The sequence below is a fragment of the Streptomyces sp. NPDC086835 genome, assembly GCF_044745705.1.
Classification (GTDB): domain Bacteria; phylum Actinomycetota; class Actinomycetes; order Streptomycetales; family Streptomycetaceae; genus Streptomyces.
Genome location: NZ_JBIVAU010000002.1, coordinates 1,093,051 through 1,208,393, shown reverse-complemented (window position 1 = coordinate 1,208,393; position 115,343 = coordinate 1,093,051). Strand labels below are relative to the sequence as shown.

The window sequence follows — 115,343 nt, the reverse complement described above, 5'->3', positions numbered from 1 at the left end:
CGCTCGGCCCCCGCGCCGGCCGTAACCGATCATGCGGCAGACACGGCAGGCAGGCACCGTGGCGGTGCACGCCGTAAGAAGGGCCTGCCCGTACGCACCGGACTTCTCGGGGCCTCCGCCGCCATGGCGGTCGGCGTCGTGGTCGTCACGACCGGCGTCCTGCCCGGCGGCGATGACAAGCACACCGTGGGCGCGGGCTCCGACGTCCGGACCGAGATGCGCACCGAGGTGCCGTCGCGGCTGCAGGCCCAGGGCGATGCGAGCGCGAACCCCTCCGTGAGCCCTTCCGTGAGCCCTTCCGTCTCTCCGAGCCGCAGCGCGGAGCCGTCGAAGAGCCCCTCGAAGACGGCGTCCCCGAAGCCTTCCGAGACGTCGAAGCCGGCGGAGCCGTCGAAGAAGCCCGTGTCGCCCAAGCCCTCGGCGACGCCGTCCAGGGAAACGACGAGCCCCGCGACGACCAGGAAGCCGGCCCCCGAGCCGACCCGCGAGCAGACGCGCACCCCGGAGCGCACGGTCGCACCGTCGAAGACGGCCGTCCCGGACACGTCGGCCGCCGCTTCCGCGGAGGCCGACGTGATCGACATGGTCAACAAGGAGCGCGCGAAGGTCGGCTGCAGCCCGATGAAGGCGAGCGGCACCCTGTCCGACCTGGCCCGCGCGCACAGCAAGGACATGGCGGCGCGCGGATTCTTCGACCACACCAACCCCGACGGCGAGACGCCGTGGGACCGTGCGGAGCAGGCCGGCGTGAGCAGTCTTGGCGGCGAGAACATAGCCCGCGGCCAGGCCGACGCCGAGGCGGTCATGAACTCCTGGATGAACAGCGAGGGACACCGCGCGAACATCCTGAACTGCGACTTCACGACACTGGGTGTCGGTGTGCACATGGCCGACGGCGGCCCGTGGTGGACGCAGAACTTCAGCTACTGAGATTTCCGCAGGTCAGCGACCTGTCAGCTTCCCTGGGCCGTCTCGGGGCCGTTATCGGCAACCGAGGCGGCCCGGACTGTGTCCACGGAGCAGCAGCGGGGGTGCCCAGAAGACCTGGACACCCCTTCCGATTTCGCGGCTCTGTCTGTCGTCAGTCGCAGGGGCCGCTACACGTGCCCCCTCGGGCCGCGTTCAGGATGGCCACCCCGGTCGGGGTGTCGCCGGCGTGGATGGTGCCGACCACCTCGTCGGTCTCGGTATTGATCACCGAGATCGTGTCGGACGCGGAGTTGGTCACGTAGACGCGGGCGCGGGACGGGTCCGCCGCCGCCCTGGCCGGTTCGTCGCCGACCGTGAGGGTGTCGACCACCGTGTTGGTCCCGGTGTTGATCACCGTCACCGTGTCATCGTCGAAGTTGACCACGTAGGCGCGGGCACGGGCCGGGTCCACCGCGATCCCTGTCGGGCCGGCGCCGACGGGGATGGTGGTGAGCACCGCGTTCGTGTCGGTATTGATCACCGACACCGAGTTGCCGAACTGGTTGATCACGTAGGCGCGGGCACGGCGAGGGTCCACGGCCACGTCGAACGGGCCGTCGCCGACGGGGACGGTGGTGAGCACCGTGTTCGTGTCGGTGTCGATCACCGACACCGTGTCGTCTTCTCTGTTGGCCACATAAGCGCGAGCGCGGCTCAGGTCCAATCCCACCCCGATGGGGCTTACGCCGACGGGGATGGTGGTGAGCGCCGCGTTCGTCTCGGTGTTGATCACCGACACCGAGTCGTCGCCCGCGTTCGCCACGTAGGCGCGGGCGCGGCCCGGGTCCACCTCCACGTCGAACGGGGCGTCGCCGACGGGGACGGTGGTGAGCACCGTGTTCGTGTCGGTGTCGATCACCGACACCGAGTCGCTCTCGCGATTGACCACGTAGGCGCGGGCGCGACCGGGGTCCACCTCCACGTCGATCGGGGTCTCTCCGACGGGGATGGTGGTGACCACCGTGTTCGTGAGGGTGTTGATCACCGTCACCGTGTCGGCGTCGAAGTTGGTCACATAGGCGTGGCTGACGGTCTTGGGGGGCTTGGGCTTGGCGACTGCCGTCTGCGGGGTGACGCATGCCAGCAGTGCGGCGGACACTGCTGCCAGGCCCACCAGCCACGCCCGGCGGCCGCGCCACGACTGCACCGGTCCACCCTTCGTACGCCGGGCCGGCGTGCACTCGTGACTGTCTTGGGTTACGGGCATCGGATCTCCTGAACGACTGTTGCGCGTAGGGGCCGGTACGGTCCCCCCGCTGGCAGCCGGCCGCAGTAGCATCCTCAGCGTGGTGCCGTGCCCTTCGCCAGACAGGCGTGGCGAACGGGTCTGCACCCGCGCCGATCGGTCCTGGCCTGCCCTTTCACCTGGCGGCAAAGAAGGCGACCGCCCAGGAACAGCCGCACAGAGGCCGCCGGGAGTTACCCATCACCGCCGCCGACGAGGGCACCGTCCGCCGGGTGATGGACAACGCGCAACAGCAGCCGGCCGCCAGCGGCTCCAGGGAAGCCTCCCCGGCGGACGGGGGCGCCCGTCGTCAGGAGACGGGGCGCGGTACGCGCTGGCAGCGAGGGCAGAAATAACTTGAGCGGTTCATCCACGGGCGGCGGCGCATCGCGGTGCCGCAGCGTCGGCAGGGCTCGTCCTCGCGGCCGTACGCGTCGAGGGAGCGGTCGAAGTAGCCGGACTCGCCGTTCACGTTCACATACAGGCTGTCGAAGGTGGTGCCGCCGACGGCGAGGGCCGCGGTCATCACCTCGCGCACATGGCGGAGCAGTTCGACGGAGCGGGGACGGGTGAGGGTCGCGGTGGGGCGCTCGTAGTGGAGTCTCGCGCGCCACAGGGCCTCGTCGGCGTAGATGTTGCCGACGCCGCTGATCAGGGACTGGTCGAGCAGGGCCCGTTTGACGGTGGTGCGGCGGGCCCGCAGCGCGGTGTGGAACTTCGCGTCGTCGAAGAGCGGGTCGAGCGGGTCGCGGGCGATGTGCGAGAGGACGTCGGGCAGGCCGTCCGGCGCGTTCTCGTGGAGGGACAGGCCGCCGAAGGTGCGCTGGTCGACGAAGCGCAGCTCGGTCCCCAGCGGATCCGCGAACCGGATGCGGATGCGCAGATGCTTCTCGTCGTCCGCGTCCTGGGCCTGCACGAGGAGCTGCCCGCTCATGCCCAGGTGGCCGAGGATCGAGGTGTCGGTGTCCGCGAGGGGCAGCCACAGGTACTTGCCGCGCCGGCACGCGTCGCCGACGGTCCTGCCTGTCAGCCGTGCGGCGAAGTCCTGCGCGCCGGGCAGGTGTCTGCGGATCGCGCGCGGGTGCAGCACCTGCACGTCGGCGATCGTGCGACCGCTGACCCAGCTCTGCAGACCACGGCGCACGACCTCGACCTCGGGCAGCTCGGGCACGGGCCGGGTCTCCTTCTGCGAGTCACATGGTGTTGCCCGCAGGGTACCGCCAGGCCGTGGGCCGGTGACGGGCGGGAACAGCGGTGAGGCCCCCCGCCTGTGGCGGGGGGCCTCACCGGAACTGCTGTCGTGCGACGGAGCTTGGCGGAATCAGGCCGAAGCCCGGTCCGCGGGTGCCGGCTGCTCGTCCGCCGGTGCCGGTGCGTCGGCCGGTGCCGGTTCGGAAGGGGTGTCGGCGTCCCCTTCGTCCGTGACGGCCCCGCTCTCGGCGGCGGCCTTCGCCGCTGCCAGGCGCCGGTCCGCTTCGGCACGGATCTCCCGCCACGCGGACTCCGCCGCCTGCTGCTCCGCTTCCTTCTTGCTGCGGCCGGTGCCGGTGCCGTACGAGACACCACCGACGCGGGCGGCAGCAGTGAAGGTCTTCTCGTGGTCAGGACCGGTCTCGGTGACCAGGTACTCCGGCACGCCGAGACCCTCTGCCGCGGTGAGCTCCTGGAGACTGGTCTTCCAGTCCAGGCCCGCACCGAGGTTCGAGGACTTCTCGATGAGCGGGTCGAAGAGCCGGTGAACCAGCTCGGACGCCGCATCGAGGCCCTGGTCGAGATAGACCGCGCCGATCACCGCTTCCAGGGTGTCGGCGAGGATGGATGCCTTGTCCCGGCCCCCCGTGCCCTCTTCGCCACGGCCGAGCCGGATGAAGGAGCCGAGTTCGAGGCCACGCCCGACCTCCGCCAGCGCACGCGAATTGACCACAGCGGCCCGCAGTTTGGCCAGCTGGCCTTCCGGCAGGTCGGGGTGGGTGCGGTACAGCGTGTCGGTGACCACCAGGCCGAGCACGGAGTCCCCGAGGAACTCCAGGCGCTCGTTGGTGGGCAGACCGCCGTTCTCGTACGCGTACGAACGGTGGGTCAGCGCGCGCACCAGAAGGGCGGACTCGAGCTGATACCCGAGCCGCCCTTCCAGAAGCGTGTGGGACGAGGCATTGTCCGTCTTGTTGGACTCAGACATCGCGCCTCTCACCAGCCGCTCAGACCTCGAGGACCTGGCGCTTGTTGTAGGTGCCGCAGCTCGGGCACGCGATGTGCTGCTGCTTCGGCTCCTGGCAACGCTCACACGAAACCAGGGTGGGGACCGCAGCCTTCCACTGCGACCGGCGGTGGCGCGTGTTGCTGCGCGACATCTTCCGCTTCGGAACAGCCACGGCTACTTCTCCTGCTTCTCGTCGACGCCCGCTTCGGCGCCGCCCATGTTGTCCTTCTCGCCGTCCTGAACGGTCTCGGCGAGTCCCTGCAGTGCCGCCCAACGGATGTCGACGGCGTCATGGTGGTGGTCCGGGTTCTCGTCCAGCCTGACCCCGCACTCGGGGCACAGGCCTTCACAGGTCTCCCGGCACACCGGCTGCATCGGCAGTGCGAGCACCACCGCATCACGCAGCACGGGCTCGAGGTCGAAAAGACCGTCCTCGAGGAAGAGCCTGTCCTCGTCCTCTTCGTCGTCGGCAGGCTCCGCAGTGCGACTGCGGCCCCTGTCGTCGGCGTCGGGGTACGTGAACATCTCCTGGAAGTCCGCCGCGACCTCTTGGCGCAGCGGCTCCAGACACCTTACGCACTCCCCCTCGGCGGTCGCACGGGCGGTGCCTGTGACAAGCACACCTTCCATGACGGACTCGAGGCGGAGGTCCAGCTCCACGGGCGCGTCTTCCGGCACACCGATGACATCGGCGATGCCGAGGTCCTTGGGAGCGTCCACCGTGCGGGAGAGCCGCTGGAGCGCACCCGGCCGCCGTCCCAGCTCGTGCGTGTCGAACACGAGGGGATTGCGATGGTCGAGGCGCGTGCTCAGGGGACTTCCTGCTTTCGGTTCGTGGGAGGGGCCGTCCCGGTTCGTGGGGCGAAGCGGACAGCCGGGATCGCGATCTACGCGCGACCGAAGAACCAGGGTACTTCAACAGCCGCGATAGGCCCAATCCGGGCCGCTAGCGCCCCTGCTCGTACCGGTTCAGCTGTTCCAGGTCGATCATGCTGGTGTCGAAGAGGCTGGTCTCGTCCAGTGCCGTGCCCTGCTGGGGCGGGGCCTGCGGCGGCGGGGGCGGCTGCTCCCCGTAGCCGCCGGCATGGGCGGGGGCGCCTGTGGCGTACGGGTCGGGCTGGGCGTACTGCTGGGCGTAGCCCTGGTCCTGGTAGGCGGCGTAGGGGTCGGGCTGCTGGTAGCCCGCGTACGCCTCCTGCGGCTGGTACGTGTACGGGTCGTGCTGGGCCGGGATCTGCGGCTCGGGCTGCGGCGGGTAGGCGTACGCGTCCTGCTGCTCGCGCTCGGGCACGGCTGCGGGGACGGGGTCGGCGATCTCCGCGAGGCCGGCGAGGTAGTCCGCGTCGCTGGTGTGCTGATGGCCGGCGGCGTCCTGCGCGGCCATGTGGGCGCCCAGATCGTCCGTGGCGATACGTCCGTGCAGCTTCTGCCGACCGCGGCCGACCGCGTCGAGCGTCTTGGACAGCACGGCCTCGAAGGCGCCGAGCTTGGCGTCGACGTACTGGTCGGCCCGCTGGATGAGGGTCTGCGGGTCGTTGCTGTGCTCCGGCGCGTCCTCGTCGGCGTAGCCGTGCTCGTCGAGTCCGGGTCCCCGGCCGAGGAGCTTCTCGCGGCCCCGGTCGACGGAGCCGATGGTCTTGGTGAGGACGACCTCGAAGTTGGCGAGCTTGGAGTCGACGTAGTCGTCGGCCTCGGCGCGGATCTCCTCCGCCTCGCGGCGGGCCTCGGCGAGGATGCGGTCGGCCTCGTCCTGGGACCGGCGGGCGACCTGGGTGTCGGAGATCAGCGAACCACGCTCGGCGTGGGCGGACTCGATGATCCGCTCGGCCTCCCGGCGGGCCTCCTCGACGAGCTGTTCACGGCCGCCGATGAGCTCCTGGGCCTGGGCCAGGGAGCCGGGCAGAGCCTCGCGCACCTCTTCGAGCATGGCGAGCAGCTCGGCGCGGTTGACCACGCAGGACGCCGACATGGGCATGGAGCGGGCGTTCCCGACCGCTGCGACGATCTCGTCGAGCTTCTTCTGCACGTCCACCGTGGTTCGCCACTCTCTACTGCGGGTTGGAGACGGACGGGACGACTGTACGGGCAGTCCGTCCCCGCCCGACACCGGGTGACGAGTTGTCAGCTCAGCCCTTTTCCGCGAGCCGGCGCACGAGCGCCCGGTGGACGGTGTCGGGCAGCAGGTGGGAGACGTCGCCGCCCCCGGCGGCGACTTCCTTGACCAGGCTGGAGGAGAGGAAGCTGTAGGTGGGGTTGGTGGGCACGAACAGCGTCTCCACCCCCGAGAGGCCGTTGTTCATCTGGGCCATCTGCAGCTCGTAGTCGAAGTCGCTGACCGCGCGCAGCCCTTTGACGATCGCGGGGATGTCGCGCTCCTTGCAGAAGTCGACGAGGAGACCGTGATGGGACTCCACCACGACGTTCCCGTACTCGCCGGTGACCTCGCGGATCATCGCGATCCGCTCGTCGACCGTGAAGAGTCCCTGCTTGGACTTGTTGATCATCACGGCGACGTGTACGACGTCGTACAGCTTGGAGGCGCGGGCGATGATGTCCAGATGCCCATTGGTGATGGGGTCGAATGACCCCGGACAGACTGCGCGGCGCAACTGAAGTCCCTCGCTCTCCGGTCCGGTCATGGTGCGTCTTCGCACGTAGCGGCGGCGCGACCGTACCAAAGCGTCCCCTCGCCGTAGCGACGGGCCCGCAGTGGCGTGAAGCCCTTGGGCCAGTTGAATTCTCCGCCTCTGGTGCTGCGCTCCACGGTGACGAGGGCATCGTCCGCGAGCCAGCCCTGGAGGCGGAGTGTGAGCAGAATCTCGCGAAGATCGTCGTCCGTGACGGCGTACGGCGGGTCGAGGAAGACCACGTCGTAGGGGCTCTCAGGCGCCGGACCCGTGACGATCTGTTCGGCTTTGCCGGTACGCACCTCAGCGCCGGGCAGGCCCAGCGCCCGCACGTTCTCCCGGACGACGCGGGCCGCGCGGGCGTCCGCCTCGACCAGCAGGGCGTGGGCCGCGCCGCGGGACAGCGCCTCGAGGCCCACCGCGCCCGACCCGGCGTAGAGGTCGGCGACGCGGATGCCGTCGAGGGTGCCGAGCTGCGACTCCCAGCTGGAGAACAGCCCTTCCCGGGCACGGTCGGAGGTGGGGCGGGTGCCGGTGCCTGGCGGGACGGCGAGGCGGCGTCCGCCGGCAGCACCGGCGATCACGCGGGTCATGAAGGGCCTCTCTTGAGCGGGCTCACATCCCAAGTGTCTCAGCCCCGAGTCTCTCAGCCCTTGTCGAGGTACTGCTCGCGCTCCTTGTCCAGCAGGGCGTCCAGAGCGGTGCGCAGCTCGGGCAGCCGTTCCAGGTCCGGGTCGGCGCCGACGATCGCGACGGCCTCCTCGCGGGCCGCGGCGATGACCTCCTCGTCCTCGATGACGCTGAGCATCCGCAGGGAGGAGCGCACACCGGACTGGGCCTGGCCCAGCACATCGCCCTCGCGGCGCTGCTCGAGGTCGATCCGGGAGAGCTCGAAACCGTCGAGCGTCGAGGCGACCGCGGCCAGGCGCTGACGGGCAGGGCTCGCCTCCGGCATCTCGGTGACCAGCAGGCACAGGCCCGGGGCGGAGCCGCGGCCGACCCGGCCGCGCAGCTGGTGGAGCTGGGAGACGCCGAACCGGTCCGCGTCCATGATCACCATGGCGGTGGCGTTGGGGACGTTGACGCCGACCTCGATGACGGTGGTGGCGACCAGGACGTCCACGTCGCCGGCGCCGAAGCGGCGCATCACGGCGTCCTTGTCGTCGGGCGGCATCCGCCCGTGCAGGACCTCGACGCGCAGCCCGCTCAGCGGCCCCTTGGCGAGCTGGTCGGCGACCTCGAGGACGGCGAGCGGCGGGCGCTTCTCCGCCTCGTCCTCCGCCGTCTTCTTCTTCGGCTGCTCCTCGTCGTCGCCGATGCGGGGGCACACCACGTACGCCTGGTGCCCGTTCTCGGCCTCTTCGCGGACCCGCTCCCAGGCCCGTGCCAGGAAGTGCGGCTTCTCGGCGGCGGGGACGACATGACTGGCGATCGGCGAGCGGCCGGCCGGCAGCTGGTCGAGCACGGACGTCTCGAGGTCGCCGAAGACGGTCATCGCGACCGTGCGCGGGATGGGGGTGGCGGTCATGACCAGCAGGTGCGGCGGCTGCTTCCCCTTGGAGCGCAGGGCGTCGCGCTGCTCCACGCCGAAGCGGTGCTGCTCGTCGACGACGACGAGGCCCAGGTCGTGGAACTGGACCTTGTCCTCGATGAGGGCGTGGGTGCCGATGACGATCCCGGCCTCGCCGGTCACCAGGTCGAGCAGCGCGTGCCGGCGGGCGGCTGCGCCCATGGAACCGGTCAGCAGCACGACCTTGGTGCCCTGCTCCGCGCCTCCGAGCATGCCGCCCTCGGCCAGCTCGCCCATCATCTCGGTGATCGAGCGGTGGTGCTGCTGGGCGAGGACCTCGGTGGGGGCCAGCATCGCGGCCTGGCCGCCCGCGTCGACGACGGCGAGCATGGCGCGCAGCGCGACCATCGTGTTGTGCGTGACGGTGAAATGGTCGGTGACATACGCGTGACTCGGGTGGGCGACGCTGATGCACTGGACGGGCTTCCTGCCGACGTACTCCACCGCGCGAATTCCGCGGCGGAAGGTGTGGTACTTCGGCCGGGTGCACAGACGGTCCACTTTGCGTGACAGCCGGAACGGCGTGTATTCCTCGGGGAGAGCCACGGAAACGTTGAATGCGTTCCTCGTCGGCAGGACCCGGGCTCTTCCTCCCAATGATCGCACCAGCCACGCCACGCCGTCGGCCAGCCGCCGCGACGCCGAGCAAAAGGAAACGCTCATACCATCGGCGTCGAGGGTGCCATCCGTGTCCATGAGTCCTTGCAGGATCGCCAGTCGGTTCTTGATCGAGGCATTCTTGTAAGGCTCCGGAACGAACTTCTCGTGCGAGGTAGCACCCCACAACCCCATCTCACGCAGCGACTCAATGACAGGGTTCCGGCGGTTTCCGCCCCTCGGCGCGGTCATGCGAAGTGTGAAGTCGCAGCGCGACCCTGGCACGGGCACCAATTGACACTCGGGGGCTATGGCAGCCCGCACTGCTTCGAGGATCTCCTCGTCGACACTGGAGACACGGAGATTGTGACGGAATGATCCGTCTCCCAGGAGAACACCGAGCAGGTAGGGGTCGACCAAAAGATCCACACCGCTGTCGAGGTCGACCGGGACAGCAGCGGGCAGATACCACTTCGACGAACCGTCGGCCTTGAACGTATCTCGCCTGATCTCCCTTGTGGTCATGGTCTTGGGCTGCTGGCCGCGGTACCAGCCGCAGCTCGTACCGACGATCCACAAATGCTCGTCATCGCACTCGACGGAACTTCCGTCCGAGAGCACAAGGCGCCAGACGTCACGTTCTCCTTGAGGAAAGACGCCATCCACGACAGCGACCTCCCCGGACGGAACGACCACATCGTCGCCGCGGGCGATATCGCCCATCCGGCGATAACCACTCGGCGTCAACACGAGGGAATCGAGCGGCTGTGCTTTGCCCGAGCCCACTTCTCCCTGGAGGAGGCGGTGCATGGGGTGCTCGGTCGCGAGGTCGTCGAAGATCTCCTTGCTGACCGACTGCTGGCCTTCGGTGAGGGTGAAGGGCAGCTTGGCGTCGAAGGCGTCGAGGAGCCCGCCGGGCACGGGGCGGCGGACCACCGCGGGGAGCTGGGTGTCGGCGTACCGCCTGCGGGCGAGGGCGACCTGGAGGACGAACGCCTCGTCCCACTTCAGCCGCTCCCTGGCCGCCTCGATGTCCGCCTTGGTACGGGGGCGGTGGATCATGCGCAGGGCGTCGGGAAGGGTCGCCATGCCCCGCCCTTCGCGCAGCGCGGGCGGCAGCGGGTCCACCGCCTCCGCGGCCCGGTCCAGCACCGCGTCGATCGCCTTGGAGATCTTCCAGGACTCCAGCTGCTTGCAGGCCGGGTAGATCGGGATGAGCTGATTGGCGAAGGCGTCCACGGCGTCGGCCGCGCTCGCGCCGCCGCTCAGCGGTTCGTACGCGGGGTGGGACAGCTGGAGCTTGCGGTTGAAGACGGACACCTTGCCGGCGAACATCGCCCGGGTGCCCGGCAGCAGGTCCTTGTGCGGTTTGTGGACGCCCTTGCCGAAGAAGACCAGCTGGAGCCGGCCGCTGCCGTCCGTGATGGTCACCTCGAGGCGCCTGCCGCGGCCCTGGTTGAACGTGTGGATCCGCGCGTCGGCGACCTGGGCGACCACGGTGACGTGCTCGTCCAGCGGCAGCTCGGCGAGGGACGTCAGCTCACCGCGCTCCGCGTACCGCCGCGGGTAGTGGTGCAGCAGGTCACCGAGGGTGTGCAGATCGAGATGCTCGGCCATCACCTTGGCGGTGGCGGCGCCGAGCGTCTTCTTGAGGGGTTCGTCGAGCGCGGACACGCGATCCATTGCACACCACTCCACCGACAGTCGTCGCACACCTGTTGATAACTCCTGGTCAACGCGGCGCCGCGAGCCCTACGATGGCCCCTCTTCCGCCCCCTTCGCGATCACCGCCGTACGGGATCGCCCGACCCGCGCCGTCGCCCGACCCCCCACCGGCGCAGCGACGATGACATCTGAGACGACACCGTCCGGCGGTACGACGACACCGCACACCTTCCAGGTCGATCTGCGCGGCCTGGTGGACCTTCTCTCCCACCACCTCTATTCCAGCCCGCGGGTCTATCTGCGCGAACTCCTCCAGAACGCCGTGGACGCGATCACCGCCAGGCGTGCCGAGGACCCCGGGGCGCCCGCGCGGGTGCGGCTGTACGCCACCGGCGGCGGCCTGCGCGTCGAGGACTCGGGCATCGGTCTGACCGAGACGGACCTGCACAGTCTGCTCGCGACGATCGGCCGCAGTTCCAAGCGCGAGGGGCTCGAGTCCGCACGGGCCGGGTTCCTCGGTCAGTTCGGCATCGGGCTGCTCGCCTGTTTCGTCGTGGCGGCCGAGATCCGGGTGGTGAGCCGCAGCGCCCGTACGCCGGGGGCGCCGCCCGTGGAGTGGTCGGCCCGCGACGACGGGTCGTACACGGTGCGGACCCTGCCCGACAGTGCCCGGCCGGAGCCCGGCACGACGGTGTACCTCGCCCCCCGGCCCGGTACCGCCGACTGGCTCACCGAGGAGCGGGTGACCGCTCTGGCCCGGGACTTCGGCTCGCTGCTGCCCTACGACGTCCGGGTGGGCGACACCCCGGTGAGCGAACTGCCGGCGCCTTGGGACCGCGCGTACCCGGGTCCGGCGGCGCGGCGGGTGGCTTTGGCGCGCCACTGCCACGACGTGTTCGGCTTCACCCCGCTCGACTCGGTGGACCTCTCGCTGCCGGTCGCCGGTGTCCGGGGGGTCGCGTACGTGCTGCCGTCCGCCGTCAGCCCCGCGCAGCGTTCCGGGCACCGGGTGCACCTGAAGGGCATGCTGCTCACCGACCGGGCCGACGAACTCCTGCCGGACTGGGCCTTCTTCGTGCGGTGCGTCGTCGACACCGACAGCCTGCGCCCGACGGCTTCCCGCGAGTCGCTGTACGCGGACGAGACGCTCGCCGCCGTACGCGAGGCGCTCGGCGACCGTATCCGGGAGTGGCTGACGGGGCTCGCCGCCGGGGACCCGGAGCGGCTGGCGCAGTTCCTCTCCGTCCACCACCTGGGCGTGAAGTCGCTGGCCCGGCACGACAGCGACATGCTGCGGACGATGCTGCCGTGGCTGCCGTTCGAGACGACGGACGGCCGGTTGTCGCTGGAGGAGTTCGCCCAGCGGCACCCCGTGGTGCACTTCGCCCGGACGGTCGAGGAGTACCGGCAGGTCGCGCCGATCGCCTCTGCGCAGGGCATCGGCCTGATCAACGGCGGCTACACCTACGACAGCGAACTGGTCGAGCGCCTGCCCGAGGTCCGGCCCGGCACGGTCGTCGCCGAACTCGACGCCGACACGGTCACCGCGCACCTCGACGCGGTCGATCCCGGGGAGGAGCTGGCCCTCGCCGGCTTCCTGGCCGCCGCGCGGACCAGGCTGGAGCCGCTGGGCTGCGACGTCGTGCTGCGCGCCTTCCACCCGCTGACCGTGCCGGCGCTCCATCTCGACGACCGGGCCGCACGGCACGAACAGGCACGCGCCGAGGAGGAGGCCCAGGCGGACGACCTGTGGGCCGGGATCCTCGGGTCGCTGCGCGGCAGCGCTCCCCGCGCACGGCTCGTGCTCAACCACCTCAACCCGCTGATCCGCAGGATCGGTTCCCTGGACGGGGAACTGGCGGGGACGGCGACCGAAGCGCTGTACGGGCAGGCTCTGCTGATGGCGCAGCGACCGCTGCGGCCGGCCGACTCCGCGCTCCTCAACCGCGCGTTCATGGGCCTGCTGGAGTGGGCCACCCACGACCAGGAGAACGGACGATGAGCCTCGACACCCCCATGGACGCCGAAGCGCTCCGCCAGGCGCTGTGCGACAACGACCGTGAGCCGGAGGGGCCCGCGCGCAACGCCCGCGCGGAGCGGCTGTTCGCCCAGATCGAGCAACTCGGCGACACGTCACTCGTCATCGACGGCCTCGACCATCTGATGCAGGTCTACAACTACAGCTCGGAGGCGGACAAGATGTTCGTCCCCTTCGCACGGCTGCTGCGGATGTGGGACGACCGGCCCGAGGACTTCGACCGCCGGCAGGTCCACTCCCTGTTCTGGATGTTCAAGTGGGTCTCCAGCGGCATGGTCGACCAGCCGCACATCCCGCTCGCCTCCATCGAGAAGTGGCAGGCGGAGATGGAGCACCGCTACCGGCTGGCGGGCCACTCGGAGCGCGCGGTGCGGCAGGGTGAGATGCGGATCGCCCGGCACGTCGGCGACCTGGAACGCGCCCAGCGGGCGTACGACGCCTGGCAGGCCGCCGACCGGGACGACAAGAGCGACTGCCACGCCTGCGAGTTGCGGACACAGGGCTCGTGGCAGGCGCAGCGCGACGACGACGAGGGTGCGCTCGTCACCTGGCGGCCGGTGCTGGACGGCGAGTTCACCTGTGCGCACGAGCCGCACGCCGTGCTCGCCGCCTCGCTGCTCCCTCTGCTGCGGCTGGGGCGCGCGGAGGAGGCCCGCGCCAATCATCTGCGCGGCTACCGGCTGGCGCGCTCCAAGGAGAGCATGCGCAGCGCCGTCGCCCGGCATGTCGAGTTCTGCGCGCTGACCGGCAACGAGGCGCGCGGCCTGGAGATCCTGGCCGAGCGTCCCTCGTACTTCACGGACACCGGGGAGCCGAGCAGTCTGCTCAGCTACCTGGAGGTCACCGCGCTGCTCACCGACCGGCTCACGGCGCTGGGACACGGCGACATGAGCCTGACCGGTCCCGGCGGCCGGGCCTGGACCGTCCGTGAACTCGCCGTTCACGCGCGTGCGGAGGCGCGTGCCATCGCCGCCCGTTTCGACGCGCGCAACGGCAACACGTACTTCAGCGAGCAGAGCGCTGAGCGCATGGACCGTACGCCGCTTCTGGACCGGCTGCCGCTCGGTGTCCGTTCGGTACGGCCGGTGCCCGCACCGCGCGAGGCGCCGGCCGCGGCGGCCGGTACGGCCCGTTCCGGTTCCGGTTCCGGTTCCGGTTCCGGTGAGGATCTGGCGGGCCTGCTGGCCGAGGCGCGCCGGCTCTCCGAGGCCCAGCATCCCCACGCGACGGACGCATGGGCCGCCGTCGCCGAGGCGGCCGGCCGTGAAGGCACCGAACTCCCCGTTCTCGAGCGGGCGGAGATCGACGAGCACCGCGCGATGGCACCCGCGACACCGCCGGCCGAGGCGATCGGGCTGTTCACCTCCGCGGCCGGGCTGTACGAGTCGGCCGGCGAGCCCGCTCGCGCGGCCACCGCACTGGCCCGTGCCGCGTACTGCGTCAGCCTCGACGGGCGGCCCGCGGAGGCGCTGGAAGCCGTGCAGGAGCCCTGCGACCGGGCGCTGGCCCTGCACGCGGAGGGCCGGTCCACCGCGCGGCTGACGGGCCGGGCGCTGCTCTGCCGGGCGCGGATACTCAACGACATGATCGGCGGCATGCAGGTCCAGGAAGCCGTGGAGGCGGCCGTCGCATCCCTGGAGGAGGCGGTGCACGCGCTCCTCGGCTTCGCGGAGCCGGAGCAGGCGGAGCCCGGGGTCGGCGTCGTCATCGGCGAGGCGCTCGGCTACCTCGGCGACATCACCGCGTTCCGCGGCGACGCGCCCGGGGCGGCCGAGCTGTACACGCGCGCCGCCGACGCCTACATCCGGGCGGGCCGGCCCTGGTTCGCCGTGGAGCCGGAGAGCCAACTGGCAGGGGTCAGCAGGCACCTCGGTGACCTGGAGACCGCGGAGCGGGCCTCCCGGTCGGCGCTGGAGCACGCGGCCCCCTTCGCCGGACCTGGCGGGCGGGCCCGCCTGCACCTCCAGCTCGTCGAGACGCTCGCCGACACCGGCAAGCTCGACGAGGCGGCCGATCACGCGCTCGAAGCGGCGCACTGGGCCGACGAGGCGGGCGAAGGCGCGGGCAACAGCGCGTACGCACGACACCGCCTCGGCGGGTTCCTGCTCCAGCTGGGCCGGGCCGCCGAGGCGGCGGCCGTGCTGGAGTCCGTACTGCCCGACCTGAGTGCGCAGGACCACGGCGACGGCATGATCGTGCAGACCCTGTGGTGGCTGGGCGACTGCTGCACGGCACTGGGCGAGCCCCGGGAAGCCGCCGAGCACTGGCTGAAGGCGGCGGACATCGCACGCGGCTGGCCGGAACAACGGGACCACGCGATGCTCGCGAACCTGGCCGGGCAGGCCCTGTTCCGTGCGCAGCTGAACCCGCAGGCGGAACTGGCCTACCAGCGTGCGGGCGACCTGTGGCGGGACCTCGGCGACGTGCACGCGCTCGTGCGCACGCTGCGGGTCCGGGCATGGATCGCCGTACGGGAGGGGCAGGCGGGCATCGACGCGGCGCGTGAGCTGATGACCGCGGCGGCGACGGAGTGCGAGTCGGCGCTCGCCGCGTCGGCGGACGCGGACGCGGGCGCCTGTGCCGCGCTGCGTGCCGAACTGGCGGACACCTACCGCCAGACCGGCGACCTGATCGCGAGCTCCTGCGACGGCGAACCCGGAGACGACGACACGGACGGCTCGGCCCGGGTCGCGTACGAGGAGGCGGTCGCTCTCGTCCTGCGGGCGGTGACGGTCTTCGAGGAGGCGGGCGAGCAGTTCACCGACCTGCGTACGGGCGCGCAGCTGATGGCGTCCTGGCTGCACGCCTCGCTCGGTGACGCCGCCGCGGCGGTGGCGCTTGCGCGGGAGGTCCTGGCGACGTACGAGGGCTCCGGGGACGGCCCGGCCGACGAGACCGCGGAGTCGCGCTGCGCGGAGGCGCGGGCGGTGCTGACGGAGGTTGCCGGGGGGTGAGGGGGTGTGGCGGGGGCGGGTCCGCTGCGCGGGGCGTTTCCCCTACCCTCCCCCTACGGCCTGGCGGCCGTGGGAGGACTCCCACGTCCCGAACCGGACTCTGCCCGGACCCGCCACCGCGCTCCGCGCTGTGTTTCGGGGGCTCCTCCCCCTACGCCTGGCGGCGTGGGGGGGACCCCCACCGGATCCCCGCGCCTCGAACTCCCTCTACGGCCTGGCGGCCGTGGGAGGTGCCCCCAGCGAGGCTGACGAAGTCGGCCCGCCCGGCGATCGAGGGCACCGCGCGAAGCGCGGTACGGGGTCCGGGGCGTGCCCCGCCACGCGGCACGCCCCGCGCAGCGGCGACGCCCCTACTCCACCCCGATCAACAACGGCGTCGCCCGGTCCCCGCCGCCCTCGTACGTGACCGTGTCCACCGCCAAGTAGCCCTCGCGGACATGGGACTCCAGCCTGTCGGACAGTCCCTCCGGCGCCGTGCCGCCCAGGACCAGCGTGACCAGTTCGCCGCCGGAGGAGAGCATGCGGTCCAGCAGGGTCAGCGCCGTCTCGGTGAGGTCCTCGCCGATCACGGCGACGTCGCCGTCGATCAGGCCCAGTACGTCGCCGGCCTGGCACACGCCCACCGATGTCCACGACCGGTGTTCCGCCACGGCAAGTTCGGCGTAGCGCGTCGCCCCGGCCGCGGCCGTCATCGCGACGACGTCCTCGTCGAAGCGGCGGTCCGGTGCGTGGACGGCGAGGGCCGCGATGCCCTGGACCGCGGAGCGGGTCGGGATCAGGGCGACACGGACGCCGGCCGTGCGGGCCTGTTCCGCTGCCGCGGCGGCCGTGTGGCGCAGGGACGTGTCGTTCGGGAGGAGGACGACCTCGCGGGCGTGTGCCCGGCGGATCGCCTCGACGAGTTCGCCGCTGGCCGGCGGCTCCCCCGGCCGGGCCAGGACGGTGGTCGCGCCGGCCTGGCGGTACAGGTCCGCCAGCCCTTCTCCCTGCACCACCGCGACGACCGCCCGCTGGGCCTGCTCCCGCGGGGCGGGATCGGCCGCGGTGTCGAAGTGCGTGATGCGGATCCGGTAGGGCCGGCCCGCCTCGACACCGGCTTCCACGGCCGCGCCGGCGTCGTCCACGTGGACGTGGACGTTCCACAGGCCGTCGCCGCCGACGACGACGAGGGAGTCGCCGAGCCCGTCGAGCCGTGCCCGCAGGCGGGCGACGGACTCGTCGTCCGCCTCGAGGAGGTAGATCACTTCGAAGGCGGGGCCGCTGTCCGAGCACGGCTCGGCGGTCCGGTTCTGCCGGGCGGGGCGGGCATGAGCGGGCGAGGTGGCCGGCGGGGCCTCGCCGGAGACCGCCTGCACCAGTGCTCCGAGGACCGTCAGCAGTCCCTGGCCGCCGGCGTCCACGACGCCCGCACGTTCCAGCACGGCGAGCTGGCCGGGTGTGGCGGCCAGCGCCGCCCGCGCGCCCGCGTAGGCGGCTCTCAGGGCGTCGGTGGGGGCGTTCTCCGCGGCGTCCGCCGCGGCCGCGGCGACGCTGAGGATCGTTCCTTCGACGGGGTGCGCCACCGCCTCACGCGCCAGTTCCGAGGCGCGCCGCAGCGCCCCGGCCAGGTGATCTCCGTCACCGAGCCGTTCGGCCATGCCGCGCAGCAGCTGGGCGAGGATCGTGCCCGAGTTGCCTCGGGCGCCGATGAGGGCGCCGTGGGCCATGGCCCGGATCACGTCGGCGAGGGCGGGTGAGGTGTGTCCTGTCTCGTGAGCGGCGAACACGGCCTCCACGGCCTGTGCGGCGGACTCCACCGTCAGGTAGAGGTTCGTGCCGGTGTCCCCGTCGGCGACGGGGTACACGTTGATCGCGTCGATGTCCTCACGCTCCCGGCCCAGGGACTCCAGCGCCAGGGAGCACCAGTCGCGTACGGCCGAGGCGTCGAGACTCTGCGGCACCTGGTGATCCTCCTTGAGCGGCCGGGCAGATCCTGGTGGCCGGCGGGGCCTCGGGCTGCGGGTCGTCCCGCAGCGTAGACCCCGGCCGCCGCCGGTGAGCAGGGCGGGGGGCGGCGGCAGCATGCTAGTTTCGTCTCTCGGAAGCAGTGGATGTATGCTGCTCCAGTTGCCCGATGAGAGTCGGGCCATTCCCCCGGCAAGCCACTTCAGATCTACTGATTCCGGCGCGCCGGATTCACCGTAAGTGCATCTGAAGTCTTTGGAGTGACCCGTGGCTGCCAACTGCGACGTCTGCGGCAAGGGGCCGGGCTTCGGCAACAACATTTCGCACTCGCACCGCCGTACGTCCCGTCGCTGGAACCCGAACATCCAGCGTGTGCGTGCAGTGGTCGGTCGGACGCCGAAGCGGCTCAACGTCTGCACCTCGTGCATCAAGGCCGGCAAGGTCTCGCGCTAAGTGATGCTCCCCGCGTCAGCGGGGATGATCCCGCCGACGTCTCGTCGTAGCGCAGCCCTCCGGTTGCCTTGAAAAGCCGGTCCACCTCGGTGGACCGGCTTTTTGCCGTGCTCCGCGACGGGCCGGGGCCCTCTCCGGGCGGGTTCCGGCGGGCGGCGGGCGCTCTAGCGGAAGCGCCAGCCGTGATCCACCGGACCGATTCCCCCGCCCAGCGCGAAGCCCGCCGCGATCGCCCCCGTCACGTACTCCTTGGCCGCGTGGACGGCCTCCGGGACGGTCATGCCCTGTGCCAGCCCCGAGGCCACCGCGGACGCGAGCGTGCAGCCCGTGCCGTGGGTGTGGCGGTTGTCGTGGCGGGGCGCGCGCAGCCAGTGCTCCTCGTCGCCGTCCGTGAGCAGGTCCACGGCGTCGCCGGCCAGATGACCGCCCTTGATCAGCGCCCAGCGGGGCCCGAATCCGAGTACGGCCTCCGCGGCCCTGCGCATGCCGGCCTCGTCGCGGACCTCGATGCCGGTCAGCTGGGCCACCTCGTCAAGGTTGGGCGTGGCCACGGTCGCGGCCGGCAGCAGCTTCGTCCGCACCGAGTCGAGCGCGGAGGCGGCCAGCAGCGGGTCACCGTGCTTGGAGACGCCCACCGGGTCGACGACCACGGGCGCGTCCGTGCCGGTGAGCAGCTCCGCCACGGTCTCGACCAGTTCGGCGGAGGACAGCATCCCGGTCTTCACGGCCTGTACGCCGATGTCGTCGACGACGCTCCGGTACTGGGCGCGCACCGCCTCGACGGGCAGCTCCCACGTGCCCTGGACGCCCAGCGAGTTCTGGGCGGTGATCGCGGTCAGCACGCTCATGCCGTGCACACCGAGGGCCAGCATCGTCTTGAGGTCGGCCTGGATGCCCGCACCGCCGCCGGAGTCGGATCCGGCGACGGTGAGCACGCGAGGGGGTATGTCCATACCCGGAAATCTACTTGCCGTCCTCGATGCCCCCGAAGTGGTCCCAGCCGCCCTTGCTCGTCCACGGCGCCCCGTCGACGGTCACCTGGGGCAGCGCCGACGGGTTGAGCACCTCGCCGATGACCTTCCAGCGGGCGGGGAGCTTCACGTCGGGCGGGAAGGTGGCGACGATCGCGTGGTCCTCTCCCCCGGTCAGCACCCACTGCAGCGGGTCGACTCCGACGGCCTGGCCGATGTCGCTCATCTGGGTGGGGATGTCGATGAGTCCCGACCGCAGATCGATCCGGACCTTGCTCGCCTCGGCGATGTGCCCCAGGTCGGCGACGAGCCCGTCGCTGATGTCGCACATCGCGGTGGCGCCGAGCCCGGCGGCCGCGGGACCCGCGTGGTACGGCGGCTCCGGTCTGCGGTGCGCCTCGACGAAGGCCCGCGGGGAACGGAAACCGCGCGACAGGACGGCGTGCCCGGCCGCGGACCAGCCCAACCAGCCGGTGTAGGCGACGACATCGCCGGACTGCGCGCCCGCGCGGGTCACCGGTTCGTGGTTGCGCAGATCGCCCAGAGCCGTGATCGCGATGGTGATGGTCTCGCCGCGGACGACATCGCCGCCGACGACGGCCGCGCCGGCGACCTGGCACTCGTCGCGGATGCCGTCCATGAGCTCGGTGGCCCAGGTGACGGGAAGTTCGGCCGGGACGACGAGCCCGAGGAGCAGTGCGGTCGGCACGGCGCCCATCGCGGCGATGTCGGCCAGGTTCTGCGCGGCCGCCTTGCGTCCCACGTCGTACGCGGTGGACCAGTCGCGGCGGAAGTGCCGCCCCTCCAGCAGGATGTCCGTGCTGGCCACGACCCGTCGGTCGGGTGCGGCCACGACCGCGGCGTCGTCGCCCGGTCCGAGCCGTACCGCGGGGGTGGTGGTGAGCTTGGCGGTGAGTTCCTTGATGAGACCGAACTCCCCCAACTCGCCCACAGTTCCCTTCACCGAGTCACCTCTCCTTGTCGTGGACGCCGCGCGTGATTGCTGCGGTCGCGAGCCGCCACTGCTGTCGGTACCGTCAAGAGATACGTCAACTTCTGTTCGCCGTACGCCACGCTGCGGGCGCCGTCCGCCGCGAGGGTCTCCCCGTGGCCCGCGACGACGCGATACCGTGGCGACCCCTCTCCCTGGGATCTCCCCACCGACGGTAGGGGACATGATCCTCGTGCCGCCCTGGAGGCTCCGTGGTACAGGCGTACATCCTCATTCAGACCGAGGTGGGCAAGGCGTCGACCGTCGCCGAGACCATCGGAAAGATTCCCGGTGTGATCCAGGCCGAGGATGTGACCGGCCCGTACGACGTGATCGTGCGCGCGCAGGCCGACACCGTCGACGACCTGGGTCGCATGGTGGTCGCCAAGGTCCAGCAAGTGGACGGCATCACCCGCACCCTGACCTGCCCGGTCGTGCACATCTAGCCCCCGTCTACCCTTGGCCGGTGACGTCTTTCGGCCGCCGGTCCCTGATCCTGTCCGCAGCCGCCGTGCTGGTGGCCGCCGCGGGCTGCTCCTCCACGGACGCGTCGGCGTCGATCACGGTTCCCAGCCCCCCGGCCGAGGAAGCGGCCCTGTGCCGTGCGCTGGACGGGGAGCTGCCGGACTCGGTCGACGGGCACGACCGCGACGACCCCGAGCCGTCGTCCGAACTCACCGCCGGCTGGGGCGATGCCGCGATCGTACTGCGCTGCGGTGTCGCCCGGCCGGTGGGGATGAGCGATCCGCAGGGACAGGGCGTCGAGGTGGACGGCGTCAACTGGCTGCTGGAGGAGCGGGACGACGGTCCCCGTTTCACCACCACGTACCGCGAGACGTATGTGGAGGTCACACTCGGCAGCCGGTACATGCACGACATCGGCCCGCTCACAGACCTGGCCGGGCCCGTCAAGAAGACGGTCCCGGCCACGCTTTGACCTGCGGTCCTACCGAAGCCCCGTCGAGCGGGTCAGGGCGGCCTGGATCAGCCGGTCCACCAGCTCGGTGTAGGCGACGCCGCTCTCCTGCCACATCCGCGGGTACATGGAGATCGGTGTGAAGCCCGGCATGGTGTTGATCTCGTTGATGACGAACTCGCCGTCCTCCGTGAGGAAGAAGTCCGCGCGGACCAGGCCCTCGCACGACGCCGCGTCGAACGCCGCGACCGCCAGCCGCTGCACCTCGGCGGTCTGCTCGTCGGTGAGCGGGGCGGGGACCAGACCGGCCGCCGAGTCGATGTACTTGGCCTCGAAGTCGTAGAAGTCGTGGGCCGTCACCGGCGGGATCTCGGCCGGGACGCTGGCGCGCGGGCCGTCCTCGAACTCGAGCACGCCGCACTCGATCTCACGGCCGCGCAGCAGCGACTCCACGAGGATCTTGGGGTCGTGGCGCTGCGCCTCTGCGATCGCGTCGTCCAGCCCCGCGAGCCCGTCGACCTTGGTGATGCCCATGGAGGAGCCGCCACGGGCGGGCTTGATGAACAGCGGCCAGCCGTGCTCGCCCGCGAAGTCCACGATCTTCTTACGGGCGGCCGCCGGGTCGTTCGCCCACTCGCGCGGCCGGATCACCTCGTACGGACCGACGGGCAGGCCGAAGGAGACGAAGACCCGCTTCATGTACTCCTTGTCCTGGCCGACGGCCGAGGCGAGCACGCCCGAGCCGACGTACGGGACGCCGGAGAGCTCGAGCAGGCCCTGGAGGGTCCCGTCCTCGCCGTACGGGCCGTGCAGCATCGGGAAGACGACGTCCACCTCGCCGAGCACCTTGGGCACGGAGCCGGGCTCGCTGTAGACGACCTCACGGCTGCCGGGGTCGACGGAGAGCACCACGCCGCCCTCGTCGGACTCGGCGAGCTCCTCGACGTTCGGCGTCCTGCGGTCGGTGATCGCCATCCGGTCGGGCTCGTCGGCGGTGAGCGCCCACCGGCCGTCGGCCGTGATGCCGATCGGCAGGACGTCGTACTTGGTGCGGTCGATGGCCCGCAGCACCGCGCCCGCGGTGACCACGGAGATCCCGTGTTCGGAGCTGCGGCCGCCGAAGACGACGGCTACGCGCGGCTTGCGGAGCTGCTGCTCGGGGCTCTGGGGGAGGTTCTCGGTGCTCATATCGCGATGAGACTACCCGCTGGTTCGAACGACGTCAGCGTCGCTCGGGCTTGGCGGCGCGGGACATCAACTCCTTGAGAGCAACGACCGGCGGCTTCCCCTCGTGGACGATGCCGACGACCGTTTCCGTGATCGGCATGTCCACTCCGTGCCGGCGGGCCAGGTCCAGCACCGACTCGCAGGACTTGACGCCCTCCGCGGTCTGCTTGGTGACCGCGATGGTCTCCTGGAGCGTCATCCCGCGGCCCAGGTTGGTGCCGAAGGTGTGGTTGCGGGACAGCGGCGACGAGCAGGTAGCCACCAGGTCGCCGAGACCCGCGAGCCCGGAGAACGTCAGCGGGTCGGCGCCCATGGCGAGGCCCAGCCGTGTGGTCTCCGCGAGACCGCGGGTGATCAGGGAACCCTTGGCGTTGTCGCCGAGCCCCATGCCGTCGGCGATGCCGACGGCGAGGCCGATGACGTTCTTGACCGCGCCTCCCAGTTCGCAGCCCACCACGTCGGTGTTGGTGTAAGGGCGGAAGTAGGGGGTGTGGCAGGCCGCCTGCAGACGTTGCGCGACGGCCTCGTCACGGCAGGCGACCACGGCGGCGGCGGGCCGGCGCTGGGCGATCTCCTTGGCGAGGTTGGGGCCGGTGACCACGGCGACGCGGTCGGCCGGTACGTGCGCGACCTCCTCGACGACCTCGCTCATCCGCTTGGCGGTGCCGAGTTCGACGCCCTTCATCAGGGAGACGAGCACGGTGTCGGCGGGCAGTTTCGGCACCCACGCGGCGAGATTGCCGCGCAGGGTCTGGGACGGGACGGCGAGGACGGTGAAGTCGGCCTCGTGCAGCGCCTCCGCCGGGTCCGTGGTGGCCCGCAGTTTCTCCGGGAGCTCGATCCCCGGCAGATAGTCGGGGTTGGTGCGGGTGGTGTTGACGGCGTCGACGAGGTTCGCGCGGCGTCCCCACAGGGTCACCTCGCAGCCGGCGTCCGCCAGCACCATGCCGAACGCCGTGCCCCACGAGCCCGTTCCGAAGACGGCGGCCTTGACCGGCTTTGTCACTTCGCTTCCTCCCCGGCGGCCTTGCGGCGCTGCTCCGCGCGGACTTCGCGCAGATCGAACGGCTTCTCCGGCGCCTTCTCGCCGCGCAGCTCCTCGAGCTGCTCCGTGACCGCGGCCATGATGGCCTCGGTCGCGGCCTTCAGGACTTCCGGTGTGGGATCCAGGTCGTAGAAGCGCGAGAGGTCGACCGGCGGGCCGGCCTGCACCTGGAGCGTCTTGCGCGGGAAGAGCCGGACCTTGTTCTCCTTGGCGTACGGCGGCATCGCCAAGTTGGCGCCCCACTGGGCGACCGGGATGACCGGCGCCTTCGTCTGCAGGGCGGCCCGCGCCACACCCGTCTTGGCGGTCATGGGCCACATGGCGGGGTCGCGGGTGAGCGTGCCCTCCGGGTAGAAGGCGACGCACTCGCCGCGCTCGACGGCGTCGACGGCGGCACGGAAGGCGCCGACGGCGTTGGAGGACTCGCGGTAGACGGGGATCTGCCGGGTGCCCCGCAGCAGAAGCCCGACGACGGGCGTCTTGAACAGCGCGGCCTTGGCCAAGAACCGCGGGACCCGTCCGGTGTTGTACTGGAAGTGCCCGTACGAGAACATGTCGAGGTACGAGTTGTGGTTGATGGCGGTGATGAATCCGCCCTCGACCGGAATGTGTTCCGTTCCCCGCCAGTCCCGCTTGAACAGAAGCAACAGCGGCGGCTTTGAGATGACCGCGGCCAGGCGGTACCAGAAGCCGATTCTACGGCGGGACACTCGGACACCTTCCTCTTACGACCGGGCCATTGCCTGGCTGCTGGGGGTCAAGTGTCGCCCCGGGCCTCTGGTCTGTCGAGAACACGGTACGCCCCGGCCACGCCCCCTCCCCTCGGGGCCTTCTGAGATCGGGGCGACAATGGGCCCGATGCGCATGGACCAAGAGTTCGCCACGGACACGGAGCCGGTCTTCCCGCCTGCCCGCCTCTGGTCCCTGGTCGTACCCCTGAAGCCGCTGGCCCTGGCCAAGAGCCGGCTGGCGGGAGCGGCGGACGACAGGCTGCGGCCCCGTCTCGCCCTCGCGTTCGCCCAGGACACCGTGGCGGCCGCGCTGGCCTGCCCTGCCGTACGGGATGTGGCGGTCGTCACGGACGATCCGGCCGCCGCTGCGGGGCTCGCGGCACTGGGGGCGAGGATCGTGCCGGACTCCCCGGCGGCGGGCCTCAACGCGGCGCTGGCGCACGGCGCCGAAGTGGTGCGTGCCGCACGCCCCGCCGCGGCGGTCGCCGCGCTCAACGCCGACCTGCCCGCATTGCGTACGGCCGAATTGGCGAGGGCGCTGGCGGCGGCTTCGGTATTTACCCGGGCATTTCTGACGGATGCGGCCGGAATCGGTACGACTTTGCTCTGTGCCCGGCCGGGCGCGGAATTGCGCCCCGCTTTCGGGGGTCCTTCACGCCTTGCGCATTTGGCTTCCGGTGCCACGGAAATCATGTCCGGCGGTCTCGATTCCGTGCGCCAGGACGTGGACACCGGCGAGGATCTGGCCGCCGCGCTCGCGCTGGGCGTGGGCCGGCACACCGCGGACCGCCTCGCGGCCGGCGCTCCGGCCGTACCGAGGAAGCACGCCGGTCAGGGGCACTAGGCTGGCGGCCATGCAGGCGACCTCGTACACCTACGACCCCGAGACCCGCAGCGGCAGTGTGCTGCTGGACGACGGGACCCCCGTGGACTTCGACGCGGCGGCCTTCGACGCGGGCGGCCTGCGGCTGCTGCGGCCGGGGCAGCGGGTGCGGATCGAGACCGAGGGCGAGGGCGAGAGCCGCCGCGTCACCCTGGTGACGCTGTACACCTTCTGAAGGGCGCCGCGTACACGTTCCGAGAGGAGCGCCGTGCGACCGCACGCCGCGGGCCGGTCTCCCCCTGGGAGACCGGCCCGGCGCGTGAGTGGCTGTGCGGCGCTCGGCCGCTTGTTCCGGGTGTGCGCCCTCGGCGCTACTTGTTCCTCGAGGTCGTCTTCTTGGCGGTGGTCTTGCGCGCCGTGGTCTTCTTGGCCGGCGCCTTCTTGGCCGTGGCCTTCTTGGCCGGGGCGGTCTTCTTCGCCGTGGCCTTCTTGGCGGTGGTCTTCGCCGGGGTCGCCTTCTTCGTGGCGGCCGTGGTCTTCTTGGCGGTGGTCTTGGCCGTCGACTTCTTCGCTGCCGCGGTGGTCTTCTTCGCGGCGGTCTTCTTGGCGCCCGTGGTCGTCTTCTTCGCCGCGGTCCGCTTCGCGGCGGCCTTCTTGGCCGCGGACTTGGAGATGGTGGGCGGCGGGCCGGAGAGGCTGCCCTTGGGGGCCTTCTTGACCGCGACCTCGCCTCCCTTGGGGAGCTTCTTCGAGCCGCTGACCAGGTCCTTGAAGCCCTGCCCTGCGCGGAAGCGCGGTACGGACGTCTTCTTGACCCGGACACGCTCGCCGGTCTGCGGGTTGCGAGCGTAGCGGGCAGGGCGGTCGACCTTCTCGAACGAGCCGAAGCCGGTGACCGAGACCCGGTCTCCGGCGACCGTTGCGCGGACGATCGCGTCAAGCACCGCGTCGACGGCGTCAGCGGCCTGCTGACGCCCGCCGAGCTTGTCGGCAATCGCTTCTACGAGCTGCGCCTTGTTCACGTCTTCCCCTTCGGAGACATTTGGCCGGAACGATCGCGTCCTGGCTTTTTCGCACGTTAGGCAGATATATACCGCAAATCAAACACGAAACGGGCTAATCACCCTAGTGCCGCAACGAAGTCGACCTCGGCGGAGTTCTGAGGTCAGCCGCCTTCGGGGAATCGACCCTCTTCCAGGTCCTTCATCAACCGGTCCAGACGCGTTACCGCGCCGGGGAGATCGTGCTTCGCCGCCGCCGTGATGACCAGCAGCTTCCGGGACAGCGCCATCCTTACGCCCTCCGGGACTTGCAGTTCGCGCACCGTTGTGTGCGCTTCCTTCAACCGGGCCGCGACCTCCTCGTAGAGCTCGAGTTGGCTGTCGCGTTCCATGCACCGATTGTGCCATCTGGGGCGAGTTGTCGCCCCATGGGGCCTCAACATACGACTGCGCCCCCCGCCGTCAGGCGAGGGGCGCAGTTCGGGAAAACCGCTGCTCAGGCGTCAATTGTCCGGGGCTTGAAGGCCGGCCGGCCCGCCTCGTACGCCGCGATGTCCGCTTCGTTCTGAAGGGTGAGGCTGATGTCGTCGAGCCCGTTCAGCAGTCGCCAGCGGGCGTTCTCGTCGAGCTCGAAGTCCGCGGTGATTCCGGGCGCGAGGACCTGTCGCTTCTCGAGGTCGACGGTGACCTCGGCCGTCGGGTCGGCCTCCGTCAGCTCCCACAGCGCGTCCACGACGGACTGCTCGAGGACCACGGTCAGCAGGCCGTTCTTCAGGGAGTTGCCGCGGAAGATGTCGGCGAAGCGGGAGGAGATGACGGCCTTGAAACCGAAGTTCTGCAGGGCCCAGACGGCGTGCTCGCGCGACGATCCGGTGCCGAAGTCGGGTCCGGCTACGAGAACCGAGGCGCCCTTCCGCTCGGGGCGGTTGAGGACGAACTCGGGGTCCTTGCGCCAGGCCTCGAACAGCCCGTCCTCGAAGCCGTCGCGGGTGACCTTCTTCAGCCAGTGGGCCGGGATGATCTGGTCGGTGTCGACGTTGCTGCGGCGCAGCGGGACGGCCCGGCCGGTGTGCGTGGTGAAAGCTTCCATGGTGTTCAGACTCCGGCGGGCGCAGGGGTTTCGGACAGGTCGGCGGGCGAGGCGAGGTGGCCCAGGACCGCGGTGGCGGCGGCGACCTGCGGGGAGACCAGGTGCGTGCGGCCGCCCTTGCCCTGCCTGCCCTCGAAGTTGCGGTTGGAGGTGGAGGCGGAACGCTCGCCGGGCGCGAGTTGGTCCGGGTTCATGCCGAGGCACATGGAGCAGCCGGCGTGCCGCCATTCGGCTCCGGCCTCCTTGAAGACCTTGTCCAGCCCCTCTTCCACGGCCTGCAGCGCGACGCGGACCGAGCCGGGGACGACCAGCATCCGTACGCCCTCCGCGACTTTACGGCCGTCCAGGATCGCGGCGGCGTTGCGCAGGTCCTCGATGCGTCCGTTGGTGCAGGAGCCTACGAAGACGGTGTCCACGTTGATGTCGCGCAGCGGCTGTCCGGCGGTCAACCCCATGTATTCCAGGGCCTTTTCCGCGGCCAGGCGCTCCGACGCGTCCTCGTACGAAGCAGGGTCGGGGACGTTCGCCGACAGCGGCGCGCCCTGGCCGGGGTTGGTGCCCCAGGTGACGAACGGGGCGAGTTCGGCGGCGTCGATGAAGACCTCGGCGTCGAACACCGCGTCGTCGTCGGTGCGCAGCGTCTTCCAGTACTCGACCGCGGCGTCCCAGTCGGCTCCCTGGGGCGCGTGGTCGCGGCCCTGGAGGTAGTCGAAGGTGGTGCGGTCGGGGGCGATCATGCCCGCGCGGGCGCCGGCCTCGATCGACATGTTGCAGATGGTCATCCGGGCTTCCATCGACAGCTTCTCGATGGCGGAGCCGCGGTATTCGAGGACATAGCCCTGGCCACCGCCGGTGCCGATCCTCGCGATGATGGCGAGGATCAGGTCCTTGGCGGTGACGCCGTCGGGCAGCTCGCCCTCGACGGTGATGGCCATGGTCTTGGGGCGGGCCATGGGCAGCGTCTGGGTGGCCAGCACGTGCTCGACCTGGGAGGTGCCGATACCGAAGGCCAGCGCGCCGAACGCGCCGTGCGTGGAGGTGTGGGAGTCGCCGCAGACCACGGTGGTGCCGGGCTGGGTCAGACCCAGCTGAGGGCCGACGACGTGCACGACGCCCTGCTCGACATCGCCCAGCGGGTGCAGCCGTACGCCGAACTCTGCGCAGTTCTTGCGCAGGGTCTCCAGCTGGACGCGGGAGACCGGGTCGGCGATCGGCTTGTCGATGTCGATGGTCGGGGTGTTGTGGTCCTCGGTCGCGATGGTGAGGTCGAGGCGACGCACCTGCCGGCCGTTCTTCCGCAGACCGTCGAAGGCCTGGGGGCTGGTCACCTCGTGCAGCAGATGCAGATCGATGAAGAGGAGGTCGGGCTCGCCCTCGGCGCGCCGGACGACATGGTCGTCCCAGACCTTCTCCGCGAGTGTCCTACCCATCGCTTTCCCTCCGGCCGGCTGTGCCGCCGACACATCTAGAGATCTTGTGCAGTGCCCGTTGGTCCGCGGGCCGCCACTACAGCGTGGCAAGTTCCGGAGAAAATTGAACTTGCGTTTCACAGAGTGAGACGCGAGTATCGTTGCATGGACAACTCTAGCGGCGTCGGCGTCCTCGACAAGGCGGCCCTTGTCTTGAGCGCCCTGGAGTCCGGTCCGGCCACCCTCGCGGGGCTGGTCGCGGCCACGGGACTCGCACGACCAACAGCACATCGCCTGGCAGTGGCACTGGAGCACCACCGTATGGTGGCGCGCGACATGCAGGGCCGTTTCATCCTCGGACCGCGGCTGGCGGAGCTCGCCGCCGCGGCGGGCGAGGACCGGCTGCTGGCCACGGCCGGGCCCGTACTCACACACCTGCGCGACGTGACCGGCGAGAGCGCGCAGCTCTACCGCCGGCAGGGAGACATGCGGATCTGCGTCGCGGCCGCCGAGCGGCTGTCCGGACTGCGGGACACCGTCCCCGTCGGCTCCACGCTGACCATGAAGGCCGGCTCCTCGGCCCAGATCCTGATGGCCTGGGAGGAGCCGGAGCGTCTGCACCGCGGACTCCAGGGCGCGCGCTTCACGGCGACCGCCCTGTCCGGCGTCCGGCGCCGGGGCTGGGCCCAGTCGATCGGTGAGCGCGAGCCGGGCGTGGCGTCCGTGTCCGCGCCCGTGCGGGGCCCCTCCAACCGCGTGGTGGCCGCCGTCTCGGTCTCCGGACCGATCGAGCGTCTGACCCGCCACCCGGGCCGTATGCACGCCCAGGCGGTCATCGACGCCGCGGCCCGCCTGAGCGAGGCGCTGCGCCGCAACGGCTGACCCTCACTTCCGTACGTCCACGTCCGGCCGGCCCCTTCAACGCCGCAGGGGCCGGCCGGAGGTGTTCCCGGGCCCGGGCAGGTGCAGCATGGAAGTACCTGCGAGCGACGGAGGTGCTGGAGCTATGACCGAGTTCATGGACGTACACCGCGGGATGAAGGGCATCACGAGTGATCAGCTGATGGAGGCGCACCGCGCGGACCTCGCGATCGAGGGCGAGGAGAACGTGCACTTCAAGAAGGCGTGGGCGGACCCGGAGACGGGCACCGTGTACTGCCTGTCCGAGGGCCCCTCCGCGGACGCCGTGCAGCGCATCCACGAGCGCACGGGCCACCCCGCCGACGAGATCCACCCGGTGCCTCTCACTGTGTGAAGCCGGTACCCGAGGCTCCCGTCGTCCCGTGACGACGGGAGCCTCTCGCGGTTCCGTCCCGCCGAACTCCTCCTGGGGACAAGGGAGATGGAGCGGGTCCGAGGTGCCGGCCCGGTCGCCCGAAGGAGCGCCGGCCGACCGGGCCGGGAACGCCGAAGGGGCCTTCCGACTGCTCGGAAGGCCCCTTCGGACTCTGTACCCCCGACCGGATTCGAACCGGCGCTACCGCCTTGAGAGGGCGGCGTGCTAGGCCGCTACACAACGGGGGCATGCATCCTGCGACGCGCTGGGCTACCAGGACTCGAACCTAGACTAAATGAACCAGAATCACTCGTGCTGCCAATTACACCATAGCCCATGGTGGTTTAGACCAGTACCCCCGACCGGATTCGAACCGGCGCTACCGCCTTGAGAGGGCGGCGTGCTAGGCCGCTACACAACGGGGGCCCTAGCGATCCTGCATCGTGAGGCATCGGGTGCGACCCAGATGATCACGCGGGAAGGATCTGTACCCCCGACCGGATTCGAACCGGCGCTACTGCCTTGAGAGGGCAGCGTGCTAGGCCGCTACACAACGGGGGCTTTGCAGATAAGCTCTGCGAGCTGGCCTACCAGGACTCGAACCTAGACTAACTGAACCAGAATCAGTCGTGCTGCCAATTACACCATAGGCCACCAAAACTCAACCCCCGACTGGGGGTCTTGTTCGGTCTGCGCTTCCGGCTCCCGGGCTTTCGGCCCGCTCTCCTTGGCGCAGGAAGAACATTACCCGAAGGTGGACGGCGCTCCAAAACGGGTATCGGCGCGGAGCAGGCCCGGAAGCTCGTCGAGACCGGTGATCCTGATCAGTTCGGGACGCCCCCCGAGCCCTGCTCGGTCGAGCCAGATCCCGGTGAGTCCCGCCTCTACGGCGCCCCGGGCGTCGATGTCCGGCTGGTCCCCCACGTACGCGACCTCGTGCGGAGCCAGTTCCATGGCCTCACAGGCGGCCAGGAAGGCCCCCGCCTCCGGCTTGGAGATCCCGATCTCCACCGCGCACACGACGGCCTCGAAACGGTCCCGCACGCCGAGCGTCCGCAGCTTGCGGTCCTGGTTGTGGATGCTCGAATTCGACAGAATCCCGTGACGATAGTCATGGGCGAGCAGGTCCAGAACGGGCACCGCGTCGGGGAAGAGGGACCACGCCGCCTCGTAGTGCCTGACATGCCGGCCGAACCAGGCGTCCGCCTCCGCGTCGGTCATGTCCCAGGCGGCGAGGAACGCGCGCACCCGGTCGCGGCGCTGCCCCTGGAAATCGGTCTCGCCCGCGGCGAACCGGGCCCACTGGACGTCGGTGATCGCCCGCCATGCCACGAGGGCCTGCTCGAGGCTCTCGTATCCCTCGGGCAGGCCCTCGTGCGCGAGGTGCTTGCTCATGCCGACGCGGTCGGCGCTCGCGTAGTCGAAGATCGTGTCGTCGAGGTCCCAGAGCACGGCTCGGATCGGCATAGGGCCGAGATTACGCGGCGGGGCCGGTCTCCGGTACGGCGCGCGTCACCCCGTCGAGCGCTCGTCCTGCGAGGGGACGACGAAGAAGTCGGTGACGAAACAGGTGACATCACCGTCCGCGTCCCGGCCGACCCAGGTCGGGTAGGCGCCGTCTCCCCACCCGGACATGAAGGCGATCAGGTTGTGGCCGGTGTCGGGGGCGGTGATCGTGTGCGGGCCGAGGCCGGCGTCGTCACCGGCGTCGAAGGCGTCCCAGAGCGGACCCTTGTCGCCGACGCAGTCCGGGAACGACTCGTCGCAGGCGGCGTCGTAGAAGCAGCCGGTACCTGCGTCGACGCCGTAGGCGAAGAACTCGTCGTCGGCGAGGGAGGCGGGGTCCTGGCCGGCCTGGTGGGCGATCTCCCAGGCGACGGGCGCCGTGTCCTTGATCAGAAGGCGTGCGGCGGCAATCCGCAGATGCGGCGGCTCGTCGTCGGCGGGCTCCTCGTCGCGCTCGGTGATCGTGGCGACGGCGCACTCGACGCGGTAGCGGCCGGGCGGGACCTCCGCGGTGAACGGTTCGGACTCGCCGGTGCCGAGCGAGACGAAGGGATCACAGGCCACGACCCTGCCCGTGGGCAGCCACAGCTCCCCGGCCGGGATCACGGACATCGTGCCGGCCTGTCCGCCCTCCTCCTCGAACCGGTTGCCCGGTGTGAAGTGCCAGGAGAAGTCGGGGGCGGGCATGGGCATGGGGTCCTCCGGCGGGGCGGTGATCGGGATCCCACCGACCCTAGTGGTGCGCTCCGACAACGCCGAGGGGGCGGTGGCCTTCCACGGCCACCGCCCCCTCGGACGCGAAAAGGGACCTACGCGGCGAGCTTCGCCAGTGCCGCGTCGATACGGGCCAGGGTCTTCTCCTTGCCCAGGATCTCCAGGGACTCGAAGAGCGGCAGGCCGACCGTGCGGCCGGTCACGGCCACGCGGACCGGGGCCTGGGCCTTGCCGAGCTTGAGGCCGTGCTCCTCACCGGCGGCCAGGACGGCCTCCTTGAGGGACTCCGGGCCGGTCCAGTCGGCCGCCTCGAGCTTGGCGCGCGCGGTGGTGAGCAGCGCCACCGGGTCGCCCTTCATCGCCTTGGTCCAGGACGCCTCGTCCTCGACGGGCTCGTCGAGGAAGAGGAAGTCCACGTTCGCGGTGATGTCGGAGAGGACCGTGAGCCGGGTCTGGGCGTGCGGGGCGATGGCCTCCCAGGCGGCGCGGTCGAAGTTCTCCGACGCCCAGTTGGCGTGCGGGGCCTTCAGCCACGGCTCGCAGGCCTCGGTGAACGCCTTCACGTCCAGCATGCGGATGTGGTCGGCGTTGATCGCCTCGGCCTTCTTCAGGTCGAAGCGGGCCGGATTGGCGTTGACGTCCGCGAGATCGAACTTCGCGACCATCTCCGGGACGGTGAAGATGTCCTGGTCGGCGGAGAAGGACCAGCCGAGCAGCGACAGGTAGTTGAGCAGGCCCTCGGGGAGGAAGCCGCGCTCCCGGTAGAGGTTGAGGGACGCCTGCGGGTCGCGCTTGGAGAGCTTCTTGTTGCCCTCGCCCATCACGTACGGCAGGTGCGCGAAGGACGGGATCTCCTTGGCGATGCCGAGCTCGATCAGCGCCTTGTAGAGCGCGATCTGCCGCGGGGTGGAGGACAGCAGGTCCTCGCCGCGAAGGACGTGGGTGATCTCCATCAGCGCGTCGTCGACCGGGTTGACGAGCGTGTAGAGCGGGGCGCCGTTGGCACGGACGATGCCGTAGTCCGGGACGTTGTCCGGGGTGAAGGTCAGTTCGCCGCGGACGAGGTCCGTGAAGGTGATCGGCTCCTCGGGCATCTTGAAGCGGACGATCGACTCGCGGCCCTCCGCCTCGTACGCCGCCTTCTGCTCGGCGCTCAGCGTGCGGCACTTGCCGTCGTAGCCGGAGGGCTTGCCGGCGGCGCGGGCGGCGTCGCGGCGGGCCTCGAGCTCCAGGGCCGTGCAGTAGCAGTGGTAGGCGTATCCGCCGGCCAGCAGCTTCTCTGCGATGTCCTTGTAGATGTCCATCCGCTGCGACTGGCGGTAGGGCGCGTGCGGGCCGCCGACCTCGGGGCCCTCGTCCCAGTCGAGCCCGAGCCAGCGCATCGAGTCGAGCAGCTGGTTGTAGGACTCCTCCGAGTCACGGGCCGCGTCGGTGTCCTCGATGCGGAAGACCATGGTGCCGCCGGTGTGCCGGGCGTAGGCCCAGTTGAACAGGGCGGTGCGGACCAGGCCCACATGGGGGTTGCCGGTCGGGGAGGGACAGAAACGTACGCGGACGGAGCCGTTAGCCACGCTTGATCACCTTGTTGGTGAGAGTGCCGATACCTTCGATGGTGACGGCGACCTCGTCGCCGACGTTGAGCGGGCCCACCCCCGCGGGGGTGCCCGTGAGGACGACGTCGCCCGGGAGCAGCGTCATGGCCTCGGTGATGTGCACGATCAGGTCCTCGACGGACCGGACCATCTCGCTGGTGCGGCCCAGCTGGCGCTGCTCGCCGTTGACGGTGCACTGGATCGTCACGTCGGCCGGGTCGAGGTCGGTCTCCACCCAGGGGCCGAGCGGGCAGGAGGTGTCGAAGCCCTTGGCCCTGGCCCACTGCTTCTCGCGCTGCTGCACGTCGCGCGCGGTGACGTCGTTGGCGCAGGTGTAGCCGAAGACGACGTCCTTGACGCGTTCGCGGGGGACCTCACGGCACATCCGGCCGATGACGACGGCGAGCTCGGCCTCGTGGTGCAGCTCGTTCGAGAACGAGGGGTACTCGATGGCGTCACCCGAGCCGATGACCGAGGTGGTGGGCTTGAAGAAGGCGACGGGTACGTCGGGGACCTCGTTGCCGAGCTCCGCCGCGTGCTCCGCGTAGTTGCGGCCGATGGCCACGACCTTGTTGGGGAGCACGGGCGGCAGCAGACGGACCTTGCTCAGCGGGACCTTGGTCCCGGAGAGCTCGAAGTCGGCGTACGGGATGCCCTTGATGATGTCGAGGACAAGGCCGTCTGGGCCGTCCTCGACCGCGCCGAAGGCGACATTGCCGTCGATGGAGAACCTGGCGATGCGCACGGGATGCTGTCGCCCCTCTTTACTTGGTCGCTGGCCGGAGACTGACGCTCCAGGCTAACGCGGCGAGGGCGGCGCGACCGGCTGCGTCACCGCGTGCGTGACGGCGGTGATGACGCCGGCGGTCAGCGGACGGGGGCGTCCATGAGGATCGTGCGGCGGGGGTTGGCCGTCTGGGTGGGAAGATCGAGCGAGTGCTCCTGCTGCTCCGGCGTCTGCAGCTCCTCCGCGTCCTTGAGGTGGGCGAGGGTGGTGCGCCGGGGGTTGGCTATGTTGCGGAACATCATCGTCGTCTTCATGTGGTGTGTCTGACCTTGTCCGAGTGCGGGCGCTACGGAGAAGCGCGGTTGACGGATTGCCCATCCCTGTAAAGCGTCAGGCTAAACATCGGATTCCCGTCGAATGCCAGGAAGACTCAACGATCACCGTGTGAGTTTGCTCACGAGGAGACCGGCAAATCAGGCAATCCAGACACCGGATCGCCCATGCGGAACCGGACATTAAGCCACTGAAGCCCTCATTCCGCTCCTGATCATCGCGACTGGGACACCCCCTCCCCCTAAGCGACTCATACCCGGAAGTCCGTTTTGACCAGGAACAACCTCCACGACTTGTGACTACACGCTTACATCGTGTCATCCAGGTCACAGGCCGGTACGTGGCCCTTGTTGGAGATCCGGCACTGTGCTGGAATTCCACGAACCGCCGCGGGTTCGAACCGGCGCGCAAGGGCGCAACGCAGCGCCGAGTTGCGGCGGGGAAGGGGGAGCAGCGCCGGTCACTCACGACCACCATGGGGCTCGATCATTGCCCCACGACGCCGACACCGTCCCGCCGTACAAGCGGAGGGACGCCTGGTCCAGAGGTTGCGACGCTAGTGCAGGGACGTTTCAAGAGGGATGGCAACAGCGCGGCGGAACAGGAGCCGCGCGGCGGGACCGACCGCGGCTCCTCGCCCCAGCACACCCACAACCAGGGACCGGCGGCCCCCGGCGACGGCGGTGAACGCGCCGGCCGCGCCGGCGCCAAGACGTCCGGCGCCAAGGCCTCCCCGGCCGACGGCGCCGGCTCAGCGGCCAGGCCGAAGGGCCCCACGGACACCGGTTCGCGAATAGCACTGCGCAACTGGCGCATCAGCACGCGCCTGGTGTCCCTGCTCACCCTGCCGGTCGTCGCGGCGACCACGCTGGGCGGACTCCGTATCAACGAGTCCATGGACGACATGAAGCAGCTGGACCACATGCAGCTGCTCACCAAGATGACGACGGAAGCGACCGAGCTGGCGCACGCGCTCCAGCAGGAGCGTGACCTCTCCGCCGGCCCGCTGGCCAACGGCTCCGTCGACACCGACTTCAAGGTCTCCGGCCCCCGCACCCAGACCGACCGCGCCCGCAAGGCCTTCCTCGAGGCCACCCGTTCCATCCCGAACAAGGACGACGACGAGGCGCTGGAGTCGATCCGCGCCAACGCGAACCAGATCGCCGTCCAGGTCAACAACCTCAACACCATCCGGAACACCGCCTACAAGGGCAAGGTTCCGAAGTCGCAGACGGTGGAGGGCTACAGCCGTCTGATCGAGTCGCTGCTGAGCCTGTCCCAGGACATGGCGCAGGCGACCAGCAACCCGGAGATGATCAAGCGCACGCGCGCCCTGGCGGCGTTCTCCTCCGCCAAGGAGTACGCGTCGATCCAGCGCGCCATCATCGCCGCGGCCCTGCCCGGCGGTGACGACGCCGAGACTCCCGGCCTCACGGAGAACGACCGCCTCTACGGACAGGCGGCGCTCGAGAACGGTGAGACGGAGCTCAAGAGCTTCAAGGCGATCTACGAGTCCACCGGCGGTGACTCCGAGGAACTGACGGCGCCGCTGGAGAACGAGAACCCGACGATCACCGCGGCCGAGCAGTACGCCAAGCGCGTCCTGGAGAACGAGAACGGCCTCGCGCAGCTGCCGATCCGTTCCCACCTGGACTGGACGGACGACTACTCGGTCCGCATCAACGCGATGAAGACCATCGAGCAGACGCTGCTCGGCCAGATGGAGGCCGAGGCACGCAAGCTGCGCGAGGCGTCCCAGCAGGACGCCATCATCAACGGTGCGCTGATCCTCATCGTCCTCGGTGTGTCCCTCGTCGGCGCGTTCGTCGTGGCCCGCTCCATGATCCGTTCGCTGCGCCGGCTGCAGGACACCGCGACCAAGGTCGCCCAGGACCGTCTGCCCGAGCTGGTCAAGCAGCTCTCGGAGTCCGACCCGCAGGACGTCGACACCTCCGTCGAGTCCGTCGGTGTCCACTCCCGCGACGAGATCGGCAAGGTGGCCGCGGCCTTCGACGACGTGCACCGTGAGGCGGTCCGCCTCGCCGCCGAGCAGGCGCTGCTGCGGGGCAACGTCAACGCGATGTTCACCAACCTCTCGCGCCGCAGCCAGGGTCTTATCCAGCGCCAGCTCTCGCTCATCTCCGAGCTGGAGTCGCGTGAGGCCGACCCGGACCAGCTGTCCTCGCTGTTCAAGCTCGACCACCTCGCGACCCGTATGCGCCGGAACGGCGAGAACCTCCTCGTCCTCGCGGGTGAGGAGCCGGGTCGCCGGTGGACCCGCCCCGTGCCGCTGGTCGACGTGCTCCGTGCCGCCGCCTCCGAGGTGGAGCAGTACGAGCGCATCGAGCTGGCCTCCGTGCCGGCCACCGAGGTCGCGGGCCGCGTCGTCAACGACCTCGTGCACCTGCTCGCAGAGCTGCTGGAGAACGCGACCTCGTTCTCCTCGCCGCAGACCAAGGTCCGGGTCACCGGTCACGCGCTGCCCGACGGCCGCGTCCTGGTCGAGATCCACGACACCGGCATCGGCCTCTCCCCCGAGGACCTCGCCGCGATCAACGAGCGGCTGGCGTCGCCGCCCACCGTGGACGTCTCGGTCTCCCGCCGCATGGGTCTGTTCGTGGTCGGCCGGCTGTCCCTGCGACACGGCATCCGCATCCAGCTGCGTCCCTCCGACTCCGGTGGCACGACCGCCCTGGTCATGCTGCCCGTCGATGTCGCCCACGGCGGCAAGAAGGCTCCGGCGAAGCCCGGCGCGGGTGGCCAGGGCGCCGCCGCGCCGGCCGGCGGTGCTCCGGCCGGTGGTCCCGGCCGTCCCGGTGGTCCCGGTGGTCCCGGCGGTGGCCGTCCCGGCCTCGGCGGCGGAAACGCGGGCGGCAACAACGGCGGCGGCCCGCTCGGCGGTGCTCCCGCCGGTGCGGGAAGTGCTCCCGGCAACCGGCTCGGTGCCGCGGCTCGCGGCCAGGTCGGCGCCGGTTCGGCTCCGCGCGCCGCGCTGCCCCCTCGTGACGACTCCGGCCGTCCGGCCCAGGGCATGCACAGCGCCCCGGGCACGCAGGGACAGGGTCAGCAGGGCCAGGGTGGCAGGCCCGGCCAGACGCAGGACGGTCCCCGTCAGGGCGGCGCGTTCGGCGGTGGCCGGGGTGCGCAGGGCGCTCCGGCTCGGGGCGAGGCTCCCCAGAACGGTTTCCAGAAGGGTGCGGCGCCCGCCGCGGGCGACCGCGGCCGTCAGCTGCCCCCGCCCGGCGGTCCCCGTGCCGAGCTGCCCGGCGGCCCCGCGCCCCGGCGCGACGAGCCGGTGCCGCCGCGGCCGCAGCGCCCGCAGACCACCAGCTGGGGCAGTGACCAGCCGTCGCAGCCGCAGCGGCCGTCCGCGGACGCGCCGCGCGGTCACGAGGACCACGACAGCAACCGGGGTCCGGGATCGACCGCCGAGTTCGTGCGGCCCGACTACAACGCCGGTCCGCCGCAGGCCGGCCTCCCGTCCGGTCCCTCCTCGACGGGGCAGTTCGTGCGCCCCGACGTGTACGGGGCGTCGAACCAGTCCTCCGCCGGCCAGTACGGCCGTCCGGAGGCGCAGGACCCGGCGTCCACCGCCCAGTTCGCCCGCCCGGACTTCGGAGCGCCGCAGCCGCCCGCTCCGCAGCGGCGTGACGAGTCGAGTTTCGCGCCGCCGCGTCCGGCGGCCGGGCTGCCCGCGCCGCACCAGCCGGAGGCCCTGCCCCCGGCCGGGCCCGGTGACGGCCGTACCCCGCTGTACGACACCCTGGAGACCAACTGGTTCCGCGGTGTGCAGGGTGGCGGTCGGCCCGCCGACGAGCAGCAGGCACCGGCGGAGCGTCCCGCTCAGCCGGCTCCGCAGCGCACACCCGCGCCGAGCCCGGCGACCCCGGGCAACGCGTCCCATGCGAGCGGTGCCTGGCGCTCCTCGCCCAACGACGAGTTGGTACGTCAGGCCGAGCGGGTCAGGAAGCCCGCGGCCGGCGGCGTCACCACCTCCGGCCTGCCCCGGCGGGTCCCGCGCGCCAACCTCGTGCCGGGCACCGCTCAGGAGCAGAACCACCAGGCCGGTCCGCAGGTTTCGCGTGCACCTGACGATGTGCGCGGCAGGCTGACCAATCTCCGCCGGGGTATCCAGCAAGGCCGTCAGCAGAACAGCTCGACGACCGGAAGCTTCAACCTCGGCCCCTCTCACCAGCAGGAGCGTTAGTTGAGCCCGATGAGCCAGGCGGCGCAGAATCTGAACTGGTTGATCACCAATTTCGTGGACAACACCCCAGGGGTGTCGCACACGGTGGTGGTCTCCGCCGACGGTCTTCTGCTGGCGATGTCCGAAGGTTTCCCGCGCGACCGCGCCGATCAGCTGGCGGCCGTGGCCTCCGGTCTGACGTCGCTGACCGCGGGCGCCTCCCGGATCTTCGAAGGCGGTCCGGTGAGCCAGACCGTCGTGGAGATGGAACGGGGGTTCCTTTTCCTCATGTCCGTCTCGGACGGGTCCTCGCTGGCCGTGCTCGCGCACCCCGACTGCGACATCGGCCTCGTGGGCTACGAGATGGCGCTCCTCGTGGATCGTGCGGGCAGCGTCCTCACTCCGGACCTGCGCGCCGAACTCCAGGGAAGCCTTCTGCACTGAGCCCGGGCCGCGAGCCGAACCCCACGCACCGGCTCGCGGCAATCAGTCACCGCACCGTCACCAGCACGGCCGCCAAAGGCCCCCCACCGGCCCAACCAGACGGCACAGCCGACCACTTGCTGTCACGCCCGGAGGATTCATGACCCCGCCACCCGCCTCTCACGATCCGTACGGTACGTCGGTAGACGCGTACGGGGACGAGGGCGACCAGCCGCTGGTACGTCCGTACGCCATGACCGGCGGCCGGACCCGGCCGCGCTACCAGCTCGCCATCGAGGCGCTGGTCAGCACGACGGCCGATCCGGCTCTGCTCGCCGGGTTGCTTCCCGAGCACCAGCGGATCTGCCATCTGTGCCGGGAGGTCAAGTCCGTCGCCGAGATCTCGGCGCTGCTGTCGATGCCGCTCGGTGTCGCGCGGATCCTTGTCGCCGACCTGGCGGAGGCCGGCATGGTGGCCATTCACCAGCCGGGCAACGGAGAGGCCGGCGGCACGCCGGATGTGACACTGCTCGAAAGGGTGCTCAGTGGACTTCGCAAGCTCTAGCGGCGGTGCTGCCCGATCGACCACCAGCGCGAAGATCGTGGTGGCGGGCGGCTTCGGCGTGGGCAAGACCACGTTCGTCGGCGCCGTCTCGGAGATCAACCCGCTGCGTACCGAAGCCGTCATGACCTCCGCGTCCGCGGGCATCGACGACCTCACCCACACCGGGGACAAGACGACGACCACCGTCGCCATGGACTTCGGCCGCATCACCCTCGACCAGGACCTCATCCTCTACCTGTTCGGCACCCCCGGACAGGACCGCTTCTGGTTCATGTGGGACGACCTCGTCCGCGGCGCCATCGGCGCCGTCGTCCTCGTCGACACCCGCCGCCTCGCCGACTGCTTCCCCGCCGTCGACTACTTCGAGAACTCCGGCCTCCCCTTCGTCATCGCCCTCAACGGCTTCGACGGACACCAGCCCTACAACCCCGAAGAAGTCCGCGAAGCACTCCAGATCGGCCCCGACACCCCCATCATCACCACCGACGCCCGCCACCGCGCCGACGCCAAGAGCGCACTCATCACCCTCGTCGAACACGCCCTCATGGCGCGGCTGAAGTAGAATGGTCAAGTAGACGACGCAATACGGCAGTTGTCGTAGTTACCGTGCGGCGGGCTGTGTCTTTTGACACGGCCCGCCTCCGTGTTCATAACATTTCGACAGAGAATTCCGGCGCAGTGGACACCCGTTGCACACGGGCGGTACCACTGTGCTCACATGAGCCTCGCCATTTGACGGGGCTCGTTCTTTATGCCCGTTTTATGCGAGGCGTACGCCACTCGGAATCACTGATTCCGAGTGTTTGGAATGCGGCCGGTCGACGTGCTGGAATTCGTCGAACTGCCGAGTAGTACGGCTCTGAACGAAACACGGCACAGCGTAGGTGCCGACGCCGAGAGGTTGTTGGTCGAGTGAGGCGAAGCATGACGAGCTCCGCAGAGCAACAGGCGCGGGGCAACTTCACCCCGCCGTCGCGCACAGCGGCGCCGCCTGCGGATGCGTCGGGAGCTTCCGGCTCTTCCCCGGCCGTCGGCGGACCGGGAGGCGGTTCCGGGGGCAGCACCAGCCGTTTTTCCCCACGCAACTGGCGGGTGCCCACCCGCCTGAACGCGATCCTTCTCATACCCGTGCTGGTCGGCCTGGTCATGGGCGGGTTCCAGGTCAAGCAGTCGATCGACACCTGGAGCGAGGCGCAGGACGCGGAGAAGACCGCACTCATCGTGCGCGCGGCCTCCGAGTACGGCCAGGCGCTCCTCAACGAGCGTGACCTGACCGCACAGCCCCTGCTGCTCGCCACGAGCCAGGACGCCCGGCAGGCCGGTGTCGTCACCGAGGCGTACGACACCACCGACGCGGCGAAGGCCAAGTTCGACCAGGCCGTGCAGGACATGCCCCCCGGACAGGGCCTCGACCGCCGCCTCCAGCTGTTCAAGCAGGAGGAGCCGAAGCTCGCCGATCTGCGCAAGGCGGCCTACACCAAGGCGCTCGACCCGGTGCAGACCGAAGAGGGCTACGTCAAGATCCAGCACGTGCTGATGGAGTTCGCCAACGAGCTCGGCCTCGGCACCGGCAACGTCACCAGCTACGGCCGTACCGTCTACGCCGTCCAGCTCGCCAAGGCGGCCGCCTCGCTGCAGCGCTCGATCGGCATGCACCTGCTGGTCCGGCCGAGCAAGGACGAGAACGTCCTCGCCAAGCAGACGATCGCCTTCAACTCGTACAACTACCTCGAGCAGATCGCCATCGGTGAGTACGTCTCCGGCGGTACTGAGGCCGACACCGTCCGGCTCAAGGAAGTCATGACCGGCAAGGCCGCCGAGGGCGGCAAGCGGCTCGCCGCCGCCGGTCTGAACCCGCCCAAGGGGCCCGACGGCTCCGTCTTCACCGGCATGGCCACCGCCATCGGCTCCGGCACCAGCCCCGAGAAGCTGAAGACGCAGGACGTCACGCCCGAGACCTGGATGGGCGCGGCCACCGCCAAGTTCGACGGTTACACCGAGATCGAGACCGACCTCGTCGACCGGGCCGTGAACGAGGCCGCGGCAATCTCCGACGACGCAAAGACGGACGCCATCGTCAACGGCCTCATCGTCGTCATCGCCCTGCTCACCGCCTTCATCCTGGCCGGCCTCATGGCCCGCCAGATGAGCCGCTCGATGCGCCAGCTGCGCACCGCCGCGTTCGGCATCGCCGAGCAGCGCCTGCCGATGCTCGTCGACCAGCTCTCCCGGACCGAGCCGGGCCGGGTCGACACCCGCGTCCAGCCCATCCCGATCGACACCCAGGACGAGATCGGTGAGGTCGCCCGGGCCTTCGACCAGGTCCACCGCGAGGCCGTCCGGCTCGCCGCCGAGCAGGCCATGCTCCGGGGCAACGTCAACGCGATCTTCACCAACCTCTCCCAGCGGAACCAGTCGCTCATCGAGGGCCAGCTGACCCTCATCACCGACCTCGAGAACAACGAGGCCGATCCGGACCAGCTGGAGAACCTCTTCAAGCTGGACCACCTGGCGACCCGTATGCGCCGCAACGGTGAGAACCTGCTGATTCTCGCCGGCGAGGAGCCCGGCCGCCGCTGGAACCAGCCCGTGCCGCTCGTCGACGTGCTGCGCGCCGCCTCCTCCGAGGTGGAGTCCTACGAGCGCATCGAGCTCACCGGCGTGCCGGAGACCGAGATCCACGGCCAGGCCGTGACCGACCTCGTGCACCTCCTCGCCGAGCTGCTGGAGAACGCCACCACCTTCTCCTCGCCGCAGACCAAGGTCCGCGTCACCGCGACCCGTCTCCCCGACGGCCGCGTCATGGTCGAGATCCATGACAAGGGCATCGGCCTCACCGCCGAGGACTTCGCGGACATCAACCACAAGCTGGCCAACCCGCCGACCGTGGACGCCGCCGTCTCGCAGCGCATGGGCCTCTTCGTGGTCGGCCGCCTCGCCGACCGGCACGGCATCCGCGTCCAGCTGCGCCCCTCGGGCGAGCAGGCCGGCACCACCTCGCTGGTCATGCTTCCCGACGCCATCACCCACGGTGGCGGTGGCGAGGCGCTGCCCGAGGACGACTTCACGGTCTCGCAGATCATCCCGGAGCAGCAGTCCTTCGAGAGCGCCCCGATGCGGACCGCCGCGGAGCTCGGCTTCGACGACTCCCGCTACGAGCAGCCCTCCGACGGCTCCGCGACCCAGCTGGACCCCGTGGGCCGCTCCCTGATGCGCGAGGAGCGCAGGGCGGCCCTGGAGGCCCAGGCACACGGCGAACGGCCGTTGTACCGCGACGAGTCGCCGTACGAGCAGGAGCAGGCCCCGCAGCAGGAGTACGGCTCCGAGTACGGCCAGGAGTACGCGCAGGCGGACCAGGGCTACGCGCAGAACCAGCAGCCGGCGTACGACGAGTACCAGGGCAGCGGCTACCAGGACGCGTACCAGCCGGCGAACGGCGGCTACCCGGAGCACACGGAGCAGCAGGATCCGCTCCAGGGCGCATATGCGGAAGCCACATACCAGGACCCGCAGAACACTCAGCAGCAGTACGAGGGCCAGTACGACGCCCAGCCCCACCAGGGTGAGTGGGCCGATCACAGCGGTTACCAGACCGCTTACGAGCCCGAGTACCGTCCCGAAGCGGAATCTGCGCCCGGCGCTCCCGCGAACGCCTCGGACCGCGTAGGCTTCGAGCGTCCGGGACCGTCTCCGAGCAGCACCCACGAGCTCACCGATGCCGGTCTCCCCCGGCGCGGTGGCAGCCAGAAGCCGTCGTCGGCACAGCAGGTGCCGCAGCCGCCGGCGCAGCAGCAGGCGTCGCAGCAGCAGTGGCAGCAGCAGTCCCCCGAACAGGCTCCGGCCGCTCAGCAGAGCGGACAGGCCCCGGGTGGCAGCAGCAACGGCTCAGGCAGCTTCGGCGGCGGGAGCTCCGACACCGACGACTGGCGCTCGGCGAACGACGAGCGCTGGCAGCGGGCGGAGAAGCTTCGCGACCCGAAGGCGGGCGGGGTCACCTCGTCCGGTCTTCCCCGGCGGGTGCCCAAGGCCAACCTGATCGAGGGCACGGCCGAGCAGACCCCGCAGGGCGGCCCACAGGTCTCCCGCGCCCCTGAGGACGTGCGTGGCAGGTTGAGCAACCTGCGGCGCGGTGTCCAGCAGGGACGCAGCGCGGGAACGGACACGAACGGACCGGGCTCCGGCCCGGGCAGTACCTACAACCAGGAGCGTTAGTGTGAGCCCGATGAGCCAGGCGGCGCAGAATCTGAACTGGTTGATCACCAACTTCGTGGACAACACCCCAGGGGTGTCGCACACGGTGGTGGTCTCCGCCGACGGACTCCTGCTGGCGATGTCCGAAGGTTTCCCGCGCGACCGCGCCGATCAGCTGGCGGCCGTGGCCTCCGGTCTGACCTCGCTGACCGCGGGCGCCTCCCGGATCTTCGAAGGCGGCGCCGTCAACCAGACGGTCGTGGAGATGGAGCGCGGCTTCCTCTTCATCATGTCCATCTCCGACGGCTCCTCACTGGCCGTGCTGGCCCACCCCGAGGCCGACATCGGCCTCGTGGGCTACGAGATGGCGCTCCTGGTCGACCGTGCGGGCAGCGTCCTCACCCCCGACCTTCGCGCGGAGCTCCAGGGAAGCCTGCTCAACTGACGATCTGCCGGGTTCGTCCCGGTAGTTGCTCTTGACCAGTAGACAGACAGTGCGTTTCTCGCCACCGCACCGTTAAGGTGCGGTGGCGCGGGCTCCACAGGGACAGGAACCGGCGTACAGGCAGTCGGAGGAGGAAACGTGGCAACACCCCCAGGCGGGCGCCCTTATGAGGGCGGTCATCAGCCCCACGGTGAGCACACAGACAATCGCTACAACTTTCCTTCGACGCCGGGCAGAGCGGGCGCGCAGCAGCCCTACCAGCAGTCGCAGTCGCCGTACGACCCGTCCTACGACCCGTCGTACGACCCCTCTTACGGTCAGCAGCAGCCCCGCATCCAGCCGGTGGCCCAGCGGCGGGCCCAGGAGCCCGCGAAGGCGTCGCCCGCCGGTTCCGGCAGGCACAACCCGCTGGTGCGTCCGTACGCCATGACCGGCGGCCGGACCCGGCCGCGTTACCAGCTCGCCATCGAGGCGCTGGTCAGTACCACGGCCGACCCGTCAAGGCTGCAAGGGCAGTTGCCCGAGCACCAGCGGATCTGCCGGCTGTGTTTCGAGATCAAGTCGGTGGCTGAGATCTCGGCACTCCTCTCCATCCCCCTCGGCGTTGCCCGGATCCTCGTCGCCGACCTGGCGGAGGCCGGACTTGTCGCCATTCATCAGCCCGGCGGCGACGAGTCCGCCGGCGGCCAGCCAGACGTGACACTGCTCGAAAGGGTGCTCAGTGGACTTCGCAAGCTCTAGCGGCGGTGCTGCCCGCTCAACCACCAGCGCGAAGATCGTGGTGGCGGGCGGCTTCGGCGTGGGCAAGACCACGTTCGTCGGCGCCGTCTCGGAGATCAACCCGCTGCGTACCGAAGCCGTCATGACCTCCGCGTCCGCGGGCATCGACGACCTCACCCACACCGGGGACAAGACGACGACCACCGTCGCCATGGACTTCGGCCGCATCACCCTCGACCAGGACCTCATCCTCTACCTGTTCGGCACCCCCGGACAGGACCGCTTCTGGTTCATGTGGGACGACCTCGTCCGCGGCGCCATCGGCGCCGTCGTCCTCGTCGACACCCGCCGCCTCGCCGACTGCTTCCCCGCCGTCGACTACTTCGAGAACTCCGGCCTCCCCTTCGTCATCGCCCTCAACGGCTTCGACGGACACCAGCCCTACAACCCCGAAGAAGTCCGCGAAGCACTCCAGATCGGCCCCGACACCCCCATCATCACCACCGACGCCCGCCACCGCGCCGACGCCAAGAGCGCACTCATCACCCTCGTCGAACACGCCCTCATGGCCCGCCTGCGGTAACCGTCCCTGCGGCCCCCCGCGGCGCTCGCGCGCTGAACGCCTGTGAGGAAGGCCCCGTGCTCCTGCCTGTGGAGTACGGGGCCTTCGTCATGGGCGGGCCGGGACGAGGGCCGGGACGGCGCGCCACCGTGGAGGGCAGCAGGCACTTGCCGGTGCTGCGGCTACCGGGGTGGGTCAGCACCAGGCAGGCCCGACGGAGGCGGAGCGCCTTCGCATGCGCGGCGTCGAACCGGACGGCAGCACCGCCGACCCCTGGGAAGTCGAACTTCCGGCCTGCCGCCCGCGTAGGAGCAGGAGGGCCGGCCGGTGGCATGCGTAAGGCCCCGCACACGACCGTGTGCGGGGCCTTACGGGTCAGGGGGTCAGCCCTGCCAGCTGTGGGACGGCTGGAAGCCGCGCTGGCGCTCCAGGCGGCGCCATCCTGCCGTGGTGCGGCCGCGGTGGGCCAAGGTCGCGTCGGTGGGCCGCGCCGAGGCGCGGGCCAGCAGGACCGCGGTGATGGCGGCCAGCTCCTCGGGGTCGGCGTGGCCCTTCTCGACGCGGAGGAGGGAGGACGTCGGATCGGTAGGAGTGCTCATGTGTGCTCCAGAGTCCAATCGCAGGGTCACTGCGGCGGGTTGCCGTGCTTGCGGGACGGCAGGTCGGCGTGCTTGGTGCGGAGCATCGCGAGGGACCGGATGAGGACCTCGCGGGTCTCCGCCGGGTCGATGACGTCGTCGACCAGGCCGCGTTCGGCCGCGTAATACGGGTGCATCAGCTCGGCCTTGTACTCCTTGACCATGCGCGCCCGCATCGCCTCGGGGTCCTCGGCATCGGCGATCTGCCGACGGAAGATCACATTCGCCGCGCCCTCCGCGCCCATCACCGCGATCTCGTTGGTCGGCCAGGCGTAGGTGAGGTCGGCGCCGATGGACTGCGAATCCATCACGATGTACGCACCGCCGTACGCCTTGCGCAGGATCAGCGAGATCCGCGGCACGGTCGCGTTGCAGTACGCGTACAGCAGCTTCGCGCCGTGGCGGATGATGCCGCCGTGCTCCTGGTCCACCCCCGGCAGGAACCCGGGCACGTCCAGCAGCGTGACGATCGGGATGTTGAACGCGTCGCACATCTGCACGAAGCGGGCCGCCTTCTCGGACGCCTCGATGTCCAGCACCCCGGCCAGCGACTGCGGCTGGTTCGCGACGATACCGACCACCTGCCCGTCCAGCCGGGCCAACGCGCAGATGATGTTACGGGCCCAGCGCTCGTGGACCTCGAGGAAGTCACCGTCGTCGACGAGCTCCTCGATCACCTGGTGCATGTCGTAGGGGCGGTTACCGTCCGCCGGCACCAGATCCAGCAACACGTCCGAGCGACGGTCGGCCGGGTCGCCGGCGGCGGCGGTGGGCGGGTTCTCCCGGTTGTTCGACGGCAGCATCGACAGCAGGTACCGGACCTCCGCGATGCACGTCTCCTCGTCGTCGTAGGCGAAATGCGCCACACCCGAGGTCTGCGCGTGCACATCCGCACCGCCCAGACCGTTCTGGGTGATCTCCTCACCCGTGACCGCCTTCACCACGTCCGGACCGGTGATGAACATCTGCGACGTCTCACGGACCATGAACACGAAGTCCGTCAGGGCGGGACTGTAGGCCGCACCGCCCGCACACGGACCCAGCATCACCGAGATCTGCGGAATCACCCCCGACGCACGCGTGTTGCGCTGGAAGATCCCGCCGTAACCGGCGAGCGCGCTGACACCCTCCTGGATCCGGGCCCCGGCACCGTCGTTCAACGACACCAGCGGCGCACCCGCCGCGATCGCCATGTCCATGATCTTGTGGATCTTCGTGGCATGCGCCTCACCCAGCGCACCACCGAAGATCCGGAAATCATGCGCGTAGACGAACACCGTCCGGCCCTCGACCGTGCCCCACCCGGTGATCACACCATCGGTGAACGGCTTCTTCGCCTCCAGACCGAAACCCGTCGCCCGATGCCGGCGCAACTGCTCCACCTCACGGAACGAGCCCTCGTCCAGCAGCAGAGCGATCCGCTCACGAGCCGTCAACTTGCCCTTCGCATGCTGCGCCTCGGTCGCCCTCTCACTCGGCCCCCGCACAGCCTGCTCACGGATCTCGTGCAGCTCGGCCACCCGGCCCCGGGCGTCGGTCGGCTCGCTGGTGGTCTCGTCCAAAACGGTCATGCATCGACCCTACGGATCCGAACAAGGAAACCCTGCCGTCGACTCCGTACAGTCTCGCGCCCGTTCTCCTGTCGGGCTTGAACAGAACCATTCCGCACAGAGCGCCAACCACCAGCTCAGGACGGTGCGGCTTTGTGGAGGTCCGACAAGCATGTGAGCTGAGAGTCGCCTCACAGCCAGGCCGCGCCGCATACGCCGCTCGGGTTAATCCGGCGGGCGGCCCAGCGTACCGGGCCGCCTGCCGGACGGTTCTCAGCTCCCGCAGTGGAAGCGGGCCGCACCCCAATCGGCGTGGTCGTTGCCGTTGCCGTCCCCGCCGTCGCCGGTGACCAGCTCGATGTAGTCGGCGCCGGTGACGTCCGCGGTCAGGGACCAGGCCGGGTCGGCGGCCTTCAGCACCGGGGAGGCAATCTTCTCCGTGCCGTCCGCGACCACGCTGAACCGTACGGTCCCCCGCGACGTCTGGACATCGTCCACACCCACCTGGGCGGTGAAGGACGTGCACTTCCCACCGAGGTAGTAGCGGATCTTCGCGGGCGCGTGGCTGCCGAGCCCCTTCTCGTACACCACTCCCCCGATCCGCAGCCGGCCGCCGTCACCGGTACCGGTCTCGCCGTTGGACAGGTCGCGCTCGACCGGGCCCCAGCCGTTGGTGGCGGACGTCCAGTCCAGGTCGCTCGCCCATGCGTCGGCGGTGGGCGGCGGCGGAAGGGTCCGCACGGAGGTGGCCGCGGTGAGCTCGCGGGCCGAGCCGTCCACGGTGTACGTCGCCGTCGAGCCGAGGGAGTACGCGCGGTACTCGGCATCGGCGGGCGGCGTCACCTGCCAGCTGCCGGTGACCTTCGCGCCGGGCGCCACCGTCTCGAACGACACCGGTCCCGCAGGCTCCGCCGTCCACCCCTCGGGCAGCTGGAGCGCCAGCCGCACATCCGCGGCCGCGGTCTGCTCGTCGTTGGTGAAGACGACCTTGACCTCGTTCTTGTCGCCCGGTTCGAGGGCCTCCCCGGCGGTCACGCCGAGGGTGCCGCACGCCGTCGGCCGCGCGGCCGGGCCGAGGTCGGTGACCGTGAAGCCGTCCATGACGAAGTCGGCGCCGTCCGGTGCGTCCGCGCGCTTGCGCAGCCCGGTCCAGGTGTCGCCGCAGCCCGCGGTCACCGTCTCGGAGAAGTGGCCGGTGGTCCGCTGCTGCCCGACGGGCGTACGGCGTCGCTCGACGGAGCCGCCGGCGGCCCGGTCGTAGCCGGTCACCCACTCGTAGGCGCCGGCGTGACTGGACTGGTAGTCGTACTCGACCCGGTAGCTGTGGCCGTCCTTCATCGGCACGGTCCAGGGCGCGGTGCGGTACACGAGTCCGGTGTTCTCGTCGTGGGCCTTGAGCGACTCCTTGCCGCCGAGCACGTCGTCGATCAGCTTTCCGTTCCAGCCGGCCTGGGTGTACGGCGCGTGCAGCCGGCTCACATGGGTGCGCGGGTCGGTCGCGCCGCCGGCGTCGCCCTTGACGAACGGCCCCCAGCCCTGGTCGACGGCCTCGAAGTCCTCGTACACGAGCGCGCCGTGCTTGGTCGTGGGCGCGTTGGCGACGATCCGTACATCGTCGGTCCGGACCTGTGCCGCACTGCCTGCCGCGGCCTCGATCTTCAGGGTCACCGCCTCGTCGGGCGCGGTGAAGTTGACCTTGGCGCGCTGGAAGTGGGTGCCGTGCCAGTCGGACGCGGCGACCTGGTCCTTGACCGTGGAGCGTTCGACGGTGACGGACCTGCCGCCGACCGACAGCGTCGTACGGCGGGAGCTGCCGGGCTCGACCTCGATCCACGCGGACGCGGTGTACCGCTCGCCCGCCTCCAGCCCGGTGATCCGCTGGGACAGGGACGCGGCGCCGGGCCCCTCGAGTGCGGCACTGTTGCGGCCGTGGCCGTCGGTGTCCCGGGTGACGCCGCCTGCCTTGGTCCACGCATCCAGCGAGGCGTCGTTGAAACCGGGGTCGGCGACCGGGCCGCCCTCGCCCCAGCGGGCGTCGCGCTGTTCGGGGGCGCGGTCGGGGTAGAGCACGTACGGCTGTCCCGCGGTGGCGGTGAGGGTGATCCGGCCGCCTTCCGGACGTACGGTGCCCGCCTTCACCCGGCCGTTGTCGGTGAGCTTGTAGACGGTGTACGGGCCGCTGCCGTCCACGGCCCAACTGCTTGTGCCGCCGCCCTTGTTGTAGTGGTACAGCTTCTCGCCGCCGGCCCAGGGGAGCAGATAGCGGTCGCCGTCGAGGACCTTGCGGCCGTCGTCGTAGAAGGTGCGGCGGCCGTCCTCCACGGTGCCGCGCAGACCGCCGGTGAAGCGGATGTCGTTGCCGTTCCAGCGGGTGATCCGCTCGTGCTGGAGGTATTTGGCGGGCAGATCACGCTGCCAGATGTTGGCGTAGAAGGCGTTCCAGTCGGTCTCGCCGGTCCAGCCCTCGAAGTCCTCGAGGGCGGTCTGGCCGAGGACCGGGTGGTTGTTCCAGACGTCCTTCTCGCCGTTGCGGATGAAGCGGATGATCTGCGAGTTCAGGCCCTTGTTGGTGACTCCGCCGTAGTCGAGGTCGTTGGCCCAGTGCGACCAGAGCGAGGCCCGCTCGAACTTGTCCGCCCATTCCGTGCCGACGGTCCAGCCCTGCCGCTGAACGGCCTGGATCGTCTTGTCGGCGATCCAGCCGTGGGTGTAGTAGACGTCGATGTAGAGGAAGTCCAGATTGCGGTGCGTCTCGTCGCGCAGCTGCTGGAACCGGCGGGCGAGGTCACCGCTGTTGATGTCGCGGCGCTGGTCGATGTAGTAGCTCTGGTTGAGCCAGTTCCAGCCGGGCTTCGTCTTGTCGACGAGCTTCTCGTCGAAGGCGTTCGCCTCCGGGTAGGACTCGGTGGCGTTGACGTGCACGCCGAAGTCCGCGCCCCACTTCTCGCCGTCCTCGAGCAGCTTGTTGAGGTCGGTGAGGCCGCCGGCGCGCTTGTTGTAGTTGCCGCCGTAGTCCGGGTGGGCGGAGTCGTGGCCCTCGGAGCCGTATCCCTTGAGCACCGCCAGCTGGCCGAGGCCGTCGGTGGCGAGCGAGATGCGCTTGACGTCGTCGAGGGTGCGCAGGAAGGGGTGGGTGGCCTGGCTGGCGAAGTTGAACGGGATGTGGGTGACGACCCGCTCCGGGGTGGCGTCGCTGCCGGGCGCGGTGATGCCGATGGTGCGGAAGGCCACCGCGCCGTCCTGCCAGTCGACCTTCCGGTCGCCGTTGGCGTCCGGGGTGACGACGACCTTCGCCCAGGGCAGGCCGTCGCCGCTCTCCGGCTGCGGCGCGCCCGCTCCGCGGTAGGTCCACTGACCGGACCGGACGCCGACGCGCACGGAACCGTCCGCCGCCTTGCGGGCCTGGTGCCAGAAGCGGGCGTCGTCCCCGCCGGTCGGCCCGCTGGGCCTGTCGTACGAGGAGTTGGACTCGACGGCGGCCGCCAGGGCTTCGGTGTTGACGATCGCGTAGGAGGCGCCGACGGGGGCCGTCTCCGTGGGGGTGCGGGCGGTGACGTCCGCGAACACGTCGGCGGTCCGGGTCGAGTCGGGGTCGAGGCGGGTGAACGCCGTGGCCGCCCCGCGCTCCGTACTACCGACGGACACCAGGTCGTGGCCGGGTATGTCGATGGTGCCCACCCGGAAGGCGTCGGTGTCGCGTACGGCGGTGACCTTGAAGGTCACCGCCCGGCCGGAGACCTCCAGGACGGCGTCCATCTCCACGCCGGGCAGTGCGGGGAAGACGAGCGCGTAGCGCGCGGCGGACCGCTCGACGCGGGGCGCGCCGGCGGGACGGACCGCGTACGGCTCGCCGTTGAGGGTGACCTCGGTGACCGGCGCGGTGCTGCCGAGCAGCACCGCGCCGGACGCGCGGTCGGTGTACGACAGGACGCGGGGGAAGTCGTCGGCGACGGTGACCGAGAGCAGGCCGGAGCTGATGACGGGCCCGGCGCCGGAGGCGGTCACGGCGCCGGGCCCGTCGGCCGGTGATGCCGGGAACGCGGGCCCGGCCAGGGCGAACACGGCACAGGAGGCGGCGGCCAGCGCGCCGGCCGCACGGAATCTACGAGGCATGGGGCATGGGTAGTCCCCGGCTCTGCGGGCGTCAACGAAGTCGGTGGCCGGGGCGCCCGGCAGTCCAAGAACCACCGCTCTTTAGTCCAAGTCCCCTCTGACGGTGACGACTTGTGTACACGCCGACTCTCTGAGAGCGCTCTCAGTCACAACTGTTGACGTCCGCCCCGCCCGTCGCAAGAGTGGGACTCCCCCCACAACAGCAGGAGTTCATCCCGTGATTTCCCGCCGTATGTTCCTGACAGGTGCCGCCGCGACCGCGACCGCACTCACCTACCCCGCCTGGGGAAGCGCTCTCAGCCCCGGCGCGGGAGCCGCACCCGCCACCTGTGAACTGGCCCTGGAGAACAAGTCGCTGCCCGGCACGGTCAACGCCTATGTGACCGGCCACGAGGACGGTTCCGGGGACTGGGTGCTGCTCCGCGCCGACGGCAGCGTCCACAAGCCGGCCGATCCGCCGGCGCCGCAGACCCCGCTGCCGGTCGACTGCGCCATCCCCCTCAAGGGAGCGGGCGAGGGACCGGTCGTCCTCACCCTCCCCCGGATGTTCGGCGCGCGCGTCTACTTCGTCCGCGACGACAAGCTGGACTTCTTCGTCAACCCCGGCCCCTCGCTGGTCGAGCCGGCGTTCGCCACCCCCGCCGACCCCAACTACGGGCGCACCTGGTCTTTCTGTGAGTTCACCTTCAACTCGCAGCAGCTGTACGCGAACATCAGCTACGTCGACCTGGTCACCGCGCTGCCCATCGGCCTCACCCTGACCGGCGACGCGACCCACGCAGTCGCCCCGCTGCCCCAGGGAGCACTGGAGAAGATCGCGGACGACCTCGCCGCGCAGGCCGGCCGCGACGGGCAGCCCTGGGACAAGCTGGTCATCCGCTCGGACACCGGCACGGTGCTGCGGGTGATCTCACCGCAGACGATCATGGCCCCGTACTTCGACCGTCCGGCGGAGATGCCGTTCCGGGACGTCTTCGACGGATACATCGACAAGGTCTGGGAGAAGTACCGCTCGGAGGATCTGCGGGTGGACCTGCAGGGCGGCCGCGGCGTGCTCGCCGGGCGGGTCACCGGCGACGTGCTGACCTATCCGGGCGGCCACACCTTCACCAAGCCGTCGTCGCGGGACGTCTTCACCTGCAACCACGGGCCGTTCGCCAACAACCCCGGCGACCCCGACGACAAGAAGGCGCTGCTGGCGCGGATCTCCGCCGCGTTCAACCGCAGCACCCTGCTGACCCATCCCGACCAGCCGAACGGCGCGACATCGGCCGACTACTACCGCGACCCCACCACGAACCACTGGTCGCGCATCGTCCATGCCAACTCCCCCATCGGCTACGCGTTCCCGTACGACGACGTCCGCCCGGACGGCGGGCCGGACGTCTCCGGCGCGGCACACGACGGAAATCCGAAGCGCTTCACGGTGAGCGTCGGGTCCTGATCGCACGTATCACCCGGTAGCACGTGCGGGCGTCCGGTCCGGGGGGCCGGACGCCCGCACGGCTTTTCTGAGGCCGGCCGGGTCAGCAGCCGCCGCAGTTGTAGTACGTCACGTCCCAGTGGTTGCCCTCGTCGGCGTAGATGTTTCCGGAGCCGGACCGCCACTGGGGCGCGCCGTCGCCGCGTACGCCGATGTACGTGAAGTTGTTCTTGATGTAGTTCCCGACGCACGTGTACTTGGAGTAGTCCAGCTTGTAGCCGTTCCAGTGCGAGTAGGTGCCGCCGGCGTGGCCCGTCTCGGTGCCTCCCGTGATGTTGAGCGCACAGCCGCTGGCGCTCTTGAGCGTCTGGGCGCCCTTCGCGGTGGCGAGGTTGAGCTGCTCGAAGGACGTACAGGTCGGGTTGTTCCGGTCGGAGCAGCCGCCGGACGAGGACCATGTGATCCCGGACGAGCGGAACATCGAGGTCGCCGTCGCATGGCTGATCTTGGTGACGGCGTGCGCGTCGGTCGCGGTGGCGAGGACGCCGAAGCCGGGCGCGAAGAGCGCGCCCGTGACAAGCGCGAGTGCGCTGAGGACGGAGCGGATTTTCATGGCGGGGGGATCCCTCCTGCTGATGACCGTGCTTCCGGTGGGACGGCAGTGCAGGTGGAGCAGGGAGATCGTGCCCGAGTTCTACGCGCGTCCGCCAGAGGGCGGCGGCACCTTTCGGGTGAAGCCTCGGGCGGATCCCGCGAAACCTTCCCCAGAGATGTTGAAAGTTGTACGGAATAGGTCTACAGTCGAAGTCGTTGAAGCTTAAACAACAGCGCAGGGAGCTCCCCGGCGCCCGTCCCCAAGGAGCAGACATGGGCCTCTTCAACCGCAAGAACAGTGACACCGCCGTCGCCACCGCCCCCGGCGCGCGGGTGGACCCCGCCCTGGCGGCACTGAGCGGCGAGTACACCATCGACCCCGCGCACAGCAGCATCGGCTTCACCGTCCGGCACGCCATGGTCACCAACGTCCGCGGCAGCTTCGGCGAGTACGAGGGCAAGCTGGTCCTCGACGGCACCGAGCCCGCCCGCTCGACCGCCGCCATCGACGTGGCCATCGCCTCCATCGACACCGGCATCGCCGACCGCGACGGCCACCTGCGCAGCGGCGACTTCTTCGACGCCGAGAAGTTCCCGAAGATGACGTTCCGTTCGACCGGCGCCGAGCAGCTGGGCGGCGACAAGTACCGGATCAGCGGCGACCTCACGATCAAGGACGTGACGCGCCCCGTCGCCATCGACCTCGAGTTCCAGGGCTCGGCCACCGACGTCTACGGCAACGAGCGGGTCGGCTTCGAGGGCGGCACCGAGATCCTGCGCTCCGACTGGGGCCTGACCTGGAACGCGGCGCTGGAGACCGGCGGCGTGATGGTCAGCGACAAGGTCAAGCTGAACTTCGACATCTCCGCGATCAAGGCCGCCGCTCCGGCCGCCTGATCGCACCGCACGCACCGCCACGGCGGGGCCGGGACTCCCCGGCCCCGCCGGCGCGCGTCCGGAGCCTTCCTGCGGGTGATGTCAGAGGCCGCCGGTGTGGAGCAGACGGTTCGGGGAGCCAGGGCTGATCCCGTTGATCACGTCCTTGCTGGACTTCTCGACGATCCAGGCGGCCACCTCGGCCGCCGTCGCGGTCGGATACTTCGACTTGTAGAGGGCGGCCACGCCTGCGACGTGCGGGGACGCCATGGAGGTGCCGTTCATGTCGACACTGCCCCCACCGAGCTTGGCCGAGACGATCGAGGCGCCGGGGGCGTAGACCGACAGGCACGACCCGAAGTTGGAGAAGTCGGCCTCCTGGTCGGAGGCGTTGGTCGCCCCGACCGCCAGCACGCGCTCCGCCGAAGCGGGAGAGACGTTGCAGGCGTTCTCCGCCTCGTTGCCCGCCGCGACGACCGGCAGAACCCCACCGGCCGCGAGCGCGTCCGCCGCCTCGTTGACCGCCGTGGACCTGCCGCCGCCGAGCGAGGCGTTCAGCACGGCCGGCTGCTCGGCGTTCGCCGCGACCCAGTCCATTCCGGCGATGACGCCCGACAGCGTGCCACCGCCCTCGCAGTCGAGGACCCGGACGCTCACCAGCGAGGCCTTGCGCGCCACGCCGTACGACGATCCCCCGACGGTGCCCGCGACATGCGTGCCGTGGCCCTGGCAGTCCTGCCCGCGCCGCCCGTCACCGACGGCGTCGTAGCCGAAGACGGCGCGGCCGCCGAACTCGGCGTGCCCGTAATCGATGCCGGTGTCGAGGATGTACGCGTTGACGCCCTGGCCGCTGCCGGCCGGGGTGAACTCGTCGTCGAGAGGCAGTTCACGCTGGTCGATGCGGTCGAGACCCCATGAGGCGGCGGGTGCCAGCGACGACGCGGGAGGAGTGCTCGCGGTGACGGTGGCGTCCTCCTCGACGGCCACGACGTCAGGCATCAGCCGGACCTGCTTCAGCTGGTCGGCAGTGAGGTCGGCGGTGAATCCGCGCAGCGCGGTCCGGTAGGTGAACAGCGCCGTGACGCCGACCTCCCCCATCATCGCGTTGGAGTCCGCGGTCCGGGCGAGGGTCACGATGTAGCGCCCCGGTACGGCGTTCGCCGAGCGGTGCAGCGGCGCCATTTCGGGGGCGGGTGCGGAGCGGGCGGTCGCGGACAGCGGGCCGGCTGCCGCGAGAACGGTGCCGACGGCGAGGGCGGAGAGGGCGGCGAGGGCTCTGAGCCTGGTTCGGTTGCGCATGCCCTCGAGACAAGCACGCTGGGTAATGATTTCCTACGGTCGGTAACCGTTTCGAATCGAGCCCCCACGGTTGCCGTACACCAGGGCCGCGCCCTCAGGCCTGCCGTCCGGCGCGGCACTCCGCGCCGGACGGGATCTAGAAGCCTCCGCCGCCGAAGTCGCCACCACCGAAGCCGCCGCCACCGCCCCAGTCACCGCCGCCACCGAAGCCGCCGCCACCGAAGTCGGACGAGTCGAAGTCGCCACCGGAGTAGTCACCGCCGCCGTATTCACCGCCGGTGAACTCGCCTCCGCCGTAGTCGGCCGCGTAGGCGGGGGTGGCGAGCATGTGGCCGAGCATCGTGCCCATCAGCAGGCCGGGCAGGATGCCGCCGCCGAAGTAGCCGCCCGCCCAGGGGCCGTAAGCAGGCCCGGCCTCCCAGTAGGGGCGGCGGCCTGCGCCTGTGTCGACGGTGCGCGCCAGCGGGTCCTGGCCTACCTCGACGCGGGCCGCGTCGGCCGCGCAGACCGGGACGTCACGCGCGGCGCCGCCCGCCGGCGCCCAGGAGACGTCCTTGACCGACAGCCCGTGACGCGGGTCGAAGAAGCAGGGTGCCCGGCGTGCGGGGACGGGCCGCCCCTCACGGCGCGCGGCCAGTACGGCGAGCGCGAAGCGGCCGTCGTCCACCGCCTCCGTGACCCCGCGGACGTCGCCGGGGTGCTGAGCGGCGGCCATACGGGACTTCGCGGTGTCGTACGAGTCGAGGGCCTGCTCGTAGTCGGCGCGCATGGCGTCGTCCGCGCCCTTCTCCGAAGGGTGGAAGTCCAGCCGGTCGAGTTCCTCGCCGAACGCGGTGATGTCCTCGTCGACGACGACGCGGAGGCGTTCGAGGGCGGCCCGCTCCTCCTCCGCCTTCCGGCGGCGCTTGTTGCGGACCATCGCGTAGGCACCGGCACCGCCCGCGGCCGCGACCGCGCCGAGGACGATCAGACCGCCGGCTCCGACGCCGTCCTCGTCACCCGATCCGGGGTCCCAGGAGGCGGGAGCGGTGCCGTCGACCTGAGGCAGGGCCTGGTCGACGAACTTGTCCAGCTGGACCGCCGCGTCGACAGGCGCGCCGCTCTTCACCGAGGCGGTCAGGTTCTCGACGGCCCGGTTCGGCATCACGACGGAGTCGGCTCCGGCGTCGAAGCCGTCGCCGAGCCTGACGGCGTACAGGCCGGTGATCCCGGTCTCGGTGCGCAGGTTGCGCAGCAGATCGTCCGGCGGGAATTCGGCGGTGGCGGGCAGTACGGCCACGAAGACCGGCTTGTCGGCGTCCTCGATCCGGTCGGCCAGCGAGGCGGCCTCGGTCTGCGACAGCTGGCCGGTCATGGCCGGGTGGACGTACACCGGACCCTCTCTCAGGGCCGCGGCGGCGTCGGACACTCCCGAAGCCCTGACGGCGGCGCCGGACGCAGGAGTCAGAATCATGAGCAGCATCAGCGTCAGCCCCGCGAGGGCCGACACAAGAGTGAACGGCCGTATCCTCATACTCCCGACGCTACCCGAAACCGGCATAAATAAGACATACGTCTGAGCCGTGGGCGAAATAACCCGGCACCGCAATACTCGACGGCGGCGCCCGCCCTGCCGGGTGCCGCCGTCGAGCGATGTGATCAGCCGGCCCGGTAGGCGGCGGTCAGCTTGGCGACCGCTCCCGCCGGATCGCCGGTGAGCAGCAGGTGATCAGCCTCCGCGAACGGCTTCGCCGAAGCCTCGGTGATCTTCCCGCCGATCTTCTGCTGGACGATCAGACGCGCCTTGCCCACCAGTTCCCTGGCCTGCTCCGACCTGCCCTGACCGGTCGCCTGGAGGACCTTCACCGCCAGGGAGACGGCCTTGAGCGTCAGCTCACCGCCGCCCGGCGTCCGGCCCAGCGTGGTCAGGCCCCAGCCGTAGGGGAACTGCGGGTCGTACGCGGCGTCGCCGACGTTGATCGGCAGCTGCGCCTCGGACTTCGGCCAGGTGACCGGGAGCTGCCCGGTGAACGGACGGGTCCCGTACAGGACGTCCGCGACGCCGTCGCCCTCGGTGCCGGGCAGCCAGGACGCGACGAGCGCGTCGATGCCGTCCAGCCGGTCGCCGATCAGCTGCGGCCGGCCGGAGACGACCAGGACGGCGCACTTCATCGCGGCGCAGACCTTGTCCACGGCGGCCTTGTCGGCGGCGGTCAGCTCCAGGTCGTGGCCGTTGCCGACATCGCCGATGCCTTCGGCGTACGGGGTCTCGCCGACGACGACCACGCCGACGTCGTAGCCGTCGGTGGCGGCGGAGGCGTCCTTGGAGTAGTCGATGGTGGCGTCGGGGGCGGCCCGCCTCATGCCTTCGAGGATCGTGGTTCCGGTGGTGATCTCACCGGAGGAGCCCTGCCAGCTGATGGTCCAGCCGCCGGCCTGGTTGCCGAGGTCGTCGGCGTTGGAGCCGGCGACGTACACCTTCTGCGACTTTCTCAACGGGAGCACGGCACCGTCGTTCTTCAGCAGCACCTGCGACTTGGCGACGGCCTCCCGGGCCACCGCGCGGTGCTCCGCGGAGCCGACCTCGTCCAGGTTCCCGGTGTCCGCGTACGGCCTCTCGAAGAGGCCGAGCTTGAACTTCTGGGTCAGGATGCGGGAGACGGCGTCGTCGACGCGGGCCTCGCTGATCCGCCCGGCCGTCACCTCGTCCTGCAACGTACGGGTGAACTCCTGGTAGTTGGTCGGAACCATGATCATGTCGAGGCCGGCGTTGACGGAGGTGCGCACGTCGCTCGGGTAGTCGCCGGGGATCTGGTCGATGGCCTGCCAGTCACTGATGACGAACCCGTCGAAGCCCATCCGGTCCTTGAGGACCCCGTTGATCATCTCGGCGTGGGCGTGCATCTTCACCGGTCCGGCCTCGTCGCCGATGATGTCCAGCGACGAGTACGAGGGCATGACCGTGCCCGCGCCGCGCTTGACGGCCTCCGCGAACGGCGCGAGATGCACCGCCTCCAGTTCCTCACGGGTGACCTTGGTGACGCCCTGGTCGATCGTGTAGGAACCGGTGGACGACGAGCCGAACTCGGTGCCGCCGTCGCCGACGAAGTGCTTGGCGCTGGTGAGGACCTTGTCGCTGCGGTCCAGGTCCTTGCCGTTGCGGGCGCCCTGCATGCCCTGGATCACGGTCTCCATGGCGGTCACCAGGGCCGGGTCCTCACCGAACGCCTCGTAGGAGCGCCCCCAGCGCTCGTCGCGGGTCACGCACAGGCAGGGCGCGAAGTCCCACGGGATGCCGGTGGCGCGCACCTCCTTGGCGGTGACCGCGCCGGTCCGCTCAGCGATCTCGGGATCGCGGCCCGCTCCGATGCCGATGTTGTGCGGCATGATCGTCGAGCCGATCACGTTGTTGTGCCCGTGTACGGCGTCCACGCCGTAGATCAGCGGGATCTGGTACCGGGTGGCCTGGGCCCGCAGCTGGTAGGTGTCGACCATCTTGGCCCACGCCTCGGGCGTGTTCGGCGTCGGCACCGAACCACCGCCGGACAGAAGCGAGCCGAGGTCGTAGGAGGCGATGTCGCCCTGCGACTTGAGAGCGTTGCGTTCGGCCTGTGTCATCTGGCCGGCCTTCTCCGCGAGGGACATGCGCGAGAGCAGGTCGGCGACGCGCTTCTTCACCGGCAGCCTGGCGTTCTGGTACGGCAGGCCGTGGGCGTTCACGACCACCTGGGGCGTCTCTGCGGGGGCCTTCGCGCCGGTGACGGTCAGCCGCAGCGGCACGGTCTCCGCGGACTCGGCCGCCCTGTCCTTGCTCGTTCTCACGGCGACCGTACGGGACTCCCCGGAAGCGGTGCCCGCCGGGAAGGTGACGGAACCGGTGACCGGTTCGTAGTCCGCGCCGGCCTCCGCGCTGCCGCCGCCTGCCGTGTACTCGACGGTGACCGGCTCGTCGGTCGGGACGGATCCGGTGGTGGCGACGGAGATCTTCACCTGGGCGGTGCCGCCCTCGTCGACCGGGTACACGGCGGCGTCGGTGACGACCTTGGCCTTCAAGGCCGGGTCGGCCTTCCCGTACAGCTCCATGCCGTCGACGGCGAAGGCGCCGGGGGCGCCGGTGGGGAGGGTGAGCGCCCAGCCCCACATCTCGTTCAGGCCGAGGACCTGGTCGATACCGCCGACGGGCTGGTAATCGGTGCGGTAGACGAAGTCCGCGAACGGGATCTCGACGAGGTGCCAGCCCTCCCAGTCGTCGGTGAACGAGGTGGTCCACAGCTCGGACGCGCCACCGTTCGCGCCGCCGTCCTTGATCTCGAAGTTGATGCGCTTGCCCGAACCGGGCGGCAGGGGCGCGGTGTTCTGGCCGTACCACCAGAAGCGAATGCCCTTGGAGGCCGTCCAGTCGCGGGGCGCCTGGTCCACGGCGTACTCATGGCTGAGGCCGCCCCAGCCGCTGATGTCGTAGGAGCCTTCGAGGACCTTGCTGCCCTCGGGAGCGTCGGCGCGCTCCTTGAACTCCAGCTTCGGCTGGTCGTCGGCGTCGCTGCCCCAGGTGAAGATGCCCTCCGCGGGCGGGTTGGCGAACGGCACCTCGCCCTCGAAGCGGTCGACGGGAACAGGCGCGGGCTCGTCGGCGGCGGCGCTCGGCAGCGCTCCGGCGATCAGCGACCCGAGCACGGCGGTGGCTGCGAGGAGGGCCGTACCGGCCCGGCGGGGTCCAGGGCGTGGTCGTGGCCGGAGTGATCCTGGCATTGCGGCTCCTTCGGTGCGACATCGGTGCGACATGGGTGTGGCGTGGGTTCGGCAGGGCTGAGGCAAGGGGCGGCCGGGTGTGCTCGGCGGCCGGGCCCCGGTGGTGCACCGTCCGGCACGGCAGGCCGGGTCGAAGGGGCGGCCTGCGGCGGCGCGGCGGGTGGGTGCCGGGGCGGGCGCGCCGCAGGACGCTGCCCGCCCGCGCGGACCGGCCCGCGCGGGCGGGGGTCAGCCGTCGGGCGCGGAGCCCCGGACGACGAGCTCGGTGGGCAGCACGACCGGCTCGTCGGGGATCGGCTCGCCGCCGAGCCGCGCGAGCAGCAGCCGGGCCGCGGTCTCTCCCATCTCGCGCATCGGCTGGCGCACGGTGGTCAGCGGGGGCGCGGTGTGCCGGGCCATGGGGATGTCGTCGAAGCCGACGACGGCGATGTCGTCGGGCACGCCGCGGCCGGCGTCCCGCAGGGCGCGCAGCACCCCCGCGGCGATGAGGTCGTTGTGCGCGAAGACCGAGTCGAAGGGCGTCCCGTCGCCGAGCGCCCGTTCGACGGCCTGCCGGCCGGACGCCTCCGTGAACTCGCCTTCCAAGACGAGAGCGTGGGGCAGGACGTCCAGGAACCCGTCCGTCCGGTCGCGTACACAGCCGAAGCCCGCCGGACCGGTGGCGACGAGTGGCCGGGTGCGTCCGGCCGCGAGCAGATGCCGGGCGGCCGAGGCCCCGCCCTCCCGGTTGGTGGTGGCGACGGACGGGAACTCGGGGTGGTGCCCGCGGTCGTCGATGAGGACGACGGGGAGTCCGCGGCGGTGCATCGCGGTGATGGTGTCGAGGGTGTTCTCCGGTTCGATGACGAGCAGCCCGTCGAACGCTCTGGCCGAGACCTGGCTGGTGAAGTGGTCGACGGACTCGGCGCCGCGGTTGCAGGTGAACAGCAGCAGGCCGTAACCGGCCGCCTCGACGGTGTCCACGACGCCCTGCAGCACCTCGCCCATCCAGGGCCAGGTGAGCGGCGGCGTCAGCATGGCGACCGTACGGCTGCGGCCGCGGGCCAGACCGACCGCGCCCGAGCTGGGGACATAGCCCAGCGCGCCGATCACTTCACGAACACGGGCGGCCGTGGTGGCGTCGACATCGGCCTTGGTGTTCAGCACCCGGGAGACGGTGGTCTTGCTGACACCCGCCTCACGTGCGACGTCGGCGATGGTGACACGCATCGAAGGGCCTCCGCGTCGAGCCTCTGGTACCGGTACCGGAACCGCTGCCGGAACCGGTTCCGGCGTGGTGCGCAGAGTCAACCGCCAGGCGGTCATGCCGTCAATACTTCACACCGAAATCCGCTGAATCCCAAGTTCGGGACAGGTGTGGGGAGTTCTGCGTTCAGGACCTGAATGCGCGAAGTCTTGACGGGTGCCCCGTGCGGGAGTTCACTCACGCCCCGTCCCCCACACCTGAGCCGAGAGGTCATGCTCATGGCAAGACTGCTGGCAAGACGATCACGACGACCGGCACGACGACCGATGAGAACCGTCCGCATCCTGCTGGCCGGCGCGCTCGCCACAGCTGGCCTCACCGGCCTCACCACCGGCAGCGCCCAGGCGGCGGGTGAACAGGTGAACATCTGGCTCACCACGACGGACGACAGCGGCGGCCGTCATGTCACCCGTGGACTTCAGCAGCAGGCACCGCTCAACTTCCAGTCGGGCACGGGCGGTGGTGGCACCGACATCACCGTCGACGAGAACACCCGGTACCAGACGTTCACCGGCGGCGGCGCGTCCTTCACCGACACCGCGGCCTGGCTGATGAAGGGCTCCGGCGCCCTGTCGCAGGCGACGCGCGACGCCACGATGCGCAAGCTGTTCTCGCCCACCGACGGCATCGGCCTGTCGTTCGTGCGCAACCCGATGGGCGGCTCCGACCTGGCGCGCTTCGGCTACACGTACAACGACCTGCCGGCCGGGCAGACCGACCCGTCCCTGTCGAGGTTCTCGATCGCGCACGATCTCCAGGACGTGCTCCCCCTGACGAAGCAGGCCGAGCAGCTCAACCCCTCGCTGACCCTGGTGGCCTCACCGTGGACCGCCCCGGCGTGGATGAAGGACAGCGGGCAGCTGGGCGGCGGCTGGCTGAAGGCCGAGAACTACGGCACGTACGCCGACTACTTCGTGAAGTACCTCCAGGCCTGGCGCGACCAGGGCGTCCCGGTCGACTACGTCACCGCGCAGAACGAGCCGACGTGCTGCAACGGATACCCCTCGATGAGCTGGAACGCCTCGGGGCTCGCGTACTTCACCAAAAGCGAGCTGCTGCCGGGGCTCGCGAACGCGGGCCTGCCCACGAAGGTGCTGGCACACGACTGGAACTGGGACACCTACGACGCGTACGCGGCGCAGACCGTGAACGACGCGGCGGTGCGCAGCCACCCGAACTTCGGCGGCGTCGCCTGGCACGGTTACGGCGGCAACGTCTCGAAGCAGACGGACGTCCACAACCAGTACCCGCAGCTGGACGCCTTCCAGACCGAGCACTCCGGCGGCACCTGGATCGCGAACCAGCAGCGCGAGGACATGATGAACATCATCGACTACACCCGTAACTGGGCGAAGTCGGTGACCAAGTGGTCCCTCGCGGTCGACCAGAACCGCGGCCCGCACAACGGCGGCTGCGGCACCTGCGACGGCCTGATCACCGTCCACAACGGCGACTCACGGCACGGCCAGGTGGACTACACGATCGAGTACTACACGATGGGCCACCTCACGAAGTTCGTGAAGCCGGGCGCCCACCGGATCGCGTCGACCGGCAGCTCGGCCGTGCCCAACGTGGCCTGGCGCAACCCCGACGGCTCCAAGGCCCTCATCGCCTACAACGACTCGCCGTCCGCACAGACGATGACCGTCAACTGGGGCGGGCAGCGGTACACGTACTCGCTGCCGGGCAAGACGTCCGCGACCTTCACCTGGTCGGGTACGCAGTCGGGCGGCTCGGAGCAGTCCGGCGCCCTGGTGGGCCTCGGCGGCAAGTGCCTGGACGTGGCGGGCGGTTCCTCCGCCGACGGCACGGCCGTCCAGCTGTGGGACTGCAACGGCTCCGCCGCGCAGCGCTGGACGATCCGCTCCGACGGTTCGGTGCAGGCGCTCGGCAAGTGCCTGGACGTGACATCCGGTTCGACGTCCGACGGCGCGAAGGTACAGCTCTACACGTGCAACGGCTCGGGCGCCCAGCAGTGGCGCCATGAAGCGGGCAGCGGGGATCTGGTGAACGTCCCCGCGGAGAAGTGTCTCGACGCGTCGGACAACTCCTCGGCGAACGGGACCCGGGCACAGATCTGGTCGTGCACGGGGGCCGCGAACCAGAAGTGGCGGCTGCAGGCCTGAGGACAGGCGAAAGGGGCGGCCCGGTCACCCGGGCCGCCCCTCACGTGCTACTCCGTCGGCTCGACGCCGGCGCGCAGCAGACCGTAGGTGTACGCGTCCTCCAGGGCCTGCCAGGACGCGGCGATGATGTTGTCCGCGACGCCGACCGTGGCCCATTCGCCGTTGCCGTCGCCGGTCGTGATCAGCACCCGGGTCGTCGAGCCGGTGCCGTGGCGGCCCTCGAGGATACGGACCTTGTAGTCGACCAGCTCCAGCTTCGCGAGCTGCGGGTAGATCCGCTCCAGGCCCACCCGCATCGCACGGTCGAGCGCGTTGACCGGTCCGTTGCCCTCAGCGGTGGCGACGATGCGCTCGCCCTTGGCCCACACCTTCACCGTGGCCTCGTTGGCATGCGTGCCGTCCGGGCGGTCCTCTACGATCGCCCGCCACGACTCGGTGCGGTAGTAGCGGCGGGCCCTGCCTTCCGCCTCCGCGCGCAGCAGCAGCTCGAACGAGGCGTCGGCGGCCTCGTAGGTGTAGCCCTGGAGCTCGCGCTCCTTGACGCGTTCGACGACCCGGCCGACCAGCTCCCGGTCACCGCCGAGATCGATGCCGAGCTCCTTGCCCTTGAGCTCGATCGAGGCGCGGCCGGCCATGTCGGACACGAGCATCCGCATGGTGTTGCCGACCAGTTCGGGGTCGATGTGCTGGTACAGGTCGGGATCGACCTTGATCGCGGAGGCGTGCAGGCCGGCCTTGTGGGCGAAGGCGGAGACACCCACGTACGGCTGATGGGTGGAAGGCGTGAGGTTGACGACCTCGGCGATGGCGTGCGAGACGCGGGTCATGTCCGCGAGCGCCCCGTCCGGCAGCACCCGCTTGCCGTACTTGAGCTCCAGCGCGGCGACGACCGGGAACAGGTTGGCGTTTCCGACCCGCTCGCCGTAGCCGTTGGCGGTGCACTGGACATGCGTGGCGCCGGCGTCGACCGCGGCCAGGGTGTTGGCGACGGCGCAGCCGGTGTCGTCCTGGGCGTGGATGCCGAGGCGTGCCCCGGTGTCGGCGAGGACGGTGGAGACCACGGCCTGGACCTGGGCCGGCAGCATGCCGCCGTTGGTGTCGCACAGGATCACCACGTCGGCACCGGCCTCGTGCGCGGTCCTGACGACGTTCTTGGCGTACTCCGGGTTCGCGCGGTAGCCGTCGAAGAAGTGCTCGCAGTCGACGAACACCCGCCGGCCCTGTTCGCGCAGGTAGGAGACGGTGTCGCGGACCATCTCCAGGTTCTCCTCGAGGGTCGTGCGCAGCGCGAGCTCGACGTGGCGGTCGTGGGACTTGGCCACCAGCGTGACCACGGGGGCGCCGGACTCGAGAAGCGCCCTGACCTGCGGGTCCTCGGCTGCCTTGCCGCCGGCGCGGCGGGTGGCGCCGAAAGCGACGAGCTGGGCGTGGCGGAAGGTGATCTCCTTCTGCGCGCGGGCGAAGAACTCCGTGTCGCGGGGGTTCGCGCCCGGCCAGCCGCCCTCGATGAAGCCCACGCCGAAGTCGTCCAGGTGCCGGGCGATGGTCAGCTTGTCCGCGACCGTGAGGTTGATGCCCTCGCGCTGGGCGCCGTCGCGCAGCGTCGTGTCGAAGACATGGAAACTGTCGTCGACCTGCGTGTCCTGGCCGTTGGTGGTCATGCTGTCCTGACTCCTGTCGGATGAGTGGCTCCGGAATGTCTGGCTCCACTTGCCCCCATCATCGCGCGCGGCTCGCATTCGGCCGTGGGTGAGGCCGTAAAACGAAAAAACCCCTCGCGGGTGCGAGAGGTCTGCGCGCGGGTCTGGGGCACGGTGCCGCCTGCCGCGGGGTTGCTGTCCACGGGTCAGCGGTCACTGCGGACCGGCGCGCTGCTGCCGATAATCATGGCGAACGAGAGCACGGGGGAAGTCTGCCACAGGTGCGCCGCGGGCTGGACGGGAGTCTCACGATGCGGTCGCTCTGCGGGCGGGGGCGCTGCGGGAGCCTGTCCCCTCCCCGCCCCTTCCCGAACCGGGCTCCGCCCGGACCCGTACCGCGCTCCGCGCGGTGTTTCGGGGGCTCCTCCCCCTGAGCCTGGCGGCGTGGGGGGACCCCACCAGACCCCCGCGCCTCACGCGCCGGCGAGGCTGGATCCGCCGGCGGAGCCGGATCGCCGCGCAGCGTCATTTCCAGCGCGCCTGGGGGCACCTCCCACGGCCGCCAGGCCGAAGGGGCAGATCGAGGGCACCGCGCGAAGCGCGGTACGGGGCCCGGGGCTTGCCCGCCACGCGGTGGAGCCGCACATCGGTGCAGCGGGAAGGGGGTCCCCCCCCCCCGGCCGCCAGGCCGTAGGGGGTAGGGGGTAGGGGGTAGGGGACAAGCCCCCGGCGGCGCGTCAGCGGAGCAGAGACTCCCGCACGAACTCCCCCACATGCGCCAGCACCTGCTCGCGCCCCGTCCCCGGTATGCCCACGGCGACATGCACGCTGAAGCCGTCCAGCAGCGCGCGCAGGCGGGAGGCGAAGCGGTCGGGGTCCACCGGGCGGAACTCGCCGCGGGAGACGCCCTCCGCCAGGAGCGCCACCAGGTCCCGGTGCCAGGCACCCTCGATCGCGGCCTGGCGGCCGTGCATGTCGGCGTCCGCGTTCTGCGAGCGGTTCCAGACCTCGAGCCACAGCGTCCAGTGGGGGTCGCGCGGCCCGTCGGGGACGTAGAGGTCGACGTACGCCTCGAGCCGCTCACGGGCCGGGGCCTGCCGGGACAACAGCGCCCCGCGTTCCGCGCCGAGGCGGCCCTCGCTCCACTCCAGCGTCTGCAGGAGCAGCTCGTCCTTGGTGCGGAAGTAGTAGAGGAGGTGCCCGCTGCTCATCCCGACCTGCCGGCCGAGCCCGGCCATGGTCAGCCCGTCGAGGCCGCGCTCCGCGATGGTGGCCATGGCGGCGGCGAGCAGCTGCTCGCGCGGTGGGGCGGACTGGTTCCGGCGGCGGGGGCCGGCAGGGCTGGTGCTGGTCACCTGTACGTTCTACCCGATCCCGTGCCGTCGGCGGCCCTCGGTCAGACCCGCGGCTGCTGCTGAGTGATGCAGTGGATGCCGCCGCCGCCCGCGAAGATCGCCCTCGCGTCCACCAGCGTCACCGTCCGCTCGGGGAAGAGCCGGCGGAAGATGCCCGCCGCGATCTCGTCGCGGGGGTCGTCGAAGGCGCAGAGGACCAGGCCACCGTTGCACAGGTAGTGGTTGATGTACGAGTAGTCGACCCACTCGCCGTCCTCGTCGCGGAGCTTCGTCGGGGCCGGGACCTCGACGACCTCCAGACGGCGCCCCTTGGCGTCGGTCTGGGCGGAGAGCAGCGCGACGTTCGCCTGGCACAGTTCGTGGTCGGGGTGGGACGGGTCGGGCTGGGTGTGGACCACGACGACGCCGGGGCGGGCGAAGGCGGCGACGATGTCGACGTGCCCGCGGGTGCCGTACGTGCCGTAGTCGCCGCTCAGGCCGCGCGGCAGCCAGATGGCCTTTTTCGTGCCGAGCCGCGCGTGGATCTCCGCCTCGACCTCCGCGCGGCTCCAGCCGGGATTCCGCTCCGGGCCGAGCTGGACGGTGTCCGTGAGCAGGACGGTGCCCTCGCCGTCGACATGGATCGCGCCACCCTCGTTGACCAGCGGTGAGGGGTGCACGGGGACGCCCGCGAGGTCCGCGACATGGCGGGCGATCTTGGCGTCGTGCTCCCAGCGCGCCCATTCGGCCGCGCCCCATCCGTTGAACACCCAGTCGACGGCGGCCAGTTCGGAGCCGTCGGTGACGAAGGTCGGGCCGATGTCGCGCATCCAGGCGTCGTCCAGGTCCCGTTCGACGATCTCGATGTCCGAACCGAGCAGTGCCCGGGCCGAGGCCACCTGGCCCGTCCCGGCGACCACGGTCACCGGCTCGAAGCGGCGTACGGCCCGGGCCACGGACGCCCATGCCGCGCGGGCTTCCGCGAGTTCCGCCTCGTCGGTGAAGGTCGGGTTGGGGCCGGGCCAGGCCATCCAGGTGCGCTCGTGCGGGGCCCATTCGGCCGGCATGCGGAAGGTCACGGCAAGTCCTAAGGCGTCGTTGGCTTGAAGGAAGGGCTTGAAGGGTGGGGCCGGAGGAGAGGACTCAGAGGAAGTAGAGGCGGTTCAGCGAGACGGACTCGGCCGGGCTCGAGCGCAGCGGGTCGCCGTCGAGGGTGACCAGTCCGCTGTGTCCGTCCACCGACACGTCCCCCAGCCGGGAGTTGAGCAGCAGGTCACCCGGACCGATGCCGCGGGTGCCGCGCACGGCGACGCGGCGCCGGCGGGTGGGCATCAGATCGGAGCCGAGGTCCACGGCCGCCTGGGCGACGAACGCCACCGAGATGTCGGCCGGGGTCGCCCCGTAGGCACCGAACTGCGGTCCGAGGACGAGCGGTTCGCAGGTGTCCGTCGCCGCGTTCGGGTCGCCGACGACGCCGTACGCGGGGAATCCCGACTTCAGCACCAGCTGGGGCTTGGCCCCGAAGAACTCGGGCCGCCACAGCACGATGTCGGCCATCTTGCCGGGCTCGATGGAGCCGATCTCGTGGGCGAGTCCGTGCGCGAGGGCGGGATTGATCGTCAGCTTGGCCATGTAGCGCAGCACGCGCGCGTTGTCGTCGTGCGCGCCGTCGCCGTCCAGGGGGCCGCGTTCGGCCTTCATCTTGCCGGCCATGGCGAAGGTGCGGCGTACGGTCTCCCCCGCGCGCCCCATGCCCTGCGCGTCCGACGAGGTGATGCCGATCGCCCCGAGGTCGTGCAGGACGTCCTCCGCGCCCATCGTCCCGGCGCGGATCCGGTCGCGGGCCATCGCCGCGTCGCCCGGCAGGTCGGTCTTGAGATCGTGGACGGAGACGATCATGCCGTAGTGCTCGGCGACGGCGTCCCGGCCGAAGGGCAGGGTCGGGTTGGTGGACGAGCCGATGACGTTCGGCACGCCCGCCATCTTGAGCACGTTCGGTACGTGCCCTCCCCCGCAGCCCTCGATGTGGAAGGCGTGGATCGTCCGTCCGTCGAGCACCCGCAGGGTGTCCTCGACGGACAGGCACTCGTTCAGTCCGTCGCTGTGCAGGGCGACCTGTACGTCGTGCTCCTCGGCGACCCGCAGCGCGGTGTCGAGGGCGCGGGTGTGGGCGCCCATGTCCTCGTGGACCTTGAAACCGGACGCGCCGCCCTCGGCGAGCGCCTCGACGAGCGGCGCCGGGTCGGAGGACGAACCGCGGGCGAGGAAGCCGATGTTGACGGGCCAGGCGTCGAAGGCGCCGAACGCGTGCCGCAGCGCCCAGGGCGAGTTGACGCCCACGCCCCACACGGGGCCGAACTCCTGGCCGATGACGGTGGTGACGCCGGAGGCCAGGGAGGCCTCCATGATGCGGGGCGAGAGCAGGTGGACATGGGTGTCGACGGCGCCCGCGGTGGCGATCAGCCCCTCACCCGAGACGATCGAGGTTCCGGTGCCGACGACGACGTCGACGCCGTCGAGGGTGTCCGGGTTGCCGGCCCGGCCGATGGCGTGGATGCGGCCCTCACGGATGCCGATGGAGACCTTCCGGATGCCCAGTACGGCGTCGATCACCAGGACGTTGCTGATGACGACGTCGCAGGTCTCCCGGACGGCCGCGGCCTTGAGGTGAAGTCCGTCGCGTGCCGTCTTGCCGAAACCGGCCAGGAACTCGTCGCCGGGCTTCTGCGCGTCGGACTCGACCCGTACGACGAGGCCGGAGTCGCCGAGGACGACCCGGTCCCCGGCGCGGGGTCCGTGCACGGATGCGTACTCGTACGGGTCCATCAGTTCTCCTCCGCTCCGAGGTAGCCGCAGGCCGCCGCCCTGCGCAGGGCTTCTTCCTTGGCGCCGGGCGCGTCGAGCGGTCCGTCGACCAGGCCGGCGAAGCCGATCGCGATCCGGTCGCCGCCGATGGGCAGCAGCCCCACCTCCACGTCACCGCCCGCGTCGAAGCGGACCGACGAGCCCGCGGGGACGGCGAGCCGCATGCCGTAGGCCGCGGCCCGGTCGAAACGCAGGCGCGGGTTGGCCTCGAAGAAGTGGAAGTGCGAGGTGACACTGACGGGGACGGTGGCGGTGTTGCGCACCGTCAGCCGCACGGCGGGCGGCGTCTCGTCGTGCGGCGGCGCGGGCAGCAGCGCTCCGGGGGCGTTCCCGCCCTGTCCGCCGCCGATCGGGTCGGAGACGACGGCCAGCCGGGACCCGTCGTCGAAGACCGCCTCCACATGGACCTCCCCCACCACGTCGGCGACGCCGGGGAGGACGTCGTCGGGGCCGAGGACCGAGCGGGCGGCCTCGATGGCCTCCGCGAGCCGGCGACCGTCGCGGGCCGCCTCGCAGACCGTGTCCGCTATGAGCGCGGTGGCCTCCGGGACGTTGAGCCGCAGACCGCGGGCCCTGCGTGCCCGGGCCAGCTCGGCGGCGCCGAAGAGCAGCAGCCGGTCGCGCTCGGTCGGGGTCAGTCGCATGTCACCACACCTCCATCTTTGAGCATCACTCTAACAATGACGCCCGCTGAAGGAAACCATTGACTTGATACGAGGCATGCCTCACATTGAGCAGCATTCAATTTGAACGTCACTCAAACCATGAAGGTGAGGGACAGCCCATGCCGGTGGAACAGCGCGGAGTCGACACCGTCCCCGAGGAGGAGCGCACCAGCACTCCTCGCGATCTCGTCTCGATCCTGCTCGGGTCGAACCTCTGCCTGGGGGTGATCGTCTTCGGCTGGCTCCCGGTCTCGTTCGGCCTCGGCCTGTGGCCGTCCGTCACCTCGGTCGTCGCCGGCACCGTCGTGGGCGTGGCCGTCACCGCTCCGCTGGCCCTCGTCTCGCTGCGTACGGCGACCAATCTGTCGACGTCCAGCGGCGCGGCCTTCGGCGTCCGCGGCCGGCTCGTGGGGTCCGTCGTCGGTCTGCTGCTCTCGCTCGGCTACACGGCACTGACCCTGTGGATCGGCGGCGACGTGGTGATCGGCACGCTGGCACGCCTCGCGGGCCTGCCCACCGGCGGCCTCGCCCATACCCTCGTCTACGCGCTGCTCGCCGCGTGCACCGTCGTCGGCGCCGTGTACGGCTACCGGCTGCTGCTGCGTCTCAGCAAGGTCCTGGCCGTGGGCATGACCGCGCTCCTGCTGCTCGGGATCGTCGCGTACGCCCCGGACCTCACCACGGCGGCGCCGCCGGACACCCCGTACCTGCTGGGGTCGTTCTGGCCGACGTGGGTGCTGTCGGCGGTGGCCGCCGGACTCAGCGGACCGATCGCGTTCATCACCCTGCTCGGCGACTACACCCGCTACATCTCCCCGCTGCGCCACAGCCCGCGCCGGGTGCTCGGCGCCACCTGTGCCGGGCTGGTCGCCGGGCTCCTGATCCCGCAGCTCTTCGGTACGTACACGGCGCTGGCCGCGCGGGCCGGGGCCGACTACGCCGGCCCGCTCGTCGCCGCGTCCCCGGCCTGGTACCTCGTCCCGCTGCTGATCGCCGCCGCGGCGGGTTCGGTCGGCAACGCGGGACTGATGCTGTACTCGATGGGGCTCGATCTCGACGCGATCCTGCCGCGCGCCACGCGCACACGGGCCACGCTGGTGGTGGCCGTCGTGGCCACGGCGTTCGTGTTCGCCGGCCACTTCGGGTGGGACGCCCAGTCGGCCATGACGTCGTTCGTGCTGCTGCTCACCGCGGTGGGCGCCCCCTGGGCGGTGATCACGCTGATGGCGCACGTCCGCTGCGCGGGGGTGTACGACGCGGAGGCCCTCCAGGTCTACAACCGCCGTGCGCGGGGCGGCGTCTACTGGTTCCGGTCCGGCTGGAACGTACGCGCCACCCTGTCCTGGGCGCTGGGCGCCGCCGTGGGGCTGGCGGCCGTCTCCACCCCGCTCTACGAGGGACCACTGCTCGGCCTCACCGGTGGCATCGACTGCAGCTTCGTCCTGTCGGGGCTGGTGGGAGGCGTGACGTACGCGGCGCTACGGGCGGGCACAGCCCCCGTCTCCGCGCCCGCACCGGTCGCGGAGACGGCGACCTCGTGAACGCGACGACCTCGTGAACGCGACGACCTCGTGAACGCGGCGACCTCGTGAACGCGGCGACCTCGTGAACGCGACGGCCCGCCCCGGGCTGAGCCGGGGCGGGCCGTCGCGGTGACGCGGGGCGTCAGCCGAGCTCGTGCATCCAGCCGTGGACGTCCTCGCCGGAGCCCGTCTGGATGTCGAGGAGCGCCTTGCGCAGCCGCATGGTGACCTCGCCCGGCTGCCCGCCGGACTGCGTCCACTCGCCGCGCGCGGACTTCACCCGGCCGACCGGGGTGATCACCGCGGCCGTGCCGCAGGCGAAGACCTCCTTGAGCGTGCCGTTCTCGGTGTCGGCCTGCCACTGATCGATGGAGATCCGGCCCTCCTCCGACCCGTAGCCGAGGTCCTTGGCCAGGGTGAGGAGCGAGTCGCGGGTGATGCCGGCGAGCAGCGAGCCGGTGAGCTCGGGCGTGACGATCTTCAGGTCCTGGCCGGAGCCGGTCTCGTACACGAAGTACAGGTTCATGCCGCCGAGTTCCTCGACCCAGCGGTGCTCCACGGCGTCGAGGTAGGCGACCTGGTCGCAGCCCTTCTGCGCGGCCTCGGCCTGGGCGAGCAGGGACGCGGCGTAGTTGCCGCCGGTCTTGGCGTCGCCCATGCCGCCGGGGACGGCGCGGACCCGGTCCTCGGAGAGCCAGATCGAGACGGGCTTGACGCCGCCGGGGAAGTACGCGCCGGCCGGGGAGGCGATGACGAGGAAGAGGTACTCGTTGGCGGGCTTCACACCCAGACCGACCTCGCTCGCGATCATGAACGGGCGGAGGTAGAGGGACGCCTCGCCGCCGTGCGCGGGGACCCACGCCTTGTCCTGCTGGACCAGCGCGTCGCAGGCGGCGATGAAGGTGTCGACCGGCAGCTCGGGCATCGCCAGGCGGCGGGCGGAACGCTGGAAGCGCTCGGCGTTGGCCTCGGGACGGAAGGTGGCCACGGAGCCGTCGGGGCGGCGGTACGCCTTGAGGCCCTCGAAGATCTCCTGCGCGTAGTGCAGGGTCATGTTGGCCGGGTCCATCGACAGCGGCCCGTAAGGAACGAGCTCGCCGTCGTGCCAGCCACGCCCCTCCGTCCACCTGATCGTCACCATGTGGTCGGTGAAGTGGCGGCCGAATCCCGGATTGGCCAGGATCGCCTCGCGCTCCGCGTCGGACAGCGGGTGCGAGGAAGGCTTGAGCTCGATCGTGGGCGTCGTCATGAGTGCAGTGTCCTTCACCGGTTGTTGTGACGGACCGCGCTCACGCCCACTGCTCGGACATCCGAGCATCGCCGTGCGCCACGGCCCACGTCCGATTATCGCCCGTGGGGATCCGTGCAGGGAACGGCGGGAGTACGGCCCAGGTTCTGATGGTGGCACCCGGGGGCCGCACAGGAAAAGCCGCCGGGCGCGGTGGAGAATGCGACCCGGCGGCTTCTGGGGTGTCCGGGGGACGCCCCCGGAAGTCTGTTCTCCCGGGTCAGCTCGCTACTCGTACCGCGAGCGCGTCGCCGATCTGGTCCGTGGTGCGGGTCGTGCCCGGCGCACGCTCCGCCAGGTCGGCGGCCACGGCCTCCTCGATGCGGACCGCCTCGGACTCGTGGCCGAGGTGGCGCAGCAGGAGGGCGACCGACAGGATCGTGGCGGTCGGGTCGGCCTTGCCCTGGCCGGCGATGTCGGGGGCCGAGCCGTGGACGGGCTCGAACATCGACGGGAATTCGCCGGTCGGGTTGATGTTGCCGGACGCGGCCAGGCCGATGCCGCCGGTCACGGCAGCGGCGAGGTCGGTGAGGATGTCGCCGAAGAGGTTGTCGGTGACGATGACGTCGAAGCGTTCCGGCTGGGTGACGAAGAAGATCGTCGCGGCGTCGACGTGCAGATAGTCGGTGGTGACCTCGGGGTACTCCTGGCCGACCTTGTCGAAGATGTTCTTCCACATGTGCCCTGCGTAGACGAGCACGTTGTTCTTGTGGACGAGCGTCAGCTTCTTGCGGGGGCGGGAGTTGGCCCGCTCGTACGCGTCGCGGACGACACGCTCCACGCCGTAGGCCGTGTTGAGGCTGACCTCGGTGGCGACCTCTGCGGGCGTGCCGGTGCGCAGGGAACCGCCGTTGCCCGTGTACGGGCCCTCTGTGCCCTCGCGCACGACGACGAAGTCGATGTCGGGGCGACCGGCCAGCGGGGTGGCGGTGTTGGGGAACAGCTTCGACGGACGCAGGTTCACGTAGTGGTCGAAGGCGAACCGCAGCTTCAGCAGCAGACCGCGCTCCAGCACACCGGAGGGCACCGACGGGTCGCCGATGGCGCCAAGGAGGATCGCGTCGTGGTTCTTGAGGGAGTCGAGCTCCGCGTCCGGGAGGGTCTCCCCGGTGCGGTGCCAGCGCTGGGCGCCGAGGTCGTACTCCTTGGTCTCCAGCTTCACATCCTGAGGCAGGACCGCGGCAAGGACCTTCAGGCCCTGCGCCACGACCTCCTGGCCGATGCCGTCACCGGGGACAACTGCGAGATTGATGCTGCGAGACATGTCGGCACCCTACTCCGCGTCCCATCCAATGACATGGCACGTCCACCATATGGACGAGGTGGGACGCGGACGATCGTCGTTCAGTGACCGGTGGAGCCGCCGTTGTCCCGGCGGTCGAGGGCGCGCTGCAGGGCGGCGGCGGCGTTCTTGCGGTCGGACTCGCTGGTGCGGGAGGCGTGACGGACTCGGCGGGCGTTCGCAGCGGACATGATGATCGACTCCTTGAGATCAGAAGAGATTTCGAGGCGCCGGAAGGGGCGGGGAGCGCGCCGCAGGGGTTGCCTGCCTGGGGGCGCGGACTCGGAACCGCCATTCGCTGGATCGAGCGAGACGTTCGGCTCCTACAAAGCTAGGTCAGCCGAGCCGCTCTGTCTCCACAATTACTCGGACTTCCTACTATCTGAGACGCGATCACGGTCCAGGACGACAGCGCGGGCCCGCGGCGGGAGTCGGTGTCCCGGCGCGGGCCCGCAGGCGATCCGGCTCAGATCTCGAAGTCGGTCTCGAAGTCCCGTTCCGCCGTGGCGGTCGTGCCCTGTGGGGCGAGGTTGTCGCCCGGCGGCGCGTCGTCGCCCGCCCCGCCGCACATCCGGTCCGTCCCGGTGGCCGCCGTGGCGTTCCCGGTCACGCCGCAGTTGTCGCGGATGACGGCTGCCGCTGCGAAGGTCGGTCAGAGCCTGCCGCCGGTGAGGCGGGACAGCGGGCCGCGCTGCTTGAGGCCCGCACGGCGTCCGAGCGCGTACGAGCCGGCCACCGCGGTGGCGACGCCCGTCCCGGCTCCGGCCACGATCGCCTTGCGTGCCTTCACGAGCGTCCACACGACGCCTGCCTTGCCGACCGTCGCGCCGGCGGCGGTGGAGGCGGCCTGCTGGACCGTCCTGGCCGCCGTCAGTGCCTTCTCCGTGGCCGCGCCACCGATGCTCTGCGCCATCTCGCCGGTGCGGCGGGCGGTGTCCTGCGCCTTGGACGACGCCTTCGCCGGCGCCTCGGCGGCCGACCGGGTCCGCCCCTGTGCGGCGGCGGCCGTCTTCTTCGTCGTCGTACGTGCCTGGGTCGTCTTCTTCTCGGTCTCAGCCATGCCGTTCGGGTATCCGCCCACGGCTCACGCAAACTGAGCGGTCGTCATCACGTGTCGCCGCCGCCGTCCGTTTTCGGGAGAACCGCCAGGGCATCCGCGTACCGGAGGTGCCCATGAACGCACGCACATTGACGCTCCCCGGCCGCGCCCGCCGGGCGGCGAACGGTTCCGTCGTCGAAGCAGCCGCGCGCTGGGGATTCGTGGCACGCGGGGTGATCTACCTGCTCGTCGGGGCGCTGGCCCTGCACATCGCCTTCGGCGGCACCGGCCGCCAGGCGGACCGCGGCGGCGCGCTCACCCAGCTGTCGGAGCAGCCGTTCGGCTCCGTGCTGTTGTGGGCGCTCGGTGCCGGGCTGACCGGCATGGCACTGTGGCGGCTGTCCGAAGCGCTCTTCGGCGCCGCGGGAGCCGACGGGCACAAGACACACAAGCGGCTGCTGTCCGCGGGCCGCTGCGTCTTCTACGCCTTCGTCGCCTACTCCGTCCTCGCGTTCGCCGCGGGTGAGAGCGGCAGCGGCGGTGGCTCGAGCGACCGGCAGTCGCAGGACGTGACGGCCAGGGCGCTGGAGCTGCCCGGGGGCCGGTGGATCGTCGGTCTGGCCGGTGCCGGCATCGTCGTCGCCGGTGCCTGGGTCGCCGTACGTGCCGCGCTGCGCAAGTACCGCAAGCACCTGAAGCAGGGCGGCATGTCGCGCCGGACCCGGCGGCTGATCGACGTGACGGGCGTCGCGGGCGGTGTGGCACGCGGGGTGCTGTTCGCGGCGATCGGCGTGTTCGTCGTGCTCGCGGCGCTCACCTACGAACCGGAAAGGGCGAAGGGGTTCGACGACACGCTGCGGTCCTTCGCCACAACTCCCGCGGGGCCGTGGCTGCTGGCGCTCGTCGCCGCCGGGCTGGTGCTGTTCGGGGTCTTCTCGTTCGCGATGGCGCGCATGCGCCGGGTCTGAACCGGACCTGGGCGTATCAACGGGGTGCGCGGCGTCGCCACATGGAAACCGCCCCCGTTCCGGCGTGGGGGCCGGGACGGGGGCGGAGCCTTGGGGGTCGACCGGAAGGTCAGCCCATGTGCGGGTAGGAGTAGTCGGTCGGCGGGACCAGCGTCTCCTTGATCGCACGGGTCAGCGTCCAGCGCATCAGGTTCTGCGGGGCGCCGGCCTTGTCGTTGGTGCCGGAGGCGCGGCCGCCGCCGAAGGGCTGCTGACCGACGACGGCGCCGGTCGACTTGTCGTTGATGTAGAAGTTGCCCGCCGCGTAGCGGAGCTTCTCCATCGCGTGGGCCGCCGCGGCCCGGTCACCGGCGATGATCGAGCCGGTCAGCGCGTACGCCGACACCGACTCCATCTGCTCCAGCATCTCCTCGTACTTGTCGTCCTCGTAGACGTGGACGGCGAGGATCGGGCCGAAGTACTCGGTCGTGAAGACCTCGTTGGCGGCGTCGGAGCACTCGATGACGGTCGGGCGGACGAAGTAGCCGACCGAGTCGTCGTAGCTGCCGCCCGCGACGATCATGCAGGACGGGTCCGACTTCGCGCGGTCGATGGCGGCCTTGTTCTTGGCGAAGGCACGCTCGTCGATCACGGCGCCGATGAAGTTCGACAGGTCGGTGACGTCACCCATCTTGATGGCGTCGACCTCGGCCGCGAACTCCTCCTTGAAGCCGGAGTTCCAGATCGAGGCCGGGACGTAGGCGCGCGAGGAAGCGGAGCACTTCTGGCCCTGGAACTCGAAGGAGCCGCGGGTCAGCGCCGTCTTCAGCACCGCGCGGTCGGCGCTGGGGTGCGCGACGACGAAGTCCTTGCCGCCCGTCTCACCGACGATGCGCGGGTAGGAACGGTACTTCTCGATGTTGTTGCCGACCGTCTTCCACAGGTGCTGGAAGGTCTTGGTCGAGCCGGTGAAGTGGATACCGGCGAGCATCGGGTGCTCGAGGGCCACCTCGGAGACGGCGATGCCGTCGCCGGTCACCAGATTGATGACGCCCTTGGGCAGACCGGCCTCCTCCAGCAGCTGCATCAGCAGCACGGCGGCGTGGGTCTGCGTCGGGGACGGCTTCCAGACGACGACGTTGCCCATCAGCGCGGGCGCGGTCGGCAGGTTGCCGGCGATGGCGGTGAAGTTGAACGGGGTGATCGCGTAGACGAAGCCCTCGAGCGGGCGGTGGTCCAGACGGTTCCACACGCCCGGCGAGTTGGCCGGGGGCTGCTCTGCGAGCAGGTCACGCGCGTACTTGACGTTGAAGCGCCAGAAGTCGACGAGCTCGCAGGGGGTGTCGATCTCGGCCTGCTGGGCGGTCTTCGACTGGCCGAGCATGGTGGAGGCGGCCATCGTCTCGCGCCACGGGCCGGCCAGCAGTTCGGCGGCGCGCAGGATGATCGCGGCACGGTCGTCGAAGGACATCGCGCGCCACGCGGGAGCGGCGTCGAGGGCGGCGTCGATCGCGTCCTGCGCGTCCTGCTGGGTGGCGGCGGCGAAGGTGCCGATGACGGCCTTGTGGTTGTGCGGCTGTACGACGTCGACACGCTCGCCCCCGCCCATCCGCTTCACGCCGCCGATGGTCATCGGCAGCTCGATCGGGTTCTCGGCCAGCTCCTTGAGCTTGGCCTCGAGGCGGGCGCGCTCGGGCGAACCGGGGGCGTAGCCGTGCACCGGCTCGTTGACCGGGGCGGGGACCTGGGTTACAGCGTCCATGGGTTCCGTTGCTCCTTAGCGAGGGGTGGGAGGGCTCAGCCCTTGGTGATCATCGAGCGGAGGAAGAAGAGCAGGTTGGCCGGCTTCTCCGCCAGGCGGCGCATGAAGTAGCCGTACCAGTCGGTTCCGTAGGCGGTGTAGACCCGCATCCGGTGGCCTTCTGCCGCAAGGCGGACGTGCTCGTCGCTGCGGATGCCGTACAGCATCTGGAACTCGTAGTCGTCGAGCTTGCGCCCGGCGCTGCGCGCCAGCTCCTGGGTGATGGCGATCAGACGCGGGTCGTGCGACCCGATCATCGGGTAGCCGTCGCCCTCCATCAGGATCTTCAGGACGCGGACGTACGCCTTGTCGATCTCGGCCTTGTCCTGGTACGCGACGGAGGCGGGCTCCTTGTACGCGCCCTTCACGATCCGGACCCGGCTGCCGGCCTCGGAGAGGCGGCGGGCGTCTTCCTCGGTGCGGAACAGGTAGGCCTGGATCACACAGCCGGTCTGCGGGAAGTCCTTGCGGAGCTCCTCGTGGATGGCAAACATCGAGTCGAGGGTGGTGTGGTCCTCGGCATCCAGCGTAACCGTGGTGCCGATGGCGGCGGCGGCCTCGACGACCGGGCGGACGTTGGCGAGGGCCAGCTCGTGGCCGCCCTCGAGGGACTGGCCGAACATCGACAGCTTGACCGACATCTCGGCCTTGGTGCCGAGGCCCAGACCCTCGAGCTGCCCGATCAGCTCGAGGTAGGCGTCGCGGGCGGCGGCGGCCTGCTCGCGGGTGGTGATGTCCTCACCGACGACGTCGAGGGTGACCTCGAGGCCCTTGGCCACGGCCTCCTTGACGACCGGAACGACCTGCTCGACCGTCTCACCGGCGATGAACCGGGCGACGACCTGCTTGGTCCCCGGGGCGGCCGACACGAAACGGCGCATCTTGTCGCTGCGCGAAGCGGCGAGGATCACGGGACCCAGCACGGGGCACCTCCACGGAACAGGTGTTGAAGTGGCCGAAACCGAAAGCCCACGGAAACGGCACGAAGAACCACCCTGAACCTAAGGATGGCTCGGACGCCGGGCCATCGACAGCTGTCACGCATCCGTGTCCCGGATCTCAGACATATGTCTGAAGGGTGCGAGAATGGGGGCGTGAAGGGCGACTACCAGGACCTCGTCGACGAGATCTCCGCACTGCTGGCCATGCCGGCGACGCTGGAGAACCGGGACTTCGGCCTGATCGCCTTCGGCGCCCACGACAGCGACAGCGCCTTCGACGAGACCACCCTGGACCCGGTCCGCACCCGCTCGATCCTGACGCGCAGATCGACCCCGGCGGTGCGCGCCTGGTTCGAGGGCTTCGGCATCACCCGCGCCACCGGCCCGGTCCGCATCCCCGCCGCCCCGGACGCGGACGTCTACCGCGACCGGATCTGTCTGCCGGTGCGCCACCGCGGCGTCGCCCTCGGGTACGTGTGGCTGCTCGACGCGGAGCCGGGGCCGTCGGCCGCCCAGCTGTCCGCCGCGATGGAGGTCGCCGACCGGATCGGGACGCTCCTCGCGGACGAGGAGCGGGTCGGCGCGGACCTCTCCCGGGAGCTGCGGGCGGTGCTGGCGGCGGAGCGGGGCTGGCAGTACGACATGGCGGTGGCCGAGCTGGGCACCGGGCTGGGCGCGGACGCGGAGGGGCTGCACACGCTGGTGTGCGTGACGCCGTGGACCACGGGCGACGCGCCGTCCGTGCGTTCGCTCCCCGGGGCCTCCGCCCTGTGCACGGTGCCCCTGCCCGTGCGGTCCGGCGGCGGGCGTCCCGTGGAGACGGAGACCTCCGGCGACACACCTGGCGGTCCGGCCGGTGCGGTGGCCGCGCTCGTACGGCTCCGTTCCGCGGACAGCCTCTCCCCCGCGCTCTCGGCGGCGTCCCGTCTGGTGGACACGGCGGGCGGCGGCGAGGCGGCCGCCGGCGTGGCGACGCCGCTGCGCGGACTCGCCGGTCTGGGCCGCGCCTGGCGCGAGGCGGCTTCCGCCGCGCGGGCCGCGCGGGCGCAGCCCCGGCTCGGGCCCGTCGCCCGATGGTCGGACATCGGCCCGTACCGCCTGCTGACCGCCCTGCCCACGGAGGCCGCGGCGGATCCCGCGGTGGGCGAACTGCTGGCTCCCTCGCACCGCGAACTGGCCCGCACCGCGGAGGTGTTCCTCGACTGCGCCGGCCAGGCGGGGCGCACGGCCACGGCGCTGGGGATCCACCGCCAGACGCTCTACTACCGGCTCGGCCGCGTCGAGCAGCTCACCGGTCTGGACCTCGACGACGGCGAACACCGGCTGCTGCTGCACATGGCCCTCAAGAGCGCCCGGCTGTAAGCGGGTTACGGCGCCCCGCCGGCCGCCTTCATGACCCGCCGCAGCCCCTCGGCGAGTTCGTCGGCGCGGGTCGCGGTCGCCGGGTCGAAGGACCACTGGGCGATGAGCCCCATCATCAGCGTCATGTAGAACTTCCCGACCGTGTCGACGTCCTCCTCCGCGACGTCGGCCTCCGCACCGCCCATGAACATGGGGATGATGCCCCGCGCGCCTTCACGCTGGGCCCGGGCCAGATGGTCGCGCACGGCGGGCAGTTGATCGCCCATGACGACGATCTCCATGCTCAGGTGCCACAGCGAGTCCGGGCCCGACATGGTGGCGATGATGTTTTTCCAGACCTCCAAGAAGCGGTCCGTCGAACCGGGGCGCGTCCGTGTGGTCGCCTCCTCCGTGGCGTCGAAGTGGTCGGAGACGCCCTCGACCAGGGCGACGTACGCCTCCGCCAGCAGCGCGTCCTTCGAGCCGTAGTGGTAGCCGATCGACGCCAGGTTGGTCCCGGACTCCTTGACGATGTCCCGCGCCGTGGTGCGCACGAAGCCCTTTTCCATCAGGCAGCGCTTCGCGCCCTCGAGCAGATCCTCGCGATGTCCCATACCGGGCAGCGTACCGGCAGGCCATACGAGCGTCCTAGACGGATGTTTTACACAAGCGTTCTAGACAGACGTTTAATACGCCCGTACATTGCTGCGCATGACCCCACCGAGTGCCACCGCGCCCCTTGCCGGCCGTCGCGAATGGACCGCCTTCGTCGTCCTTCTGCTCCCGCTCCTCCTGGTCTCCATGGACGTCTCCGTCCTCTACTTCGCGATCCCCGCCATCAGCCTCGAGCTGGACCCGAGCAGCACACAGCAGCTGTGGATCTTCGACATCTACGCCTTTGCCCTCGCCGGGCTGCTGATGACCATGGGATCGCTCGGCGACCGCATCGGCCGCCGCAGGCTGCTCCTCGCCGGGGCGGTCGCGTTCGGTGCCGCCTCGATCGGCGCCGCGTACGCGCAGAGCGCCGAAATGCTCATCGTCGCGCGGGCGTTGCTCGGCATCGGCGGCGCGACCCTGATGCCCTCGACCATGGCCCTGGTGCGGAACATGTTCCGCGACGACAGGCAGCGCACCAAGGCGATCGGCATCTGGTCCGGGTGCATGGCGGGCGGCATCGCGCTCGGCTCCGTGATGGGCGGCGTCATGCTGGACCACTTCTGGTGGGGCTCGGTCTTCCTCGTCAACGTGCCCGCGATGCTGCTCCTACTGGTCCTGGTGCCGGTCCTGGTACCGGAGTTCAAGGACCCGGCCCCCGGCCGCTTCGACCTGCTGAGCGTGCCGCTGTCGATGGGCGCCGTGCTGCCCGTCGTCTACGGGCTCAAGGAGATCGCCGCGGACGGCTACGGCATGGTCCCGGCGATGAGCATCACGGTCGGCCTCGCGATCGGATACGTCTTCGTGCGGCGTCAGCGGGTGCGCGACGACGCGATGATCGGCAAGGAGCTGTTCCGGGCACGCGGCTTCGGCCCGGGCGTCGCCCTCAACACCGTCGCCATGTTCGCCATGATGGGCTCCGCCTACTTCACCACGCAGTACCTGCAGTCCGTGCTCGGCATGGGGCCGCTGGAGGCCGCGCTGTGGAGCACCGCGCCCTCGCTCGCCGTCGGCGTGGCCGCCCCGGTGGCCGGCACGATCGCCGCACGGACCGACCGTGCCAGGGTGATCGCCGCCGGCTTCCTGATCGCGGCGGCCGGTTTCGCCCTGCTGCTGCTCTCCGGCACCGACTCGCTGTGGATCGTGCTCGGCGGCGCCGCCGTGATCGGCTGCGGCATCGTCACCGTGATGGCGCTCGTCTCCGACCTGGCACTCGCCGCGGCACCGCCCGAGAAGGCCGGCTCTGCGGCGTCGCTGCTCGAGACGGGACAGGAATTCGGCGGCGCGCTGGGCATGGCCGTGCTGGGCAGCATCGGCACCGCGGTCTACCGCCGGGACATCGCCGCCTCGGCCCCCGCGGGCCTGCCGCCCGAGGCCCTGGACACCGCCCGCGAGACCCTCGGCGGCGCGAGCGCCGTCGCCACGGAACTCGGCGGCCCTGCCGGGGCGGAACTCCTCGCGACGGCGCGGGACGCGTTCGTGCACGGGATGCACGGGGCGGCGATCGGCGGGGCGGTACTGGTGGTGGCGGGTGCGGGGTGCGCGGTGCTGATGCGACGGGGTGTGCGGGGCGGCGGCGCCGGCGGCGGTACGGAGGAGGGGGCGGCGGCGCGGGGCGAGCTGGTGCGGTAGCCGCTGCGCGGGGCCCGTTTCCCCGCCGCGCCCCTTCCCGGACCGGGGGCTCTGCCCCCGTCCTCGCGCCTCGAACGCCGGCGAGGCTGACTTCGCGGCACGCACCCCGCCCGTGCACGGCGAAGGGGCCCGGGAGACCCGGGCCCCTTCGCCGTGCGTCGTGCTCCGCCGCGTCGAGACGCGAAACGGCGGATCAGTCCACCAGGTTCACCGACCGCGCCGACGTCGCGCCGATCTCGTCCGCGATCTCCGCCAGCACCGCCGGCGGCACCGTGTCGTCGACGGTCAGGACGACGAGCGCCTCGCCGCCCTCCTCCGCCCGCGAGACCTGCATGCCGGCGATGTTGAGACCGGCCTCGCCGAGGATCCGGCCCACGGTGCCGACGACGCCGGGGCGGTCCTCGTAGCGCAGGACGGCCATGTGGTCGGCGAGCGCCAGGTCCACGTCGTGCTCGCCGATCGCGACGATCTTCTGGAGGTGCTTGGGGCCGGCCAGCGTGCCGGAGACCGCGACCTCCTCGCCACCGGAGAGCGTGCCGCGCACGGTGACGACGTTGCGGTGGTCGGGGGACTCCGAGCTCGTCGTCAGGCGGACCTCGACACCGCGCTCCTGCGCGAACAGCGGCGCGTTGACGTAGCTGACGGTCTCGTCGACGACGTCCTCGAACACACCCTTGAGCGCGGACAGTTCGAGCACCTTGACGTCGTGCTGGGTGATCTCGCCATAGACCTCGACGTCGAGGCGGACCGCGACCTCGCCCGCGAGGGCGGTGAAGATACGGCCGAGCTTCTCGGCGAGCGGCAGGCCGGGGCGCACGTCCTCGGCGATCACGCCGCCCTGGACGTTGACCGCGTCCGGTACGAGCTCACCGGCGAGCGCGAGACGCACCGAGCGGGCGACGGCGATGCCGGCCTTCTCCTGGGCCTCGTCCGTGGAGGCGCCGAGGTGCGGGGTGCACACGACCTGGTCGAGCTCGAAGAGCGGCGAGTCGGTGCAGGGCTCCTTGGCGTACACGTCGAGGCCGGCGCCGGCGACGCGGCCCTCCTTGAGCGCCGTGTACAGCGCCTGCTCGTCGACGATGCCGCCGCGCGCGGCGTTGACGATACGGACGGCCGGCTTGACCTTGTGCAGCGCCTCGTCGCCGATCAGCCCGAGCGTCTCGGGGGTCTTCGGCAGGTGGACGGTGATGAAGTCGGAGACCTCGAGCAGCTCGTCGAGGGACAGCAGCTTGACGCCCATCTGCGCGGCGCGGGCCGGCTGCACGTAGGGGTCGTACGCGACGATCTTCATGCCGAACGCGGACATGCGCTGGGCGACCAGGACACCGATGCGGCCGAGGCCGACGACGCCGAGGGTCTTCTCGCTCAGCTCGACGCCGGTGTACTTCGAGCGCTTCCACTCGCCGTTCTTCAGCGCGGTGTTGGCCTGGGGGATGTTGCGCGCGGTGGCGACGAGCAGGCCGCAGGCGAGCTCGGCGGCGGTGACGATGTTGGACGTCGGGGCGTTGACGACCATCACGCCGGCCTTGGTGGCGGCGGACACGTCGACGTTGTCCAGACCGACGCCCGCGCGGGCGACGACACGCAGCTTCTTGGCGGCCGCGATGGCCTCGGCGTCGACCTTCGTGGCGGAGCGGACGAGGATCGCGTCGACGTCGGCGATGGCGGGGATGAGCTCCGCGCGGTCGGCGCCGTTGCAGTGCCGGATCTCGAAGTCCGGGCCCAGCGCGTCGACGGTGGCGGGCGACAGCTCTTCAGCGATGAGTACGACAGGTTTCGAGCTCACGTGAGTCCTCACAGTTGCAGTGCGGACGGCCGTCCCGACGGCCGCAGGCGGTGGAGGGGGCAAGCCGCGTGGAAGACGCACGACACTGTGGGCCTGACGCGATGGTGTTGTTGAGCAGTGTAGTGGTGCCGCACGGTGCGTCTTGCGCCTCGTTGGCAGGATCACTCGTCCGTGGCTGGACGAAGTGGCGGAGGCGAGGGGACCGGGAACCGGCCCCCTCGCCTCGTGGCTCACGCCTCGTCGTTGTCGACCCAGCTCATGAGCTTGCGCAGCTCCTTGCCCGTGGTCTCGAGCAGGTGCTCGGAGTCCTGGGTCTTGTACTCGTTGTACTTCTTCAGACCGCCGTGGTACTCGTCCATCCAGTTCTTGGCGAAGGTGCCGTCCTGGATCTCCGCGAGGACCTTCTTCATCTCGGCCTTGGTCTGGTCCGTGATGATCCGCGGGCCGGTGATGTAGTCGCCCCACTCGGCGGTCTCGGAGACCGACCAGCGCATCTTCTCGAGGCCGCCCTCGTACATGAGGTCCACGATCAGCTTCAGCTCGTGGAGGCACTCGAAGTAGGCGATCTCCGGCTGGTAGCCGGCCTCGGTCAGCGTCTCGAAGCCCGCCTTGACCAGCGCGGAGGCACCACCGCAGAGCACGGCCTGCTCACCGAACAGGTCGGTCTCGGTCTCCTCGGTGAAGGTCGTCTTGATGACGCCGGCGCGGGTGCCGCCGATGGCCTTGGCGTACGAGAGCGCCAGCGCGAAGGCGTTGCCGGTGGCGTCCTGCTCGACGGCGGCGATCGCGGGAACGCCGCGGCCCTCTTCGTACTGGCGGCGGACCAGGTGGCCCGGGCCCTTCGGGGCGACCAGGGCGACGTCGACGCCGGCCGGGGCCTTGATGAAGCCGAAGCGGACGTTGAAGCCATGGGCGAAGAACAGCGCGTCGCCGTCCTTCAGGTTGTCCTTGACGGACTCCTCGTAGACCTGGGCCTGGATCGGGTCCGGGATCAGGATCATGATGACGTCGGCCTCGGCGGCGGCCTCGGCGGGCGTCACGACGCGCAGGCCCTGCTCCTCGGCCTTGGCCTTGGACTTGGAGCCCTCGTGCAGACCGACGCGGACGTCGACACCCGAGTCACGCAGCGACAGCGCGTGGGCGTGACCCTGGCTGCCGTAGCCGATGACCGCGACCTTGCGGTTCTGGATGATGGACAGGTCGGCATCGTCGTCGTAGAACAGCTCGGCCACTGGGATATCTCCTTGGAGTGCTGGTGTTGCGTCCCACCGTACGGCGGGAGAGGACGGGGAGGTTTCGGGGTCTCGCCAGGCGAGAAGGGGAGTCAGGCGCTGCGGTCCAGGGCGCGCAGCGACCGGTCCGTGATGGAACGGGCGCCCCGCCCTATGGCGATCGTGCCGGACTGGACGAGCTCCTTGATGCCGAACTGCTCCAGCATCTTCAGCATCGCTTCCAGCTTGTCACTCGAACCGGTGGCCTCGATGGTGACGGCCTCGGGCGACACGTCGACCGTCTTGGCGCGGAACAGCTGGACGATCTCGACGATCTGCGAGCGGGTCTCGTTGTCGGCGCGGACCTTCACCAGCACGAGCTCGCGCTGGATGGCGCCGCCGGGCTCGAGTTCGACGATCTTCAGGACGTTGACGAGCTTGTTGAGCTGCTTGGTCACCTGCTCGAGCGGCAGGTCCTCGACCTGGACCACGATGGTGATGCGGGAGATGTCGGGGTGCTCGGTGACACCGACGGCGAGCGAGTCGATGTTGAAGCCGCGGCGGGAGAACAGGGCGGCGATCCTGGCCAGGATGCCGGGCGTGTTCTCCACCAGGACGGAGAGCGTGTGCTTGGACATGTGCGTCGTTCCTCTTCCTACAGCTCTTCCTGCGGCTCTCAGTCGTCTTCGTTGTCGCCGAAGTCGGGGCGGACGCCCCGGGCGGCCATGACCTCGTCGTTGGAGGTGCCTGCGGCGACCATGGGCCACACCTGGGCGTCCTCGTGGACGATGAAGTCGATGACGACCGGGCGGTCGTTGATCGCGTTGGCCTCTGCGATGACCTTGTCGAGGTCGTCGGGCGACTCGCAGCGGATCGAGTAACAGCCCATGGCCTCCGACAGCTTGACGAAGTCCGGGACGCGGGTGCCGGCGCTCTTCTCCAGGCCGGTGGCCTCGGGGCCGGAGTGCAGCACCGTGTTGGAGTAGCGCTGGTTGTAGAACAGCGTCTGCCACTGGCGGACCATCCCGAGGGCGCCGTTGTTGATGATCGCGACCTTGATCGGGATGTTGTTCAGAGCGCAGGTGGTGAGCTCCTGGTTGGTCATCTGGAAGCAGCCGTCGCCATCGATCGCCCAGACCGTGCGGTCCGGGGCTCCGGCCTTGGCGCCCATCGCCGCGGGAACCGCGTAGCCCATCGTCCCCGCGCCGCCCGAGTTCAGCCAGGTGGCGGGCTGCTCGTAGTCGATGAAGTGGGCGGCCCACATCTGGTGCTGGCCGACGCCGGCGGCGAAGATCGTGCCCTCCGGCGCGAGTTCGCCGATGCGCTGGATGACCTGCTGCGGGGCGAGGCTGCCGTCCCCCGGCTGCTCGTAGCCCAGCGGGTAGGTCTCGCGCCACCGGTTGAGGTCCTTCCACCAGGCGCTGTAATCGCCGGTGTTGCCGGTGCTGTGCTCGGCCTGGACGGCCTGGACCAGGTCGGCGATGACCTCGCGGGCGTCACCGACGATCGGGACGTCGGCGGCGCGGTTCTTGCCGATCTCCGCCGGGTCGATGTCGGCGTGGACGATCTTGGCGTACGGGGCGAAGCTGTCCAGCTTGCCGGTGACGCGGTCGTCGAAACGGGCTCCGAGGGCGACGATCAGGTCGGCCTTCTGCAGCGCGGTGACGGCGGTGACCGCACCGTGCATGCCCGGCATTCCCACGTGCAGCGGGTGGCTGTCGGGGAACGCGCCCAGCGCCATCAGGGTGGTGGTGACGGGGGCTCCGGTGAGCTCGGCGAGCACCTTCAGCTCGGCGGTGGCGCCGGCCTTGAGGACGCCGCCGCCGACGTACAGGACCGGGCGCTTGGCGCCGGTGATCAGCTTGGCGGCCTCACGGATCTGCTTGGCGTGCGGCTTGGTGACCGGGCGGTAGCCGGGCAGCTCGGTCTGCGGCGGCCAGCTGAAGGTCGTCCTGGCCTGGAGGGCGTCCTTGGCGATGTCGACGAGGACGGGGCCGGGGCGGCCGGTGGACGCGATGTGGAAGGCCTCCGCGATGATGCGCGGGATGTCGTCCGCCTTGGTGACCAGGAAGTTGTGCTTGGTGATCGGCATCGTGATGCCGCAGATGTCGGCTTCCTGGAAGGCGTCCGTGCCGATGGCCTTGCTGGCGACCTGGCCGGTGATCGCGACGAGCGGCACGGAGTCCATGTGCGCGTCGGCGATCGGGGTGACCAGGTTGGTGGCGCCGGGACCGGAGGTCGCCATGCAGACGCCGACCTTGCCGGTGGCCTGCGCGTAGCCGGTGGCGGCGTGGCCCGCGCCCTGCTCGTGGCGGACCAGGACGTGGCGGACCTTCGAGGAGTCCATCATCGGGTCGTACGCCGGGAGGATCGCGCCGCCCGGGATGCCGAACACCGTGTCGGCCCCTACTTCCTCGAGAGAGCGAATGAGGGACTGCGCACCCGTGACGTGTTCGACGGTGGCGGACGGCTGTCCGCCGGTACGGGCCCGCGGCTGCGGATGGTGGGCCCCGGAGGCCTGCTCGGTCATCGGCGTTCTCTTCTCGAAGCTGAGGGTTTTCGCGAGGTTTGATGCGGTTCTGATCTGGCTGCTGTCGGCGCCGGTGCAACAAAAAACCCCTCGTGCCGTGAGGCAAGCGAGGGGAGCGCGTCGGGAGGTGTCTGCAGAGCTGTCGGTGCGGCTCTGCTAGCCGACGCGCTTTCCAAGTACGAGAATTCGGGTGCGCATGGCAATGACCCTCCCCCCGGCGCGCTACCACTGTCAAGTGGGTGGGACGCGCGTCTCATTATTTGAGCCATTCCGGGCAGGCGGGATGCCCGCGGCCAGCAGCGGCAGCGCCAGCCCGTCGGGCACTGGATACTCACCCCTGGCCAGCGCACGGCGCAGCCGGTACTCGTCCAGCGGCCCGGAGAAGGCCATGCCCTGGCCGTGGGTGCACCCCATGGCACGCAGCGCCAGCACCTGCTCCGGCACGTCCACGCCGTCCGCCACGGACTGCATGCCGAGGTCACCCGCGATCCGCAGCAGGCCGCTGGTGATCTTGTGCACTCTGGCGGACTCGACGACGCCCTCGATCAGACCCCTGTCCAGTTTCAGGACGTCCACGGGGAGCCTGCGCAGCGCGTTGATCGCCGCGTAACCGCTGCCGAAGCCGTCCAGGGCGATCCGTACGCCCATCCTGCGCAGGGCGGTCAGCCGCTGTTCGAGCTCGTCGAAGGAGATGCGCGGATCACTGTCCGCGAGCTCGATGACGAGTGCGCCGGACGGCAGGCCGTGCCGCGTGAGCAGGGCCTCGATGGAGCCCAGCGGCAGCGCCCTGTCCAGGAGCAGACGCGCCGGCAGTCGCACCGACACCGTTGTCCTGTGGCCGGTGCCGGCGCGTTCCGCCGCTTGGCCGACGGCTTCCTCCAGCAGCCAGCGGCCGAGCTCGGCGCTGCGGTCGCCGTCGTCGGAGACCCGCAGGAACTCGGCAGGGGTGAAGAGGATGCCCTGCGCGGAGCGCCAACGGGCCTGTGCGGAGACCGCTGCGATCCGGCCGGTGGTGAGGCTCACCACCGGCTGGTGCAGCAGCGCGAACTCGCCCTCGTGCAGGGCGCTGCGCAGCCGCGCGGCCAGTTCGGTGCGCCGGACCACCTCGGCCTGCATCTGGGGCGCGTACAGCTCGACGCGGTCCTTGCCCGCGGCCTTGGCCCGGTACATGGCGAGGTCGGCGTTGCGCATCAGGTCGGTGGGGCTCATCGCGGGCTCGGCGAAGGCGACGCCGATGGAGGCCGCCACCCGCACCTCACCACCGTCGATGCGGTACGGCTGGGAGAGCATCAGCCGCAGCCGGTCGGCGATCTCCAGCACCTGCGACTCGCGGGCGGACCTGTCCCCGGAGCCGTCGCCGACGATCAGGGCGGCGAACTCGTCGCCGCCTAGCCGGGCGGCCGTGTCCGCGGCCCGTACGGAGTCGGCCAGCCGCCGTGCCGCCTGGATCAGCAGCTCGTCGCCCGCCTGGTGGCCGAGCCGGTCGTTGACACCCTTGAAGCCGTCGAGGTCGATGAAGAGCACGGCGGTGCCCTCGTCGCCCGCCCTGCGGCCCGTCAGGGCGCCTCTGACCCGCTCGGTGAACAGCGCGCGGTTGGGCAGGTCGGTGAGCGGGTCGTGCTCCGCGTTGTGCTGCAACTGGGCCTGCAGCCGCACCCGTTCCGTGACGTCACGGCTGTTGAAGATCAGGCCGCCCTGGTGACGGCTGACCGTCGATTCCACGTTGAGCCAGTCGCCGGAACCGGACCTGAACCGGCACTCCACGCGTGTGGTGGGCTCCGTCGACGGCTCCGCGGCCAGGAAGCGGCGCAGTTCGTGGACGACGCGGCCGAGGTCCTCCGGATGGATGAGCGAGGCGAGCTCGGTGCCGACCAGTTCCTCCGCGTCACGCCCGTAGACGCCGGCGGCCGCGGGCGAGACGTAGCGCAGGACCCCCGACGGCGCGGCGATCATGATGACGTCGCTCGACCCCTGCACCAGCGAGCGGAAGTGGTTCTCCTTCTGCGCCAGCTCGTGGGTGAGGGCGATGTTGTCGAGGAGCATGATGCCCTGCCGTACGACGAGGGCGAGGACGACGGTGCAGCCGGTGAACACGACGACCTGGTCGACCCGGCGCCCCTCGATGACGTTGTGGAGGATGCCGAGCGTGCACACGGCCGCGGCCAGGTACGGGGTCAGCGCGGACAGTGAGCTCGTTATGGGACGCACCGGATTCCTCGTGCCCCGTGGCGGACCCGCCGGCTCGCCGGTGCGCGCTCCCCAGGGGGCGTAGGCGAGCAGAAGCGAGCCCGCGAACCAGCCGGCGTCCAGCAGTTGGCCGGAGCTGTAGCTCTCCCGCAGCAGCGGTGAGGTGAAAAGGGCGTCGCACAGCACCGTGAGCGCGAGGCCGGCGATCGCGGTGTTGACCGCGGACCGGTTGGCCGGAGAGCGGCGGAAGTGCAGCGCGAGCACCATGCTGACCAGCACGATGTCCAGCAGCGGATAGGCCAGCGCGAGAGCGGCCGGGGCCACGCTCTCGCCCTGCGCGTGCGCGGTGTGGGCGAGCGCGAGGCTCCACGAAAGCGTGAGCAGCGAGCCGCCGATCAGCCAGGCGTCGAGCGCGAGGCAGACCCAGCCGGCCCTGGAGACCGGCCGTTTGGCCAGGACCAGGAGTCCGACGATGGCGGGCGGCGCGAAGCAGAGGAAGAACAGATCGGCCACGGACGTGCTCGGCACGGCACGGCCGAGCACCACCTCGTACCAGCCCCAGACGGCGTTCCCCGCCGCCGCCATGGCGGAGGAGAACGCGAACAGCAGCCACGCGGGCCGGAAGCGGCAGTTCTGCGTGCGCGCGTAGAGCAGGCAGGAGACGGCGGCGATCAGGGCGGCCAGGCTGAGCCCGAAGTCGCCCATGATCAGAGCCAGTCGGTCCGAGCCCCAGCCGAAGGAGGCGCCCACTGCGTAGCCGGCGCAGACGGAGGCCAGGACGAGCTGGCGCTTGACTCTCGAGCCGCCGCGCGGGAGCGCGCCCCGGAACACCAGTGCCCCCGGCGCGCTCATCGCGCGGTCCGGGGTCGCGCCGCCGTCCCCGGGGGCGCGGGCGGTACGGAGGCCTGGGGCGCGGCCGTCGGAGTCGTCGCCCCGCGCAGCGCCGTGCGCGGGAGTCGCCAGCGGCTGCCCTGCCGCGTCGGATCGTCGTTCCATCGGCCATGCATCGCCCGTCGCCCCCCTCACGTCTGATCGGCAATCAGTTCGCGCCACAGCACCACCCCTCGCACGGTGCAGCCCCCAGGTCGGGACGATACACCAATATCGTCACTCAGGGACATAGCCCCTCTACTCTCCGTGACGATCTCTGGCGATTAAGGCACGCGGTGCATTCGAGTGACTTCGAAGCGTGTCGGAACGGGGCGGGACCAAGGTCGTTATCCGGTCGTCACGACGACATTCCGCAAGGCCTCGCCGGCCGCGAAACGGTTGATCTGATCGGCCAGCAGCCGCTTGGCGCGCGGCATGAACGCCGAGGTGGAGCCGCCGACATGGGGGCTGATCAGTACGCCGCGGGCGTGCCAGAGCGGATGCCCGGCGGGCAGCGGTTCGGGATCCGTGACATCGAGAGCGGCGGTGATCCGACCGGTCTCCACCTCCGCGAGCAGCGCCTTTGTGTCGACGACCGGACCGCGGGCGACGTTGACGAGCAGCGCGCCGTCCTTCATCCGGCTCAGGAAGTCGGCCCCCACCAGGCCCTTCGTCCGATCGGTGAGCGGGGTGCACAGGATCACGACATCGGCGTCCGGCAACAGGACGGGAAGGTCGGTGAGTGCGCGCACTTCGCCGCGCTCCGTTGTACGGGCGGAGCGCGCGACGCGCGCCACCCGCGCACACTCGAACGGCGCGAGCCGGTCCTCGACGGCGGCGCCGATGGACCCGTATCCCACGATGAGCACCGACTTGTCGGCCAGCGACGGGTAGAAGCCGGACCGCCACTGCTCCGAGTCCTGCCCGCGCACGAACCCGGGGATGCCGCGCAGCGAGGCGAGGACGAGCGCGAGGGCGAGCTCGGCCGTGGACGCCTCGTGGACGCCCTTGGCGTTGCACAGCCGCACACCGGCGGGCAGCAGGTCGAGTCCCGGCTCCACATGGTCGAGGCCCGCGGAGAGCGTCTGCACGACGCGTACGGACTTCATGGCGGCCAGCGGCCGTATGGCCACCTCCATGCCCTTCATGTACGGGACGGCGTAGAAGGCGCAGTCGGCGGGGTCGGCGGGGTAGTCGGGTCCGCCGTCCCAGAACCGGTACGTCAGGCCCGTCGCGGAGGGGGCGGGGAGGCCGTCGATCTCGTCGGCCGGGACGGGGAGCCACACATCAGCAGTCATGGTCAGGAGGCTATGCGAAGGCCGCTGGCGCCTATTGGTTAGTTTGGGGAGCGGCCGAGGGAGAGGTACGGGGAGTTGGAGCGCAGGGCGATCGGTGCGGCGGGCCTCGAGGTGGGCGCCGTGGGGCTCGGCTGCATGCCGATGAGCTGGGCCTACAGCAGCTCCCAGCAGCGCGGGGACCGGTCGCTCCGCACCGTCCACAGCGCGCTCGACGCCGGTTCGAGCCTGCTGGACACGGCCGACATGTACGGCCCGTTCACCAACGAGCTGCTGCTCGGCCGGGTCCTCAAGGAGCGGCGCGCGGACGCCTTCGTGTCGACGAAGGCGGGCCTGCTCGTCGGCGACCAGCACATCGTCGCCAACGGGCGGCCCGGATATGTGAAGCGTGCCTGCGACGCCTCGCTGCGGCGGCTCCAGACCGACGTGATCGACCTGTACCAGCTCCACCGCGCCGACCCCGAGGTGCCCGTGGAGGAGACCTGGGGCGCGATGGCGGAGCTGGTGGGTGTCGGCAAGGTGCGGGCGCTCGGGATGTGCGCCGTCGGTGCGCGGGCGTCACGCCGCTCGGGGGGTGACCTGTACGAGGGAACGATTCGCCAACTGGAGCGGATGCAGCAGGTGTTCCCGGTGAGCACGGTTCAGGCGGAGCTGTCGGTCTGGTCGCCCCAGGCCCTGGAACGGCTGCTCCCGTGGTGCGAGGCGCGCGGAGTGGGCTTCCTCGCGGCCACGCCTCTGGGGAACGGGTTCCTGACGGGAACGCTCACCCCGGGGCAGGGTTTCGAGCCGGACGACGTACGGGCGCGCCACCCCCGGTTCACGGCGGAGATGATGGCGGCCAACCAGCCGGTCGTGGCGGGACTGCGTCGGGTCGCCGCACGGCACGGGGACGCCGTCACACCGGCGCAGGTGGCCCTGGCCTGGGTGCTGGCCCAGGGACGGCACGTGGTGCCGGTGCCCGGTACGAAGCGCCCGGAGTGGGCGGTGGAGAACGCGGGCGCGTGGAAGCTGGAGCTCACGGCGTACGACCTGGCGGAGATCGCGGCGCTGCCGCCGGCACGGGGTTCGTGGGACTGAGCGCCGCCACGGCCTCCCCTTCCCACCGGGCGCGCGGACGGCTGCCGCGGCTTCCCGGTGTACCCGGACCGGACCGCTGCCGAGGCGTCTCGCCGACCGGCGCGCGGACGGCTGCCGCGGCTTCTCCGCAAGATCGGGAACCTGAACGGCGGCGGCGGTGTAAGAAGAACAGGAAGGCAGCTCCAGCCGCCGTCGAAGGGATCACAACCGTGCACCGTCCTGCAGTGACGGCCGTAATGGCCGCCGTCGCACTCCTCTTTGCGGCCGGATGCTCGTCGGGCGGCGGGACGAGTCCGTCCGCCGGTACGCCCGGCGCCTCCAAGGAAGCCGCGTCGCCCTCGCCCACGGCGCCCAGCCCCGCGCCCAGCCCCGCAGGCCCGCCCGCGAAGGGCTCCGTGAAGGTCGTGTCCACCCTGACGGAGGACCTCAAGTCGCCCTGGGGCGCGGCAGTCCTGCCGGGCGGCGACCTGCTGGTGACCTCGCGGGACGAAGGGACGATCACCCGGGTCGACGCGGAGAGCGGCAAGAAGACCGAGATCGGTTCCGTGCCGGGGGTCGCACCGGCCGGGGAGGGCGGCCTGCTGGGCCTCGCGATCTCCCCCTCGTTCGCCTCCGACCGCCAGGTGTACGTGTACTTCACCACCGCCTCCGACAACCGCATCGCCCGCCTGCTCTACGACGAGCAGAAGCCGGCCGGCCAGCAGTTGGGCGCGCCGGACACGGTGCTCCGCGGCATCCCCAAGGGGATCATCCACAACGGCGGGCGGATCGCTTTCGGTCCGGACAAGATGCTGTACGCGGGCACGGGTGAGACGGGCGAGACCGGTCTCGCCCAGGACAAGGAGTCGCTGGGCGGCAAGATCCTCCGCATGACGCCGGACGGCCGCCCGGTCCACGGCAACCCGGAGGCCGATTCCGTCGTCTACTCGTACGGCCACCGCAATGTGCAGGGCCTCGCCTGGGACTCCGAGAAGCGACTGTGGGCGGCGGAGTTCGGGCAGAACACCTGGGACGAGCTCAATCTGATCGAGCCGGGGAAGAACTACGGATGGCCGGAGGTCGAGGGCAAGGGCGGCCGGTCCGGCTTCGTCGACCCGGTCGCACAGTGGAAGACGACGGACGCCTCACCGAGCGGCATCGCGTACGCGCGGGGCTCGATCTGGATGGCGGGGCTGCTCGGCGAACGTTTGTGGCGCATCCCGCTGTCCGGGACCGCGCCTTCCGCGGACCCGCAGCCCTTCCTCGAGGAGGAGCACGGCCGTCTGCGCACTGTCGTACCGGCGGGCGGGGACAAGCTCTGGCTCCTCACCAGCGAGACCGACACCCGCGGCACGCCGGAGTCGGGCGACGACAAGATCCTCCAACTGGAGGTCCGATAGGGGAGGCCGATCCGTGTTCAACGCCTTCGAGGAGATCTTCGCACCCGGCCGTAAGCACACCGACGACGAACGCAACCGCCTGGCGCTGACCAGGGTCGACGTGGGCGACGGCGACCCCGGGCGTGGCCCGATAGACCTCGACTCGGGCAAGGTGACGGTCCGGGCCACGGACCCTGCCCATCCGGACCCTGCGCATCCGGACCCTGCGCATCCAAACGCGGCACATCCAAATGCGCCGGCGGCGGCAGAGGCTCCGGCGCCGGATGCGAGGGTGGGGCGGGCCGACGAGCCGGGTGCAGCAGCCGGTGCGGTCGACACCGCCGGCACGGCAGACGCGGTCGCCCCAACAGACGCGGCAGGTACGGCTGACGGGGATGCTGTCGACGGGCCTCAGAGGCCGGCGCCGCGGAGAGTCACGCCGCCCGGGTGAAACGCCGGCGGTCGGGACGGCTCGTCCGCCCTGCCCCTCCGTCCGGGGCGGACGGCCGCTCGGCGCGGCGGGAACGTGCGCGGCGGGGGACGCGGCGCTCGGCGCCGGCCTCCCGGATCAGGTCGGCGCGGCGCAGCTGCTGCATGGCGTGGTCGAGCATGTCGTTCCTCCGGTGTCGGCGGGGCGGCCTTCCCGGCCCCGGTCTGTGCGGGCGGCGTCGGGCGTCCACCGGGTCCTCGGAGGCCCAGGGCGCCTCGGGAGCGCGTGCGGGGCGTCAGACCGTTTCCGTCGCGCTGGGGTCCTTGCCCCTGCCGGTGAGACCGGAGCCGGTGTCGGCAGCGGCCGGCGCGCGTCCGGCCGCCGGTGCGAGGCGCCGGAGGCCCGGTGTCAGGGCAAGGGTGACCGCGGCGGAGGCGGCGGCCATCACGGTCATGGCGGTCGCGGGCGAGGTGAGCTGGGCGATGCCTCCCGCGATCGCCGCGGCGACGCCCTGCATGGTGAGCATCCCCGAGGAGTGCAGTCCGAGTGCGTGACCCGTCAGCTCGCTCGGCGTCAGCGACAGCAGGCGTTCCTGGAGCAGCAGGCTGGCGGAGAAGCCGACCGCCCCCACGGTCACGGCGGTGAGCGCCACAGGCAGCGCAGGGTGCAGGAAGAAAATCAGATACGGGGCGGCGAGCAACAGCAGCAGGGGCGGCGCACCGAATCTGTCACGCAGACGCACGGGCAGGAAGCGGCCGGTCAGGATGTCCCCGGCCAGCATCCCCACCGCGGCGCAGGCGAACAGGAGCCCCGCGTGGCGTGGAGCGTAGGAGACGAAGAGGGACTCACAGCCGACGACGAGTCCGCCTGGCACCCACAGGGCGAGGTAGACGCGGCGCCGCGGTTTCGACGCCCACAGGCGCACGTTGGTCCCCCAGCTCTCGCGCGCGGACGGGCGGCCTTTCGCGCGCGGAGGCCGCCTCGTGAGGCCGATGCGGGCGACGGCCGCGGAGACGACGTACAGCGCGGCTCCGGTGAGGAGGGCCTCGCGTGGCGTCAGGACGTTGACGAGTACGCCGCCGACGGCGTAGCCGCAGATCTGGAGGCTTCCCGCGCACATGTTGTGCACGGAACGGCCGAGCAGGTAGCCCTCTGCGGGGAGGATCTCCGTGAGCAGTCCGTAGCGCACCCCGCCGCCGACCGAGCCGACCGTGCCCTGCACCGACAGGATCACGAAGATGCCCCACACCGGCAGGCCGGGCAGGGCCAGGGCCGTGGTGGTCACGGCGAAGAAGAGCGCCAGGCCGACGGTCGCGGCGCGCGGTGGCAGGCGGTCCGCCGCCGACAGCAGGACACTGGCGCCGATCATCTGCGCGAGCTTCGGGCCGAACATGCTGAGGGCTGCCAGGAGCGGCGAGCCGGTGGCGTCGTGGACGAGCGTCCCCAGGGCGAGCCCGCTCACCGTCAGGGCCGCCACGTGTGCGGCGGAGACCGCCAGCAAGGGGGCGAACTCCGGTGCTTCGAAGAGCTCTTGGTAGGTGCGCATGGACGGAGTGTCGGCAGGCGTTCGGGCGCGGAGTTAATGTTTCGCGGGGAGGCGAAACCATTGGGCTGGTGGGAGGTCAACGCGGACACGCTCGCGGGCAGCCGCTTCGTCGTGTCCCCCCTGTGCGAGACGACGGCGAGCCTGATGGTCCTGAAGAAGGACTCGCCCGCGCATCCCGCCGAGCGTCGGTGGCTGGAGCGTCATCGGCCCGCATTCCTGGAGCGGCTGGCCGCCGACCCGGTCACCGCCCTGCTGGTGCCCGTCGCACTGGGCAGGCACCGGTGGATAGCCGACTTCCTGACGCCGGTGCCGCTGCTCGAGCGTGCGGCCCAGGGCGGCGCGGAGTTCTACGACGAGCTGGCACGGATCCGCGAGACACCGGCCGACACCGCCCGCGCCGACCTCGAGATCGCTCATCGCGGACCGCTGCCCGACGTGTTGCTGCGCCCCGATCTCCCGGAGCGCATCGCCGGCCTGCTGGAGTGGGTGTGGCGGGAGACCGTGGCGCCCGACTGGCCACGGCGGCGGCGCGTCATCGAGGCCGATGTGGTCGCGCGTACGGACCAGTTGAGCCGGGCGGGCTGGGCGGCCGCACTGGACGACATGCATCCGGAGATGCGGTGGCTGGGCGACAACCGGCTGCAGATCAACACCCGTGCCTTCCCGCCTCGGCAACTGATGGGATCGCAGTTGCTGTTCGTGCCGGTCACGCCGCGCACGGGATGGATCTCCACGGACCGGCCGGACGCCGACGGCACGGTGCACAGGAACGCGGTGGTGTACCCGTGCTCGGGCACGCTGGCGGAGCCGGAGCGTGCCGCAGCCCCGGAGGCGCTGGACAGGCTGCTCGGCGCCGGGCGGGCGAGCGTGCTGGTGCTCCTGGACAGCCCGATGAGCACGACGCACCTGGTGGCGCTGACGGGCCAGGGTCTCGGCTCGGTGGGCCGCCACCTCAAGGTGCTGCTGGACGCCGGGCTGGTGGGCCGCCGCCGTGCGGGACGGTCCGTGCTCTACTACCGCTCGGCCGCCGGCGACGTGCTGGTGCGGGCGCCAAGCTCGTAGCGACCGCGGGGCGTAACGGCTCGGGACCACGGCACGGGATCACGGCCCGGGATCCCAGGGGATCACAGCACGTGCCTCACGACAGGGGTCGGAGCGCGTGGCTCACGGCTCGTAGACGTACGGCGTCGTGGTGCACAGCGCCGTGAAGCCGAGCCGTTCGAGGATGGGGCGGCTGTCGTCCGACGCGTCGACCTGCAGAAAGCGGACGCCCTTGGCCACGGCGAGACGGGCCCGGTGGGCGACCAGGGCCCGGTAGATGCCGCGGCCGCGCCACGCGGCGAGCGTGCCGCCGCCCCAGAGGCCGGCGAAGTCCGTCCCCGGACAGCGTTCCATCCGGGCCGAGCAGACGGGCAGGTCGCCCGCCATCGCGACGGTGATGTCGATCGTGTCGGGGTCCTTGGCCAGCTGGGCGAGGAGCTGCTCACGCAGCCGGTCGCTGCTGGTGCCGAAGGCCTGCTCGTGCACCTGTGCCACGAGGTCGACGCCCGCCGGGCCGGTCACCGGCTCCAGCCGTACCCCGTCGGGCAGCACGGCACCGGCCGTCAGGTGGGCGGCCTCCCCGACCATCACCGTCTCGTCGGGCTCAGGGGTGAACCCGGCCGCGAGCAGCCGCTCGCCGAGGTCGTGCGGAGTGTCGTAGCTGTACAGCTTCCACTCGAAGGGGCGGGCGAGCCCGGAGAAGTACCGCACCTGCCCCTCGATCACCGCATCGGCCGTCTCCGGACTCAGCGCGGACCACACGACGCCGCTCCAGTCACCGTCGGCGCCGGTCTGGCGCACCACGTCACCGGCCGGCTCGCCGCCGGGGGCGTCCCGGCGCAACTGCTGGTCGAACAGGGCGAGTACGGCTTGCCGATCACGTTGGTCCATTGGCGCATTGGAGCACCGCCCGCTCAGGAGCACCATCGGATTTCCGCGCCGTGCGGCCGGCGGCCGGCTACGCGGCCCGCCGCTTGCGCCACTCCGGGGCCAGCACCGACCAGATCTGCTCGTCGTGCCGCTCGCCGCGGTACAGGTAGAGCTCCCGCTGGGTGCCCTCGTGGGTCATGCCCAGGCGCTTGGCGACGTTGATACTGGCCTGGTTGGCGGAGGCGACGATCCATTCGACGCGGTGCATTCCGCGCACCTCCACCGCCCAGTCGATGATGACCGTCACGGCGCGCGTGACCAGGCCCCGGCCGGCCGCGGTGGGTTCGAGCCAGCAGCCCGCCTCGCAGGTCCCCTGGGCCACGTCCATGGTGCGGAACATGACGCCGCCGACGAGGGTGCCCTCCAGCCAGATGCCGTAGATGCGTCCCGTGTCCGCGGCGGCCTTCTCGGCGTACGACCGGAGGAAGGCCCGGGCGGCGGGGACGTCCTTGACGATGTCCGGCAGGCCGACGTGGCGGCCGATGTACTCGCGGCCACGGTCGATGTGGGCGAAGAACTCCTCCGCCTGCCAGGGTTCCAGGGGACGCAGTTCCGCTCCGTCGTCGCCGAGGCTTATGGCAAACACAGTGCTCCTCCGATGGACCGCGGGCCGTTACTGCACGAGCTCGCCGTCCTCGCGCGCGCGTGCACCGGGGATCCTCGCATGCGCGGCCTCGCGGCACTCGGGCTTTTCGATGCTGATCCGGGGCAGCAGGCGCCCCATCCACCGGGGCAGCCACCAGTTCGCGCCGCCGAGCATGTGCATCAGGGCGGGCACCAGCAGGGTGCGCAGTACGAAGGCGTCCAGCGCCACGGCCGCGGCGAGGCCGATGCCGAACATGGCGATGACCCGGTCGCCGCTGAGCACGAAGGCGAGGAAGACGGAGATCATGATGACGGCGGCGGAGTTGATCACACGGCTGGTCTCGGCGAGGCCGACCCGTACCGCGCGCCGGTTGTCGCCGGTCTCCAGCCACTCCTCGTACATCCGGCTGACCAGGAAGACCTGGTAGTCCATGGAGAGGCCGAAGAGCACCGAGACCATGATCACCGGCAGGAAGGGCTCGATGGGACCCGCGCTGCCGAGACCGAGCAGCTCGCTGCCCCAGCCCCACTGGAAGACGGCCACGACGATGCCGAAGGCGGACGCGACGGCGAGGACGTTCATCGCCGCGGCCTTCAGCGGGATGCCGAGGGAGCGGAAGGCGAGCAGCAGCAGCATGCAGCCGAGCGCGATGACGACGCCGACGAAGAGCGGCAGCTTGCCGACGATGATCTCAGCGAAGTCGTCGTAGCCGGCGGTGACACCGCCGACGTGCACCTGGAGCGAAGTGCCGTTCTCCGCGACCGGCAGGACCTCGGAGCGCAGGCGGTCGACGAGTTCGCTCGTCGTCTTCGACTGCGGCGCGGACTCCGGGACGACGGTGAGCACCGCTGTGTCCCCGCTGCTGTTGTAGGCGACGGGCCCGGCGGACGCGACGCCGTCGGTGGCCTGGAGGTCCTCCCGGAGCCGGTCCAGCGCCACATGGTCGTCGGGTCCCTCCAGCTCGGCGACGAGGGTGAGAGGCCCGTTGACGCCGGGGCCGAAGCCGTCGGCGAGCATGTCGTACGACTGCCGGGTGGTGGCGGAGGCGGGCCCGTTGCCCTGGTCGGACGTGCCGAGGTGGAGCGAGAACGTCGGCAGGGCGAGCGCCAGCATGACGACCGCGGCGAGGGCGCCCAGCAGCTTGGGCCGGCGCTCGACGAAGGCGGACCAGCGGGCGGCGAAGCCGGTGGGCAGTTCGGGCTGCGGCCCCTGTTCGACCAGTCGGCGGTGCTCGCGCCGGCTCAGCGCCCGCATGCCGATCATCGAGAGCAGGGCGGGCAGCAGCGTCACGGACGCGGCCACGGTGAGGACGACGGTGAGGGACGCGGCGATCGCGACGCCGTTGAGGAAGCCGAGTCGCAGGATCAGCATCCCGAGGAGCGCGATGCAGACGGTGGCGCCGGCGAAGACGACGGCGCGGCCCGTGGTGGCCACGGCGTCGTGTACCGCCTCGTCCACGGCCAGGCCGCGCTTGAGCCCCTTGCGGTGTCTGGTGACGATGAAGAGCGCGTAGTCGATGCCGACGCCGAGGCCGATCAAGAGGCCCAGCATGGGCGCGAAGTCGGCGACGGTCATGACGTGGCCGAGGAGAACGATGCCCGCGTAGGCGGTTCCGACGGACACGAGCGCCGTGGCGATGGGCAGCACGCTGGCGGCGAGGGAGCCGAAGACCAGGAAGAGGACGACCGCCGCGACCGCCACACCGACCATTTCGGCGAGATGCCCGTCGGGGGCCTCGGTCAGGGCGATGGCGCTGCCGCCGAGCTCGACGTCCACCCCGTCGCCCGCGGCCGCCTTCGCGGTGTCGACGACGGCCCTGGCCTGCGCCTCGGAGATGTCCTCGACCTGGTGCTCGAAGGAGACCACGGCGAAGGCGGTGCGGAAGTCGGGACTGATCTGCGTGGCGCCGTCGCTGCCGTACGGGCTCACGACTGCGGCGATTCCGTCGAGCTCGGCGACGTCCTGGAGCATGTCCGACATGCGCTTCTCGACGTCGGGGGCCCGGACGCTGCCGCTGTCGGTGCGCCAGACGATGGTGTCGCTGTCGCCGGCCCGGCCGTGGAAGCCCTCCTGGAGGAGGGTGGTGGCGCGGCCGGATTCGGTGCCCGGAACCTCGTAGTCGTTGGAGTAAGCGGCTCCGGCGACGCCCGCGGCGGCAGCGACGCCGCCGAGTGTGACGAGCCAGAGCAGGACGACGACGAGGCGGTGCGTGACGCACCACCGGGCAATTGCTGCCAACGGACCGGCTCCCCTGGTGGTTCGTGGATCTTTGGTCGGGAACAGCCCGCAAAGAACTCATGACCTGCAAGGAGACACTCTGGCAGTCAATCGTGATCGTTTGTCCCTTTCGTGGCGTGAGTCACATGGATGCACACCGGTGCATAACGGCGCACATCGCCGACCCCCACGACACCCCATGACATTGATGTGCACAGGTCACCCTGGCGGCAGGCGCAGTGTCAGCCCGAGACGCTCGGGCGGCCGTTCTCGATGTGTCCCATCAGCCGGCGCCGGAAGCCGGACTCACGTTGCGGCCCTTCGACGGTCACCTCGAGGTCGTACCAGCCGTGCGCGTCGGCCGCCGAGTGCACGACGGTGCGGCTGCGTCCGGCCTTCACGGTGATCCTGCGGGTCCAGCCGTGCAGGTCCGCCTCATCGACGTAACCGAGGGGCCGCACGGTGAACGTGAGGGGCGCGCTGCCGGTGTTGCGCAGCGCGAGGTGCACGTCGCGGTCGTGGTGGTCGATGACGGAGCGGACCTCGGCGGTGCCCCGCGCGGGGCCGGCGAAATCCCGGCGGAAGCCGTTCGGCCCGATGATGGTGAAACGGTAGTCCGCACGCGTAAGGGGCACCCTCCATTGCGCCTCGCCCCTTACATCCCGGTGCTGCGGCACGGGAAACTCACCGGCGTACGGATAGAGCGCGAAATGCGCGCTCGCCCGTCCGCTGTTGCGGAGCGCCACGGTGACCGCGTCGGCGGTCAGCGTCGCGTGGGCGTCGGGCTGGTACGGCAGAGGACGCGCGGGGCGGGTGCCCGGCTCCTGGACGGGCATCGCCTGCACCTTGGGCGGCAGCGGCCGCCAGCGGCCCGTGAACGGGGGTATCTCCCCCGGCTGCTCCACCTCCGGCTGGGGCCGTGCCCTGCCGAAGTCGAATGCCGAGGTGAGGTCGCCGGTCACGGTGCGCCGCCACGGGGTGATGTTGGGCTCCTCGACACCGGTCCACCGTTCCAGCAGCCGGATCACCGAAGTGTGGTCGAAGACCTCGGAGCAGACGTAGCCACCGACCGACCAGGGCGAGACGACCAGCATGGGGACGCGGATACCGAGGCCGGTCGGGAGCCCCTGCCAGCGCTCGTCGGTGTCGTCGGAGGGCGGGACGGGCGGCGGCACATGGTCGAAGAAGCCGTCGTTCTCGTCGTAGTTGATCAGGACGACGGTGCGCCGCCAGACGTCGGGGTGCGAGGCGAGGGCGTCGAGGACCTTGTAGACGAGGGAGGCGGAAGCGATGGGCGACGAGGCCCCGGGGTGCTCGGAGTCCACGGCCGACGGCACGAGGTAGGAGACGGCGGGGAGCCGGCCGGCGGCCACGTCGGCACGGAAAGTGTCGGCGAGTGTGCCGGTCTCGACCCGGCGCAGCCCGCGCTCGAAGAGCGACCGCTCGCTCTTCGACAGCGTCGCGACCCCCTGCTCGAGCGACGCGAGCAGCGCGGCGCGCTCCGCCGCGTCCTCGGTCTCGCGGACCTTGGCGTAGAAGGCCTCCATGTACGTGAAGCCACCGGACCGAGCCAGCGCCTTGCGCGCGATCTTCTTGAAGCTCGTGAAGAACTCGATGCTGTTGTCGGTGAAGTTCTCCCACTCCGTGTACGTCTTCCAGGTGTGGCCCGCCTGCTCCAGGCGCTCCGCGTACGTCGGCCACGGGTAGCCGGGGTGGGTGCCCTCCGCGTACGCGGCGTTGGTCACGGCACGCGTGCCGTCGGCCTCGTGTCCGGTCCAACCGCTCCAGAGGTGGTTGCGGTTCGGGTTCGTCGAGGTGTGGATCGAGGAGTGGTAGGCGTCGCAGATGGTGAAGGTGTCCGCGAGCTCGTAGTGCAGCGGCAGATCGCGCCGGTCGTAGTAGGCCATTGTCGCGGCGGTCTTCGCGGAGACCCAGCCGTCCATCCAGCCGTCGCGCCAGGCCTTGGCGCCGCCGCCCCACGAGTGGTCGAGGTCGCCGATGTACTGGAGGTCCTTCCGCTGCGCCGCCGCGGCCTCCCGCACGGGGAAGGGAAGCACCGGACCCTGCGGGCCGGGCTGCTCGAAGACGGCCCCGCCGGAGGGGAGTTCGACCGCGTTGCGGTCCCCGAAGCCGCGCACTCCGCGCAGTGTCCCGAAGTAGTGGTCGAAGGACCGGTTCTCCTGCATGAGGATCACCACGTGCTCGACCGCGCGCAGCCCGCCGGCCGGCGGATCCGCGGAGAGCACCGCCCGGAGGGACGGCGGCAGCAGAGATCCCGCGGCCGACGCGCCGAGTGCTCCGGTACCGAGCCTGAGCACACTTCTGCGCGAAATCTCCGGTGACATCCACGACCTCCCGTCGACGGCCAATGGTTCATCCTTGAGCCATTGCTCCGCAGGGACGGTAGTCGGAGCCGATGTCGGCGAGAAGGCCTGGTGACGTCCGAGTGGTGAACGTCCAAGAGTCCGACCGGAAAGTCCGATCGACATCCGGCCAACGGCGGAACCGCCCGCTCCACCATACTCAGGGCAGGGACATCCGGCCTCGAGGGCGCCCGACGGCGGGAATCGGCCGTGGTCCACAAGACGAGCGGATTTGTCGGCGCCGGCTGGCACGATGGCCGACATGGAATACAGGGGGATCCACCAGACAGCCCTGACGCCCGCGGACGCCGCGGAGTTCGCCCGCATGCTCCATGACGCGCCCGGCCCGCATCTGGGCCGCGCCCCCGTCCCCGTGCTCGTCCATGAGCCGGACACGACCCCTGCCGGGCGCCGCCGCGCGCTCCAGGGGGTGTACGACGCGATCGTGGCGCGGATCGGCGAGCCGACGCTGTACGGCGGCTCGGCCAAGGGCCCGAGCGTCCGCTGGCGTGACGGCCGCAGAATCGTCCTGCTCGCCGGGGACCGGCAGCAGGTGGGGCTGTCGGTCCACGACACCTTGACCCTCGAGGGCGAGGAGCGGCGGGCCTTCGAGTGGGGCGGCGCGTGGTCCGGCGGCGAACCGTACGACCCGGCGTTCCTTCCGTACGTGTGGCAGCTCGACCGCAGCGGCCCCGGCGAGCGCCCGACGTCCCGTCAGGGCGGTCGGCCCGCCGCGGACCTGGGGCAGTTCCAGTACGGCCTTCAGCTGCTTCTCGCGGCGTGGGTGGAGCAGCTGCCGGTGCAGGTCGGCACCGACTGGGCCAGCTTCTGCCTGACCAGCGCCGTCGACCGGGGCCGCCAGCTGCTCGTGTCCTACAGCCTCGAGGACGGCCTGCAGGCCTCGATCGACGACCGCGACGGGGAGAACAACGAGGACCGCGCCAGGATGATGCTCGCCCGCGGCTGGCAGAGCAGGGACCGCGGCTGGTGGCAGACGGACTTCCCCGATCCCGGACCGGAGAACGCCGCGGATCTGGCCGCCCTCGTCGTCACCGAACTGTGCGCCCGCGGCACCAGGGCGCCGGAGGAACTGCGTGCGAGGGACGTGAGCTGCAAGGACCGCGGCGAACTGTGGCTGCCGGGGCTGGGCGTCCGTCACTGACCCGCACGTCCGCCCGCTGCCGTCCGGCCGCCGGCGCCGGCCGCCGGGCTGCTAGGCGCTGAGCAGCCCCACCACGGGCGCGGCCTGGCTGGTGAGCGGGTCCAGCTCACCGGGCACCTCGGCCAGCCGGTTGAGACCGGAGAGCTGCTCGGAGGTGCTCGGCATCTGTCCGCGCTGCTCCGGTGCGACGGAGCTCTCGGTGAGGGTGTCGACCGTGTCCATGACGGACAGCGTTCCGACGGGGAGTTGGGGGGAGGCGGCGGTCGCGGCGGGGGCCGCGAGCGCGGAGGCGCCGGTGGCGAGGGCGAGAGCGGCGAGTACACGATGTGCTTTGGTCATGTGGTGACAACGGCCCGGCTCCCTGATCGGTAACGCGGATTCGCGCCCGACGGCGGATGCCGCCGCCATGACCACGAAGGCTGCCGCGACGCCGAACTCCGCGCCCCGCACACGACGTGGGCGCCGGGAGCACGGAAGGGCGGCACGCACCCGTGGTGCGCGCCGCCCTCGCCGTGCGTACAGCCGTCAGCCCTCGGTGACGCCCAGCTTCTGAAGGATCAGTTCCTTCACCCTGGCCGCGTCCGCCTGGCCGCGGGTGGTCTTCATGACCGCGCCCACGAGCGCTCCCGCCGCCGCGACCTTGCCGCCGCGGATCTTGTCCGCGATCGCCGCGTTGGCCGCGATGGCCTCGTCGACGGCCGCGCCGAGCGCGCCCTCGTCCGAGACGACCTTCAGGCCGCGCTTGTCCACGACGGTGTCCGGGTCGCCCTCGCCCGCGAGCACGCCCTCGATTACCTGGCGCGCCAGCTTGTCGTTGAGCGAGCCCTCCTTGACCAGTGCGGTCACCCGGGCGACCTGCGCCGGAGTGATCGGCAGCTCGTCCAAAGCCTTGCCCGACTCGTTGGCGCTGCGGGCCAGTTCGCCCATCCACCACTTGCGGGCCTGGTCGGCCGGTGCGCCCGCCTCGATCGTGGCGACGATCAGGTCGACCGCGCCGGCGTTGAGGATCGACTGCATGTCGTGCTCGGAGACGCCCCACTCCTCACGGAGGCGGTTGCGCCGAAGACGCGGCAGCTCCGGCAGGGTGGCGCGCAGCTCCTCGACCCACTCGCGCGTGGGCGCGACCGGGACCAGGTCGGGCTCGGGGAAGTAGCGGTAGTCCTCCGCCTCCTCCTTGACCCGGCCGGACGTCGTGGAGCCGTCGTCCTCGTGGAAGTGCCGGGTCTCCTGCACGATGGTGCCGCCGGACGAGAGCACCGCGGCGTGCCGCTGGATCTCGTACCTGGCCGCACGCTCCACGCTGCGCAGCGAGTTGACGTTCTTCGTCTCGGAGCGGGTACCGAACTTCTCGGTGCCGTTCGGGCGCAGCGACAGGTTCACGTCGCAGCGCATCTGGCCCATCTCCATGCGGGCCTCGGACACGCCGAGGGCCCTGATGAGCTCGCGCAGCTCGGCGACGTACGCCTTGGCGACCTCGGGAGCCCGCGCGCCGGCGCCCTCGATCGGCTTGGTGACGATCTCGATCAGCGGGATGCCGGCCCGGTTGTAGTCGAGCAGGGAGTGGGACGCGCCGTGGATACGGCCGGTGGCACCGCCGACGTGGGTCGACTTGCCGGTGTCCTCCTCCATGTGGGCGCGCTCGATCTCCACGCGGAAGACCTCGCCGTCCTCGAGCTGGACGTCCAGATAGCCGTTGAAGGCGATCGGCTCGTCGTACTGCGAGGTCTGGAAGTTCTTCGGCATGTCCGGATAGAAGTAGTTCTTCCGGGCGAAGCGGCACCACTCGGCGATCTCGCAGTGCAGCGCGAGGCCGATCTTGACGGCAGACTCGACGGCGACCGCGTTGACGACCGGCAGGGAGCCGGGCATGCCGAGGCAGGTGGGGCAGGTCTGCGAGTTGGGCTCGGCGCCCAGCTCCGTGGAGCATCCGCAGAACATCTTGGTCTTGGTGCCGAGCTCGACATGGACCTCGAGGCCCATGACGGGGTCGTAGGACGCGAGGGCGTCCTCGTACGACACCAGTTCAGTGACGGTCACGATGAAACTTTCCCTCTCAGCCCAGCAGAACGTCGTCGTCGCCGAGCCGCTTCAGCTCGCGGTAGAGGATGGCCAGGCCGGTGACGATGGCGGCGGCGGACACCGCGGCGTCGATCAGCCGCAGCGTGTCGCCGTCCTCGCGGGCCAGCTTGGCCTGCTTGGCGACGCTGATCGCGCCGAACGCGGTGCTGCCGAGCGATACGTACAGCCCGGTCCTGGACTTCTTGAAGTTCTTGGCCTTCTTTGCCATGGCACTCATAGCGACGGAGCCTCCTCGAGCAGCGGGTGCCCCCAGCGTTCCACGAACGCCGCCTCGACGGCTGCACCGACCTTGTACAGACGGTCGTCCTTCATGGCCGGGGCGATGATCTGCAGGCCGACGGGCAGGCCGTCCTCCGGTGCGAGACCGCAGGGCAGCGACATGGCCGCGTTGCCGGCCAGGTTGGTCGGGATGGTGCACAGGTCCGCGAGGTACATCGCCATCGGGTCGTCGGCGCGCTCGCCGATCGGGAAGGCGGTGGTCGGCGTCGTCGGGGAGACGATCACGTCGACCTGCTCGAACGCCTTCTCGAAGTCCCGGGTGATGAGGGTGCGGACCTTCTGCGCGGAGCCGTAGTACGCGTCGTAGTAGCCGGAGCTGAGCGCGTACGTGCCGAGCATGATGCGGCGCTTGACCTCGTCACCGAAGCCGGCCTCGCGGGTGAGCGCGGTGACGTCCTCCGCGGACTTCGTGCCGTCGTCGCCGACCCGCAGGCCGTAACGCATGGCGTCGAAGCGGGCGAGGTTCGAGGAGCACTCGGAGGGCGCGATCAGGTAGTACGCGGAAAGCGCCAGGTCGAAGGACGGGCAGTCCAGCTCGACGATCTCGGCGCCGAGCTCCTTCAGCAGCTCCACCGACTCGTCGAAGCGCTGCACGACGCCGGCCTGGTAGCCCTCGCCGCGGAACTGCTTGACGATGCCGACGCGCATCCCGGCCACGGACCCGTTGCGGGCCGCCTCGACGACCGGCGGGACCGGCGCGTCGATGGACGTCGAGTCGAGCGGGTCGTGCCCGGCGATGACCTCGTGGAGCAGGGCGGCGTCGAGGACGGTACGGGCGCACGGCCCGCCCTGGTCGAGGCTGCTGCTGAACGCGACCATGCCGTACCGCGACACTCCGCCGTACGTGGGCTTGACGCCGACCGTCGCGGTCACGGCGGCGGGCTGACGGATCGAGCCGCCGGTGTCCGTGCCGATGGCGAGCGGCGCCTCGTAGGAGGCGAGCGCGGCACTGGAGCCACCGCCGGAGCCGCCGGGGATACGGGTGAGGTCCCACGGGTTGCCCGTCGGGCCGTACGCGCTGTTCTCGGTCGAGGACCCCATGGCGAACTCGTCCATGTTGGTCTTGCCGAGGATGACGACGTCGGCCGCCTTGAGCCGCTGGGTGACCGTCGCGTCGTACGGCGGGATCCAGCCCTCGAGGATCTTGGAGCCGACCGTGGTGGGGATGCCCTCGGTGGTGAAGATGTCCTTCAGCGCGAGCGGCACACCGGCGAGAGGACCGAGCTTCTCGCCCTTCGCGCGCTTCTCGTCGACGGCGCGGGCCTGCGCGAGGGCGCCCTCGCGGTCGACGTGGAGGAAGGCGTGGACCTTCTCGTCGACGGCCTCGATACGGGCCAGGTGGGCCTGCGTCACCTCGACGGCCGTGAGCTCGCCGGCGGCGATCTTCGCGGCGATCTCGGCGGCGGTGAGCTTGATGATGCTGTCCGACATGGTGATTAGTCCTCCCCCAGGATCTGCGGCACCTTGAAACGCTGCTGCTCCTGGGCCGGGGCGCCGGAGAGCGCCTGCTCGGGGGTGAGCGACGGACGGACCTCGTCCGCGCGCATGACGTTGGTCAGCGGCAGCGGGTGGGAGGTCGGCGGTACGTCTTGGTCGGCGACCTCGGAGACGCGGGCGACCGCGCCGATGATGTCGTCGAGCTGTCCGGCGAAGTGCTCGAGCTCTTCGCCGGACAGCTCCAGACGCGCCAGCCGTGCGAGGTGGGCGACCTCCTCGCGCGTGATGCCAGGCATGCAGCGATCCTCAGGGGTGAGTGTGATGGTTTTGGCCCAATCCTATGGGGCGAGCGCCGCTGACCGTGAAACGGTTTGCGTTCCCCCCTCCCGCCGCACCCATGCGGCCGGGTGGCCGTGAGTGGTACCCCCACCCCGAAACCCGGCCCCGCGCCGGGCCACGCCGCGGCGGCTCACGCCCCTTGCCCCGCTGCGGGGGCCGCGCCGCCCGCGTTCCGTGCCGTGTCGGCCATACCGCCCCCGGCCCGCTCGGTCGCTACGCACACGGGAGCGCCACCGTGACCGAGACGGCCGGGCGTCCGGTGGTCCACAGGACCGAACTGGCCGGCCGGGGGACGCCGGGCACCCCCGGCGGGCCGGCAGCCGCTGCCCGCCAGGGACGGGGCGCGCCGACCGCGGGCCGCCGTCGGGTGGGAACGCCGCCGTCAGCGGGCTACGTCACCGCGCGGCCCGAGGTGCGGTCCGCGCGCGGCTGGGGCGGGGGGATCTCACCGGCCGCCGGGAGGGCCGGGCGGTGCCAGCCGTGCTCCCCACGGGCCAGCAGCCACGCCGTGGCCTCCTGCGGAGGCATCGCCGCGGCGACCAGCCATCCCTGCACCGCGTCGCAGCGCAGGTCCCTCAGCCGCTCCCAGGTCTCGTCGTCCTCGACGCCCTCCGCGACCACCAGCAGGCCGAGCGAGTGGGCGAGGTCCACGGTGCAGCGGACGATCTCCGCGTCCTCGGCGTCGACCGCGAGCCGAGCCACGAAGGAGCGGTCGATCTTCAGCTCGCTGACGGGCAGCCGGCGCAGATGCACCAGTGACGAGTAGCCGGTGCCGAAGTCGTCCAGCGACATCTTCACGCCGTGATCGGCGAGCCCGGCCAGGGTGTCCGCGGCCCGCTGCGGGTCCTCCAGCAGCACGTGTTCCGTTATTTCCAGCTGGAGCGCTCCCGCGGGAACCCCGTGCCGGGCGAGCCTCGCGGCCACGGCCCCGGCGAAGCCGGGTGTGTGGACGTCGCGGGGCGAGACGTTGACGGCGACAGGGACCTCGAGTCCCTGCGCGCGCCATGTGGCGACCTGGGCGAGCGCCGTCTCGAGGACGTACTCGGTCAGGTGCGGCATCAGTCCGGAGGACTCTGCGATGGCGATGAACTCGTCCGGAGGGACCCGCCCCCGCTCGGGGTGGACCCAGCGCACCAGGGCCTCGAGACCGGCGACGTGCCCGTCGAAGCGGACCTTGGGCTGGTAGTGGAGTTCGACGTCTCCGGCGTCCAGCGCGCGCCGCAGGTCGCCGAGGAGACCGAGCCGGTCGGGGGTGTTGCTGTCACGCTTGGACTCGTACACCTCGACGCCTGTCCGGTCGCGCTTGGCCTGGTACATCGCCACGTCCGCGCGGCGCAGCAGCCCTTCGGCGTCCAGCGCGTGGTCGGGGAAGACGGCGAGTCCGGCGCTGGCCTCCAGGACGAGGGTGAGTCCGTCGAGGTCGAGCGGGGAGGACAGTTCGGCCACGAGGTGCCTGGCGATCCGCTGCGCGGACGTCGTGGAGTCGGCGGTGGGCAGCAGCACGGCGAACTCGTCGCCGCCGAGCCGCGCGGCCTCCGCACCGCGAGGAAGAGCGAGCCGGAGCCGTTCGGCGATCTGCAGCAGGAGCCGGTCCCCCGCGAGATGACCGAGTGTGTCGTTGACGGACCGGAAGCGGTCGAGGTCGATCAGGACCAGCGCGGCGCGCGCGCCGCTGCTCTCCGCGTCCTCCAGCGCGGACCATGTGCGCTCCAGCAGCCACTGCCGGTTGGGCAGCCCGGTGAGCGGGTCACGGAGCTGCTCCTCCGCCCTGGCCCTGGCGATCCACAGCGTGGAGTCCAGCGCGATCAGCGGTACGGCGAACAGCGGCAGCAGCAGCGGCATCGCGACGGCGACGACGCAGATCAGCGGCGCTATGCCGACGAGCGCGACGGCGACGAGGCCCTGCCGCAGCAGGGCGGTGCGGGCGACGGTCGGCAGACCGCCGGCCTGCGGTGCCAGCACGTACCAGAGCAGCAGCCGGGTGGCGCCCAGATACGCGGTGGCGGCGAGGATCACCTCGGGCGCGGCCGCGGGCTCCCAGCTGAGCGGGTCCCAGGGCCGCTCGACGGTGGGCACGACATCGAAGAGAGCGAGCGCGAGCGCCGCCGCTCCGATACCGAGGATGTCGACGGCGCCGTGCAACACGCCTTGCCGCCAGCGGTTGCGGCAGGCGGCGCCGACGAGGGCCACGACGGCGAGGGAGACCAGGCCGGCCGCCACCCAGCCGTACAGGAGCAGCGTGGCGAGGGTCAGCGCGGCACCCGATCCCGCGCCGCCCCACCAGCGGTCGCGACCGAGAGCGACGAGATGCCCGACGATGATCCCGGTGAGCACGGCGAGCGACCAGCCGACGGTGGAGCCGGGGAAGAGCGCCTGCCCCTCCTGGAGGGCCCGTACGACTCCGATTCCCAGCACGAGCGCGGCAGTTGCCACGACGGCCGCGGGCAGGCCGGGTTTCCTGCCCACCAGGGCCGCGAGTGCACGCGGCCGTGAGACCGGGGCGGCGCTCTCGGTCGGTTTCATTCCCGTCCCTCTCACAGCCGGCGGTGCCTCGCGATGGCTCCCGTTGTCATGCCACCACGACTGAATCCCACCACGCAGCCGTGCACGACAGGCGCACATTTCAACAGTAGGCCGCGGGAGACCCGCACGGGCAGCGCTCTACAGGTCTTGCCCGAATGCGACCCGACCACCCTTAACCATCTGGTATGCGGTGAACGCGTGACCTGTACTGGGCGTTCCACCGGCGCTCCGGGCGTCCGGATCCTGCCCCTCGTGCCACGGCGGTGCGCCTCACGCGCCCCCGCCGAGCGCCCGTCCGAGCCCCTTTTGTCACGCCTCCTCGGTCACAGCAGCCTCACGAGCCGCCTCCGGTCCCTCTTCGAGGAGGACCGCGAAGCCCGACTCGTCCAGAACCGGCACCTTCAACTGCACGGCCTTGTCGTACTTGGAGCCGGGATTGTCACCGACCACCACGAAGCTCGTCTTCTTCGATACGGAACCGGCCACTTTCGCTCCGAGGCCCTGGAGCGCTTCTTTTGCGCCATCCCTGGTGTGGTTCTCCAGCGTTCCGGTGACGACGACCGTCAGCCCTTCGAGCGGACGCGGCCCCGCGTCCTCCCCCGGGCCGTGCTCCTCCATCCGCACGCCCGCCGCACGCCACTTGCGCAGGATCTCGCGGTGCCAGTCCTCCTCGAACCACTGCTTGAGCGCGGCGGCGATGGTCGGGCCCACGCCGTCGACGGCCGCGAGCTCCTCCTCCGTCGCCTGCTCGATGCGGTCGATGGACCGGAACTCACGGGCGAGCGCCTCGGCGGCGACCGGGCCCACATGACGGATCGACAGTCCCGTGATGATCCGTGCCAGCGGGCGCTCCTTGGCCGCCGCGATGTTCTCCAGCATCGCCACGGCGTTCCTGCGCGGCTCGCCCTTCTGGTTGGCGAACACCGTCGCGATCTTGTCCTCGCCGGTCTTCGGGTCACGCTTGGGAAGGCCGCTGTCCTGGTCGAGGACGTATGCCTTGATGGGCAGCAGCTGCTCCATGGTGAGGTCGAACAGGTCGCCCTCGTCGGCGAGCGGCGGATCCGCGGGCTCCAGCGGCTGGGTGAGCGCCGCGGCGGCGACGTAACCGAAGTGCTCGATGTCGAGGGCCCTGCGTCCCGCCAGGTAGAAGAGCCGCTCCCGCAACTGGGCGGGGCACGAGCGGGCGTTGGGGCAGCGCAGGTCGACGTCGCCCTCCTTCATGGGCCGCAGCGCGGTGCCGCACTCGGGGCACTCGGCCGGCATCACGAACTCCCGCTCGCTGCCGTCCCGCAGATCCACCACCGGGCCGAGGATCTCGGGGATGACGTCACCGGCCTTGCGCAGCACCACCGTGTCGCCGATGAGGACGCCCTTGGCCTTGACCACGTCCTGGTTGTGCAGGGTCGCGAACTCGACCTCCGACCCCGCCACCGTCACCGGCTCGACCTGTGCGTACGGGGTGACGCGGCCGGTGCGGCCGACACCGACGCGGATGTTGACCAGCTTGGTGTTGACCTCTTCCGGCGCGTACTTCCAGGCGATCGCCCAGCGCGGCGCACGCGCGGTCGACCCCAGACGGCCCTGCAGCGGGATCTCGTCGAGCTTGACCACGACCCCGTCGATCTCGTGCTCCACGGAGTGGCGGTGCTCTCCGAAGTAGGCGATGAACTCCCGCACCTCGTCGAGCGAGCCGACCACCTTGTTGTGCCGGGCGGTGGGCAGGCCCCACTCGCGGAGCAGGTCGTACGCCTGGGAGAGCCGGTCGATCGTCAGGCCCGCGCGGGCGCCGATGCCGTGCACCACCATGCGCAGCGGCAGCGTGGCGGTGACCTTGGGGTCCTTCTGGCGCAGTGAACCGGAGGCCGAGTTCCGCGGGTTGGCATAGGGCTGCTCACCGGCTGCCACACGGCGGGCGTTGAGCTCCTGGAACTGCTCCATCGGGAAGTAGACCTCGCCGCGGATCTCCACCAGGTCGGGGATGCGGTCGCCCCCCAGCCGGTCCGGGATACCGGCGATGGTGCGGACGTTCGGAGTGATGTCCTCGCCCACGCGCCCGTCGCCGCGGGTCGCCGCACGGGTCAGCCGGCCCTTCTCGTAGGTGAGGTTGACCGCGAGGCCGTCGACCTTCAGCTCGCACAGGAAGTGGTAGCCGGGGGCGCCGACGTCACGGGCGACGCGCTCGGCCCATGCGGCGAGCTCCGCGTCGTCGAAGGCGTTGTCCAGGGAGAGCATCCGCTCGCGGTGCTCGACCTTGGTGAGCTCGGTCTCGTAGTCCCCCGCGACCTTCTGGGTCGGCGAGTCGGGCGTGCGCAGCTCCGGATAGCGCTCCTCGAGCCCTTCGAGCTCCCGGAGGAGCTTGTCGAACTCCGCGTCGCTGATGACGGGGCTGTCCTTCACGTAGTACCGGAAGCGGTGCTCCTCGATCTGCTCGGACAGGAGCGCGTGCTCCTCCCGTGCCTGGGCGGGCAGGTTCGTCTGCTGTTCGCCGGCCACCGTTTCGTCCTCCCGTTGTCCGTGCACCCGTTACTCAGGGTTGTCCGCGAGGGATCTCGCGGCGCGGACACAGTGGGCGAGCGCCGCCCGGGCGTACGCGGGCGAGGCGCCCGCGAGCCCGCACGTCGGAGTGATCACGATCGACTCGGTGAGAGTCCCCGGATTCAGCCCCAGCCTGCGCCACAGTGTCCGTACACCCTTGACGATATCGGCGCCCACCGACAATCCGGCCGACGCGGCGTCGGTGGAGGGGACGATGCCCGCGAAGAGCTTGGTGCCGCCCTCCACTGCCTCCCCGATGGACTCCTCGTCACGTTCCGTGAGCAGACCGAAATCGAACGAGATTCCCTGCACACCGGCGCGGCGCAGCAGC

At 70.8% G+C, this 115,343-nt stretch carries 95 protein-coding genes and 5 tRNA genes (2 of these 100 only partly in view); 30 read left to right on the top strand and 70 right to left on the bottom strand.

Annotation, left to right across the window (positions count from 1 at the left end):
• A protein-coding gene (locus ACIPJI_RS11545) for a CAP domain-containing protein (protein ID WP_402245746.1) crosses the window boundary here: on the top strand, positions 1-930 show its 3' portion. 15 nt of this gene lie to the left of the window's left edge; only the last 930 of its 945 coding nucleotides appear in the window; the start codon falls outside the window, past its left edge; it ends in the stop codon at positions 928-930.
• Positions 931-1,081: 151 nt separating this feature from the next.
• Here ACIPJI_RS11545 and ACIPJI_RS11540 read toward each other — a convergent pair whose 3' ends face one another.
• From ACIPJI_RS11540 to ACIPJI_RS11500, 9 genes are all read right to left on the bottom strand, one after another.
• Complete coding sequence (locus ACIPJI_RS11540; protein WP_402245744.1) at positions 1,082-2,176, bottom strand: YncE family protein; 1,095 nt, start codon at positions 2,174-2,176, stop codon at positions 1,082-1,084.
• Positions 2,177-2,504: 328 nt separating this feature from the next.
• A complete protein-coding gene (gene mutM / locus ACIPJI_RS11535) occupies positions 2,505-3,365 on the bottom strand; it encodes a bifunctional DNA-formamidopyrimidine glycosylase/DNA-(apurinic or apyrimidinic site) lyase (protein WP_356622253.1) in 861 nt (286 codons plus the stop codon).
• Positions 3,366-3,515: 150 nt separating this feature from the next.
• Positions 3,516-4,373 (bottom strand): ribonuclease III, encoded by an 858-nt coding sequence (rnc, locus tag ACIPJI_RS11530; protein ID WP_356622254.1) that lies wholly within the window; start codon positions 4,371-4,373, stop codon positions 3,516-3,518.
• 19 nt (positions 4,374-4,392) lie between these two features.
• A complete protein-coding gene (gene rpmF / locus ACIPJI_RS11525) occupies positions 4,393-4,566 on the bottom strand; it encodes a 50S ribosomal protein L32 (RefSeq protein ID WP_026165248.1) in 174 nt (57 codons plus the stop codon).
• Between the two features lie 2 nt (positions 4,567-4,568).
• A complete protein-coding gene (locus ACIPJI_RS11520) occupies positions 4,569-5,174 on the bottom strand; it encodes a DUF177 domain-containing protein (protein ID WP_307708497.1) in 606 nt (201 codons plus the stop codon).
• Positions 5,175-5,340: 166 nt separating this feature from the next.
• Positions 5,341-6,426: a cell division initiation protein gene (locus ACIPJI_RS11515; RefSeq protein WP_307708496.1), complete on the bottom strand. Its 1,086-nt coding sequence runs from the start codon at positions 6,424-6,426 to the stop codon at positions 5,341-5,343.
• Between the two features lie 94 nt (positions 6,427-6,520).
• Positions 6,521-7,003 carry a pantetheine-phosphate adenylyltransferase gene (coaD, locus tag ACIPJI_RS11510; protein WP_359660448.1) on the bottom strand — a complete coding sequence of 161 codons (483 nt, stop codon included), beginning with the start codon at positions 7,001-7,003 and terminating at the stop codon, positions 6,521-6,523.
• 26 nt (positions 7,004-7,029) lie between these two features.
• Entirely contained in the window at positions 7,030-7,614 is a 585-nt protein-coding gene (gene rsmD / locus ACIPJI_RS11505; protein ID WP_189473387.1) for a 16S rRNA (guanine(966)-N(2))-methyltransferase RsmD, read from the bottom strand.
• Between the two features lie 53 nt (positions 7,615-7,667).
• Positions 7,668-10,871, bottom strand: a complete 3,204-nt coding sequence (locus ACIPJI_RS11500; RefSeq protein ID WP_402245740.1) for a helicase-related protein — start codon at positions 10,869-10,871, stop codon at positions 7,668-7,670.
• Between the two features lie 163 nt (positions 10,872-11,034).
• On the opposite strand from ACIPJI_RS11500, the gene ACIPJI_RS11495 reads away from it, so the two are divergent.
• Positions 11,035-12,855 (top strand): HSP90 family protein, encoded by a 1,821-nt coding sequence (locus ACIPJI_RS11495; RefSeq protein WP_356622256.1) that lies wholly within the window; start codon positions 11,035-11,037, stop codon positions 12,853-12,855.
• Positions 12,852-15,845 carry a tetratricopeptide repeat protein gene (locus ACIPJI_RS11490; RefSeq protein WP_402245738.1) on the top strand — a complete coding sequence of 998 codons (2,994 nt, stop codon included), beginning with the start codon at positions 12,852-12,854 and terminating at the stop codon, positions 15,843-15,845. The genes ACIPJI_RS11495 and ACIPJI_RS11490 overlap by 4 nt, the downstream gene beginning before the upstream one ends.
• A 350-nt stretch (positions 15,846-16,195) precedes the next feature.
• On the opposite strand, the gene ACIPJI_RS11485 is transcribed toward ACIPJI_RS11490, so the two are convergent.
• A complete protein-coding gene (locus ACIPJI_RS11485) occupies positions 16,196-17,785 on the bottom strand; it encodes a DAK2 domain-containing protein (RefSeq protein WP_307708491.1) in 1,590 nt (529 codons plus the stop codon).
• Between the two features lie 271 nt (positions 17,786-18,056).
• Here ACIPJI_RS11485 and rpmB point away from each other — a divergent pair, with 271 nt between their 5' ends.
• Positions 18,057-18,242: a 50S ribosomal protein L28 gene (rpmB, locus tag ACIPJI_RS11480; protein WP_003957616.1), complete on the top strand. Its 186-nt coding sequence runs from the start codon at positions 18,057-18,059 to the stop codon at positions 18,240-18,242.
• A 164-nt stretch (positions 18,243-18,406) separates the two neighbouring features.
• On the opposite strand, the gene thiD is transcribed toward rpmB, so the two are convergent.
• Together thiD and ACIPJI_RS11470 are read right to left on the bottom strand one after the other, a co-directional pair.
• A complete protein-coding gene (gene thiD, locus ACIPJI_RS11475) occupies positions 18,407-19,195 on the bottom strand; it encodes a bifunctional hydroxymethylpyrimidine kinase/phosphomethylpyrimidine kinase (RefSeq protein ID WP_402245736.1) in 789 nt (262 codons plus the stop codon).
• Positions 19,196-19,205: 10 nt separating this feature from the next.
• Positions 19,206-20,177 carry a thiamine-phosphate kinase gene (locus ACIPJI_RS11470; RefSeq protein ID WP_159686608.1) on the bottom strand — a complete coding sequence of 324 codons (972 nt, stop codon included), beginning with the start codon at positions 20,175-20,177 and terminating at the stop codon, positions 19,206-19,208.
• 239 nt (positions 20,178-20,416) lie between these two features.
• Between ACIPJI_RS11470 and ACIPJI_RS11465 the strand changes: the two genes are divergently transcribed.
• Together ACIPJI_RS11465 and ACIPJI_RS11460 are read left to right on the top strand one after the other, a co-directional pair.
• Entirely contained in the window at positions 20,417-20,650 is a 234-nt protein-coding gene (locus ACIPJI_RS11465) for an Lrp/AsnC family transcriptional regulator (RefSeq protein ID WP_159686611.1), read from the top strand.
• 20 nt (positions 20,651-20,670) lie between these two features.
• Positions 20,671-21,141, top strand: a complete 471-nt coding sequence (locus ACIPJI_RS11460; protein ID WP_307708489.1) for a DUF3515 domain-containing protein — start codon at positions 20,671-20,673, stop codon at positions 21,139-21,141.
• A gap of 9 nt (positions 21,142-21,150) precedes the next feature.
• On the opposite strand, the gene ACIPJI_RS11455 is transcribed toward ACIPJI_RS11460, so the two are convergent.
• From ACIPJI_RS11455 to ACIPJI_RS11445, 3 genes are read right to left on the bottom strand one after another with little or no spacing between them, the layout of a single operon-like run.
• Positions 21,151-22,308: a D-alanine--D-alanine ligase family protein gene (locus tag ACIPJI_RS11455; protein WP_307708488.1), complete on the bottom strand. Its 1,158-nt coding sequence runs from the start codon at positions 22,306-22,308 to the stop codon at positions 21,151-21,153.
• Positions 22,309-22,342: 34 nt separating this feature from the next.
• Complete coding sequence (locus tag ACIPJI_RS11450; RefSeq protein ID WP_307708487.1) at positions 22,343-23,353, bottom strand: NAD(P)H-dependent glycerol-3-phosphate dehydrogenase; 1,011 nt, start codon at positions 23,351-23,353, stop codon at positions 22,343-22,345.
• On the bottom strand, positions 23,350-24,102 hold the full coding sequence (locus tag ACIPJI_RS11445) for a lysophospholipid acyltransferase family protein (RefSeq protein WP_356622261.1): 753 nt from the start codon (positions 24,100-24,102) through the stop codon (positions 23,350-23,352). The genes ACIPJI_RS11450 and ACIPJI_RS11445 overlap by 4 nt, the downstream gene beginning before the upstream one ends.
• 148 nt (positions 24,103-24,250) lie before the next feature.
• Here ACIPJI_RS11445 and cofC point away from each other — a divergent pair, with 148 nt between their 5' ends.
• Both cofC and ACIPJI_RS11435 read left to right on the top strand, forming a co-directional pair.
• Positions 24,251-24,967, top strand: coding sequence for a 2-phospho-L-lactate guanylyltransferase (cofC, locus tag ACIPJI_RS11440; RefSeq protein WP_402245732.1), 717 nt, complete (start codon positions 24,251-24,253; stop codon positions 24,965-24,967).
• Positions 24,968-24,977: 10 nt separating this feature from the next.
• Complete coding sequence (locus ACIPJI_RS11435) at positions 24,978-25,181, top strand: hypothetical protein (RefSeq protein WP_053556895.1); 204 nt, start codon at positions 24,978-24,980, stop codon at positions 25,179-25,181.
• Between the two features lie 136 nt (positions 25,182-25,317).
• On the opposite strand, the gene ACIPJI_RS11430 is transcribed toward ACIPJI_RS11435, so the two are convergent.
• From ACIPJI_RS11430 to leuC, 4 genes are all read right to left on the bottom strand, one after another.
• On the bottom strand, positions 25,318-25,968 hold the full coding sequence (locus ACIPJI_RS11430; protein WP_307708484.1) for an HU family DNA-binding protein: 651 nt from the start codon (positions 25,966-25,968) through the stop codon (positions 25,318-25,320).
• A gap of 143 nt (positions 25,969-26,111) precedes the next feature.
• Positions 26,112-26,339, bottom strand: coding sequence for a hypothetical protein (locus tag ACIPJI_RS11425; protein ID WP_307708483.1), 228 nt, complete (start codon positions 26,337-26,339; stop codon positions 26,112-26,114).
• Between the two features lie 104 nt (positions 26,340-26,443).
• A complete protein-coding gene (gene leuD / locus ACIPJI_RS11420; RefSeq protein ID WP_307708482.1) occupies positions 26,444-27,037 on the bottom strand; it encodes a 3-isopropylmalate dehydratase small subunit in 594 nt (197 codons plus the stop codon).
• A gap of 5 nt (positions 27,038-27,042) precedes the next feature.
• Positions 27,043-28,467: a 3-isopropylmalate dehydratase large subunit gene (leuC, locus tag ACIPJI_RS11415; protein WP_307708481.1), complete on the bottom strand. Its 1,425-nt coding sequence runs from the start codon at positions 28,465-28,467 to the stop codon at positions 27,043-27,045.
• Positions 28,468-28,611: 144 nt separating this feature from the next.
• On the opposite strand from leuC, the gene ndgR reads away from it, so the two are divergent.
• Together ndgR and ACIPJI_RS11405 are read left to right on the top strand one after the other, a co-directional pair.
• Positions 28,612-29,328: an IclR family transcriptional regulator NdgR gene (gene ndgR, locus ACIPJI_RS11410; protein ID WP_005311436.1), complete on the top strand. Its 717-nt coding sequence runs from the start codon at positions 28,612-28,614 to the stop codon at positions 29,326-29,328.
• A 124-nt stretch (positions 29,329-29,452) separates the two neighbouring features.
• Entirely contained in the window at positions 29,453-29,701 is a 249-nt protein-coding gene (locus ACIPJI_RS11405) for an SCO4226 family nickel-binding protein (protein WP_159686632.1), read from the top strand.
• A gap of 196 nt (positions 29,702-29,897) precedes the next feature.
• On the opposite strand, the gene ACIPJI_RS11400 is transcribed toward ACIPJI_RS11405, so the two are convergent.
• From ACIPJI_RS11400 to ACIPJI_RS11355, 10 genes are all read right to left on the bottom strand, one after another.
• A tRNA-Glu gene (locus ACIPJI_RS11400) sits at positions 29,898-29,970 on the bottom strand.
• A gap of 17 nt (positions 29,971-29,987) precedes the next feature.
• A tRNA-Gln gene (locus ACIPJI_RS11395) sits at positions 29,988-30,059 on the bottom strand.
• Positions 30,060-30,075: 16 nt separating this feature from the next.
• Positions 30,076-30,148, bottom strand: a tRNA-Glu gene (locus ACIPJI_RS11390).
• 62 nt (positions 30,149-30,210) lie between these two features.
• Positions 30,211-30,283 (bottom strand) — tRNA-Glu (locus ACIPJI_RS11385).
• 21 nt (positions 30,284-30,304) lie between these two features.
• Positions 30,305-30,376: transfer RNA gene (locus ACIPJI_RS11380), tRNA-Gln, on the bottom strand.
• Between the two features lie 90 nt (positions 30,377-30,466).
• The gene (locus ACIPJI_RS11375; protein WP_402245728.1) at positions 30,467-31,189 is read right to left on the bottom strand and encodes an HAD family hydrolase; all 723 of its coding nucleotides are present in this window, start codon (positions 31,187-31,189) and stop codon (positions 30,467-30,469) included.
• 45 nt (positions 31,190-31,234) lie between these two features.
• Positions 31,235-31,921: a DUF4241 domain-containing protein gene (locus ACIPJI_RS11370; RefSeq protein WP_402245727.1), complete on the bottom strand. Its 687-nt coding sequence runs from the start codon at positions 31,919-31,921 to the stop codon at positions 31,235-31,237.
• Between the two features lie 116 nt (positions 31,922-32,037).
• Positions 32,038-33,513, bottom strand: coding sequence for a glutamate--tRNA ligase (gltX, locus tag ACIPJI_RS11365; protein WP_402245725.1), 1,476 nt, complete (start codon positions 33,511-33,513; stop codon positions 32,038-32,040).
• Complete coding sequence (locus ACIPJI_RS11360) at positions 33,506-34,279, bottom strand: fumarylacetoacetate hydrolase family protein (RefSeq protein WP_307708477.1); 774 nt, start codon at positions 34,277-34,279, stop codon at positions 33,506-33,508. The genes gltX and ACIPJI_RS11360 overlap by 8 nt, the downstream gene beginning before the upstream one ends.
• Before the next feature lie 122 nt (positions 34,280-34,401).
• A complete protein-coding gene (locus ACIPJI_RS11355) occupies positions 34,402-34,575 on the bottom strand; it encodes a hypothetical protein (RefSeq protein WP_307708476.1) in 174 nt (57 codons plus the stop codon).
• A gap of 578 nt (positions 34,576-35,153) precedes the next feature.
• On the opposite strand from ACIPJI_RS11355, the gene ACIPJI_RS11350 reads away from it, so the two are divergent.
• The 8 genes from ACIPJI_RS11350 (at position 35,154) to ACIPJI_RS11315 (ending at position 45,707) form a co-directional block, all read left to right on the top strand.
• Positions 35,154-38,801, top strand: coding sequence for a nitrate- and nitrite sensing domain-containing protein (locus ACIPJI_RS11350; protein ID WP_402245723.1), 3,648 nt, complete (start codon positions 35,154-35,156; stop codon positions 38,799-38,801).
• Positions 38,802-38,810: 9 nt separating this feature from the next.
• Complete coding sequence (locus ACIPJI_RS11345) at positions 38,811-39,224, top strand: roadblock/LC7 domain-containing protein (protein ID WP_005311457.1); 414 nt, start codon at positions 38,811-38,813, stop codon at positions 39,222-39,224.
• A gap of 139 nt (positions 39,225-39,363) precedes the next feature.
• Positions 39,364-39,768, top strand: coding sequence for a DUF742 domain-containing protein (locus ACIPJI_RS11340; RefSeq protein WP_005311458.1), 405 nt, complete (start codon positions 39,364-39,366; stop codon positions 39,766-39,768).
• A complete protein-coding gene (locus ACIPJI_RS11335; protein ID WP_159686641.1) occupies positions 39,749-40,330 on the top strand; it encodes an ATP/GTP-binding protein in 582 nt (193 codons plus the stop codon). The genes ACIPJI_RS11340 and ACIPJI_RS11335 overlap by 20 nt, the downstream gene beginning before the upstream one ends.
• Positions 40,331-40,680: 350 nt before the next feature.
• Positions 40,681-43,980, top strand: a complete 3,300-nt coding sequence (locus tag ACIPJI_RS11330; protein ID WP_402245721.1) for a nitrate- and nitrite sensing domain-containing protein — start codon at positions 40,681-40,683, stop codon at positions 43,978-43,980.
• Positions 43,981-43,990: 10 nt separating this feature from the next.
• Positions 43,991-44,404, top strand: a complete 414-nt coding sequence (locus ACIPJI_RS11325) for a roadblock/LC7 domain-containing protein (protein ID WP_005311461.1) — start codon at positions 43,991-43,993, stop codon at positions 44,402-44,404.
• A 138-nt stretch (positions 44,405-44,542) separates the two neighbouring features.
• Positions 44,543-45,145 carry a DUF742 domain-containing protein gene (locus ACIPJI_RS11320; protein ID WP_356622267.1) on the top strand — a complete coding sequence of 201 codons (603 nt, stop codon included), beginning with the start codon at positions 44,543-44,545 and terminating at the stop codon, positions 45,143-45,145.
• Positions 45,126-45,707: an ATP/GTP-binding protein gene (locus tag ACIPJI_RS11315; RefSeq protein WP_050791473.1), complete on the top strand. Its 582-nt coding sequence runs from the start codon at positions 45,126-45,128 to the stop codon at positions 45,705-45,707. Before ACIPJI_RS11320 ends, ACIPJI_RS11315 begins: the two co-directional genes overlap by 20 nt.
• Positions 45,708-46,069: 362 nt before the next feature.
• On the opposite strand, the gene ACIPJI_RS11310 is transcribed toward ACIPJI_RS11315, so the two are convergent.
• From ACIPJI_RS11310 to ACIPJI_RS11300, 3 genes are all read right to left on the bottom strand, one after another.
• Positions 46,070-46,285 carry an acyl-CoA carboxylase subunit epsilon gene (locus ACIPJI_RS11310; protein ID WP_307708472.1) on the bottom strand — a complete coding sequence of 72 codons (216 nt, stop codon included), beginning with the start codon at positions 46,283-46,285 and terminating at the stop codon, positions 46,070-46,072.
• A 26-nt stretch (positions 46,286-46,311) separates the two neighbouring features.
• A complete protein-coding gene (locus ACIPJI_RS11305) occupies positions 46,312-47,895 on the bottom strand; it encodes an acyl-CoA carboxylase subunit beta (protein ID WP_402245719.1) in 1,584 nt (527 codons plus the stop codon).
• A gap of 252 nt (positions 47,896-48,147) precedes the next feature.
• Positions 48,148-51,987, bottom strand: coding sequence for an endo-alpha-N-acetylgalactosaminidase family protein (locus ACIPJI_RS11300; RefSeq protein ID WP_402245717.1), 3,840 nt, complete (start codon positions 51,985-51,987; stop codon positions 48,148-48,150).
• Between the two features lie 232 nt (positions 51,988-52,219).
• On the opposite strand from ACIPJI_RS11300, the gene ACIPJI_RS11295 reads away from it, so the two are divergent.
• Positions 52,220-53,431: a glycoside hydrolase family 64 protein gene (locus tag ACIPJI_RS11295; protein WP_402245817.1), complete on the top strand. Its 1,212-nt coding sequence runs from the start codon at positions 52,220-52,222 to the stop codon at positions 53,429-53,431.
• An 82-nt stretch (positions 53,432-53,513) separates the two neighbouring features.
• Here the strand turns inward: ACIPJI_RS11295 and ACIPJI_RS11290 are convergent, their stop codons facing one another.
• A complete protein-coding gene (locus ACIPJI_RS11290; RefSeq protein WP_402245715.1) occupies positions 53,514-54,023 on the bottom strand; it encodes a hypothetical protein in 510 nt (169 codons plus the stop codon).
• Positions 54,024-54,277: 254 nt separating this feature from the next.
• Here ACIPJI_RS11290 and ACIPJI_RS11285 point away from each other — a divergent pair, with 254 nt between their 5' ends.
• Positions 54,278-54,901, top strand: coding sequence for a YceI family protein (locus tag ACIPJI_RS11285; protein WP_402245713.1), 624 nt, complete (start codon positions 54,278-54,280; stop codon positions 54,899-54,901).
• Positions 54,902-54,982: 81 nt separating this feature from the next.
• On the opposite strand, the gene ACIPJI_RS11280 is transcribed toward ACIPJI_RS11285, so the two are convergent.
• The 4 genes from ACIPJI_RS11280 to ACIPJI_RS11265 all read right to left on the bottom strand — a co-directional run bounded on the left by ACIPJI_RS11280 (position 54,983) and on the right by ACIPJI_RS11265 (position 62,116).
• A complete protein-coding gene (locus tag ACIPJI_RS11280; RefSeq protein WP_402245712.1) occupies positions 54,983-56,179 on the bottom strand; it encodes a S8 family peptidase in 1,197 nt (398 codons plus the stop codon).
• Positions 56,180-56,315: 136 nt separating this feature from the next.
• Complete coding sequence (locus ACIPJI_RS11275) at positions 56,316-57,692, bottom strand: hypothetical protein (protein WP_356621145.1); 1,377 nt, start codon at positions 57,690-57,692, stop codon at positions 56,316-56,318.
• A gap of 125 nt (positions 57,693-57,817) precedes the next feature.
• Positions 57,818-60,907, bottom strand: a complete 3,090-nt coding sequence (locus tag ACIPJI_RS11270; protein ID WP_402245710.1) for a glycoside hydrolase family 3 N-terminal domain-containing protein — start codon at positions 60,905-60,907, stop codon at positions 57,818-57,820.
• A 228-nt stretch (positions 60,908-61,135) separates the two neighbouring features.
• Positions 61,136-62,116, bottom strand: coding sequence for a LacI family DNA-binding transcriptional regulator (locus ACIPJI_RS11265; protein ID WP_307708464.1), 981 nt, complete (start codon positions 62,114-62,116; stop codon positions 61,136-61,138).
• A gap of 303 nt (positions 62,117-62,419) precedes the next feature.
• Here ACIPJI_RS11265 and ACIPJI_RS11260 point away from each other — a divergent pair, with 303 nt between their 5' ends.
• Positions 62,420-64,279: a ricin-type beta-trefoil lectin domain protein gene (locus tag ACIPJI_RS11260; RefSeq protein ID WP_402245709.1), complete on the top strand. Its 1,860-nt coding sequence runs from the start codon at positions 62,420-62,422 to the stop codon at positions 64,277-64,279.
• A gap of 47 nt (positions 64,280-64,326) precedes the next feature.
• Here ACIPJI_RS11260 and cimA read toward each other — a convergent pair whose 3' ends face one another.
• From cimA to ureA, 5 genes are all read right to left on the bottom strand, one after another.
• On the bottom strand, positions 64,327-65,940 hold the full coding sequence (gene cimA / locus ACIPJI_RS11255) for a citramalate synthase (protein ID WP_307708462.1): 1,614 nt from the start codon (positions 65,938-65,940) through the stop codon (positions 64,327-64,329).
• Between the two features lie 716 nt (positions 65,941-66,656).
• Entirely contained in the window at positions 66,657-67,211 is a 555-nt protein-coding gene (locus tag ACIPJI_RS11250; protein WP_356621157.1) for a TetR/AcrR family transcriptional regulator, read from the bottom strand.
• A 104-nt stretch (positions 67,212-67,315) separates the two neighbouring features.
• A complete protein-coding gene (locus tag ACIPJI_RS11245; RefSeq protein ID WP_402245707.1) occupies positions 67,316-68,332 on the bottom strand; it encodes an agmatine/peptidylarginine deiminase in 1,017 nt (338 codons plus the stop codon).
• Positions 68,333-68,396: 64 nt separating this feature from the next.
• Complete coding sequence (locus ACIPJI_RS11240; protein WP_307708460.1) at positions 68,397-70,079, bottom strand: urease subunit alpha; 1,683 nt, start codon at positions 70,077-70,079, stop codon at positions 68,397-68,399.
• Entirely contained in the window at positions 70,079-70,762 is a 684-nt protein-coding gene (gene ureA / locus ACIPJI_RS11235; RefSeq protein WP_307708459.1) for an urease subunit gamma, read from the bottom strand. Before ureA ends, ACIPJI_RS11240 begins: the two co-directional genes overlap by 1 nt.
• A 140-nt stretch (positions 70,763-70,902) precedes the next feature.
• On the opposite strand from ureA, the gene ACIPJI_RS11230 reads away from it, so the two are divergent.
• Complete coding sequence (locus ACIPJI_RS11230; RefSeq protein WP_356621140.1) at positions 70,903-72,324, top strand: cytosine permease; 1,422 nt, start codon at positions 70,903-70,905, stop codon at positions 72,322-72,324.
• 124 nt (positions 72,325-72,448) lie between these two features.
• Here the strand turns inward: ACIPJI_RS11230 and ACIPJI_RS11225 are convergent, their stop codons facing one another.
• The 5 genes from ACIPJI_RS11225 to ACIPJI_RS11205 form a co-directional block, all read right to left on the bottom strand.
• Entirely contained in the window at positions 72,449-73,555 is a 1,107-nt protein-coding gene (locus tag ACIPJI_RS11225) for a branched-chain amino acid aminotransferase (protein WP_307708457.1), read from the bottom strand.
• A gap of 259 nt (positions 73,556-73,814) precedes the next feature.
• Positions 73,815-74,858 carry a 3-isopropylmalate dehydrogenase gene (locus ACIPJI_RS11220; protein ID WP_356621139.1) on the bottom strand — a complete coding sequence of 348 codons (1,044 nt, stop codon included), beginning with the start codon at positions 74,856-74,858 and terminating at the stop codon, positions 73,815-73,817.
• 80 nt (positions 74,859-74,938) lie between these two features.
• Positions 74,939-75,067: a hypothetical protein gene (locus tag ACIPJI_RS11215; protein WP_307708455.1), complete on the bottom strand. Its 129-nt coding sequence runs from the start codon at positions 75,065-75,067 to the stop codon at positions 74,939-74,941.
• A 275-nt stretch (positions 75,068-75,342) separates the two neighbouring features.
• Positions 75,343-75,486 (bottom strand): hypothetical protein, encoded by a 144-nt coding sequence (locus ACIPJI_RS11210; protein ID WP_307708454.1) that lies wholly within the window; start codon positions 75,484-75,486, stop codon positions 75,343-75,345.
• Between the two features lie 42 nt (positions 75,487-75,528).
• Complete coding sequence (locus ACIPJI_RS11205; protein ID WP_402245704.1) at positions 75,529-75,936, bottom strand: hypothetical protein; 408 nt, start codon at positions 75,934-75,936, stop codon at positions 75,529-75,531.
• Between the two features lie 113 nt (positions 75,937-76,049).
• Between ACIPJI_RS11205 and ACIPJI_RS11200 the strand changes: the two genes are divergently transcribed.
• Entirely contained in the window at positions 76,050-76,883 is an 834-nt protein-coding gene (locus tag ACIPJI_RS11200; RefSeq protein ID WP_402245702.1) for a DUF1206 domain-containing protein, read from the top strand.
• Positions 76,884-76,992: 109 nt separating this feature from the next.
• Here ACIPJI_RS11200 and pruA read toward each other — a convergent pair whose 3' ends face one another.
• Both pruA and ACIPJI_RS11190 read right to left on the bottom strand, forming a co-directional pair.
• The gene (pruA, locus tag ACIPJI_RS11195; protein WP_402245700.1) at positions 76,993-78,624 is read right to left on the bottom strand and encodes an L-glutamate gamma-semialdehyde dehydrogenase; all 1,632 of its coding nucleotides are present in this window, start codon (positions 78,622-78,624) and stop codon (positions 76,993-76,995) included.
• Between the two features lie 35 nt (positions 78,625-78,659).
• Positions 78,660-79,586, bottom strand: coding sequence for a proline dehydrogenase family protein (locus tag ACIPJI_RS11190; RefSeq protein ID WP_307708450.1), 927 nt, complete (start codon positions 79,584-79,586; stop codon positions 78,660-78,662).
• Positions 79,587-79,757: 171 nt separating this feature from the next.
• Between ACIPJI_RS11190 and ACIPJI_RS11185 the strand changes: the two genes are divergently transcribed.
• The gene (locus ACIPJI_RS11185) at positions 79,758-80,966 is read left to right on the top strand and encodes a PucR family transcriptional regulator (RefSeq protein ID WP_402245698.1); all 1,209 of its coding nucleotides are present in this window, start codon (positions 79,758-79,760) and stop codon (positions 80,964-80,966) included.
• 5 nt (positions 80,967-80,971) lie between these two features.
• Here the strand turns inward: ACIPJI_RS11185 and ACIPJI_RS11180 are convergent, their stop codons facing one another.
• Positions 80,972-81,559: a TetR/AcrR family transcriptional regulator gene (locus ACIPJI_RS11180; protein ID WP_307708448.1), complete on the bottom strand. Its 588-nt coding sequence runs from the start codon at positions 81,557-81,559 to the stop codon at positions 80,972-80,974.
• 97 nt (positions 81,560-81,656) lie between these two features.
• Here ACIPJI_RS11180 and ACIPJI_RS11175 point away from each other — a divergent pair, with 97 nt between their 5' ends.
• Complete coding sequence (locus ACIPJI_RS11175) at positions 81,657-83,231, top strand: MFS transporter (RefSeq protein ID WP_307708447.1); 1,575 nt, start codon at positions 81,657-81,659, stop codon at positions 83,229-83,231.
• Between the two features lie 193 nt (positions 83,232-83,424).
• On the opposite strand, the gene serA is transcribed toward ACIPJI_RS11175, so the two are convergent.
• The 6 genes from serA to ACIPJI_RS11145 all read right to left on the bottom strand — a co-directional run bounded on the left by serA (position 83,425) and on the right by ACIPJI_RS11145 (position 93,113).
• Positions 83,425-85,017 (bottom strand): phosphoglycerate dehydrogenase, encoded by a 1,593-nt coding sequence (serA, locus tag ACIPJI_RS11170; RefSeq protein WP_307708446.1) that lies wholly within the window; start codon positions 85,015-85,017, stop codon positions 83,425-83,427.
• Positions 85,018-85,247: 230 nt separating this feature from the next.
• A complete protein-coding gene (gene ilvC, locus ACIPJI_RS11165) occupies positions 85,248-86,249 on the bottom strand; it encodes a ketol-acid reductoisomerase (protein WP_307708445.1) in 1,002 nt (333 codons plus the stop codon).
• A gap of 92 nt (positions 86,250-86,341) precedes the next feature.
• Complete coding sequence (ilvN, locus tag ACIPJI_RS11160; RefSeq protein ID WP_159686740.1) at positions 86,342-86,866, bottom strand: acetolactate synthase small subunit; 525 nt, start codon at positions 86,864-86,866, stop codon at positions 86,342-86,344.
• Positions 86,867-86,904: 38 nt separating this feature from the next.
• Positions 86,905-88,758 (bottom strand): acetolactate synthase large subunit, encoded by a 1,854-nt coding sequence (locus tag ACIPJI_RS11155; RefSeq protein ID WP_402245695.1) that lies wholly within the window; start codon positions 88,756-88,758, stop codon positions 86,905-86,907.
• A 231-nt stretch (positions 88,759-88,989) separates the two neighbouring features.
• A complete protein-coding gene (locus ACIPJI_RS11150; RefSeq protein WP_402245815.1) occupies positions 88,990-91,797 on the bottom strand; it encodes a putative bifunctional diguanylate cyclase/phosphodiesterase in 2,808 nt (935 codons plus the stop codon).
• 365 nt (positions 91,798-92,162) lie between these two features.
• On the bottom strand, positions 92,163-93,113 hold the full coding sequence (locus ACIPJI_RS11145; RefSeq protein WP_402245694.1) for a 2-hydroxyacid dehydrogenase: 951 nt from the start codon (positions 93,111-93,113) through the stop codon (positions 92,163-92,165).
• Between the two features lie 75 nt (positions 93,114-93,188).
• Between ACIPJI_RS11145 and ACIPJI_RS11140 the strand changes: the two genes are divergently transcribed.
• From ACIPJI_RS11140 to ACIPJI_RS11130, 3 genes are all read left to right on the top strand, one after another.
• A complete protein-coding gene (locus ACIPJI_RS11140; protein ID WP_402245693.1) occupies positions 93,189-94,187 on the top strand; it encodes an aldo/keto reductase in 999 nt (332 codons plus the stop codon).
• Positions 94,188-94,423: 236 nt separating this feature from the next.
• Positions 94,424-95,566: a PQQ-dependent sugar dehydrogenase gene (locus ACIPJI_RS11135; RefSeq protein WP_402245813.1), complete on the top strand. Its 1,143-nt coding sequence runs from the start codon at positions 94,424-94,426 to the stop codon at positions 95,564-95,566.
• 13 nt (positions 95,567-95,579) lie between these two features.
• Complete coding sequence (locus tag ACIPJI_RS11130; protein WP_402245691.1) at positions 95,580-95,996, top strand: DUF6191 domain-containing protein; 417 nt, start codon at positions 95,580-95,582, stop codon at positions 95,994-95,996.
• On the opposite strand, the gene ACIPJI_RS11125 is transcribed toward ACIPJI_RS11130, so the two are convergent.
• Complete coding sequence (locus ACIPJI_RS11125) at positions 95,980-96,156, bottom strand: hypothetical protein (protein ID WP_356621129.1); 177 nt, start codon at positions 96,154-96,156, stop codon at positions 95,980-95,982. The genes ACIPJI_RS11130 and ACIPJI_RS11125 overlap by 17 nt on opposite strands.
• Positions 96,157-96,270: 114 nt before the next feature.
• On the bottom strand, positions 96,271-97,521 hold the full coding sequence (locus ACIPJI_RS11120; protein ID WP_307708439.1) for an MFS transporter: 1,251 nt from the start codon (positions 97,519-97,521) through the stop codon (positions 96,271-96,273).
• 60 nt (positions 97,522-97,581) lie between these two features.
• On the opposite strand from ACIPJI_RS11120, the gene ACIPJI_RS11115 reads away from it, so the two are divergent.
• Positions 97,582-98,583, top strand: a complete 1,002-nt coding sequence (locus ACIPJI_RS11115) for an ArsR/SmtB family transcription factor (RefSeq protein ID WP_402245688.1) — start codon at positions 97,582-97,584, stop codon at positions 98,581-98,583.
• A gap of 102 nt (positions 98,584-98,685) precedes the next feature.
• Here the strand turns inward: ACIPJI_RS11115 and ACIPJI_RS11110 are convergent, their stop codons facing one another.
• The 4 genes from ACIPJI_RS11110 to ACIPJI_RS11095 all read right to left on the bottom strand — a co-directional run bounded on the left by ACIPJI_RS11110 (position 98,686) and on the right by ACIPJI_RS11095 (position 104,640).
• Complete coding sequence (locus ACIPJI_RS11110) at positions 98,686-99,453, bottom strand: GNAT family N-acetyltransferase (RefSeq protein WP_402245686.1); 768 nt, start codon at positions 99,451-99,453, stop codon at positions 98,686-98,688.
• Between the two features lie 67 nt (positions 99,454-99,520).
• Positions 99,521-100,078: a GNAT family N-acetyltransferase gene (locus ACIPJI_RS11105; protein WP_402245684.1), complete on the bottom strand. Its 558-nt coding sequence runs from the start codon at positions 100,076-100,078 to the stop codon at positions 99,521-99,523.
• Positions 100,079-100,105: 27 nt separating this feature from the next.
• Complete coding sequence (locus tag ACIPJI_RS11100; protein WP_356621124.1) at positions 100,106-102,316, bottom strand: MMPL family transporter; 2,211 nt, start codon at positions 102,314-102,316, stop codon at positions 100,106-100,108.
• A 221-nt stretch (positions 102,317-102,537) separates the two neighbouring features.
• Positions 102,538-104,640 carry a phosphocholine-specific phospholipase C gene (locus ACIPJI_RS11095; RefSeq protein ID WP_402245682.1) on the bottom strand — a complete coding sequence of 701 codons (2,103 nt, stop codon included), beginning with the start codon at positions 104,638-104,640 and terminating at the stop codon, positions 102,538-102,540.
• Positions 104,641-104,911: 271 nt separating this feature from the next.
• Between ACIPJI_RS11095 and ACIPJI_RS11090 the strand changes: the two genes are divergently transcribed.
• Entirely contained in the window at positions 104,912-105,820 is a 909-nt protein-coding gene (locus ACIPJI_RS11090) for a hypothetical protein (RefSeq protein ID WP_402245680.1), read from the top strand.
• 51 nt (positions 105,821-105,871) lie between these two features.
• Here the strand turns inward: ACIPJI_RS11090 and ACIPJI_RS11085 are convergent, their stop codons facing one another.
• The 8 genes from ACIPJI_RS11085 to ACIPJI_RS11050 all read right to left on the bottom strand — a co-directional run.
• Entirely contained in the window at positions 105,872-106,159 is a 288-nt protein-coding gene (locus ACIPJI_RS11085; protein WP_356621121.1) for a hypothetical protein, read from the bottom strand.
• A gap of 186 nt (positions 106,160-106,345) precedes the next feature.
• A complete protein-coding gene (gene gatB / locus ACIPJI_RS11080) occupies positions 106,346-107,857 on the bottom strand; it encodes an Asp-tRNA(Asn)/Glu-tRNA(Gln) amidotransferase subunit GatB (RefSeq protein WP_402245679.1) in 1,512 nt (503 codons plus the stop codon).
• A 16-nt stretch (positions 107,858-107,873) separates the two neighbouring features.
• Entirely contained in the window at positions 107,874-108,116 is a 243-nt protein-coding gene (locus tag ACIPJI_RS11075) for a hypothetical protein (RefSeq protein ID WP_307708430.1), read from the bottom strand.
• Complete coding sequence (gene gatA / locus ACIPJI_RS11070; RefSeq protein WP_356621119.1) at positions 108,113-109,609, bottom strand: Asp-tRNA(Asn)/Glu-tRNA(Gln) amidotransferase subunit GatA; 1,497 nt, start codon at positions 109,607-109,609, stop codon at positions 108,113-108,115. The genes ACIPJI_RS11075 and gatA overlap by 4 nt, the downstream gene beginning before the upstream one ends.
• Positions 109,610-109,614: 5 nt before the next feature.
• The gene (gatC, locus tag ACIPJI_RS11065; protein ID WP_005311569.1) at positions 109,615-109,911 is read right to left on the bottom strand and encodes an Asp-tRNA(Asn)/Glu-tRNA(Gln) amidotransferase subunit GatC; all 297 of its coding nucleotides are present in this window, start codon (positions 109,909-109,911) and stop codon (positions 109,615-109,617) included.
• Between the two features lie 433 nt (positions 109,912-110,344).
• A complete protein-coding gene (locus tag ACIPJI_RS11060; protein ID WP_402245677.1) occupies positions 110,345-112,477 on the bottom strand; it encodes a putative bifunctional diguanylate cyclase/phosphodiesterase in 2,133 nt (710 codons plus the stop codon).
• Positions 112,478-112,786: 309 nt separating this feature from the next.
• Positions 112,787-114,970 carry an NAD-dependent DNA ligase LigA gene (gene ligA / locus ACIPJI_RS11055; protein WP_402245675.1) on the bottom strand — a complete coding sequence of 728 codons (2,184 nt, stop codon included), beginning with the start codon at positions 114,968-114,970 and terminating at the stop codon, positions 112,787-112,789.
• A gap of 30 nt (positions 114,971-115,000) precedes the next feature.
• Positions 115,001-115,343 carry the 3' portion of a methionine synthase gene (locus ACIPJI_RS11050; RefSeq protein WP_307708426.1) on the bottom strand. The gene runs 671 nt beyond the window's last position, so the window shows 343 of its 1,014 coding nt (coding positions 672-1,014); its start codon lies beyond the right edge, outside the window; the stop codon is at positions 115,001-115,003.

Excerpts from the sequence above, each read along its gene's own strand:
- cofC (WP_402245732.1), top strand. The coding sequence starts at position 24,251 with ATGCGCATGGACCAAGAGTTCGCCACGGACACGGAGCCGGTCTTCCCG.
- ACIPJI_RS11095 (WP_402245682.1), bottom strand. The coding sequence starts at position 104,640 with ATGTCACCGGAGATTTCGCGCAGAAGTGTGCTCAGGCTCGGTACCGGA.
- leuC (WP_307708481.1), bottom strand. The coding sequence starts at position 28,467 with ATGGGTAGGACACTCGCGGAGAAGGTCTGGGACGACCATGTCGTCCGG.
- ACIPJI_RS11375 (WP_402245728.1), bottom strand. The coding sequence starts at position 31,189 with ATGCCGATCCGAGCCGTGCTCTGGGACCTCGACGACACGATCTTCGAC.
- ilvN (WP_159686740.1), bottom strand. The coding sequence starts at position 86,866 with ATGTCCAAGCACACGCTCTCCGTCCTGGTGGAGAACACGCCCGGCATC.
- ACIPJI_RS11175 (WP_307708447.1), top strand. The coding sequence starts at position 81,657 with ATGACCCCACCGAGTGCCACCGCGCCCCTTGCCGGCCGTCGCGAATGG.
- rsmD (WP_189473387.1), bottom strand. The coding sequence starts at position 7,614 with ATGACCCGCGTGATCGCCGGTGCTGCCGGCGGACGCCGCCTCGCCGTC.
- cimA (WP_307708462.1), bottom strand. The coding sequence starts at position 65,940 with ATGACCACCAACGGCCAGGACACGCAGGTCGACGACAGTTTCCATGTC.
- ACIPJI_RS11230 (WP_356621140.1), top strand. The coding sequence starts at position 70,903 with ATGCCGGTGGAACAGCGCGGAGTCGACACCGTCCCCGAGGAGGAGCGC.
- ACIPJI_RS11260 (WP_402245709.1), top strand. The coding sequence starts at position 62,420 with ATGAGAACCGTCCGCATCCTGCTGGCCGGCGCGCTCGCCACAGCTGGC.
- ACIPJI_RS11280 (WP_402245712.1), bottom strand. The coding sequence starts at position 56,179 with ATGCGCAACCGAACCAGGCTCAGAGCCCTCGCCGCCCTCTCCGCCCTC.
- ACIPJI_RS11300 (WP_402245717.1), bottom strand. The coding sequence starts at position 51,987 with ATGCCTCGTAGATTCCGTGCGGCCGGCGCGCTGGCCGCCGCCTCCTGT.
- ACIPJI_RS11370 (WP_402245727.1), bottom strand. The coding sequence starts at position 31,921 with ATGCCCATGCCCGCCCCCGACTTCTCCTGGCACTTCACACCGGGCAAC.
- ACIPJI_RS11290 (WP_402245715.1), bottom strand. The coding sequence starts at position 54,023 with ATGAAAATCCGCTCCGTCCTCAGCGCACTCGCGCTTGTCACGGGCGCG.
- ACIPJI_RS11540 (WP_402245744.1), bottom strand. The coding sequence starts at position 2,176 with ATGCCCGTAACCCAAGACAGTCACGAGTGCACGCCGGCCCGGCGTACG.
- ACIPJI_RS11120 (WP_307708439.1), bottom strand. The coding sequence starts at position 97,521 with ATGCGCACCTACCAAGAGCTCTTCGAAGCACCGGAGTTCGCCCCCTTG.
- ACIPJI_RS11155 (WP_402245695.1), bottom strand. The coding sequence starts at position 88,758 with ATGACCGAGCAGGCCTCCGGGGCCCACCATCCGCAGCCGCGGGCCCGT.
- rnc (WP_356622254.1), bottom strand. The coding sequence starts at position 4,373 with ATGTCTGAGTCCAACAAGACGGACAATGCCTCGTCCCACACGCTTCTG.
- ACIPJI_RS11075 (WP_307708430.1), bottom strand. The coding sequence starts at position 108,116 with ATGAGTGCCATGGCAAAGAAGGCCAAGAACTTCAAGAAGTCCAGGACC.
- ndgR (WP_005311436.1), top strand. The coding sequence starts at position 28,612 with ATGGACAACTCTAGCGGCGTCGGCGTCCTCGACAAGGCGGCCCTTGTC.
- ACIPJI_RS11455 (WP_307708488.1), bottom strand. The coding sequence starts at position 22,308 with ATGAGCACCGAGAACCTCCCCCAGAGCCCCGAGCAGCAGCTCCGCAAG.
- ACIPJI_RS11275 (WP_356621145.1), bottom strand. The coding sequence starts at position 57,692 with ATGAGGATACGGCCGTTCACTCTTGTGTCGGCCCTCGCGGGGCTGACG.
- ACIPJI_RS11180 (WP_307708448.1), bottom strand. The coding sequence starts at position 81,559 with ATGGGACATCGCGAGGATCTGCTCGAGGGCGCGAAGCGCTGCCTGATG.
- ACIPJI_RS11090 (WP_402245680.1), top strand. The coding sequence starts at position 104,912 with ATGGCCGACATGGAATACAGGGGGATCCACCAGACAGCCCTGACGCCC.
- gatA (WP_356621119.1), bottom strand. The coding sequence starts at position 109,609 with ATGTCGGACAGCATCATCAAGCTCACCGCCGCCGAGATCGCCGCGAAG.
- ACIPJI_RS11135 (WP_402245813.1), top strand. The coding sequence starts at position 94,424 with ATGGCCGCCGTCGCACTCCTCTTTGCGGCCGGATGCTCGTCGGGCGGC.
- ACIPJI_RS11305 (WP_402245719.1), bottom strand. The coding sequence starts at position 47,895 with ATGACCGTTTTGGACGAGACCACCAGCGAGCCGACCGACGCCCGGGGC.
- gatC (WP_005311569.1), bottom strand. The coding sequence starts at position 109,911 with ATGCCTGGCATCACGCGCGAGGAGGTCGCCCACCTCGCACGGCTGGCG.
- ACIPJI_RS11240 (WP_307708460.1), bottom strand. The coding sequence starts at position 70,079 with ATGGACCCGTACGAGTACGCATCCGTGCACGGACCCCGCGCCGGGGAC.
- ACIPJI_RS11310 (WP_307708472.1), bottom strand. The coding sequence starts at position 46,285 with ATGAGCACTCCTACCGATCCGACGTCCTCCCTCCTCCGCGTCGAGAAG.
- pruA (WP_402245700.1), bottom strand. The coding sequence starts at position 78,624 with ATGGACGCTGTAACCCAGGTCCCCGCCCCGGTCAACGAGCCGGTGCAC.
- ACIPJI_RS11150 (WP_402245815.1), bottom strand. The coding sequence starts at position 91,797 with ATGAGCGCGCCGGGGGCACTGGTGTTCCGGGGCGCGCTCCCGCGCGGC.
- ACIPJI_RS11500 (WP_402245740.1), bottom strand. The coding sequence starts at position 10,871 with ATGGATCGCGTGTCCGCGCTCGACGAACCCCTCAAGAAGACGCTCGGC.
- ACIPJI_RS11225 (WP_307708457.1), bottom strand. The coding sequence starts at position 73,555 with ATGACGACGCCCACGATCGAGCTCAAGCCTTCCTCGCACCCGCTGTCC.
- ACIPJI_RS11425 (WP_307708483.1), bottom strand. The coding sequence starts at position 26,339 with ATGGAACGCGACAGCCAACTCGAGCTCTACGAGGAGGTCGCGGCCCGG.
- ureA (WP_307708459.1), bottom strand. The coding sequence starts at position 70,762 with ATGCGACTGACCCCGACCGAGCGCGACCGGCTGCTGCTCTTCGGCGCC.
- ACIPJI_RS11125 (WP_356621129.1), bottom strand. The coding sequence starts at position 96,156 with ATGCTCGACCACGCCATGCAGCAGCTGCGCCGCGCCGACCTGATCCGG.
- leuD (WP_307708482.1), bottom strand. The coding sequence starts at position 27,037 with ATGGAAGCTTTCACCACGCACACCGGCCGGGCCGTCCCGCTGCGCCGC.
- ACIPJI_RS11145 (WP_402245694.1), bottom strand. The coding sequence starts at position 93,113 with ATGACTGCTGATGTGTGGCTCCCCGTCCCGGCCGACGAGATCGACGGC.
- ACIPJI_RS11490 (WP_402245738.1), top strand. The coding sequence starts at position 12,852 with ATGAGCCTCGACACCCCCATGGACGCCGAAGCGCTCCGCCAGGCGCTG.
- ACIPJI_RS11110 (WP_402245686.1), bottom strand. The coding sequence starts at position 99,453 with ATGGACCAACGTGATCGGCAAGCCGTACTCGCCCTGTTCGACCAGCAG.
- ACIPJI_RS11325 (WP_005311461.1), top strand. The coding sequence starts at position 43,991 with ATGAGCCAGGCGGCGCAGAATCTGAACTGGTTGATCACCAACTTCGTG.
- ACIPJI_RS11285 (WP_402245713.1), top strand. The coding sequence starts at position 54,278 with ATGGGCCTCTTCAACCGCAAGAACAGTGACACCGCCGTCGCCACCGCC.
- ACIPJI_RS11265 (WP_307708464.1), bottom strand. The coding sequence starts at position 62,116 with ATGCGTGTCACCATCGCCGACGTCGCACGTGAGGCGGGTGTCAGCAAG.
- thiD (WP_402245736.1), bottom strand. The coding sequence starts at position 19,195 with ATGGACATACCCCCTCGCGTGCTCACCGTCGCCGGATCCGACTCCGGC.
- ACIPJI_RS11215 (WP_307708455.1), bottom strand. The coding sequence starts at position 75,067 with ATGTCCGCTGCGAACGCCCGCCGAGTCCGTCACGCCTCCCGCACCAGC.
- ACIPJI_RS11270 (WP_402245710.1), bottom strand. The coding sequence starts at position 60,907 with ATGCCAGGATCACTCCGGCCACGACCACGCCCTGGACCCCGCCGGGCC.
- ACIPJI_RS11345 (WP_005311457.1), top strand. The coding sequence starts at position 38,811 with ATGAGCCAGGCGGCGCAGAATCTGAACTGGTTGATCACCAATTTCGTG.
- ACIPJI_RS11340 (WP_005311458.1), top strand. The coding sequence starts at position 39,364 with ATGACCCCGCCACCCGCCTCTCACGATCCGTACGGTACGTCGGTAGAC.
- ACIPJI_RS11220 (WP_356621139.1), bottom strand. The coding sequence starts at position 74,858 with ATGTCTCGCAGCATCAATCTCGCAGTTGTCCCCGGTGACGGCATCGGC.
- ACIPJI_RS11085 (WP_356621121.1), bottom strand. The coding sequence starts at position 106,159 with ATGACCAAAGCACATCGTGTACTCGCCGCTCTCGCCCTCGCCACCGGC.
- ACIPJI_RS11495 (WP_356622256.1), top strand. The coding sequence starts at position 11,035 with ATGACATCTGAGACGACACCGTCCGGCGGTACGACGACACCGCACACC.
- ACIPJI_RS11295 (WP_402245817.1), top strand. The coding sequence starts at position 52,220 with ATGTTCCTGACAGGTGCCGCCGCGACCGCGACCGCACTCACCTACCCC.
- ACIPJI_RS11435 (WP_053556895.1), top strand. The coding sequence starts at position 24,978 with ATGCAGGCGACCTCGTACACCTACGACCCCGAGACCCGCAGCGGCAGT.
- ACIPJI_RS11355 (WP_307708476.1), bottom strand. The coding sequence starts at position 34,575 with ATGAAGACGACGATGATGTTCCGCAACATAGCCAACCCCCGGCGCACC.
- ACIPJI_RS11405 (WP_159686632.1), top strand. The coding sequence starts at position 29,453 with ATGACCGAGTTCATGGACGTACACCGCGGGATGAAGGGCATCACGAGT.
- ACIPJI_RS11205 (WP_402245704.1), bottom strand. The coding sequence starts at position 75,936 with ATGGCTGAGACCGAGAAGAAGACGACCCAGGCACGTACGACGACGAAG.
- ACIPJI_RS11200 (WP_402245702.1), top strand. The coding sequence starts at position 76,050 with ATGAACGCACGCACATTGACGCTCCCCGGCCGCGCCCGCCGGGCGGCG.
- ACIPJI_RS11060 (WP_402245677.1), bottom strand. The coding sequence starts at position 112,477 with ATGAAACCGACCGAGAGCGCCGCCCCGGTCTCACGGCCGCGTGCACTC.